The following is a 99,526-nucleotide window of genomic DNA, read 5'->3' on the forward strand; positions in this document are numbered from 1 at the left end:
ATCTGAGCGTGTTCGGTCCTGCCGATCTCGAGCACGTCGCCCAGGAGCTCAATGGTCGTCCACGCAAGACGCTCGGCTGGGATACCCCAGCCGAGCGTCTGCGTGATCTACTTACCGTCTAACACCAGTGGTGTTGCGACGACCCCTTGAAACCGCCAAAGTTGGACGGCGGCCTTTCGCGTGACTAGCGCGGTACCGGGATGGGGATCGGTGGCAGGCGCGGAATCTGGGGCAGCCCCGGCACCACCGGCGCGGGCGCGGCGGGCGGCGGAGTCGTCGGCGCGGGCACCCGGACGGTGCCGTCACTGATGTAGATCGTGACCACCGAGCCGGGAATGGCCGAGCCGTTCGGCGAACTGCCCATCACCGTGCCCTTGGCCTGCGACCCGGCCCCCGTCACCGCGGAGACCTGGAAACCGGCGCCGGACAGGATCGCGGTGGCCTCGCCCTGCGACTTGCCCGCCACATCGGGGACCTGCGAATTGTTCGCGCCGCGGACGTACTTGTCGTCCACCGGCGGCAGCGCGGGCGGCGGGTACCTGTCCATCAACGGCTTGATGGCGTTGAACCAGGTGCGGGCCGGTTCGTTACCACCGAACAGGCCGTTGGCGTCGCTGGCACCGCAGTTGCGCAGCGGGAACGAGCAGATCTCGCCGGGGGTCGGGCTGTCGCCGTAGACGTAGACCGAGGAGGCCAGCGAGTTGGTGAAGCCGAGGAACGCCGAGGAACGGTGGCTCTCGGTGGTACCCGTCTTGCCCGACATCGGCGCCGACCAGCCCGCGGCACGCGCCGCGCCCGCCGCGGTACCGCTGGTGTCGTCCTTGCTCATCGCGTTGGCGAGGGTGTTGGCCAGACCGGGGTCGACCACCTGCTCGCAGGCCTGCTGGGTGAGCGGGACGGTCTTGCCGCTGCGGTCGACGACCTCCTTGATCGGCGAGGGCGGGCACCACTTGCCGCCCGAACCGAGCGTGGCGGCCACATTCGTCAGTTCGAGGGGGTTGATCGCGAACGGGCCGAGGGTGAACGAACCCATGTTGTTGTCTTTGATGTGGTCGGCCAGGCTCGTGTTGCCGCGTCCGGAAGTGCCCGGGTCGGTGTAGGCCCGCATGCCGAGGCGCACGGCCATGTCCACTGCGGCTTCGACGCCGACGTCCTGGATCATCTTCACGAAGGTGGTGTTGGGCGAGGTGGCCAGTGCGTCGGTCACCGACATCGACCCCGGATAGGCGCCCGCGTTCTTGACGCACCACGAGTCGGCCGGGCAGCCGGGCGAGTTCGAGTAACCCATGCCGCGGGCGGCGTAGGTGCCGGGAACGTCCACCTGGGCGGCGATGCCGAGGCCCTTCTCCATCGCGGCGGCGGTGGTGAACAGCTTGAAGATCGAGCCGGCGCCGTCACCGGCCATCGAGTACGGCTGGCCGAGCAGCGTCTCGTTGGCGTCGCGGTTGAGGCCGTAGGTGCGGCTCGACGCCATCGCGAGGACGGGGTGCGAATCCTGGCCGGGCGCGACCACCGACATGACCTCGGCGATGTTGTCGAGGTTCGGGTCGGCCTGCTCGTTCACCGAGCGCTTCACCGATTCCTGCAGCACCGGATCGAGGGTGGTCCTGATCAGGTAGCCGCCCTTGTCGATCTGCTCGCGGCTGATCCCCGCCTCGGCCAGGTACTGCAGCGCGTAGTCGCAGAAGAAGCCCTTGTCGTTGGCGGAGATGCACCCGCGCGGCAGGCCCTTGGGCTCTGGCAGCACGCCGAGCGGTTCGGTCTTGGCCTTGCGGAACTCCTCGGCGCGGTGCGGGATGTTCTGGATCAGCGTGTCGAGCACGGTGTTGCGGCGGTCGGTCACGCCCTGCACGTTGGTGTACGGGTTCAGCTTGGAGCTGGACTGCACCATGCCGGCGAGCATCGCCGACTGCGTGATGTTGAGCTGGGAGGCATCGATGCCGAAGTAGGTCTGGGCGGCGTCCTGGATGCCGTAGGAGCCGTTGCCGAAGGGCACCAGGTTCAGGTAGCGGGTGAGGATCTCGTCCTTGCTCAGCTCGCGGTCCAGCGTGAGCGCCATCCGGATCTCGCGCAGCTTGCGCGCCGGTGTGGTCTCGATCGCGGCGCGCCGCTCGGCGTCGGTCTTGGCGACCACGAGCAGGTTGAAGTTCTTCACGTACTGCTGGTCCAGGGTCGAGGCGCCCTGCTGCACCGCACCGGAGGAGGTGTTGGTGAGGAACGCGCGCAGCGTGCCCTGCCAGTCCACGCCCTTGTGGTCGGCGAAGCGTTTGTCCTCGATGGACACGATCGCCAGCTTCATGTTGTTGGAGATCTTGTCGCTCGGGACCTCGAAGCGGCGTTGCTCGTAGAGCCATGCCAAGGGCGACCCGTTCGCGTCGACCATGGTGGAGACGGCCGGAACCGTGCCCTCCACCAGTTCGGCTGAGACGTTGTCGACGGCATCGGCGGCGCGGTTGGAGATGAACCCGAACCCACCGGCCAAGGGGAACAACAGCCCAGCGACAAGCACGGCGGCCAGCGCGCAGCTGCCGGCCAGCCTCGCGAGCGTTTGAGTGATCGGCACGAACCCAGAGTAGAGGGTGGGGTCGACAGGTTCATGGGTGTGCTGCGCGACCGCTCGGTAAGGCGCGATGTCCGGCGGATGCCAGGGGGGTTGCTCGGGCGTGTCAACAAAATGATCACATCGGCGTGTCGCGACCGGCCACGCCGGTGATCAGGGCTACTGCGGGGTTCTTCCCCGATTTGAAGGGACGGTCGTACCAAAAAATCGGGGGGCGGTCTTGCGCAATCGCCATACCTTTACCTAGATTGAGTACCCAGTGTGATAGAGCTAACACTCAAAGTGGAATGTGGTGCGGACCGCAGCGGTAGTTGGGTTGCTGTGATCCGCGCTCGCGATTCTGGAGCGCCGCACAACGGTGTTCGGACTGCAAAGGGGCACATCAAATGCACATCACAACCCCCATCGCCCGACTGGATGTAGAGCAGGCCGAGGCAAGGATCGCTTGGGTTGCCCAGGCGCGATGCAAGGAAGTGGACCCTGATCAGCTGTTCGTTCGCGGTGCGGCACAGCGCAAGGCGGCAACCATCTGCCGTCACTGCCCGGTGCTGATGCAGTGTGGAGCCGACGCACTCGACAACCGGGTCGAGTTCGGTGTGTGGGGCGGGATGACCGAGCGGCAGCGACGTGCGCTGCTGAAACAACATCCTGACGTGACGTCCTGGTCTGAATTCTTCAACGCCCAGCGCCAGCACCAGGTAGCGATCTAGCAGGTCGATACCGGACCGTTATCACAAACGGCGCCGAGACCGCGTGGTTTGCGGAATCGGCGCCGTTGGTGGGTGTCGGGGAATTGTGAGCTATAGCTGATTTGTCTGATTCGATCAGGCTGAAGCGGGGGTACCTGTCAGCTGATCGCCGACCGCGCGCAGTGCCGCGAGGTCGGAGACCTCGAACGGCAGCGCCGTCACCGAGACGATCCGCACGCTCGGATGCGCACCGGTGAAACGATGCAGCAGTCGCCGCTCCCGCGCCGCCATCGACACCCGATCGGCGTGGATGCGCAGCACCGAGGCGGTCAGCGGGTCGGAATCGGCCAGCTGGTCCGCGGCGGTCATGGCGTGATCACCGGACAGCTCCGACAGCGCGGGGTGCGTCCGGTTCAGCACCAGCCCCGCCAGTGGCATCTGCTCGGTCGAGAGCCGGTCGACGAAGAACGACGCCTCGCGCAGCGCGTCCGGTTCGGGCGCCGCGACCACGAGGAAGTGGGTGCCCGGCTTGGACAGCATCGCGAAGGTGCGCTCGGCCCGGTCCTGGAACCCACCGAACAGCGATTCCAGCGACTGCAGGAACGTCGAGGCGTCCTTGAGCATCTGCCCACCGACGATGGTCGACACCCCGCGCATCGCCAGGCTCATCGCCCCGGTGACGAACCGGCCGACCCCGCGCCCCGGCGCCATGATCAACCGGATCATCTTGCCGTTGAGGAAGGTACCGAGCCGCTTGGGCGCATCGAGGAAGTCCAGCGCGTTGCGCGAGGGGGGAGTGTCGACCACGATCAGGTCCCACTCCTTGCGCGCGGCCAGCTGACCGAGCTTTTCCATCGCCATGTATTCCTGCGTGCCACCGAACGACGACGCCACCGTCTGATAGATCGGATTGGCGAAGATCTGCTCGGCCTTGTCGGCGCTGGTGTGCTCGAGCACCATGTCGTCGAAGGTGCGGCGCATGTTCAGCATCATCGCGTGCAGCTCACCGGGCACCTCGGGACCGAGATCGACGCGCTGCGGGCTGTTGTCCAGTTCGGCGACGCCGAGCGACTGCGCCAGCCGACGCGCCGGGTCGATGGTCAGCACCACCACTTTCCGCCCCGACTCCGCCGCTCGCAGCGCGATCGAGGCCGCGGTGGTGGTCTTGCCGACCCCGCCGGAGCCGCAGCACACGATCACCTTGGCGTTCGGATCGGCGATGATCTCGGAGACGTCCAATAAGGGCGGGGTGGAAACGTGCTCGCTCATCGGACTCCCTGCGCGGATAGCTGTTCGGCCAGTTCGTAGAGGCCACCCAGGTCGATGCCGTCGCCGAGGGCGGGCAGGGACAGCTGGGGGACATCGATCTGCGCCAGTTCGGCGGCACTGGCGTTCTGCGCGGTCAGCACCGTCGCGTGGTCGACCGTTTCGGCGATCAGACCGTCGAAGTCCGCTTCGGACAGGGTGATTCCGGCCTTGGCCAGGCCCGCGGTGATCGCGGTGGTGTCGAGTTCGCCCGCCACGGCGGCGTCGCGTTCGGCGGGGGACAGTTCGGCGGTGGCCGCCCGGTTGACGATCACCGTGCCGATCCGCAGATCGTCGGCGGTGAGCTCGGCGATCGCGTCGGCGGTCTCCTGCACCGGCAGCGCCTCGAGCAGCGTGACCAGGTGGACCATCGTCTGATCCGAGTGCAGCAGCTTGGACACACCGACGGCCTGCGAGGCGATCGGGCCGCCCTTGGCGATCTCGGCCATGGCCGTGGTGACGTCGAGGAAACTGGCGATCCGGCCGGTCGGCGGCGCGTCGACGACGATGTCGTCATAGGCGGGCTTGCCGTCCTTGCCGGTCCGCACCACGCACTCTTTGATCTTGCCGGTGAGGATCACATCGCGCAGACCAGGGGCGATGGTGGTGACGAACTCGATGGCGCCCATCCGGCGCATCGCCCGGCCCGCGAAGCCCAGGTTGTAGAACATGTCGAGGTATTCGAGGAACGCGTACTCGATGTCGAGGGCAAGCGCCGTCACTTCGCCGCCGCCGTCGGCGCTGGCGATATGGGTCTCGGTGGGCGGCAACGGTGGCCGGTCGAACAACTGCGCGATCGACTGGCGACTCTCCACCTCGACCAGCAGCACTTTGCGTCCCCCCGCGGCGAGCGCGAGTGCGAGTGCGGCCGAAACGGTCGACTTGCCGGTACCCCCCTTGCCGGTGACGTAGTGCAACCGGGCCTTGGCCGCGCGCTGTGGCCATCCGGTCGACGGTTCGGGAACCGACGAAACCGGCTCTGTTCTTGGTGCTCCCACGTCGCCGAGCCTATAACCCGTTTCTCCCTGACGTTCGGGGTGAGCCCTAAACTCACACCATGAGTGAAGTCACCCGTTGGGAGTACGCGACCGTGCCGCTGTTGACGCACGCGACGAAGCAGATCCTCGATCAGTGGGGGTCCGACGGCTGGGAGCTGGTCTCGGTGCTGCCGGGACCGACCGGCGAACAGCACGTCGCCTACCTGAAGCGGCAGAAGTAGCCGTGGCCACCGCGTGGAAGGACGCGCTCGACCGGCTCGGTGTCACGCTGCCGCCGGTCGCCGCTCCCGTCGCGGCCTACATCCCCGCTGTGCGCACCGGTTCGCTGGTGTACACCTCCGGCCAGCTGCCCTTCGTCGACGGTGAACTGTCGGCGGTCGGCAAGGTCGGGGCCGAGGTGGATGTGGAGCAGGCCAAGGAGGCCGCTCGGCTGTGCGCGTTGAACGCGCTCGCGGCCGTGCACGATCTGGTCGGGCTCGATCAGGTGGTGCGGATCGTGAAGGTCGTCGGATTCGTCGCCTCGGCGCCGGGGTTCAGCGATCAGCCGATCGTGATCAACGGTGCGTCGGAGTTCCTCGGTGAGGTGTTCGGCGAGGCGGGCGTGCACGCGCGTTCGGCCGTCGGCGTCTCCGAGCTGCCCAAGAACACGCCCGTCGAGGTGGAACTGATCGTCGAGGTCGGATAGGCAGCCGTCATGGCACTGGAACACCCTGCGTACAGCCAGGTCAGACGTGTCACCCCGACGGCATCGGTGCTTTTGGCCGACAACCCCGGTCAGATGACGCTCGACGGCACCAACACCTGGCTGTTGCGCGGCCCGGACAGCGACTCGTATGTGGTCGTGGATCCGGGACCGAAGGACAAGAAACACACGGCCGACCTCGTCGAAGCCACCGGCGGCCGGATCGCGTTGACCCTGATCACCCATCACCATCCCGATCACACCGGCGGCATCGATCACCTGGTGAAAGCCACCGGGACGCCGGTGCGTGCGATGGGTCCGAAGTACCTGCGCGGTGAGGTCGAGCCGTTGGTCGACGGTGAGGTGATCGAGGCCGCGGGCCTGCGGATCACCGTGCTGGAAACCCCAGGTCACACCAGCGATTCGGTGAGCCTGCTGCTCGACGACGCGGTCCTCACCGGTGACACGGTGCTCGGCCACGGCACCACCGTGCTCGAGTCCTCCACCGGCGCGCTGGCGAGCTTCCTCGCGTCGCTGGAAAAGCTGCGGGAGCTGGGCGCGGGCAAGGTTCTGCTGCCCGCGCACGGGCCCGATCATCCCGATGCGGCACCGGTCGTGCAGTACTACCTCGACCATCGGCGCGAGCGGCTTGATCAGGTGCGGGCGGCGCTGGCCGAATTGGGTTCGGATGCGGGCGCTTTCGCGGTCGTCCGCAAGGTGTACGCCGATGTGGACAAACGGCTGTGGCCCGCGGCGCGCAGCTCGGTGCAGGCTCAACTGGAGTACCTGCGGGCAGAACAGCGTTGAACGCCTTTCGATCGCAGGCACCTGTAGGTGCCTGCGATCGGAAAGCGTTCGAAAACCCCGGCGTCCCAGCGGCCCGACAGATCTCGCAAGCACATGGGTAACTCACCGGGCACGGGCTGACCCCGCCACCCACCGAGTCTGGCCGCCCGCACCACCTTCCCCGTACCTAAGTCTGGCCAAGAAACGCGGGGAGGCGGCTACCGTGCGCGACGTGCCAGACGCTCGGAATCCGAGATCAGCACGCTCTTGCCCTCGAGGCGCAGCCATCCGCGATGTGCGAAGTCGGCGAGCGCCTTGTTGACGGTTTCCCGGGAAGCGCCGACCAGCTGGGCGATCTCTTCCTGGGTCAGGTCGTGGGTCACGCGCAGCGCGCCCGCTTCCTGGGTGCCGAAACGCTGTGCGAGCTGCAGCAGCGCCTTGGCGACGCGACCCGGCACGTCGGTGAAGATCAGGTCGGCGAGGTTGTTGTTGGTGCGGCGAAGGCGTCGTGCCAGCACGCGCAGCAGCTGCTCAGCGATCTCGGGGCGCTGATCGATCCACGACTTGAGAGCGTCGCGATCCATCGTCACGGCGCGGACCTCGGTGACCGTGGTGGCGGTCGAGGTACGCGGGCCCGGGTCGAAGATCGACAGTTCACCGAACATGTCGGACGGACCCATGATGGTCAGCAGGTTCTCCCTGCCGTCCGGGGACCGTCGGCCGATCTTCACCTTGCCCGTCGTGATGATGTACAGCCGATCGCCGGGTTCGCCCTCGTTGAAGATGACGTGGCCGCGCGGAAAATCTACCGGCTGCAACTGCTTGGCGAGCGCGGCCACCGCGGTGGGCTCGACGCCTTGGAAGATGCCTGCTCTGGCGAGGGCCTCGTCCACGAATGTGCTCCTTATGGGATATGGCTTGCGAACCTGGTCGAGCGAATCGACCAACCGCGCAGTCTACGCGGCATTCCGGCACCGCAGTGACAGACACCACGTAAAGAGTGGATTGCGCGATGTGCGCACAGTGTGAATCGATCGGTCAGCTTGCCCTGGGAATCCAATCGTCAGTGCCCGATCGGGGCGGGCCCATCGGTCAGCTTGCCCTGGGAATCCAATCGTCAGTGCCCGATCGGGGCGGGCCCATCGGTCAGCTTGCCCTGGCCACGTCCAGATCGGAGTCACGGGAGCGGCGCTTGCGCACGCGCGCCACGGCGGCGGGCAGGCCGAGCTTCGTCAGCTCTTTCACTTCGGCGTTGCTGGCGTTGTCCAGGTACTGCTGAACCTCTTCGTCGGGTTCGAGAAGCTTTCGGAGCCGATTCTCGACCCGCTCCATCCCCAGCGCGAACAGCATCAACAGCACTGGGAAGAGCACCACAGCGAGTCCTTGCATGACTGGCAGTAAACACGGTCCAGGTCTCAGATGGAACACAGCGGGCAATCTGGCCCGGCAATGTTGTCGTAGTGGTTCCGTATGGTGAACGAGTGCCTGTTTCCCCTGCCTCCGCCGCCGCGGGCGACGCCGATTCGGCAGCGGTCACGCCCGCCGAACCCACCGGGATCTCCGCTGCTCGAAAGCGCAAGAACCGTGCGATAGCTGCGGAAACGCGGATCGGGCTCGTCCGTCGCGCCCGCCGGATGAACCGCACCCTCGCCGAGGCGTTTCCCGACGCCCACTGCGAGCTGGATTTCACCACTCCGCTGGAGCTGGCGGTCGCGACGATCCTGTCCGCCCAGTGCACCGACGTGCGGGTGAACCTCACCACACCGGCGCTGTTCGCGAAGTACCGCAGCGCCTACGACTACGCGCAGGCCAATCGGGTGGAGCTGGAGGAATACATCAGGCCCACCGGCTTCTACCGGAACAAGACCAGCTCGCTCATCGGCCTCGGCCAGTCGCTGGTCGAGAAATTCGACGGTGAATTGCCTCACACCCTGGACGAATTGGTGAAATTGCCCGGAATCGGGCGCAAAACCGCCAACGTCATCCTCGGCAACGCCTTCGATGTGCCCGGCATCACCGTCGACACCCACTTCGGCCGTCTGGTGCGCCGCTGGAAGTGGACCGACGAGGAGGATCCGGTCAAGGTCGAGCACGCGGTCGGCGCGCTGTTCGAGCGCAAGGACTGGACGATGCTCTCGCACCGGGTGATCTTCATGGGCCGTCGCGTGTGCCATGCGCGCAAGCCGGCCTGCGGGGCGTGTGTGCTCGCTCCCGACTGCCCCTCGTTCGGTCTCGGCCCGACCGATCCGGCGGTGGCTGCGGCATTGGTGAAGGGGCCCGAGCGCGAACACCTGCTGAACATGGTCGGCCTGTGAGCGAGCCTTCGCTGCTGCGGCGGCCAGCGCTGCGCTGGGCGCTCGCCGTGGTGATCGTGGTCGTCGCGGCGACGGTGGCGCTGTGGCCGCGCGAGGGTTCCGAGACCACGGGCCCGGTGTCGCAGACTTCGCAACAACAGTCGGGCGTGTCGGCCCAGGAGCGCGCGACCGCGGGGTTGGCGCCGTGCCCGGGATCGGCAGCGCCAGGATCGGGTCCTGGGGCGACCGACTCCGGCCCGATAGCGACCGGGTCGCGCACACCGGCACCCGGATCAGGACCGCTCGCCGGACTCGCGCTGACCTGTCTGGCCGACGGCAAACCGGTCAACCTGGCTGCGGCGCTGGCGGGCAAGCCCGCGCTGCTCAACCTCTGGGCCTACTGGTGTGGGCCCTGTGCCGTCGAACTTCCGCACCTGCAGGAATTCGCGCAGCGGGCGGGTTCGGCGCTCACGGTGATGACGGTGCACAGCGATCCCGACGAAGCGAAGGCGTTGTCACGGCTCGGTGGGCTCGGCATCACTTTGCCGGGCGTCGAGGACCCGAAGGCCGCGGTGCGCGGTGCGGTCGGTGCGCCCGCGGTACTGCCCGTTTCGGTGCTCGTGCGGGCCGACGGCACCATCGCGAGTGTGGAAGTGCGTACCTTTGCCGACGTGGCCGACATCGCGGATACGGTAGCCGCGAAGCTCGGGGTCACGGTATGACAGAGGACGTGATGGTGGCGTGCGGATCGAAGGCGATGGCGTGAACGATGTAGCGAGGCTCGACGATGCCGCCGTTCCCTCGTGGTTGCGCACCGCGATCAGAACCGGCGGCCCCGACGCCGACGACACCCTCGCCAAGTCCCGCATGTTGCGCCGGGCCATGTCCGTCACGGGCAAACCACGCCAGGCCGCGGTGCTCGTGCTGTTCGGCGGATCCGCTGAGCCCGACGAGACCGCGCCGGGCGGCCTACCCGCCGACGCCGACGTGCTGCTCACCCAGCGCGCCTCGACCATGCGCCAGCACGGCGGCCAGATCGCCTTCCCCGGCGGCGCCGCCGACCCCGGCGACGACGGCCCGGTCGGCACCGCGCTGCGCGAAGCCGTCGAGGAAACCGGACTCGACCCGGCCGGTGTCGCGCCGTTCGCCGTGCTGCCGAAACTGTTCGTCCCACCGTCGAAATTCGACGTGACCCCGGTGCTCGGCTACTGGCGAGCACCCAGCGAGGTTCGCGTGGTGGATCAGGGCGAAACCGAGCGTGTCGTGCGTGTGCCGCTCGCCGAATTGCTCGATCCGGCACACAGATTCATGGTCCGTGGCAGTCTCGGCTACCAGAGCCCCGCGTTCGGAGTCGATGGCATGTTGGTGTGGGGACTCACCGGCGGTATCCTCGCCGGCATCATCAAATCCGCTGGGTGGGAACAAGACTGGGATCGGGGCGACGTGCGTGACCTGGAGAGCTCGCTGGCTGCGGTCGGAATGACCCTGTGACCGCGTCGGTATGGCTCGATATCGCGGTGGTGTTGATCGCGCTGGTCGCGGCTTCCACCGGGTGGCGGCAGGGCGCGGTGGCGTCGGCGTTGGCGTTCTTCGGTGTCGCGCTCGGCGCGGTCGCCGGCATTCTGATCGCACCGCACATCCTCAAACACCTCAGTGAGGGTCGTAGCCGGTTGCTCGGCGGCATTCTGTTGATCGTGCTGCTGGTGATCGTGGGCGAGGTCGCGGGCATGGTGCTCGGCCGGGCCGCGCGCACCAGCATCCGTCAGCCCGTCGCCCGCAGTGTGGACAGCGTGGTCGGCGCGGCATTGCAGGCGGTCACCGTGCTGGTCGCGGCCTGGCTGCTCGCGCTGCCGCTGGCCACCGCCTCCCAACCCGCGGTCGCCGCCGCGATCAACGGCTCGAGGGTGCTCGCCGACGTCAACTCGGTCGCACCCGACTGGTTGCGCAAGGTCCCCAACGAATTCTCCAAGCTGCTCGACACCTCCGGGCTGCCCAATGTGATCGGCCCGTTCGGCCGAGCCCCGATCGCCGCCGTGGAACCACCGGATCCGTCCGTGCTGGCGAGCCCGGTGGCGGCTTCGCTGCAGCAAAGCGTCCTGCGCATCCGCGGCACCGCACCCAGTTGCCAACGGGCCCTGGAAGGTTCGGGCTTCATCGTCGCGCCGGAACGCGTGATGACCAACGCCCACGTCGTAGCCGGCACCAACACCGTGTCGGTCGACACCGCCCGCGGCGCCCTCGACGCCACCGTGGTCCTGTTCGACCCGTCCAAGGACATCGCCGTCCTGGCCGTCCCCGGCCTCACCGCCCCCGTACTGAACCAGGCCCCCGAGCCCGCGAGCTCCGGCGAAAGCGCGATCGTCCTCGGCTACCCCGGCGGCGGCCCCTACACCGCCAGCGCCGCCCGAGTCCGCGAAACCCTCGACCTCACCGGCCCGACCATCCACCGCGACGGCACCGTCGAACGCGAGGTCTACACCGTCCGAGGCCAGGTCCGCGCAGGCAACTCCGGCGGCCCCCTGGTAGACGCCGAGGGCCAACTACTCGGCGTGGTCTTCGGCGCGGCGGTCACCGACGACGACACCGGCTACGTCCTGACCCTGAACGAAGTCGCCTCCGAACTAGCCGCCGCCGCCCCCAGCACCACCGCCGTGGACACGGGAGCCTGCGTACTGAGCTGATCACACCCTGGGTCGGGTAATCACCAGGAAGTCTCTACCAAAGGGGCCCCGAAGGGACCCGCTCGAGCGCGCCAGCGCTCCAAAGACTCAAGGTGAGACGAGGTCGTCGTGCGGCGACCCGTTCACCCCGTTCTGCTCACGCCACCGCGTGGTCAGCACCTCGTTCACCTTGCTCGGATTCTCCTGATGCGCGTAATGCCCCGCCCGCGGAATCGACACCAACGTCCGGTTCGGCGACAACGCCTCCCCGCGCCGGAACGTGGCATCGAGCAGATACGGATCCTGCTCCCCACGCAGCATCAGCACCGGGATATCGATCGGCGTCCGCATCGTCGCCATGAACCGCTTACCGTCGGGCCGCCACTGACTGCGAAACGCCCAGCGCTGGTATTCGAGCGCACTGTGCGCGGCCCCAGGAATCCGGATGGCATGCCGCATCCGCGACGCCGTCTCGACGAATTCCGCACTCCCGGACCAGGATTCACCGACCCGATCGTGCAGCAGCCGCTCCACCTCGGCCCCACCACGCCGCGTGAGCAGGTTCTCGGGATAGCGCGGCAGCTGATACCGCAGGAACTCGGGCAGCCAGGTCGCGCGCTGGGCCGGATCACGCAGGACGGCACTCTTGAGCGCGGCCGGATGCGGCGAGCTCACCAGCGCGATCGAACGAACCAGTCGCGGATGCAGCACCGCGGTGGCCCAGCAGACCAGGCCACCTTCGGCGTGTCCCACGAGCGTGGCTTCGGTGTGCCCGAGCGCCCGGATCAGTCCGGCGATGTCGCCGGCGAGGGTCCAGCCGTCGTAGCCACGCGGTGGTTTGTCGGTATCGCCGTAGCCGCGCAGGTCGACCGCGACGGTGCGGTACCCCTTGTCGGCGAGCCCGGTCAGCTGATGCCGCCACGACCACCAGAAATCGGCGAAACCGTGCAGCAGCAACACCAGGGGCGCCTCGGAGCGGTCCGTACCGTCGGCTTCGACGACGTGGAAGCGGATTCCGTTGGCGTGCACGTCCCGGTGGGTCCACGGTCCGTCGAAACGGACGCTGGAGGGATCCGGGAATGAGTTGGACGACACGCCGATCGAGCCTAGTGGGCGGGTAGGGCTGTTGCGACCGGGCCCGCCCGGCGCGTCATCGGTTGCTCGACTTCTCCAGCGACGGAGTGGTCTCACGATGGGCGAATGCGGCGGGCAGCACCTCGGCGGTCTGCTTGAGCGAGCCGATCGTCTTCTCCGGCGCGCGCACCTTGCGGACCTTGAGCCAGCCCAGCAGCGCGAGCCCCACGGTGGCCAGGACCATCAGCGCGAACACGATCAGGAACGCGGCCCAGCGAGCCAGCCACACGTCGAGCAGTTCGGCGATGAAGAAGAAAAAGAAGAACGAGCTGAACAGCAGCACCACCAGCGCGAGGATGAAGAAGACGCTGCCGGTGAGCCCCTTCTTGATCTCGCCGGTGACCTCGGCCTTGGCCAGTGCCACCTCGGCGCGCACCAGCGTCGACATCTGCTCGGTGGCATCGCGCACGAGACTGCCGATGCTGGCCGATCCGGGCGGATTGGCGTCGGTCAACGGGATCGAGGTGACCGTCCGACCGTCATTTCCGCCTTGGGTGTAACTCACTTCGTCGACCCTTCTCCCTGTGATAATTGGTCCGCTTCGCGGCGTGGCAAACGGTCTGCATCGCGGCGCGCCTGGTGCACACGTCCTCGGCGCAACAGTAGCGCCGATCCGAGCAGTGATGCTGCCATCGAGGTAACCAGAACGGCGGCCTTGGCAAGATCAACAGCCTCGGTGCCGACGTCGGCGAGCGCGAGTTCCGCCACCAGTAGGCTAACGGTGAACCCGATCGCGCCCAGTACCGACAGGGCGAACATGTCGCGATACTCCAGTCCGGCTGGGCGTTTCGCCCATCCGAGCTTGATCACGACCCAGCTCACCCCGAAGATTCCGATCGTCTTGCCGAGCAACAAGCCGAGGATGATCGCCAGTGCGAGCCGGTCGGTGAACAGCGATCCGAACACCGCGCTGTTGAGCGGCACACCGGAGGCGAACAGTGCGAACACCGGCACACAGAACCCGGCCGAGATCGGTTGCACCACATGCTCGAGGTGCGTGGCGGGCGCGGTTTTCTCGCCGGGATCCTTGCGCACTCTGGTGAGCAGCCCGAGCGCGACACCGGCCAGCGTCGGGTGAATGCCGGCCTCGTGCAGCGCGTACCAGCACACCAGCGCGACCGGAATGTAGAACAGCGGCGTGTGCAGCCGGAATTTCTGGGCCAGCGCCCACGCGCCGCAGCAGGCGAGGGCGGCGACCAGCCACAGCAGCGACAGCGAGGCGGTGAACAGCACCGCGATGAGCACGATGGCGAGCAGATCGTCGACCACGGCCAGGCTGAGCAGGAACACTCGCGCGCTGGTGGGGATCCGCGAGCCGGTCATCGCGAGGATCGCGAGCGCGAAGGCGATGTCGGTGGCCACCGGAATGGCCCAGCCGTTGTCCATGCCGGGCGCCCCGTTGCCCACCACGAGCGCGATCACGGCCGGCGTGATCACTCCGCCCACCGCGGCGATGATCGGCAGCGCGGCCCGTTTCGGGTCGCGGAGCTCGCCGACCACGAACTCGCGTTTGAGCTCGAGCCCGGCGACGAAGAAGAAGATCGCGAGCAACCCGTCCTTCGACCAGTCGGCCAGGGTGAGGTCCAGGTGCAGCGCGGGGATGTCGAGGTGGGTGTCGATCAGCGTCTGATAGCTCGCGCCCCACGGCGAGTTCACCCAGATCAGGGCCACCGCGGCGGCTACGAGCAGCAGGGCGCCGCCGACGGTTTCGGTGCGTAGGTATCGGTTGAGCTCGGAGCGAACGCGCGTGATCAAGGGCAAGCCTTCCGGCAGGGGTCGACGCTGCTGCGGGCGCTCATCGACTCGATGCACGACCGCATGCCGACCAGACTTCCCGGCACACCAGTTGCGGCGATCCTAACGGACCGGGCCGACGACATCAGGTGTCACCGGCCCGGCGCCGTCAGTTGTTCGAGGTGCGAATGGCCTCGAAAACGCCCGGATCGACCAGCGTCGAGGTGTCGCCGAGCTCGCGCCCCTCGGCGATGTCGCGCAGCAGCCTGCGCATGATCTTGCCGCTGCGCGTCTTCGGCAGTTCCGGCACGATGTGGATCTCGCGCGGCCTGGCGATCGGGCTGATCTCCTTGGACACCTCCGCCTTCAATTCGGCCACGAGCCCCTCGGCCGCGGTAGCCGAACCGGTGAGGATGACGAACGCGACGATGCCCTGCCCGGTGGTCGCATCGGACGCGCCGACCACCGCGGCCTCGGCGACCGCCGGATGCCCGACCAGCGCGGACTCGACCTCGGCGGTGGAGATGCGATGCCCGGAGACGTTCATGACGTCGTCGACCCGGCCGAGCACCCACAGGTCACCGTCGGCGTCGAGCTTGGCACCGTCGCCTGCGAAGTACCACCCCTGCTCGGCGTAGCGCTCCCAGTAGGTGGACCGGTAGCGATCCATATCGCCCCAGATGCCGCGCAGCATCGACGGCCACGGCTTGTCGAGCACGAGGTACCCGTTGGCCTCGGTCTCCCCGAGCTGCACCGGTTTGCCCTCTTCGTCGACGACCGTCGCGGAGATGCCGGGCAGCGGGCCCATCGCGGCGCCGGGTTTGGTGGCGGTGACGCCGGGCAGTGGCGAGATCATGATGGCGCCGGTTTCGGTCTGCCACCAGGTATCGACGATCGGAGTCGCGTTGGCGCCGAACACTTCTCGGTACCAGCGCCATGCTTCGGGGTTGATGGGTTCGCCGACGGAGCCGAGCAGTCGCAGGGTGCTCAGATCATGGGCGTCGGGGATCTCGCGTCCCCATTTCATGAACGTACGGATCAACGTGGGTGCGGTGTAGTAGATGGTGACGCCGTATTTTTCGATGATCTCGAAGTGGCGATGTTCGTTGGGGGAGTTGGGTGTTCCCTCGTAGACGACTTGGGTGGCGCGGTTGGCGAGGGGTCCGTAGACGATGTAGCTGTGTCCGGTGACCCAGCCGATGTCGGCGGTGCACCAGTAAACGTCTTGTCCGGCTTGGTGATCGAAGACGTTGTGGTGGGTATAGGCGGCTTGAGTGAGGTATCCGCCGGTGGTGTGCAGGATGCCTTTGGGCTTTCCGGTGGTGCCGGAGGTGTAGAGGATGAACAGCGGATGCTCGGCGGGGAAGGCCTTCGCCTCGTGCACCGGCGACGCCGCCGCCACGGTCTCGTGCCACCACAGATCGCGCCCATCGGTCCACGGCACCTCCGTGCCGACCCGGCGCACCACCAACACGTGCTCCACCGAGGAGGGCACGTCACCCTTGGCGGCCAGCGCCTCGTCGACGGCCTCCTTGAGCGGTGCGGGCTTGCCGCGCCGCCACTGCCCGTCGGTGGTGATGATCAACCGGGCCTCGGCGTCGTCGACCCGCTGACGCAGCGCGCTCGGCGAGAATCCCGCGAACACCACCGAGTGGGTGAGCCCCAGCCGCGCGCATGCCAGCATCGACACGATCGCCTCGGGCACCATCGGCATATAGATAGCCACCCGATCGCCCGACTCGAGCCCGAGTTCGGTCAGGTAGTTCGCCGCCCGCGAGACCTCGTCGAGCAGTTCCTGGTAGGTGATGTTACGAGAATCACCCGGCTCGCCTTCCCAGTGGATTGCGACCTGTTCGCCGTGTCCGTCGAGCACGTGTCGGTCGACACAGTTGTAGGCGACATTGAGCTCGCCGTCGCCGAACCAGCGGGCGACCGGAGCGTTGCTCCAGTCGAGTACTTCGGTGAAGGGTTTGTGCCAGTGCAGTCGGTCGGCCTGCTCGGCCCAGAATCCGTCGCGGTCGGTCTCGGCGCGGTCGTAGAGCGTGGCGTCGGCATTGGCGTCGGCGGCGAACGCAGCACTCGGCGGATACGAGTCCTGGTGGCCTGCAGCGGTTTCGGTCATGTCGGTTCAGCCTCACGTGCGGCAGTGCGGTCGGGGTGGGCCCAGCTGTCTCGACAGTAGTCAACAGACCCCCGCCGCCGTCGGTCGTTGTCTCAGCGATGTTTCGCGGCGGTCAATAGGACTAGTTCATCCGATGACTTCGCGGACAGACCGACCGGTTCCGGGCTATCGTTTTTACTCAACGGTTCAGCTGACCATTCCGAGTTTTGTTCATATTTTTCCTGCCGAACAGGAGGGGTTCGGCAAATCTTCCTGCGTTTCCAGCGAGTAACCGTATCGATACATGTGAAGCGGAAATGGCTCGGATCGATGCAAAATCGTGCCCGAGCCGCTAACCTCCGACCGTTAGCCACGGAATTGAACCGGGAGAGAGCGTTGAGATTCATCAGAGCGACCGCGCTGGTCGCGGCGGGACTGGCGGCCACGAGCCTCAGTCTCACTGCGTGCTCGTCCGACGACAGTGCTGATTCGAGCATCGTCACCACCAATGCGGGTGAGCCGCAGAACCCGTTGGTGCCCAGCAACACCAATGAGAACATGGGCGGACGTGTTGTCGACCGATTGTTCGCCGGGCTGAAGTACTACGACGCCAACGGGGTAGCCCACGACGAGATGGCCGAGAAGATCGAGACGACCGATCGCAAGTCGTACAAGATCACACTCGAGCCGGACTGGAAATTCTCCGACGGCACCACGGTGACGTCGAAGTCGTTCGTCGACGCGTGGAACTACGGTGCGGCAGCCGAAAACGCGCAGCTGCAGAGCTACGTGTACTCCCCGATTGCCGGCTTCGACGAAGTCGGCGCCGAGAACGCGACGACGAAAACGATGTCGGGCCTGAAGGTGGTCGATGACCGCACCTTCACGGTGGACCTGAAGGCGCCCTCGATCGACTTCGAGAGCGCGCTCGGCTACGCGCCTTTCTATCCGCTGCCCGAGGTGGCGTTCAAGGATATGAAGGCCTACGGCGAGAAGCCGATCAGCAACGGCCCCTACACCTTGGAAACCTGGGAGCACAACGTCAAGATCGACGTGAAGCCCAACCCGGATTACAAGGGTGGCCGTCCGGCCAAGAACAAGGGCATCAGTTTCGTGATGTACCAGTCCTACGACACCGCATACGCGGATCTGCAGGCCGGTAACCTCGACGCGCTCGACACCATTCCCGACAGCGCGATCACCAGCTACAAGAGCGATCTCGGCGACCGTGCGATCACCAAGCCGACCGCGCAGAACCAGCACATCGGCATCCAGACCAACGTGCCGCATTTCGCCGGTGAGGAAGGCGTGCTGCGCCGCAAGGCCATCTCGATGGCCATCAACCGCCAGCAGATCGCCGACAAGATCTTCAACGGCCTTCGTAACCCGGCCAAGGACTTCACCGCCTCGACCCTGCCGGGCTTCAACGGCAAACTGCCGGGTTCGGAAGCGCTGGAATACAACCCGGACCAGGCCAAGAAGCTCTGGGAACAGGCCAACGCCATCTCGCCGTGGTCGGGCCAGTACGCCATCACCTACAACAGCGACGGCGGCCACCAGGCCTGGATCGAAGCCGTGGCCAACAGTGTGAAGAACACCCTCGGCATCGACGCGGTCGCCAACCCGATGCCGACGTTCAAGAACATCCGTGACGCGGTGAACGCCGAAACCATCGGCACCGCCTTCCGTTACGGCTGGCAGGGTGACTACCCGACGATGATGCAGTTCCTCGGTTCGCAGTACTACAGCTACTCCGAGACCAACAACGTCAACTTCAACAACCCCGAGGTCGATCGCCTCTTCGACGCCGCGCTGGCCGCGCCGTCCAACGAGGAGTCCTACAAGCTGATCGCGCAGGCCCAGACGATCATGCTGAAGGAAATGGTCGACATCCCGGTGTTCGACTATGTCGCCGCCGCGGGTATATCCGACAAGGTCACCAATGCCGAGCTCGGCTGGAACGGCCTTTTCGACTTCGAGAACATCGAGAAGTAGAACTCGACCATGGGGCCGAGTCACTGAAAGTGGCTCGGCCCCCGGCGTTTTCGAAAGGCGAATGATGGCTTGGTACATACTTCGGCGGCTGCTCCAGATGATCCCGGTATTCCTGGGCGCGACGCTACTCATCTACGCGATGGTATTTCTGATTCCGGGTGACCCGATCAAGGCGTTGGCCGGTGAGAAGCAGATGACGCCCGCCGCCGAGGCGGTGCTGCGCGCGCGCTATCACCTCGATCAGCCATTCATCATGCAGTATCTGTATTACTTGAAGGGGATCGTCACACTCGATTTCGGCACCTCGTTCTCGGGGCGGCCGGTGCGTGACGAACTCGAACGCGCCTTCCCGATCACCATCAAACTCGCGTTTCTCGCGGTGCTGATCGAAGGCTTCTTCGGCATCGTGTTCGGTTTGATCGCCGGGTTGCGCAAGGGCAAGCTGTTCGATTCCACCATGCTCATCGCGAGCCTGGTGATCATCGCGCTGCCCGTATTCGTGGTCGGCTATCTCGCGCAATTCCTGCTCGGTGTGAAGTGGGGGATCGCCCCGGTCACCGTGACGGGTAAAGCGAGTATCGGCGAGCTGATCGTACCCGCGTTCGTGCTCGGGTCGCTGTCGTTCGCCTATGTTCTTCGCCTGACCCGGAATTCGGTGGCGGAGAACAAATCCGCCGATTTCGTACGCACGGCAACGGCGAAGGGGCTCGGGCGCCGCCGCGTGGTGACCGTGCACATTCTGCGCAATTCGATGATCCCGGTCGTCACCTTTCTCGGCGCCGATTTCGGGGCGCTGATGGCGGGCGCGATCGTCACCGAGGGCATCTTCAACATCCCCGGCGTCGGCGGCACCATGTACCAGGCGATCATCCGCGGCGAGCCACCGACGGTGGTGTCGTTCGTGACGGTGCTGGTGGTGTTGTTCCTGCTCGTCAACCTCGTGATCGACCTGCTCTACGCCGCACTGGACCCGAGGATCCGCTATGCATGACAAACAGCAGCATTTCGTGGCCCCCGCCGACGAGGTGGAGGTGCTCGCCACCGACCGCGTCCTCGACCAGGGCACCCCGACCAGCATCTGGGGCGACGCGTGGCGTCGACTGCGCCGCAACCCGGTGTTCCTGGTATCGGTGGTACTGATCGTTTTCGTCATGCTCGTGGTGGTGTGGCCCTCGCTGTTCACCAGCCAGGACCCCCGCCAGTGCTTCGGCGAGTTCGGCATGGACGGCCCGCGGGCGGGTCATCCGTTCGGTTTCGACAAGCAGGGCTGTGATGTCTTCGCGCGCACCATCTACGGCGCGCGCGCTTCGGTGACCGTCGGCATCGCCTCTGCGGTGTTGTTCCTGCTGGTCGGTGGCGTGCTCGGCGCGATCTCCGGCTTCTACGGTGGTCTGCTCGACACGATCGTCTCGCGTATCGCCGAGATCTTCTACGCCATTCCGATGGTGCTGGCCGCGATCGTGCTGCTGCAGCTGCTGCGGCCCGCGGGGATCGCGACGGTTGTGACGATCCTGGTGGCCTTCACCTGGCCACAGGCCGCGCGCATCACGCGTGGCGCGGTGATCGAGGCCAAGAACAGCGAATATGTCACCGCCGCCAAGGCTTTGGGTGTGTCGCGGCTGAGCACGCTGCTGCGGCACGTGCTGCCCAACTCGGCCAGTCCGCTGATCGTGGTCGCCACGATCTGGCTCGGCGTCTTCATCGTCACCGAGTCGACGCTGTCCTACCTCGGCGTCGGCCTGCCGCCCAGCATCGTGTCGTGGGGTGCAGATATCGACCGCGCCAAGACCGAGATCCGTACCTCGCCGATCCTGTTCTATCCGGCGACCGCGCTGGCCATCACGGTGCTGAGCTTCATCATGCTCGGTGACGCGGTGCGCGACGCGCTCGATCCGAAGGAGCGCACCCGATGAACCTCGACAAGACCACACCCCTGCTCGAAATCCGTGACCTGGACGTCAGTTTCACCTCCGACGGCAAGGAGGTCCCCGCTGTTCGCGGCGTGAACCTCACCGTCTATCCCGGTCAGACCGTCGCCATCGTCGGCGAATCCGGTTCGGGCAAGTCGACGACCGCGCACGCGATCATCGACCTGCTGCCCGGCTCCGGCAAGGTGACCGGTGGCTCGATCGTGTTCGACGGCAAGGACCTGACGACGGCGTCGGAGAAGGAGATCGTCGCGATCCGCGGCAACGGCATCGGCCTGGTCCCACAGGACCCGATGTCGAACCTGAACCCGGTGTGGAAGATCGGCTTCCAGATCCGGGAAACCCTGGAGGCCAACGGCATCGCCAAGGGTGACGAGGCGCGTAAGCGCTCGGTGGAGCTGCTGGCCGAGGCGGGGATGTCGGATGCCGAACGTCGAGTGAACCAGTATCCGCACGAGTTCTCCGGCGGTATGCGTCAGCGCGCGCTCATCGCCATCGGGCTTTCGTGCAGGCCGAAACTGCTGATCGCCGACGAGCCGACCTCGGCGTTGGACGTTACGGTCCAGCGTCAGATCCTCGGCCATCTCGAAAAGCTCACCACCGAGCTGGGCACCGCGGTGCTGCTGATCACCCACGACCTCGGTCTCGCTGCCGAACGCGCCGAGCATCTGGTGGTGATGTATCGCGGCAAGGTGGTGGAATCCGGTCCGGCGCTGCAGATTCTGCGGGATCCGCAGCATGCGTACACGAAGAAGCTGGTGAACTCGGCGCCGTCGTTGGCGGCTTCGCGGATGTCGTCGTCGCGGCAGCGGGCCGAGGTTCGTGCGCAGGCTGTCGAGGTCGCCGGGGCGGAGAAGGCGTTGCCCGACACCGTGCTGGATGTGCGAAACCTGTCCAAGGCGTTCAAGATTCGCGGTAAGCGGCCGTGGCAGTCCAACGATTTCGTGGCTGTCGACGATGTGAGTTTCACGGTCTGTCGCGGGACGACCACGGCGATCGTCGGTGAGTCGGGGTCCGGCAAGTCGACCATCGCGCAGATGGTGCTCGGGCTGCTCGAACCTACTTCGGGGACTGTGTCTTTCGACGGTAAGGATGTCGCGAAGCTGGATGCCAAGGGGGCGTTCGCGTTCCGGCGTCGGGTGCAGCCGATCTTCCAGAATCCCTACGGGTCGCTCGATCCGATGTACTCGATCTTCCGGACGATCGAGGAACCGTTGCGGGTGCACAAGATCGGCACGCCTGCCGAGCGTGAAGCGGTGGTGCGCGATCTGCTCGACAAGGTGTCGTTGCCGGCGTCGGTGCTACGGCGGTATCCGAACGAGTTGTCCGGTGGGCAGCGTCAGCGGGTGGCTATCGCTCGTGCGCTTGCCCTTTCGCCGGAGATGGTGGTGTGCGACGAGGCGGTCTCGGCTTTGGATGTGTTGGTCCAAGCCCAGATCCTCACGCTGCTCAACGACCTTCAGGCCGAGTTGGGGCTGACTTACCTGTTCATCACTCATGACCTGGCTGTTGTTCGGCAGATCGCGGACAATGTGCTGGTAATGCGGGAGGGGAAGGTGGTGGAGGCTGCTACTACCGATGAGGTGTTCGCGTCTCCTCGGGAGGAGTACACGCGGGCGTTGCTCGAGGCGATTCCTGGTCGGGAGTTGTTGACGGGGTAGGTGTGGGCGGTCGGGCTGCGCGGCACGGCTCGGGGTTGGTAGTCCCGGATGGGTTGTGTCGCGTGGCTCCGGGGTTTGGGTTGTCCCGGGTGGTTTGGGGCTGTGTTTATTGGAGCGCTGGCGCGCTCGAGTCGCGGCCCCAAGGGGCCGCCGGCCGGCCACTTCGTGGCCGTCCCTCCCTAAGGGTCGGGAGTGCGGTGGGTGGGTTGGGAGGGTTGTGGAGGACGGGGACAGGCTGGGGTGCACGGGGGAGGTGTGGAGGACGGGGACAGGCTGGGGTGCACGGGGGAGGTGTGGAAGCCTGGGACAGCCCGGGGTGCACGGGCGGAGGTGTGGAGGACGGGGACAGCCCGGGGTGCACGGGCGGAGGTGTGAGAGGTGGGGACGGCTCGGGGTGCATGGGAGTTGGGCTGAGGCCTGAGGGGTGAGGACGGCCTGGGGTGCGCGTGGGTGGCTGGGAAGTGTTGGGATAGTTGGGGCCTCGAAGTTGTTTGCTGGCCTGGGTTGTCGGCGTAGCGTGGGGTTGTCCGAGGTGGTGCGGGTTGTTCTCAGGGTTGGAGACGCCGGTGGATCGTATTGATGCTGAGCGGTATGCGGAGCGGGAGGCGCGGCGGCGTCGGGCCAAGACGCCGGCGGCTAAGCGGTTGGCGGAGGTGCCTTGGCCGGATCGGAGTTGGCCTACGGTGCGTGGGTTGTATGTGACCGTGGGGGCCGCACTGTCCGGGCGGTAACCTCCATGCCGTGACTGATCCGCTGCAGCCCCTTGTCGACCTGCCCGGCGTGCTAGAGGCCGCCGACAAGGCGCGCGATGCGCTCGCGGCCGTGCACCGGCACAAGTCGAACCGGCGTGGGTGGGCGACGACCGCTGCCGAAGCCGCTGTTCGTGCCGCGCGTTCGTCTGCTGCCATCGAGGGGGCGAGTACCGATCTGCCCGCCGACGGTCAGGTCAGCGATCCGGTGCTGGCGGGGGCGTTGCGGGTGGGGCAGGCGCTCGACGGTGACGCGCTCACCAATCTCGTCGGCACCTGGCGGCGCGCTCCGCTGCAGGCGCTGGCCCGGCTGCATCTGCTCGCCGCCGCCGACCTGGTGACCGACGAGCAGGAACTGGGGCGTCCGCGCTCGACTCCTGGGGTGGCCGAACGGCTGGACATGCTCGCGCAAACGGTGCAGACCAGCAAGGCGCCCGCCCCTGTCGTCGCGGCGGTCGTGCACGGCGAGCTGCTGTCGTTGCGTCCGTTCGGCACCGGCGACGGGGTTGTCGCGCGCGCGGCGTCGCGCCTGGTCGCGGTGGCGAGCGGGCTCGATCCGCGCAGTCTCGGCGTGCCCGAGGTGTTCTGGTTGCGCCGCCGTCAGGCCTACCTCGACGCGGCCGCCGGATTCGGCATGGGCACCGCGGAGGGCGTGGGCGGTTGGGTGCTGTTCTGCGCGGGCGCGCTGGAAGACGGCGCTCGCGAGGCCAACTCGATCGCCGACGCGGCGGCGGGCTGAGCCGGCCGTTGAACTGACTGCGCACATCGAAACGGGCGGCGTTGTCGATTGCTCGACCTCACCGCCCGCTAGCACGGAACACCCGGTTACCAAGCGTGCAGGGTGGGTTGTGTTCGGTGGCCTCGGCGATCATCCCAACCTCGCCGGTTCATCCCCGCAACCTGTGCGAGGCGTTCGCCGACGTCGGCTCGGATTTCGCAGGCCCACAACTCTTTCGGCCTTGTCGCGGCGCGCTCCGCGTGGGTGCCTGGCGTCCGTGCTGGGAAGGGTGGGATGGGAGGCGAAACCTTCTCTTCCGGCTCCGTCTTGGCCTTCCGTCCTTCCGTGACTCCATTCTTACACTGTGACGGCACTCACATCAAGGGTTTCGGAGGCATAACCGAATACCCGTGAATTCGGCGTGTCGCTCGGAGATTCGTGCTGGTGGGGGCGGGTCAGCGCCGCTTGCGTAGCAGTCGGTAGCTGATCGCGCCCGCGATGATCGCGCTCAGCCCGACGGCGGCCGTCGCGGCCACGGTGGTGGTCGACGGCGTCTGGAAACGCGACCACAGCGAGACCGGATTGGAGAACATGAGCACCGGCCAGCCGCGGTTCGCGGCTTCCTTGCGCAGCGCACGGTCGGGGTTCACCGCGGTGGGATGGCCGACCGCGCTGAGCATCGGCACATCGGTCACCGAATCGGAGTAGGCGTAGCACCGCGACAGGTCGTAACCCTGCTCGACGGCGAGCTTTTCGATAGCGGAGACCTTGCCCTCGCCGTAGCAGTAGAACTCGATGTCGCCGGTGTACTTGCCGTCTTCGACCACCATACGGGTCGCCTCGGTGTGCGAGGCGCCGAGCACCTCGGCGATCGGCCCGACGATCTCCTCGCCGGAGGCCGACACGATCACCACATCGTGGCCGCGGATCTTGTGATCGGCGATCAGATCGGCGGCCTCGGCGTAGATCAGTGGGTCGACGAGATCGTGAAGTGTCTCGGCCACAATGGTTTTCACCTGTTCCACATCCCAGCCCGCGCACATGTTCGCCAGGTTTGCCCGCATCCGTTCCATCTGGTCGTGATCGGCACCGGAAAGCAGGAACAAAAAGTGCGCGTAGCTGCTCTCCAACACGGCTCTGCGGTTGAGCAGACCCTGTGCGTAGAACGGTTTGCTGAACACGAACGCGCTCGACTTCGCGATCACCGTTTTGTCGAGATCGAAGAACGCGGCGACCCGCCCGCCCGGCGCCGGACCGGCGCCCGATATGCCGAGTCTTGTGCCCGTAGGCGAGGTCTGGTCGCGTTCTGGCGTCACGACAACAGAATAGGCATCAGCCGCGCGCGCCGCAGGATCGGCCGTCCGCACCGTGGAAAAGGGTTTGCTCCGAGGACGCCGGAAGCTGCGAATCGCCGAAGAATGTCGGCGAATGCTACTTGCGCCCGCGGCAGGGGGTGGGTGTAGTATTGCTGGCACCTGGACTTAGTCCAGGCGCGTTCAGCCCGACCCCCCGGGGCTGAACCCGACGGCCCCAGCCTCCTCCCCCCCGGCTGGGGCCGTCCTCTATTCCGGGGCAGAACGTAAAACTTCTCCACACCCCCGAGTTATCCACAATTGGCGTTTTCGGGCTGTTGACAACTTCCTCGCTCGGCAACGCTGAGTGGCATGAACCCAGTCCCGATGCGCAGTGGCTCGCCACAGATCGCGCCCGCTCTCGTGCTCGTGCGTGATGAACGGTTGCGTGCGGAGGTCCGTCGAGTCGCGGCGGCCGCCGAGCGCGTCACCGATGAACGGGTGATGCCTGTCGGCCGACATACGTGGGCCGGGGCCGGGATGGTGATCCTCGATACCGCCGCCGCGGTGGCTGCCGCTTCGGCCGGCTGTCCGCGCCGGACCGGGGTGGTGCTGGTCACCGAAGGAGAGCCCGCCGTGCCCGACTGGCAGGCGGCGACGGCGGTGGGTGCCGAACGGGTTGTCGCGTTGCCGACGGGTGCTGTCGCGCTGGTCGAACAGTTCGCCGAGCACGCCGAATCTCGTACAGGTGAAGGGATAGTCGTCGCGGTGGTCGGAGCGGGTGGCGGGGCTGGTGCGTCCACCCTCGCGGCCGCCACCGCACTGCGCGGAGCCGCACGCCGGGTCCGCCGCGACACAGTGCTGATCGACGGTGCCCCACTCGACGGCGGGATCGACCTGGTGTTGGGCATGGAGAACGTGCCGGGGCTGCGGTGGCCCGACCTGATCATCGAAGACGGGCGGGTGTCCGCCGCGGCACTGCACAATGCGTTGCCCGCCGGGTCTCCAGGCTTGGCGGTGCTGTCCTGCGGGCGAGTGCGTCCGGGCGGCTCCGGGCCGACCGGGTCGGTGCCTGTGGATGGATGTGCATCGACCGAACTTTCTCCAGCGGCGGTGCGCGCGGTCATCGAATCCGGCAGGGATGCGGGCGATCTCGTTGTCTGTGATGTCTCGTCCGAGCGTGGGCCCGCAGCCGACGCAATGCTCGATGCCGCCGACCTGGTCGTCCTCGTTGTCCCGGCGCGGCTGCGCTCGATCGCCGCGGCCGAAGTCGTCGCGGCCTATCTCAGCGAACGAAATCCTAACTGCGGCTTGATTGTTCGTGGTCCCGCGCCCGGCGGTCTACGCGGTGCGGAGGTGGCCGAATTGCTCGGCTTGCCGCTCCTGGCGGCGGTTCGCGGGCAGGCGGGCCTGGCATCCCGTCTCGAACGCGGCGGTCTGAGTGTGCGCCGCCGCGGCCCCCTGCGAGACGCCGCCGACGCCGTACTGGCCATGGTCGGAGCTGACGCATGACCGCGACCCTCGCCAGGTACCGGCGAGTTCCCGACACGGCCGTCGTCGTCGCAACGCATCGGCGAGTCTCCGATGTCGTCTTGGCGATGGCCGGAACTGATGCCGCCGTCTCCGGGCGCAGGCGAGTCTCCGATGCGGCCGTTCGCCCGGACGGAGGCGCCGCGACATGACCTCCTTTGTCACCGTCGACCTCCTCGAGCGCGTCCGCGAACGCCTCGCCGAACATCCGGGCGTCCCTGATGCCGCACAGCTGGCGGCCGCTATCCGTACCGAAGCGGGCGGCGTGCTCGCCGACACCGACCTGCTCCGGGCACTGCGTCTGCTGCAAACCGAGATGACCGGGGCGGGACTGCTCGAGCCGTTGCTGCACGATCCTCGCGTCGCCGATGTCCTTGTCACAGCGCCGGATTCGGTGTGGGTCGATCGTGGCCGTGGATTGGAGCTGACCGATGTTCGTTTCGCCGACGAAGCCGCTGTGCGCCGACTCGCCCAGCGCCTGGCCCTGGCAGCGGGTCGGCGCCTCGACGATGCCCAACCCTGGGTCGACGGCAAACTGGCCGGCACCGAAGCGACGCTGGGCGATGCGTTCGGCGTCCGACTCCACGCCGTCCTCGCCCCCGTAGCCCACGACGGCACCTGTCTGTCCCTGCGAATCCTGCGCCCCGCAACCCAGGGCCTCGACGCTCTGGCAGCGGCCGGCTCTATCCCACCGGACGCCCACCGACTACTCGGCGACATCGTCCGCGCCCGGCTCGCCTTCCTCGTCGTGGGAGGTACCGGAGCAGGGAAAACCACGTTGCTCTCAGCCTTGCTCGCGGCGGTCGATCCTGCCGAACGGATCGTCTGCGTCGAAGACGCCGCCGAACTGGCTCCGGTCCATCCCCACGTCGTACGCCTGGTCGCCCGCACCGCCAATGTCGAAGGGGTGGGCGCGGTTACGGTCCGTGACCTCGTTCGACAGGCCTTGCGAATGCGTCCGGATCGCATAGTCGTCGGGGAGGTACGTGGCGCGGAAGTAGTCGACCTACTCACCGCGCTCAACACGGGTCACGACGGGGGAGCGGGCACCGTCCACGCCAACTCGCCCCAGGAGGTCCCGGCCCGCCTGGAAGCGTTGGCGGCCCTGGGCGGGATGGACCGGGCTGCCCTGCACAGCCAACTGGCAGCCGCCGTCCAGGTGGTCCTCCACGTCCACCGCCGATCCGACGGCACCCGCGCACTCTGCGAAATCGGTGTCCTGCAACGCGATTCCGACGGCGTGCACATCGTCCCGGCCTGGCGCTCGGACAGCAGCCCCGCTCCCGCGACCACTGAACTCCAACGACTGCTCGAGGTGCGACTCGGATGAGCGATCGGGGTGGCGCATTGCTCTGCTGCGCGGTTGCGGTGCTGGTACTACCGGCGGCGGGCGGTCAGCGTCGGTTCGCGCGCATGTTCGGCGCGGGCGGGCGCAGTAAGCCGAGGCGGGTACCTGTGGACTGGTGTGCAGGAATCGCGTTGGGCTGCACAGCATTCGCTTTCGGGCCTGGTGTCGGATCGGCGGCCCTCATGCTGGGAGCCACTGTGGCGGTACGGAAACGGCGCGGACGAGGTGACCGCCAACGTCGCCGTGAATGTGGATACCTGTTGGCAGGACTCGAAGCCGTTGTCGGTGAACTCCGCGTCGGCGCCCATCCGAGCGCGGCGGCCGAGTCCGCCGCGGGCGAGTCGCGTGGCGAAGCTGCTCGCGTCCTGGCGATCAGTGCGGGGCGCAGCCGACTCGGCGGTTCGGGAGCCGACGGCTGGGTGCAACCGGATTCGGTGGTGGCCGAAGAACTGTCGAGGATCGCCGCCGCCTGGCGCGTGGCCGAAGAACACGGCCTGGCACTGGCAGAACTACTGGCCGCCGCCAGAACCGACCTCCTCGGCCGCATCCGCTTCCGCGACCGCACCGAAGCGGCTCTCGCAGGCGCCCGAGCCTCCGCCACCGTCCTGGCGGGCCTCCCGCTGGTAGGTATCGGCCTTGGCCAACTGATGGGCGCCGCCCCACTGACCATCCTGTTCACCACCCCGGCAGGCGAACTACTCCTCCCACTCGGCGCGGCCCTGGCCTGCTGTGGATTGCTGTGGACAGATGTCATCACCCGCAAGAGCACAGCCTGACCCGGATCGCTCGGGTGGGTACCGGCTGCCGAGGCGCTGTGGGTAGGTGTGGATGAAACTTCGAGGAGGGGTCGCTGTGCAGTCGATAGCTGGAGTTGCTTCGCCGGAGGCGTTGTTGATCGCGGCGGTGGCGATGGCGTTGTTACCGGGGCGGGTGGCGGTGAGCCGACGGATGCGAGGGCTCGGTCCGGCATCGGTCTGCGCTGCCGGATCAGGCGAGGCCGCGAAGGTCGACCCGCTCGGGTCGGCGTCCGCGTTCGATCTACTGGCCGCCTGTCTGCGGGCGGGCCTGCCGATGGCAGCGGCCGCGCGAGCGAGTGCGCCGACCGCGCCGCCGGTGCTCCGGGCCGCATTGCTCCGGGCCGCGGACCTGCTCGCACTGGGCGCCGACGCGGCGACGGCGTGGGAACGGGCCGCCGCGGATGCCGTCGGGTCGCCGGGTGCCGACGACGTGGAGTCCCTGGCCAGGATGGCGCGGCGCTCGGCTCGCTCCGGCGCTTCGCTGGCCGCCGCGGTCGGCGAACTCGCCACGCAGCGCCGCGAAGCCGTCGAAGACGCCGCCGTCGCACGCGCCGAACGGGCAGGCGTGCTGATCGGTGGACCGCTCGGCCTGTGCTTCCTGCCCGCTTTCGTCTGTCTCGGCATCGTCCCGGTCGTCATCGGCCTCGCGGACCGCGTGCTCGGCGGCGGTGGGCTGCTGTGACCGGCCTCGACGAGGCCACCGAATCTTCACCGCGCGGATCAGCCGCGCGGTGCAACCAGAGAGGGGATCACGATGACGTTCGTCCACGCGGTATACCTGGGGGCCCGCACCCGATTCACCCATCTGCTGATCGACGACGACGGGATGTCCACGGCGGAATATGCCATCGGGACGATCGCCGCGGCGGCCTTCGGGGCGGTGCTCTACGGGGTGGTGACCGGGGACAGCATCGTCAGCGCGCTGACCGGGATCATCGACAAGGCGCTCAACACGAGCGTGTAATACACACCAGCACAAGCGCTTTCGGTGGCGATGCGGGTGCGGTGACGGTCGAGGCCGCCATCGCCCTCGCCGCCCTCGTCGCCGCGGTAGCTCTCTGTATCGGCGCGCTGCTCGCCGGATCCACCCAGGTCCGCTGTGTCGACGCGGCTCGCGAAACCGCCCGGTTGGCCGCTCGTGGCGACACCTCGCGCGCGATCACCGCAGGTAAGACGGTGGCCCCGCCAGGCGCATCCGTCGAACTCCGGACCGAGGGAGACCGGGTGATTGCCACTGTCGCCGCAGGAACCCCGCTCTTGCCCGGCTTACGCCTGCGCGCCGAAGCGGTGGCCGTCACCGAGCCAGGAGTGCAGTCGTGACCGCGAGATGGGCGGATGCCGCCAGTCGGCCGGCAAGAAGCGGATCGGCGGGGGATGAGGGCGGGGCGACGGTGTTCGTGTGTGTGGTGCTGGCGGCGTTGATCTGTTTCACGCTGGTGGTCGCGCAAGTGGGCGCGGTGGTGGTCGCTCGGCACCGGGCGCAGGGGGCCGCAGATCTGGGTGCCTTGGCCGCGGCGGTGATGCTGGCGGAAGGCGCGGAGGTCGGGTGCGCGGAGGCTTCCGAGGTCGCTCGACGGATGGGAGCGAAGGTGCGCCGATGTGCCGTGGCGCAATGGGACGTTGTTGTCGATGTCGAGGCGAACGTAACGGCGGGAGTGTTCGGCACGCGTTCGGTGCGAGCTTCGGCCAGGGCGGGTCCGGTGGAAGAGAATGGGTGACGCAGAAGTGTTATCACTGGTCGGTGGTTGTTCCGCACCGAACCAATTCGGAATTTACCGGAAGGGTGTTTGCGCTATTTCATGCGCATTCTTTGATCTGTGCAAGAAAAAAATGAAAGAAAGGAGCAAGCGGTACCTCCGGTTCCGGTTGGCTATGGACCAGTTAATATAAAAGTGGTCCTTTTTATTCGGGCGGCGAGCACTCCTGTATATATCGTCGCTGGTCAACACTAATTCGGACAAGTGACCAGCATTCCGCGAGCCGGGTGTATCGCCGGTCACGTGGTGGGCGCGGGGACATCACGAAACAGCGGGGTCGCCGTGGGTCGCCAGTTCGCCGAGAACGGCGCCGAGCAAGCGCGCGGCGGCGTCCTTGTCCAGCGGGTTGTTGCCGTTGCCGCACTTGGGCGACTGCACACACGAGGGGCACCCGTCCTGACACTCACAGCTGCGGATCACGCTCAACGTGGCCGACAACCAGTCCGTGAGCTGGGCGAACCCACGCTCGGCGAACCCTGCGCCACCCGGCTGGCCGTCGTAGACGAACACTGTCGGCGCCCCGGTGTCCGGATGTTCGGCGATGGAGACACCGCCGATGTCCCAGCGGTCGCACCCCGCGACCAGCGGCAACATGCCGATGGCGGCATGTTCGGCCGCGTGCAATGCGCCGGGCAACTGTTCGTCGGAGATGTCCGCGGCCGCGAGCAGTTGGGGCGTGACGGTGTAGAGCACAGCCTTGGTGTGCAGCGTGTGCGCGGGCAGATCGAGCTCCACCTGGTCGAGCACCTCGCCGGTCACCAGAGTCCGCAGGTAGCCGACCACCTGGTTGGTGACCGCGACCTGCGCCGATGCCGCGGTGACGGCACCGAACGCGCGCTCCTCGATCACCCCTTCGACGGTGATCGAGGTGACCTGCCGAGAGCTGGTGGTGAAGCCGGGATCCACCTCGTTGACGAACGCGACACCGCCCTCGAGGTCGAGTTCGTCGACCAGATAGGTCTCGCCCTGGTGTAGGTGCACAGCCCCGGTGTGAAGCGTGGCGGGTGCCCGGCCCGCGTCGGCGGTGCCGAGCAGTCGCCCGGTTTCGGCGTTGACGATCGCGACCGGCGAGCCGAGCCCGCCGCGCACGTCGACATCGTCGTGCGGGTGGGTGTGCGCGGTGATGTGCCAGCGTGCGCCCCTGCTGCTCGTCCTGCGCCGGATCAAGCCCTGTTCGGCCAGGTCAGCCAGTACTTCGTCGGCCCGGTACTCGCTCACCTCCTCGTCGGTGAGCGGCAGTTCCATCGCCGCGCACAGCAGCTGGGGGCCGAGGATGTAGGGGCTGTACGGGTCGGTGATGGTGGCCTCGATCGGCCGGTCGAGCAGCGCTTCCGGGTGGTGCACCAGGTAGGTGTCGAGTGGATCGTCGGTAGCTACGAGCACCACCAGCGAACCCTGCAACCGCCTGCCCGCCCGTCCCGCCTGCTGCCAGAACGAGGCGACCGTCCCCGGAAAACCGGCGATGACCACCGCATCCAAGCCCGCGATATCCACACCGAGCTCGAGCGCATTGGTACTGGCCGCCCCGAGCAAGGTCCCCTGCGACAGCGACTGCTCGAGCTCGCGCCGGTCCTCGGCCAGGTAACCCGCCCGATATGCCGCCACCCTTTCCTGCAGCTCAGGCGCTGTTTCCGCGAGCACGCGCCGAGCGTCGAGCGCGATCAGCTCGGCACCGCGCCGCGAACGAACGAAGGTGAGCGTCCGCGCGCCCTCGGCCACCAGGGCGGCCATGATCTTGGCTGCTTCGCTGGTAGCGGTCCGTCGCACCGGCGCCCCGTTCTCCCCGGTCACGGTCGCACTCAGCGGCGGTTCCCACAGCGCGACAGTCCGTGCGCCGCGCGGCGAGCAGTCCTCGGTGACCGCGGTGACCGGCGCCCCGATCAGCCTGCCTGCCGACGCTGCCGGATCGGCGCTGGTGGCCGAGCACAGGATGAACACCGGGTCCGCGCCGTAGAACTGAGCGAGTCGGCGCAGCCTGCGCAGCACCAGCGCGACATGCGAACCGAACACTCCTCTATATGCGTGACATTCGTCGACCACCACATATCGCAGGTTTCGCAGCACCCGCGCCCAGCGCTGATGTGAGCGGAGAATCCCGACGTGCAGCATGTCGGGATTGGTGAAGATCCAGCGCGCGTTGGCCCGCACCCACTGCCTGATCTCGGCCGGCGTATCGCCGTCGTAGCTCGCCGGATGGGCCTCACGCAGGGGGTTGTCGTGAATCAGGCTGCCGACGGCACGCAGCTGATCGGCCCCGAGCGCCTTGGTGGGCGACAGGTACAGCGCGGTGGCGCGCGGGTCGTCGTGCAGCGCGGTGAGCACCGGCAGTTGGTAGCCGAGCGACTTCCCCGACGCTGTTCCCGTGCTCACGACCACATGGTTTCCGCCCGCCGCCAGCTCGGCCGTGCGGGTCTGGTGTGCCCACGGCAGCTCGATCCCTTGCGCGTCCAGGGCTGTGACCAGCTCCGATGGCACCCAGTCCGGCCATTCGGTGGTGGTGGCGCGCTGCGCGGGCAGCTCGGCCACGTGGGTCAACGGGTTGCCGCCTGCGGCCGCTTCGGTCAGGACACGATTCAGCAACGATCGCCCGTAGCTGTCGCTCGCTTTGCGCGCTCGGAGCTCGGTCCGGTCTGCCGGATTCATCCGGTCCTCCTCTCACGCGACACGCGAAGTGTGAAACGTGTGTGTGCGCCAACCACTACCTGGGATTTCGTAACCCAGTAGCGATCTGGGTCACAGCAAGTTTGCTGGAAGCTCACTCGGTTATCTAGAAGCAAACAGACCAAAAGTACGGATACACCCAATCTCTCCCTTACCTGCACATTCGCAAGATCATGAATTTTGCAAATAGTCGGTAACTCGACTGTCGAATTGCCCAAAGACATGGTTCACTGGGTCTCGGTCGCAAGCTTCTGTGTTCGAGGGACGGATCCAAGGTCCAAACCATCAGCAGGATCGTTGTTGCGAACGCCGTGCTCAGGATTTCCTTGCAGGGGGACCAACAGTACAGCGGTCGGAACGGGCCCGGTGGACGAACCCAGTTGTCCGCCGATTCCGGTAGAAAGAGAAGGAAACAGAATGGCACAGGGAACTGTGAAGTGGTTCAACGCGGAGAAGGGGTTCGGCTTCATCGCGCCTGAGGACGGCTCAGCTGACGTCTTCGTCCACTACTCGGAGATCCAGGGCACGGGCTTCCGTACCCTCGAGGAAAACCAGAAGGTCGAATTCGAGGTCGGCCAGGGCACCAAGGGCCCCCAGGCTACCGGCGTTCGCGCGCTCTCCTGAGCTGCGAAACACAACAACGCCTCGTCCCCCTCCTCCGTACGCGGAGGAGGGGGACGAGTCATTTCCGGGTAGCATCGGCCACGGCAGCGGGGTTTTCGGTTCTCGGCCGCCTTGATCTGGACTGACCAGAGGGTCCCGGGACGTCTGACCGTTGTCAGTGCGACGAAGGAGTGCCCGGCGGGAGGGAAGATCGAGGCTTCCAGGCCGAGAGCCCGCGGCGCCAGCCGCCAGGTACGCAGCTCTACCCCTAGTGCGCAGGGTATAAACGTCACTGATGGTGATGTCCGAACGTCACTGTCAGCCCCAGCCGCGCACCGAGCGGACCTCCCGACGCGCGGATCAAGAAGGAAGGTGTTCGCCGGTGGCAACACGAGACCGCAGTTCAGCCGACCAGGGCCGACCCCTGCGTCGTCTCGTGATCGTCGAGTCCCCGACGAAGGCCCGCAAGATCGCGCCCTATCTGGGTCGTAACTACACCGTCGAGGCCTCGGTGGGCCACATCCGCGACTTGCCGCGCGGTGCCGCCGACGTGCCCGCCAAATACAAGGGGCAGCCGTGGGCGCGCCTCGGTGTCGACGTCGATCACGACTTCGAGCCGATCTATGTGGTGAACCCGGATAAGAAGGCCAAGGTCGCCGAGCTCAAGAGCTTGCTGGCCGACGCCGACGAGCTCTACCTCGCCACCGACCCCGACCGCGAGGGCGAGGCCATCGCCTGGCACCTGCTCGAAACGCTCAAGCCGAAGGTCCCGGTCCGCCGGATGGTCTTCCACGAGATCACCGAGCCCGCCATCCTCGCGGCCGCCGCCGACACGCGCGAACTCGACAACGATCTGGTCGACGCGCAGGAAACCCGCCGCATCCTGGACCGCCTCTACGGCTACGAGGTCTCCCCGGTGCTGTGGAAGAAGGTCATGCCGCGGCTGTCCGCCGGTCGCGTGCAGTCCGTCGCCACCCGCGTGATCGTGCAGCGTGAGCGCGAGCGCATCGCGTTCCGCTCCGCCGGGTACTGGGATATCGCCGCCAAGCTCGACGCCGGTCCCGACGAGAAGTCCGATTCGACCAACCCGCGTACGTTCGGCGCGCGCCTGGTGCAGGTCCAGGGCGATCGCGTCGCCTCCGGTCGCGACTTCGGTTCCGACGGCCAGCTCAAGTCGGCCACCGGCGTGGTCGTGCTCGACGAGGCCTACGCCCGTCGACTGGCCGAGGCGCTCGACGGCGCCGCGCTCGAGGTGAGCTCGGCCGAGGCCAAGCCGTACACGCGCAAGCCGTATCCGCCGTTCATGACGTCGACGTTGCAGCAGGAAGCGGGCCGCAAGCTGCGGTTCACCTCCGAGCGCACGATGCGGGTCGCGCAGCGGCTGTACGAAAACGGCTACATCACCTACATGCGTACCGACTCCACGACGCTGTCGGAGTCGGCGATCGCGGCGGCTCGTTCGCAGGCGACCCAGCTCTACGGCGCGGAGTATGTTTCGCCGTCGCCGCGCCAGTACACCCGCAAGGTCAAGAACGCGCAGGAGGCACACGAGGCGATTCGTCCCTCGGGTGACACCTTCATGACGCCCGGTCAGCTGGCCTCGAAGGTCGACAACGACGAGTTCAAGCTCTACGAGATGATCTGGCAGCGCACCGTCGCCTCGCAGATGGTCGACGCGCGCGGCACCACGCTGACCCTGCGCATCACCGGCACCGCGCGCACCGGCGAGGAGTGCGTGTTCTCGGCTTCGGGTCGCACCATCACCTTCGCGGGCTTCCTCAAGGCGTATGTCGAGAGTGTCGACGAAGAGGCGGGCGGCCAGTCCGACGACGCCGAATCCCGTTTGCCCGCACTGGAAGAGGGCCAGAGCGTCACCGCGGTCGAGCTCAACCCGGACGGTCACAGCACCAACCCGCCCGCCCGCTACACCGAAGCCTCGCTGATCAAAACGCTGGAAGACCTCGGCATCGGTCGCCCGTCGACCTACTCCTCGATCATCAAGACGATCCTCGACCGAGGCTATGTATACAAGCGCGGCAGCGCGCTCGCCCCGGCCTGGGTGGCGTTCGCGGTGGTCGGTCTGCTCGAGGCCTACTTCGGCAGGCTCGTCGACTTCGACTTCACCGCCGCGATGGAGGACGACCTCGACGCGATCGCCGGTGGTCGCGAGCAGCGTGGAAACTGGTTGTCCGCCTTCTACTTCGGTGGCGAGTCCGGCGCCGAGGGTTCGGTCGCGCGTTCGGGTGGCCTGAAGAAGATGGTCTCCGTGCAGCTCGACGACATCGACGCGCGCGAAGTGAACTCGATCAAGATGTTCGTCGACGAAGAGGGCCGCGACGTCGTGGTCCGCGTCGGCCGCTTCGGTCCGTATCTCGAGCGGATGATCATCAATCCCGATGACCCCGAAGGGGATCGGATCTCGCAGCGGGCGAACCTGCCCGACGATCTGCCGCCGGATGAGCTGACGCCCGAGGTCGCCGAGAAGCTGTTCTCGACGCCGCAGGAGGGTCGTTCGCTCGGCGTCGACCCGGTGTCGGGACACGAAATCGTCGCCAAGGAAGGACGTTTCGGCCCGTACGTCACCGAGGTACTGCCGGAACCGCCCGCGCCCGACCCGGATGCGGCGCCCGCGAAGAAGACCAAGAAGGCGGCAGAGGTCAAGCCGCGCACCGGATCTCTGTTCAAGTCGATGGACTTGGCCGAGATCACCCTCGACGACGCGCTGATGCTGCTCTCGCTGCCCCGCGTGGTCGGCAACGACCCCACGTCGGGCGAGGAGATCACCGCGCAGAACGGCCGCTACGGCCCATACCTGAAGAAGGGCACCGACTCTCGTTCGCTGGCAACCGAGGATCAACTGTTCTCGGTCACCCTCGAGGAGGCGCTGAAGCTCTACGCCGAGCCCAAGCGTCGCGGACGTCAGGCGGCAGCCGCGGCGCCGTTGCGTGAGCTGGGCAATGACTCCGCCACGGACAAGCCGATGGTGATCAAGGACGGCCGCTTCGGCCCGTACGTCACCGACGGCGAGACCAATGCGAGCCTGCGCAAGGGTGACGAGGTCGAGTCGATCACCGACGAGCGCGCGTCCGAGCTGTTGGCTGATCGCCGGGCGCGTGGTCCGGTGAAGAAGGCTGCGAAGAAGACGACGGCGAAGAAGGCGGCCAAGAAGGCACCTGCCAAGAAGGCTGCAGCCAAGTCGACCGCGACGAAGACGGCCACGAAGACCGCGGCCAAGAAGACGACCGCGAAGAAGACGGCTGCCAAGAAGGCTCCAGCGAAGAAGGCCGCCGCGAAACCTGCTGGGACAGAAGAGGATTGATCGTCTCATGGGCAGCTGCTTCGCAGGCTGTCCGGCGACAGTGAGGTCATGGTCCGGCCCTGGATAGACGTGTGTGCTCAACGCGCCGGGTGTTCGTCGGCCCGGTCATGGCGCGCGGTTCAGGAACTACGCGTGCGCGTCGCCCGGCCTAGCCGTCCGCGAACCCTGTCGGACCGCGAGGCTAGGGTGTAGCGCGTGGCAGGTGTCTTCGATCGACTGGTCGGCCAGGACGTGGTCGAGACCGAGCTGGCCGCTGCCGCCGCGGCGGCGCGGGCCGGTGTGGTCACCGGTGCGATGACGCATTCGTGGCTGTTCACCGGGCCTCCCGGCTCGGGTCGATCAGTAGCGGCGCTGTGTTTCGCGGCGGCGCTGCAATGCACGGATCCCGAAATCGTCGGCTGCGGAAAGTGCCATGCCTGCACCACCACGATGGCGGGCACCCACGGTGACGTGCGGCGCATCATCCCCGAAGGCCTCAGCATCAGCACCAAGGAGATGCGGGCGATCGTGCAGATCGCGGCGCGCCGCCCGAGTACTGGCCGCTGGCAGGTCGTGGTCGTCGAGGACGCCGACCGCCTCACCGAAGGTGCGGCGAACGCCCTGCTCAAAGTGGTCGAAGAACCGCCGGACCGCACCGTCTTCCTGCTGTGCGCCCCGACCGTCGACCCCGAGGACATCTCCGTCACCCTGCGCTCGCGCTGCAGGCACGTCCACCTGGTGACCCCGACCGTCCCCGCCATCGCCCAGGTACTGCGCGACCGCGACCAACTCGACCCGAAAACCGCCGACTGGGCGGCCTCGGTCAGCGGCGGCCACGTCGGCAGAGCCCGCCGCTTGGCCACCGACGAAGACGCCCGCCAACGCCGCAAGCGCGCCCTCGCCCTGGTCGTCGCCACCGAACGCCCCGGCGCCGCCTACCTCGCCGCCGACGAACTGGTGAAGTCCGCCGACGACGAAGCCAAACTGATGAGCGCCGACCGCGACGACCGCGAACGCGACGAACTCGCCACCGCCCTCGGCGCGGGCGGCACCGGCAAAGGCGCGGGCACGGCCACCCGAGGTTCGGCAGGCGTCCTCAAAGACCTGGAAAAACGCCAGAAATCCCGAGCCACCCGCACCGGCCGCGACGCCCTCGACCGCGCCCTCATCGACATCGCCGGCATGTACCGCGACGCCCTCGCCATGCGCTTCGCAGGCCGAGGCACCCCCATCACCCTCACCCACCCCGACATGTCGAGCGAAATCACCGACCTCGCCACGTCCGTCCGCCCCGAAGGCCTCCTCCGCAGCATCGACGCCGTCCTGGCCTGCCGCGAAGCCCTCGACCTCAACGTAAAACCCCGCTTCGCCATAGCCGCCATGACCGCCACCCTCATCACCGCCCGCACCACCTGACCACCCGTTTTCGCGTTCTACCCATTCCCGCGATAGACTCGCGTCGCCTAAACGGCACGCCGCCTTAGCTCAGTCGGTAGAGCGCTTCACTCGTAATGAAAAGGTCGGGGGTTCGATTCCCCCAGGCGGCTCCAGATCGCAGGTCCTTCCGGTTCGCCGGGAGGGCCTGTTTTGTGTTCTATCGGGTGTAATAGGTTATTTCGTCGTCGACGGGCCAGTTGGCCAGGTTGTTCACGGCCGTGATGGTGGTCGCCAAGGTGATCGCGGTGCCTAGGTTGTTGATTCGCAGCCCGTAGTCGAGCCAGTCGCTGAGCTGGCCGACCAGTAGGACCAGGAGGGTGTTGGCTGCGACGAAGGCCAGTGCGAGGAGCGTGTACAGCTGGGGTGTCGACGTTTGGAACTCGATGTTGATGCCGCCGTAGACGATGCCTCTGATCAGCCAGAAGGTGGTGGCCACGGCCAGCACTGCCAGCGATTTACCGGCCCATGCCGTGGAGGAGTAGACCAGCTCCATGCCGGGCAGCACGCTGCTCGCCACCCCGACGGTTACGACGAGGGCGATCAAACGTAGTACTGCACGCATGGAGTAAGGGTAGTGGGGCCGACTTTCGCATGCGTGGAATTGTTGGAGCGAGATCGCAACTGGCCCAACGGATTCGGGTGAGTATTCGAAACCGGATCTGGCAAAGCGAGAGTTGCGAACTCAGTGGCCGCCGAGGAGATCCCAGACTGTTTCGCGTTCGTGGGCGATATCGATGTCGGTGCCTGCGAGGGTGGTGAGGAGGGTGGGGAGGGGCCAGGTGGCGAGGTGGGCGTAGCGGGCTGAGTAGATGCCTACGTCGGTGAGGGCGTAGGTGTTGGTGTGGTCGAAGAGGGCGTAGGCGATCACCTGGTAGAGGTCGTTGGCGGAGAGGGAGTCGGAGCGGACTCCTGTGCGTTGGTTTTTGGGGCCGAGGTGGGTTTTGAGGTCCAGGAGTAGGCCTGCGCTGATGAGGTCGGCGTCGGCATTGCAGAGGGTGGAGGCGTCGAAGGTGGGGCCGGGGAATGTGGGTGGGCCTAGGTGGGGGAGGAGGTGGTCTTCAGCGAGGCCGCGGAGTTCCCAGAGTTGGCGGATCGCGTCGGGAGGCGTGAGGGCGAGGAGGTGGTCGGGGGTGAAGCGGCCGGTTCTGAGGAGGGTGTCGAGGGCGGAATCGCGGAGTAGGCCGCGGCGGTAGACGTCGGTGCACAAGGCGAGGGCCCAGCAGGCTCGGCTGAGGCGGTCGACGTCGGGGGCGGTCGGGGCGACGGCGGCCTGGGCGGTTTCGATCACCGATTCGACGACGGCCGACTCGCGGGGGTGGCCGAAGAAGCCGAGCAGCGGTAGGACCGGTGCGTGGTGGGGGACGAGCAGGAAGCGGACGGAGAAGTCGAAGGCGGCGCCGAGGGTGGCGGGGTTGGCGCCGCCGGTGTCGACCAGGAGCGGGCCTGCTTCGCGCCGGTACTCGGCCTGCACGCCCCTGGTGTGGGGGAATCGTTCGTGCAGGTACTCGCGTAGCGGCGAGGTTTTGTCGCGCAGTGCGGCGGACAGGTTGGTGTAGATGTACACGGGTCCTCCGTCTCTGGAGACGAGCGTGCTGTCGATAGTGCCACGGCCTACGACCCAATGTTGCATAAAGTTCTTTGCACAGTTATTTGTGCAAAGAGTACTGTGCAACTATGGACGTACCGCCGAGAGAGATCACCGATCCCGCCGCGCTGCGAGCGCTCGCGCACCCCCTTCGTCAGCGCATCCTGCGCGCGCTCGCCGAGCACGGCCCGGCGACTGCGACTGCCTTGGCGGCGAGGCTGGAGGAGAACACCGGCGCCACCAGCTACCACCTGCGCCAACTCGCCGAACACGGCTTCATCGAGGAGGCGCCCGAGCTGGCGAAGGGTAAGGAGCGGTGGTGGCGTTCGCCGCCGAAGGATCTGCGCTATCGGTTGGACAAGGATCAGTCACCGGAGATGCGTGAACTGCTGGAAGGGCTTGTCGCACAGCACATCACCGAGGACATCGAGTCGTTCCAGCGATTCCGGGCCGAACGCGACCATCTCGGCGACTGGGCCGATGCGATGCCGTTCTCGCGCGGTGCGATCTACGCGACGCGCGAGGAACTCGACGCCTTCTGCGAGGACTACCTCGCGCTCCTCAAGCGATTCCAGTCCACCCACGCTGAGGGTAGGCCGGGCACGCGCCGGGTGCTGACCCGGTTCATCGCCTTCCCGGCGCCAGGAATGAACGAGTAGAACCATGCTTATTCGAATTGCTTTGTTCGCCAGCATGATTGCTGCCCTGATGGTCGGCGCTCCGCTCGCGCGAGCCGATGACATCACCGACATCACCTTCACCCGTTCCGACGCAACGACAACCAACGGCACGATCCACGCCCCTGCGGGCGCGAGCGGCCGACCAGGCGTGGTGCTCGTGCACGGCTCGGGAACGGAGAAGAGCCCGCAATACGACCGAGTAGCAGCGGCTTTGGCGCGCGAAGGCATCGTTGCGCTGCGCTACGACAAGCGCACCGAGGACTACACTCCCGCCCACCGCGACTACTCCCTGCTCGCCGACGATGCGCTCAGCGCTGTTGCGGCACTGCGTAATCGGCCGGAGGTTGACCCGGCGAAGGTCGGGATCTGGGGACTATCGGAGGGCGGCTGGGTCGCGCCGCTGGCGGTGTCGCGGTCGGCCGAAGCCGCGTTCCTGATCACCATCGGCGCCAACTCGGGCGCACCGGCAGCACAGCAGACCTGGGCCAACGAGACCAGATTCGAGGCTGCGGGTGTTCGTGGCTCGATGGTCGATGTGCTGGGGCGCAATGGGATCCGGGTGATGGCGGGCGTGGGGTTGTTCGCTCAGGCCGACTACGACCCGCTACCCGTGCTGGCCCGGATCCAACAGCCGGTGCTGGGAATCTGGGGTGAGCTGGATCGGCTGACCCCGCCGGGCGACAGCCTGCGCGGCTTTCAGGAAGTCTTCGACCGCGCCGGAAAAACGAACTACACCTTGCGCACACTAGAGAATGCCCAGCACGGCGGCTTCACAACGACCGACGGTTTCGACAAGGGCGACGAGCTGGCACCCGGCTATGCCCAGCTCATGGGCGACTGGGTGAACGGGCTACCTGGCACTGCCGATACGCAAGCCGATCCACCTGCAGCACAGGGACATTCGGTGACACCGTTGTCTCCGCTGAAGTGGTGGGAGTCGCCCACCGCCCAGCTCATCCTCTTGGCGGTGACAGTGCTCGCACTGCTCGGTTACGCACTGACCGGCTTCGTCGAAGCATGGCGACTGCCCAGTGTGGCGCCGACACGAATCCTGTTGGCAGCGTCGGTAATCGGCATCGTCGGCGCCTTCGCGCAACTGCTGTTCGTCGCATCATCGAGGGCGACGGAATTCGGTCCACTGCTGTACGGCCGCACCCTGCCCTGGGTGGCTTTGCAGGTGATCGCCTGCGGCGCGGTGGTCGCGCTCGGCTTCGTCATCGTCCGCCGTCCTCGAGGTAGGGGGCAACAGATCCGATGGGCCATGATCGTCTGCGCTGGAATCGGTTTCACACTCTGGGCCGTGTACTGGGGCCTGCTCAGACCTTGAAAACGAAGTGAGGCCCCCGATCGAAGAGATCGGGGGCCTCGGTTCGAGTTACCCCTGAGCCGATCGCCGTTGATCGGTCTCAGGAGAACTGGCTCGGGTCAGCGGGCAGCGACGTTGCGGCGAGTGGCCCGAGAGTTCATGGAGCTGCGCAGGATCTGGTGGAGCACGGTGTCGAAGGCGACGGTGTCTTCGATATTGCTGAGGTGGCCGTGCGGCAGCACATGGAAATCGGCCAGGTGGCCGGTGCGGCGCAGGATGTCGACGATCGGACGCGAAAGACGCTGCGGGAGTAGGCGATCCCTGGCGCTGGCGATCACGGTGGTCGGGGCGTTCAGATTGGCGGTGCCTTCCGACAGATCCATATCGGCCATGGCGGCGGCGTGGCGGCCACGCGCGACCGGGCGGCAGGAACGGATGATGCCCATCGCGAAATCGACCTCGTCGGCGGTGGCCTCCGGGGTCAGAATGCGACTGCGGAAGATCTGCTGGGTGAGCCAGCCACCGGGGATCGGCAGCGGCGCGAACAGCAGCGACTCGCTCACCGGCTGCGGCATCCGCACCGGCGCGCCGAGCAGGGTCACCGGGTACTGGGCGACAGTGAGCTGCTTGTTCAGCACCGGCAGCATGTCGGTTTCCCAGCGGATCGCGGCATTGGCGGTGTTGGCGAGCAGGACGGCCGACGCGCGCGCCGACACCTGCTCGGGGTGGTGCTTGGCCCAGGCCTGGATGGTGAGCCCGCCCATGCTGTGCCCGGCCAGGACGGCCTTCTCGTCCCCGCGCAGCGTCGCGTCGAGGACGGCGGACAGGTCGTCGGCCAGGGTGTTCTCGCTGGGGGCGGCGGTGCCGAGGGTGGATTCGCCGTGGCCGCGCTGGTCGTAGCTGACCACGCGGTACTCGCCGGCGAAGGCGCTGATCTGCGGGTTCCAGTACTCGATGCTGCAGGCCCAGCCGTGGACGAGCACCAGGGTGGGGGCGGTATCGGGACCGTAGACGTGGACTCGGAGCTGCGCGCCGTCCGCGGTGGTCACCGGGACGACCCGGTGCTCGGCGGTGGGGGCGTTGAGTTTCGCGGTGGCGAAACTGCGGGTCCGTAGTCCGGCACGGAACTGTGCGGTCAGTGCGCCGGACTCGAACTGCGAGACCTTGGTTCGCGCTGCCGCAACCGTCATCATCGACTTCGCAAGCATGTGGCACTCCTTTGTGTCGTAGGCCACCGTACAGTGCGAGCTGGGGTGCTAGCTAGTGTTAGCGGGTCGCAGTGTCCCACTTGTTGTGAACTGGGCTGCTGTGGGCTCCATCACTGTGAAATCGCCTGATTTCGCCGGAAAATTACACAGTATCGATAACAATCCGGACCGGCGTGGCGGATCTCGGCGAGTCGGGTGGTGCTGGCGGTGACGTTCGCCCGCCGCTACCGTAGGGGAGTGGACAACGCGCACGTCATGGCCGGGATTTCCGGCGCAGGCCCCGAACCGGAGCCCGCGCCCGCCTGGCAGCGGTTCACGCCGCCGCTGCTAGCAGCCGGTCTCGGCATCGGAACGCTGGCCCTGCTGCATTTCCGCGACCCGCACGTCGAGGGTTCCTACGGCCTGTGCCCGGTCTACGCGCTGTTCGGGGTCTATTGCCCCGGCTGCGGCGGCATGCGCGCGATGCACAACCTCACCGACGGCAACATCGTCGACTCGTTGCACAGCAATCTGCTCGCCGTGCCGCTCACCCTCGCGTTCGTGATCTTCGTCGCCGACTGGTTCCGGCGCGCCCGCCGCGGCCAACGCTGGCGCGTGCCCAGCATCAGCCCGGTGATCGTGTGGTCCTTCTTCGGCCTGCTCGCCGTCTATACCGTCCTGCGCAACACCCCGTGGGGCACCTGGCTGACGCCAGTCTGATGGGCGCCGACGCCTAGCTGCACCCGGCCGGAGGTGTGCTTAACCGGGTGTTTGATGCGCCTGCCCGCCCAGCGGCGGTAATTGCGGCAGCGGTTTGGTGCCGAGCCAGATCGCGAACAGCCCGCGCAACGGCGCCACACTGTAATGACCGGCCAGATCGACGAACTCCTCCGTAGTAATAGAGGAATGCCGGTACCGCGCGGTCCATTCGCGAATCAGTTCGAAGAACAGGTGATCGCGCAGTTCCAGCCGCAGCGCGTGCAAGGTGAGCGCGCCCCGCTTGTAGACGCGGTCGTCGAACATGTCCTTGGGTCCGGGATCGCCGACGATGATGTCCTGTGGCTGGCGCGCCAGATTCGTGCGCGCGGCCCGAGCCAGCTGATCGGCGGTCGCCCCGCCGGACGCCTCTGACCAGATCCACTCCGCGTAACAGGCGAAGCCTTCGTGCAGCCAGATGTCCTGCCACCGCTTCAGCGTCAGGCTGTTACCGAACCACTGATGCGCGAGTTCGTGTGCGACAAGGCGTTCCGCGCCGCGCTTGCCGTCGCAGTGGTTGGCGCCGAAGATCGAGATGCCCTGCGCCTCGATCGGGATATCGAGTTCGTCGTCGGTGACGACCACGGTGTAATCGTCGAACGGATACGGCCCGAACTTCTCGGTGAACAGCGCCATCATCTGCGGCTGACGGGCGAAATCGTGGTCGAAGTTCGCCCGTAACCGCGGTGGGATGACGGCGTGCATCGGCACCGGTTCGCCGACCGCGCCGACCCGGTACTTGCGGTAGTTGCCGATCTGGATCGTCGCCAGATAGCTCGCCATCGGCTCGGCCATCTCGTACACCCAGGTCGTCTGGCTCGCCTTGGCCTGCTTGCTGAGCAGGGTGCCGTTGGCCAGCGCGTAGAACGGGCTGTCGGTGGTGATCGAAATCCGGTAGGACGCTTTGGAACTCGGGTGGTCGTCGCATGGGAACCAGGAGGCGGCGCCGTTGGGCTGGCTCGCGACGAGCGCGCCCTCGGTGAGTTCCTCCCAGCCGACCTCGCCCCACGGCCCGCGCACCGGTTTGGGGGTGCCCGAGTAGTGGACGGTGATCTCGAGGACGCCACCGGCGGGGATCTTCTGCTGCGGGGTCACCGCGAGTTTGCCCTGCTGATGGACGAACTTCGCCGCCTTCGACCCGTTGACCAGCACCTTCGACACCGTCAGCGCCTGCGACAGGTCGAGGGTGAACCACGGCCGCACCGTGGTGGTGACCGCGATGACCACCGCGCGTCCGGCGAGCCGGTTGCTGGCCGGTTTGTAGCTCAGCTCCAGCTCGTAGCGGGACACGCGGTAGCCGCGATTGCCGTTCTGCGGCAGGTAGTTATCGATGGGGTCCTCGTAGAACTTGCTCCGCATCAGGCGGCTCCGCGCTGCCTCGACTCCCGCGTCGACGCGGGATCGGTCCAGGGCGAAATGGGGTTGCCCCACCAGCGCGTCGACGGGGGAACCACGTCACCGCGCATGACGAGCGAGGCCGGGCCGATGGTGGCGCCCGCGCCGATGTGGGCGGCGGGCAGGGCGACGCAGTGCGGTCCGAGGGTGGCGCCCGCTTCGAGTGTCACGGTGTCCATGGACATGATCCGGTCGTGGAACAGGTGCGTTTGCACCACGCAGCCGCGTTCAACGGTCGCGCCGTCACCGAGTGTCACCAGGTCCGCCTCCGGTAGCCAATAGGACTCGCACCATACCCCGCGGCCGATCTTGGCACCGAGTCCGCGCAACCACAGATTCATCACCGGAGTACCCGTGGCGGCACGCGCGAACCACGGCGCGGCGACGGTTTCGACGAAGGCGTCGGAGACCTCGTTGCGCCACACGAACGAGCTCCACAGCGGGTACTCCACCGCGCGAATTCGCCCGACTATCAACCACTTAGCGGCCACCGCGATGGCGCCGGCGAGCGCGCCCGCCGCCATCAGCACGAGTCCGGAGACGAGCGCGGCGACGAGGTAATCGGTGTGCTGGGCGATCAGTGCGAGCACGAGCAGCACGCCGAGGCCGATGGCGAAGGTCACCATCACCGGGATCAACCGGCAGGTCTCCACGAAGGCACGAGCCAGCTTCAGTCGCAGCGGCGGATCGAAGGTGCGTGAGGTGTCGCTGGATTCGGTCGCGCGGCGCAACCGCACCGGCGGACTACCCAGCCACGACGAGCCCGCCTTGGCCTTGTTCGGTGCGGCCGAGAGCACCGCGACGAGGCCGTTCTTGGGCACGCGACGGCCGGGCGCGGTCATGCCCGAGTTGCCGAGGAAGGCGCGCTTGCCGACCTTGGATTCGCCGATGCGCAACCAGCCGCCACCGAGTTCGTAGCTGCCGATCATGGTGTCGTCGGCCAGGAACGCGCCGTCGGAGATCACGGTGAACTTGGGCAGCATGAGCACGGTCGACGCCTCGACGTTCTTGCCGATCTTCGCCCCGAGCAGCCGCAGCCAGACCGGGGTGAGCAGGCTGGCGTAGAGCGGGAACAGGAAGGTGCGTGCCGAATCCAGGAGGCGTTCGGTGGCCCACACCTGCCAGCCGGTGCGGCTGCGCACGGGGTGATAACCCTCGCGCAGACCGATGCTGAGCAGACGTACCGCGATCACGGTGGCCACGGCGTACACGCCGAGACTGAGCAGGGTGGCCAGCGGCAGGATGGCGAAACCGCGCAGGGCGGCGGCGCTGATGGTGGTCTCCTCGCGGACCCACCAGGCGATGAAGGTGCCGCCGACGGCGAGGCCGAACACGGGCATCGCGGCCAGCACCATCGACGACAGACCGAACACGACCAGCCAGTGCCGTGCGCGTTCCGGGGAGTGGTCGGGCCAGCGGTGTTGCGACTTGCCGGTCTTGGCGGCAGGCGAGCCCGCCCATTCCTGCTCACCCTTGACCTTGCCCGACACAGCGGAGCCTGCCGCGATCTCGGCCTTCTTACCGATCTTGCTGCCGGGCAACAGGATCGAGCGGGCGCCGATCACCGCGCCGTCACCGATGGTGATGCCACCGATGTGCACGATGTCGCCGTCGACCCAGTAACCGGACAGGTCCACCTCGGGTTCGACGCTGGCGCCGTCGCCGAGTTCGAGCATGCCGGTGACCGGGGGCAGGCTGTGCAGGTCGACGCCCTTGCCGATCTTGGCGCCGAGTGCACGAGCGAACGGGACCATCAGCGGTGCGCCGGAAAGGCTTTCGGCACCGCTGGCCTCGGAGAGTCGTACGGCGGCCCACAGTCGTAGATGCACCGACGAGCCGCGTGGATAGGAACCGGGGCGTAATCCGGCGAGCAGGATTCGGGCGCCGACCACGCAGATCGTCATCCGGCCGATCGGCGAGATGAACAGCACGAACGCCAGCAGAATCCACCACCACGACAGGCGCGGCAGCCACGGCAGCGAACCCGACCAACTCGCGATGCCGGAGACCACGGTCAGCCAGGTGACCCACTGCAATCCGGTGAGGGTGGTCAGCGGAATCGTGGCGAGTACCTGGATGATCTGCGCGCGCAACGGGGTCGGTTTCACCACGCGTACGTCGACGGCCGCGACCGGTGCGCTGCCGTCGAGGAGTTCGACCAGCGAGCCCAGGCGCGGGTGGTCGTAGAGATCGGCGACGGTGACGTGCGGGTACCGCTCACGCAGCGCGCCGACGAGCTGAGCCGCCGAGAGCGAACCGCCGCCCAGATCGAAGAATTCCGCGTCGAGATCGGTGGGTTGGGCGCCGAGGATCGCGTCCCACAGGCCCGCCACCCACGCCGCGGTGCCGGACAGTCCGGTCTCGGGTTCGTCGTTCGACGGCAGTGGCCACGGCAGCGCGTCGCGGTCGACCTTGCCGGAGGTGCGGGTCGGCAGGTCGGCGACAACGGCCAGTCGCGGAACCAGCGGGGCCGGAAGTTGTTCGGCCAGAATCTCTCTGGCCTTCTTCACGTCGAAATCGGGACTGGCGCTCAGGTAACCGACCAGAATCTTGTTGCCCGCCTTGGTTGTTCGAATCGCGGCGGCCGCGCCGCTGACACCCGGCAGGTGCTGCAGCGCGTTGTCGAGCTCGCCGAGTTCGATGCGACGGCCGCCGATCTTGATCTGATCGTCGGCGCGGCCGAGGAAGATCAAGCCTTCGCGGTCGTTGCGCACGAGATCGCCACTGCGATAAGCGCGTTCCCACCCGAGCGAGGGCAGTGGCGCGTACTTCTCGGCGTCCTTGGCAGGGTCGAGGTAGCGGGCCAGGCCCACACCGCCGATCACGAGTTCGCCGGTTTCGCCTTCGGCCACCGGATTACCTTGTGGGTCAACGACAGTCAGGTCCCAGCCGTCGAGCGGCAGGCCGATACGCACGGGCATTTCGCCGGTGAGCAGCGCGGCACACGCGACCACGGTTGCCTCGGTGGGGCCGTAGGTGTTCCACACTTCGCGGTCGGGGCCCGTCAAGCGCTCGGCCAGCTCAGGTGGGACGGCTTCGCCGCCGAAGATCAACATCCGCACCGAATCCAGCGCTTCGGCGGGCCAGGTCGCGGCCAGCGTCGGCACCGTGGAGACGATGCTGATCTCGCGGCGCATCAGCCACGGGCCGAGGTCGGCGCCGGTGCGCACCAGGTCGCGCGGGGCGGGGACGAGGCAGGCGCCGTTGCGCCAGGCCAGCCACATTTCCTCGCAGGAGGCGTCGAAGGCCACCGACAGCCCGGCCAGCACGCGGTCGCCGGGGCCGATCGGGGCCTTCTGCAGGAACAGGCGCGCCTCGGCATCGACGAAGGCGGCGGCGTTGCGATGGGTGACCGCAACACCTTTGGGGGTGCCGGTGGAGCCGGAGGTGAAGATGATCCAGGCGTCGTCGGCGGGGGTGGGCAGGGTGTTCCAGTCGTGGTCGCCTTCGGCGGTGGTGGCCGATTCGATGCCGTCGGCGGTCGCGATCGCGCTCACCCTGGCCTCGCCGAAGACCAGCTTGGCGCGCTCCTCCGGGTCGTCGGCGTCGACGGGGACGTAGGCGGCGCCGCAGTAGAGCACGGCCAGAATCGTCACGTACAGCGCGGCCGAGCCCGACGGCATCCGCACGCCGACCCGGTCGCCCGGTCGCACGCCCGCCGCGGTGAGCTCGGCCATCCTGGCCTCGATCGTGGCGATCAGCTCCATGTAGCTGAGTACGACGGTGCCGTCGTCGATCGCCGGTGCGTCCGGGTGGGCGAGGGCGGTGCTGGTCAGAATGTCGACCAGGGTGCGCGGCGGCGCGGCGAGATCCGCGCGCAGCAGCGGGTCGCGAAGGACCGCCGGTATCTGTGGCTCGAGCATCGTGCTCAGTCCACCTCTCATCGGTTGACCCCCATCGGTGGTGTCTGTTGTTTCATGAACGGGTTACCGGAGGGCAAACGGGATGGTCACCAGATGCCAACGGTACTCGGTGCGGGTGTCGCCGGACGGCAGCGCGAGGCGTGCCGTCCGCGCTGATCACGACGGCAATTCGCCCAGCGCTGTGACTGCCAGCTGGTGCAGCAGCCGCTGTTCGTCTTCGTCGAGGTTGCTCAGCACGCGCGCGGTGGCGTCGGCGATCAGCTTGTCGGTGCGCTTGCACTGCTTGCGCCCGGCCTCGGTGACCCGCAGCCGGTATTTGCGGCGATCCTTGCCGTCGCGGGTGCGCTCTACCAGGTCGGCGCGTTCCAGCGCGTCGATCAACCGGACGACTTCACTGCGGTCGATACCGAGCGCGTCGCCCACCTTCTTCTGCGTCAGGTCGGCGTTTTCGGAGATGAAGGTGAGCACCCAGTGATCGCGCAACGGGACGTCGATCTCGGCGTGCAGCGCCTTGGTGAGCCGTCCGAGCGCGTACACCGGGTAGCGCGGCAGGCCGCGGACGGAGTTCGTGTTCGTGGACATTTGGATGACTCTAGCAAATGGTGGAGCTGCTCAATCATCGTGGGTGTCCATCATGGGGTGCGTAGATGGTTGGAAACTGGGTGTGATCAGGCAACTCAGGGGCAATCGGCTAGGGGTAACCGACGACGTTGCGTGCGCGTGGCGAGCGTGCGGCCTGATAGGCGTTGGCGCGGCGCACGACCTGGTGGTGGATGGCGGATTCGGGGTCGAGTTCGGCGAGGTCGAAGGAGACCTTGCCGCCGTGATCGTGGTGAATGATCAGGGAATCGTCGAGTACGCGGTAGACGGCGCGCACGTCGCCGTCGGCCCAGGCCGCGACGTATCGCACCGCAACCGCCCGGTGCAGTGCGAGTCGCCAGTACTTGCTGGTTCGTTCGCGCAATCGGTCGGCGCTGACGCCTTCGTACCAGCTGGGCGCACGCGCTGGTGTGGAGTCGTCCGGTGCGGACTGCTGTGCCCACCGGTCGGCGGCGCTCAGGTCGACCCACAGGATTTCGCCGTCGCCGACCTGGTGGCCCGCGCGGGTCACGCGGCGTGATGGTGGGCGGCGGGGCGGTTTGGCGCGTTTGCCGATGACGGTGACGGCGGGGGTGCCGGGAAGTCGCGTCGAAGGGGCGACGGGCTGGTAGTCGGGGTTGTCCTCGCGGACGAAGCCGAGGACGCGGTCGAAGGCGGACAGGCCCGGCGCGGGGGCGCAACCGTCGAGGCACAGCAGGGTGCGGCCGAGTGCGAAGACGTGGTCCGCCGCGATCGAACCCCGCTTCTCCTCGTCGAACGCGCGGGTGAGGACCTGCGCGGGGACCATCACGATGGAGGTGTCCGAGGGGCTCGTGTGCTCGGCACAGCGGGTGAGGTGTCCGACGTGTGCCGACTCGGACTCGGCGTAGAAGAGGTAGTAGGCGGTTGCGCCGAAATGCTGTGCGGCGTCGCGTAAGTCGGCTCGCTGTGCGGCGGGGAGAGCCGCCGACTTGATCGGTTCACCGCGTCTGGCTCGCTTGGCTTGGATGAGCAATCGAACCTCGCTGATACCCGACGGTTCCTGCACGCTGTAGATGAAATCCGCGCCGACTCCGCGTCTTCCGCGAGCCCGGTTGCCGCCTTCCTCGGGTCTGGTCAGCAGCCTGAGCCCGCCCGAACCCGTTGCCTGCGAAGCCGACCCCCACGACGTGCACCTGCGCGGCGGCACGCAATCGGGGCAGGGTGCATCGATGCGGTAGTCGACACCGGTGAGGTGGCCGAGCAGGAGTTCGGTGAACGTCTCCTCCTGCCAGGCGAACAGCCGCGCCCCCAGATGCTGTAGGCGGTACACGCTCTGACAACTCAGCCGCCGCGCCGCGATCGGGTCGACGAAGATCTCCGCCGGGAACTCAGACATCGAGGGGGATCTCGATGGTCGGACGCAGCGCCTCCAACTGGGTCACGTACGCGCTCAGCACCCGCTCGTACAGGTCGTCGACCTTGGCGTGGCGCACAGTGATCACCATCGAATAGCGGATCGGCTGCGCGGTCGCGGTGGAGTGACCCGATTCCCTGGCGTTGTGGTGGATGTCGAAGACCGGGTTGCGCAGGCTGTGCACGCGCTTGCTCCGCTCGGCGTGCAGCACCGTGTCCCACTTGTGCGAGTTGCGGCGCAGGACGGCCTCGGGATCGAGTTCGTTGGCGCGGAAGAACGGGGCCGAATCGGGGTGGATTCTGGTGGGCTCGGCGAATTTCTCGTCGTGGGGGCGGAAGGTGACGTCGAGGCCGCTGCGGGTGTAGCTGCCGGGGTCGGCAGGGTCGACCGGTGTGGCGTAGACGAGCGTGGCGCGAATCCTGACCATGCCCGCGGGCAGCGCCGCCGGGAGCGGGATGTGGGCGCGCAGGTACTTCGCCGGGGTCAGTTCGCCCTGGTAGAGGACCCGGGCTTCGCCGTCGCCGCACAGGACCATATCGGCCAGAGTGGCGGCGATGCGACCATGGCCGGAGTCGGAATCCGGTGAGCTGGTACGCCTTTCGGCGGTGTGGACGAGCAGGGCTTTCAGATCGAGAGCGCCGAGTTTCGGGCCGAACAGGGTGCGCGCGCCGAGTGCCGCGCGCAGTGCCATCGGGGCGGCGAAGCTGGTACCGGAGTCCGGGACGGCGGTGCCGTCGGGGCCGACGACGTGGAAGGGCTCGTGATCGCTGCCGCCGAACGCGAGCAGGTCGGGTTTCACGGTGCCTGGCGAACGGCCGGGCCCGATCGCGGAGTAGGACGCTCTGTTCCATTGCGCACCAACGCGATCCGATGAGCCGATTGCCAAAGCATTGACGCTGTCGGCCGGAACCTGCACGCGCGCATTGCCGCTGGGTCGATCGGCTTCGCCGTTGTTGCCGACGGCGATGGTGGCCAGTGTGGTGCCGTCGCTGAGGTAGTCGTCCCAGAAGGCGGTCCAGGCGTGTACTTCGTCGTCCTCGATCGGCAGTTCGGGTCCGATACTGACGTTGACGAACTCGTACTTACGTTGGCGCAGTACGGAATCGATGCGTTCGATCGCGGCGTACAGCTCGCACTGGTCGTCGTCGGTGTCCTCGTCGAGCACCTGGTAGTGGTCGATGTAGCCGTACGGGACCGGCACCGGGTGGACCGGATCGACACTGCCGAACAGCAGTGCCGAGGTGACGCGGTGGCCGTGGTCGAGGTAGTTGCGCTGGGGTGCGGCGCTGTCGGCGAAGGTGTGGGCGTCGACCCAGCGGGTCAGTGGGGAGGTGGTCGGGAGGCCGCCGTCGAAAACCGCGATGGTGAGTTCCCGGTCGGTCGGTTCGTCGGTCGGCAAAGTCGGTCGGAAGGTGGAAAGACTTGTCCGGGTGGCGGTGTCGCGTCCGAGTTGGGTTCGCATGCGCGGCATCCGGCGGATCACCCTAGTGAACGAGTAGTCGGCGAGCGCCGCGATGGCGGCATGGGTGCCGGTGACGGGGACGAAGGCGAGGCCGCCGTTGTCGAGTCTGCGGTCGATCGCTACGTCGAGGTCGAGATCGCGGGAGAAGTCCAGCAGGCCCTGCAGGGCGATATCGCGGTCGGAGTGCAGGACCAATTCGGCCACCGTCTCCGAATTACGCGGTGCTGCTGTGAGTCTCAGCCGGTCCTCAGGGTTGTTGAGTCGGAATTCCGCCAGGCTGACGATGCCGTTCTCGGCGCTGCCCAGCGGTGCGTCGGCGCAGATTCGCGCGGTGAGCAACTGCAGATTCACGCGGGTCGTAGCCAAGAACAGCAGCGTGCTCGCCCGCGGCGTGCCGTGCTCCGGTGCGATCGCCACCGGCCTGCTCCCCAGCGGATCCAGCTGCAGCGACGTGAGAAGTCGTGTGGGGTAACCACTTTTGGACAGATACTGCGGATGCAAGGTGACCGCTGTGACGGTCTCGTCTTCCGGACAGGCCGTTTTCGGCAACGCGTCCGCACTCGCGGTCGCCGCGCTCAGCATCGGCGCGAGCCGGGCCCGCGCCTGTGCCACGGTGTACGGCGGCTGCGGCGAACCGCCGGCTCTGCTGGGGGAGATGGGCGCGGTGAGCCGCTCACCGAAGCCGATCAGAAATCGCGGTCCCGCCACCCGAAATCCCCCCAGCTGCCACGTTATTCCCGTCGATGTGTGAAGCCACGGATGGTGTCACGCGAGACCCCCGTGAGCGCACTGATCTGCCGCTGAGACAAGCCTGACACGCCCGTCAGCGTCTGGGCGAGCCGTAACCGATCCGTTTTGGGAAGTTCAGCTACTAGTCGCGCGGAATGCTCGGCCATCAAGCCGGGCAGTAGCTGGTCCTCGAGCACGCAACGTCTGCGCAAACGCAGCATCGTGCGCTCGATATCGTTGAACGACAACCCTTTCGATGCGAGCGCGACCGCATCCACCGCACCGTCGGGCAGTGGCTGTCCGGCGAACCGGCGGATCGCCTCGCAGCGTTGCTCGGCCTCGGGCAGCGCGAACTCCACGCTCACGTCGAAACGTCGCCACACGGCCGGGTCGAGCAGGTCGGCATGGTTGGTCGCGCCGATGACGAGGCCCGCACCGGTCGGCCAGTCGTCGATCTGCTGCAGCAGCACGGTGACCAGGCGCTTCAGCTCGCCCACGTCGCGATCGTCGTCGCGCCGTTTGGCGATGGCGTCGAGTTCGTCGAGCAGCAGCACGCACGGCCGCTGCTTGGCATAGTCGATGGCGTGGCGCAGATTGGTGCCGGTTTTGCCGAGCAGGCTGCTCATGATGGTCGCCAGGTCGAGGACCACCAGCGGCAGCTCCAGCTGATGGGCCAGCCACGCCGCGGCCATCGTCTTGCCGACGCCGGGCGGGCCGACGAACAGCAGGCTGCGCGCCGGGGTGAGGTCGGCGGCAGCCAGCCGGTCGGCCTGCTTGCGCTCGTCGACGATCTGGGTGAGCACGTCGTAGGTCTCGGCGGCCAGGATCGGCACTTCCACAGTGGCGCCGGGTGCGATCACCCGAACCAACGGCAGCCGACTGTCGCCGTCCACCGGAATCGGCGTATCCACCTCAGCGCGAAGGGGATTGGCGCGAGTGGGGTTCTGGCGCAGCAGCGCGATCAACGCATCGGCCAACTCGGGACTTGCATGCCGGTGTCGCCGCGCGGCCCGCCGCACGAACATCGCGACATCCTGCTCACGCCCCGCCAACGCCAACCTGGCCAGGTGGACGAATTCCTCGGGCAGATCAGCGCTCACGTCCGCCGAAGTGGAGCTCAAGGCGTGTGACATGGTCTTCTTCCGATCTGATACGTGGACTGTTTTCGCTTCACTCGATCGTACGACGTCCATCACGGGCAAAGTTCACCCCTTGTGTACCGGTTTGACATCGGACCCCACCCACAGCGTCATATTGAAAGCAGCGCCACATTGATCTGCCGCGCCCTCAGCGCAGCAATTCCCTTCGTCGGATGCTAGTTCCGCCAGCCCCCCTCATGGGCGATTCCCGCCGCGTCGGGCGTGCCTCGCGAACGGGGGTGGTTGACAGGTCCGGCGGTCGTCTGTCACTCTCGTTGCAGGTCACGAGTACCAGCGTTCAGCCCCGGCTTGCTGGTCGGCAACCCTCCTCCGCGGTGGGGTGCTCCGGGTGACGACCAGGCTGACGTCCGAATTGGGCGCGGCAAGCGCGGGCCAACTCTTGTGGAGCGGGTCCCTGAGCCGACGGGATTTCGTCATGACTGCTGTAATCGACCCCACCTGTGCCATCGCCGCCGTAACCGGAGCCGACCTGCAGGTTCCGCTCGTGCAGGGCGGCACCAGCTCCTACGCCAACTTCGACTACGCCGCGAGTGCGCCCGCGTTGAAGCAGGTCACCGACCGGATTTCGCAGCTGCTGCCGTTCTACGCCAGCGTGCACCGCGGTGCGGGGTACGCCTCGCGGATCTCGACCGAGTGCTACGAGGCCTCGCGTGGATCGGTGGCCCGGTTCCTCGATGCCGCCGACGACCAGGTGGTCGTGTTCACCCGCAACACCACCGATTCGCTGAACCTGCTGGCCGGGTGCGTACCGGGGGAGACGGTGGTGCTCGACATCGAACACCACGCCAACTTCCTGCCGTGGACCGAGAACGGTCGCCGGGTGGTGCGGGCCGGTGCGACCGTCGAGGAGACGATTCAGCGGGTCGTCGCCGAGTTGTGCAGCAGGCCGGCCGCGCTGCTCGCGGTGACCGGGGCATCCAACGTCACCGGTGAGGTGCTGCCGCTGGAACGGCTCGCAACCATCGCCCACCTGTGTGGTGCGCGGATTCTCGTCGACGCCGCGCAGCTGGCTCCGCATCGACGGATTTCCTTGCGCGAGACCGGGATCGACTACCTCGCGTTCTCCGGGCACAAGCTGTACGCGCCGTTCGGCTCGGGTGTGCTCGTCGGTCGGCGCGACTGGCTGGACCAGGGTGCGCCGTACTTGGCCGGTGGTGGTGCGGTGCGCAATGTCGGTGTGTCGGAAGTCGAATGGGCTTGCGCGCCGCAGCGGCATGAGGGCGGTTCGCCGAATGTGTTGGGCGCGGCCGCGATTGCCGCAGCCTGTGACGCACTCGCCGCCATCGATCCCGCCGAACTCGTTGCGCACGAACGCTTCCTGGCCGATCGTCTCCGCGACGGCCTGTCCGCGATCCCCGGCGTCGACCTGGTCACCATCTGGTCCGACAGCCCCGACTGCGTCGGCATCGTCGCCTTCACCATCGCCGACTACGCCCCCGGCCAGGTAGCCGCCTACCTGTCGGCCGAACACGCCATCGGCGTCCGCGACGGCCGCTTCTGCGCCCACCCCCTCCTCGCGAGCCTCGGCCTCGACGCCGCCCTGCGCGCCAGCATCGGCCTCGGCACCACCGCCGCCGACGTAGACCGCCTGATCAACGCCCTCGCTACCCTGGTCGCCAACGGCCCCACCTGGACCTATGCCGCCACCGACGGCCACTGGAACCCCACCCCCGAAACCCGCCCCCTCACCGCCGCCTCCCCCGATGGCGCTGCCCCTTGCTTGATCGGGTAGGGATCGACTACTCGTCGTAATGGCCACCGACAGCGATGACCACTATTTCGGAATCGGTGACGTAGTAGATCATTCGGTGTTCCCTGGTGATCCGGCGTGACCAGTTCCCAGCAAGCTGATGCTTCAGCGGTTCAGGCTTGCCGATGCCCTCGAAAGGGTTGGCGAGAGCTGCGGCGATGACCTTGTTGGCAGCCTTCAGGACGGTGCGGTCCCTGGCGAGCCAGGAAGTGTAGGTCTCCCATCCGTAGGCGCTGAACGCTAGTTTGCGGTCAGGCATCGGGATCGATCAGCTCGCGGGCCTCGAACTTCCCGTCACGCGCGTCTCGTGCCGACTCGAGCAGCCGGACGCCGCCGTGGGTGGACAGTACGTACAGGGTCTCTTGGATGGAGTTCCAATCGGCCTCGGAGACCAGCACCGCGTTCTCGCCTGATTTGGTGACGACCGTGACCGTGTCATGGTCGTCGTTGACCTGCTTGACCAGCTTGAACAGGTTCTGGCGCGCGTTGGAGATCGGTAGTGCAGTCATCGGAGCCTCACTCGGTAGTCGTACGGAATATTGTACGACTTAGGGTGTGGTTATGTCGAATGAATGACGTCGCCGGAGCGGACGTGCTGGGAGATCGTGTCCGAGAAGGTGAGTGCGATTTTGGCTCGGGGGCAGAGGAGTTCGACCGCTTGTAGCGTGCCGTGGGCGACGACCTCGTCTGCTCGTCGGAGTTCGACAGCGGCACCGACCTTGAATACGCCGATCGCGTCACCGGTTATGGACGGGTTCGGTTTGAAGCTGACCGGGAAGACGCCGGTTACGCGGAACTCGCACATCAGGCCGGATTCAGTCGAGGTCCGCGTCGAGGGCGTCCCAGGTGATGGTGACATCGAGCGGATCAGCGATGGCGATCGCGATGGGGTTGTGGGAACGGAAGCGGGTCTCGGCTGAGATGTAGACGCCTGCGGTATTGAGGCGCAGGATTTCGATGGACTTCACGCGGCCGGCGTTGTTCTCCATGCGGACGATCCAGTACTGCTCGATGCCGAGTCGCGCGTATTCCGCTCGCTTGTCCACACAATCGGCGGTGACAGTCGCTGGTGAGACCACCTCGACGACCAGGAGAGCGTCGCCCGCGGTCGGCTTGGTCTTCCACTTGTCGCGGGGGTCTTCGACGCAGCGATACACGATGGCGTCGGGGCGGCGGAAGTTGAACGGGACCTCGGAGACCAGCATGTCGAGTTCGCCGCTGGCCTTCAGACACGGTTGACCGGAATCGCGCTTCCGGATCGCTTCCCGCAGAGACTGTTTGATCGCGTCGGCGATGGCGATGTGATTCGGCGATGGTGAGTCGCAGTGCACGACCAAGCCGTCTTTGACCTCGATCACCCGAGAGAGGTCTTCCGGCATCGCAAGATAGGTGTCCAGGTCGATTCCCGGGACACCGCCGCGCAACCACGACCAGTCGTATGCCTCGCTCACCGGATCAACACTAGCCCTCGAGCGCGGTTTGCCTGTTCGATCAGGTATCGAGGGCGGTCGGGCGGTGGTATTTGCCGTTGTAGTACAGCAAAGGGGCTGCTGAGGGGGAGTCTTCGGTTTGGTCGTGGACTCGGGTTACCAGGCCTACGGCCAGGGTGTGGTCGCCGAGGTCGATGAGTTTGTGGATGGTGGTGCGCAGCCAGATGGGGGTGCCGTGCAGGACCGGTTCGCCGGTGTCGAGGGTGGTCCACAGGGAGCGGTCGGTGAAGCGGTCGGCGGCGGTGCGGGAGAAGCGGTGGGCGATGTGGCGTTGGTGCTCGCCGAGGAAGTGGATGACCACCGAATCGGCGGCGCGTAGGGCGTCGATGCTCGATGAGGTGTGCGCGATGTTGAACGAGACCAGCGGTGGTTCCAGGGAGAGGGAGGCGAAGGAGGTGGCGGTGAATCCCACCGGGCCGCTCTCCGCGCCGAGGGTCACTACGGTGACGCCGGCCGGGTAGTGCCGCATGGAGGCCCGATACTGCTCAGCGGTGATCCCGCTCAGATCGTCGGGGACCACGAGCCCGGTCTCAGAAGGTTGCACATCGCCCACCGCCCCCAACTTACGCCCGCCGTCCACTCACGCCCGCGCCCACTGTGTCCGTTTGATCCACTTCGTCCGTGCAGACGTATCAGTCGATGTCGATCGGTAGGCCTGCGGTGATGCGGACCAGTTCGCGGAAGTTGGTGCGGAACACGGTGTTCGGGTGACCGCCTGCTGCCCAGATCTCGGGGTGGGCGGCGAGGGCGGTGTCCACCCAGGTGGGGAGGTTGGTGGGGTGGCCGAGGGGGGCGGTGCCGTCGATGGGTTGGCCGGTGATGCGTTCGACCAGGGCGGTGGGGGCGGGGGTGAGGGTGCCTTCGAGGCGGTTGCCGGTGCGGGTCAGGTTCACGCGGTGGTGGTCGGCTACCAGGAGCAGGACCGGGTCGTCGTCGAGGAGGAAGACCTGGGCGGTGAGGATGGCGGTGGGTTGGGCGCCCATGGCGCGGGCGGCGTCGGCCGCGGTGGGGGTCGGCGTCTCGGGGCAGACGATGACGCCGTGATGCCCGCGGGCGATGAGAGTTTCCGCGACCCGGCATGCGACCGGCGGCAATGACGACCTGCGCATGTTATCCAGAGTAAGTGGATTGCCGGAAATGTGCTGTGTTACTGGAGTTCTGGCGAACTCGAGCGCGGCCCCCGAGGGGCCGCGAGTTAGCCGCCGTTGCTCGCGCTTCGCGCATGCGCAACGGCGGCTAACTCGCGGCCGGGCCGCTACCGCCGCTGCGCGGCGGGACCCTCCTCGAGGTCGGGTCGTGGGGGTTGGTAGTGCGGGCATGGCGGATCTGGGGTGTGCGGTCGCGGGTTGTTGCTGCGGGGGTCGGGGTCGGCGCGGATCGAGGCAGGCGATAATCGGCGGATGAGTGAATGGAAGGCCTTTGCCGTCGAGATTGCCGACAACGTTGCCCAGGTGACCTTGACGGGGCCGGGTAAGGGCAATGCGATGGGTCCTGATTTCTGGCGGGAGCTGCCGGAGGTCTTCGCTGAGCTCGACGCTGATCCGCAGGTGCGGGCGGTGGTGCTCACGGGGTCGGGGAAGCATTTCTCCTACGGGCTCGACCTGGCCGCGACCGCGGGGACGCTGGCGCCGGTGCTGGCCGACGACGCGAAGGCGGCGCCGCGTACGGAGTTCCTCAAGGAGATCCGGCGGATGCAGGCCTCGGTGACGGCGCTGGCCGAGTGCACCAAGCCGGTGATCGCGGCGATCTCGGGGTGGTGCATCGGTGGTGGGCTCGACTTGATCGCGGCCGCTGATATTCGGCTGGCCAGCGCGGATGCGAAGTTCAGCCTGCGTGAGGCGAAGGTGGCGATCGTGGCCGACATCGGGTCGCTGCAGCGGCTGCCGGGGATCATCGGCGAGGGCAATCTGCGGGAGTTGGCGTTCACGGCCAAGGACATCGACGCGGCGCGGGCCGAGCGGATGGGGCTGGTGAACGAGGTGTTCGACGATCAGGAGGCCGTGCTGGCCGCCGCGCACGCGATGGCGCGCGAGATCGCGGGCAACCCGCCGCTGGTGGTGCAGGGCATCAAGGACGTGCTCGAGCAGCGGACCAGCCCGGCGGTGGCCGAGGGTCTGCGGTATGTGTCGACGTGGAACTCGGCGTTCCTGCCGTCGAAGGACCTCACCGAGGCGATCACGGCGGTGTTCCAGAAGCGCGCGCCGCAGTTCAAGGGCGAGTAAAGGTAGTTCAAACGGTTGCCCCGGCGACCGTTCTGCCCACATACTTGCATCACGCAACTAATTGATTGATGCAAGTAAAGGTTGACCCGATTGAGTGAGACCGAACCCGCGATCGACGCGATCGCGATCCAGCTCGTGCGCTTGCACCGGCTGCGAGACCGGGCGATGGCCCAGATCAAGGACCGTTCGGGGATCGACCCGGCGGGCTTCGTGGTGCTGTTCCGGCTGGTGTGCGACGGGCCGATGCGCTCGGGCGCGCTCGCCGAGGCGGTGCACTCGGACGCGTCGACGGTGAGCAGGCAGGTCGCGCAACTGGTGGAGCGCGGCCTGGTGGTGCGCGTCGCCGACCCCGACGACGGGCGCGCCACCGTGCTCGAGGTGACCGACCACGGCCGCGAGACCGCCGATCGGATCCGGGCGCGACGACGGGAATCGATCGCCATCATCACCGAGGACTGGCCCGCGCAGGACCGCGCGCACTTCGCCGCGCTGCTGACCCGGTTCGTCGAGGACTACGACGCGGCCCGCCCGGTCCTGCTCACCAGGCCGCCCGCGCTGAGCAATACGGAGAACTCGTGACCACAACCGCCGCCCCGGTGGAATCCCCCGTGGGTTTCACTCACCGCCAGATCCTCACCATCCTGTCGGGGCTGATGCTCGGCATGCTGCTGGCCTCGCTCGATCAGACGATCGTGTCGACGTCGATCCGCACCATCGCCGACGACCTCGACGGCTACTCGCTGCAGGCCTGGGCGACTACCGCCTACCTGATCACCGCGACGATCAGTACCCCGCTGTACGGCAAGCTTTCGGACATGTTCGGCCGAAAGCCGTTCTTCCTCACGGCAATCGGACTGTTCATCATCGGTTCGCTGCTGTGCACGCTGGCCACCTCGATGTATCAGCTGGCTGCTTTCCGTGCTTTCCAGGGACTCGGCGCGGGCGGGCTCATGTCGCTGGCGCTGGCCATCATGGGCGACATCATCGGCCCCCGCGAACGCGCCCGCTACCAGGGCTATTTCCTTGCGGTATTCGGCATTTCGAGTGTGCTCGGGCCGGTGCTCGGCGGCCTGCTGGCCGGGCAGGACACCATCTTCGGCATCACCGGCTGGCGCTGGGTGTTTCTGGTGAACGTGCCGCTGGGGCTGCTCGCCCTGGTGGTGGTGACCCGGGTATTGCACCTGCCGCGCAAGCCGCACGCCACCCACCGCATCGACTTCGCGGGCGCGATGGTGCTCGCGATCGGACTCGTCCCGCTGCTGATCGTGGCCGAGCAGGGTCGCGTATGGGGTTGGGGCAGTACGGGTTCGCTCCTTTGCTACGCGATCGGCGCGATCGGTCTGGTCGCTTTCGTCGCGGTCGAGAAGTTCATGGGCGACGCGGCTTTGATCCCACTGCGGATCTTCAACAACGTGACTTTCGCACTGGGCGTGGTGATTTCGTTCGTCGTCGGCGCGGCGATGTTCGGCGGCATGTTGCTGCTGCCGCAATACCTGCAGGTGGTGCGCGGTGCGGGGCCGACCGAGGCCGGTCTGCAGATGCTGCCGATGGTGCTCGGGCTGATGATCGGTTCGATCCTGTCGGGTCGACTGATCTCCAAAACCGGTCGCTACCGGGCCTTCCCGGTGATCGGCGCGATCATGCTGCCCCTCGGACTGTTTCTGCTGCACCTGCTCGACGCGGACAGCCCGCTGTGGCTGGCGATGCTGTTCATGGCGACCACCGGTTTCGGCCTCGGCAATCTCATGCAGCCGCTGACCCTGGCACTGCAGAATGCGTTGCCGCCCAAGGATATGGGCGTCTCGACGGCGTCGGCGACCTTCTTCCGCCAGATCGGTGGCACCCTCGGTGCCGCGGTGTTCCTGTCGATCCTGTTCTCGCTGCTCGCCCCGAACATCACCGCCGAAATGCAGCAATCGGCCAAGGATCCGGCCTACCAGCAGGCCGTGATCGAAGGAGCGCAGAGCGCGAACCCCGTCGATGCCGCGCTGGCGAAGGGTCTTCTCGCACATGACACTTCGGCTGCCGGTCAGGTACTGCAGGACAGCTCGATCATCCAGCAACTCGACCCCGAACTGGCCAAACCGTTCCAGGTGGGCTTCGCCGACTCGATGTCGACGGTGTTCCTCGTCGCGGCCGGTGTCGCGCTGATCGCGTTGCTGCTGGTGTTGTTCTGGAAGGAAGTTCCGCTGCGGATGTCGAGCGGCATCCAGGCTGCGGGCGATGCCAAAGCCGCCGAAAAGGGTGGGCAAGGTGAGTCGCCCTAGGGGAGGTTGAACCTACCCCTAGGGGTGGCTGTCTAAACCTGTGCGCCGCAATAACTTCGAGAAGTCGATATTGCACGCATCAGGAGAGACAACATGCGCATCAAATCCACCATCGCCGCCGCACTGCTGGCCGTCGCGACCGTCGCCGGGGTGTCGGCGGTCGGGGCGGGCAGTGCCGCCGCCGCACCGTACGGGACCTACTACGGCACCTACTACGAGCTCTACCAGTGCCGCGCGGCAGGCGAGGACCCCTACACCGGTGGGTACTACTGGGAGTGCACGGAGAGCTGGGACGGCTGGGACCTCTACATCTGGTACTGACAGCAAAACGGGAAGTCCGAAAACCCTTCGGACTTCCCGTTTTTCATAAAGAACCAGCTCAGTGGCCGGATTCCTTCAGGCGAGCGAAGGACTCGTCGATGATCTTCTCGGCCTCGGCGCGGCCCAGCCACTCCGAACCCTGCACGTACTTGCCGGGCTCGAGATCCTTGTAGCGCTCGAAGAAGTGCTTGATCGCCGACAGTTCGAACTCCGAGACGTCGCCCAGGTCCTGGATGTGGTCCCAGCGCGGGTCGCCCGCGGGAACGCACAGCACCTTGTCGTCGCCGCCTGCCTCGTCGGTCATGCGGTACACGCCCACCGGGCGGGCCTCGACGATCACGCCGGGGAACACCGACTCGGGCAGCAGCACCAGCGCGTCCAGCGGGTCGCCGTCCTCGCCGAGCGTGTTCTCGATGAAGCCGTAGTCGGCCGGGTAGCCCATGGAGGTGTACAGGTACCGGTCGAGCTTCACCCGGCCGCTCTCGTGATCGACCTCGTACTTGTTCCGAGAACCCTTGGGAATCTCGATGGTGACGTCGAACTCCACGCCATCTCCTTGTTCGTTCGAGTGCTTGTGTGCCGAATCGCCAGATCGTTCTGGGGAACCGTTGCGCAACGAGGATAGTGTGGTGTGCTGGTACACCGACGCGGCAGGCGGGGCGAAGTCGCGCAGTCGAGGCGTGTCGGGCGGCGTTATAGGGAGACACGGTCGTGACAGACGGCAGTAATCCGGGATCTCCGGCGCAGGGGCGTCGCAGGTCCCGCTGGATCTGGTTATCGGCGGTGGTCGTGGCGCTACTGGTGATCGCGGGTGGATTCGCCGCGATCGCGCAGCCGTGGACGCCGGAGTTCCGGCACGGCGGGCTCACCGTGGCGCCGCCGCCGGACACCGGCCAGGTGTTCCCCGAGGTGGCGCCCGCCCGATCGGACGCGCCTGCGCCGACGGTGGCGGGGATCGCCGCGGCGCTCGCTCCCGTGGTCGGCAATCCTGATCTCGGCGCGTTCGCCGGTCAGGTGAGCGATCCGGGCAGCGGGACGGTGCTGTGGAGTCAGGAGCCGACCAAGGCGATGATTCCGTCCTCGACGGCGAAGATCATGCTGGTCGCGGCCGCATTGCTGACGTTGCCCGATGATCAGAGGGTGGCCACGAAGGTGCTCGCCGGTGCGCCCGGTGAGCTGGTGCTGGTCGCCGGTGGCGATCCGACGCTGACCCTGCAGGCCGACGGCGGCTACTTCACCGACGGTGCCAAGATCTCCGACCTGGCCGCGCAGGTGCGGGCCGCGGGCAAGCAGGCGAACGCGATCGTGGTCGACACCTCGCTGTACTCGGGCCCGACGATGGCCTCGGGCTGGGATCCGATCGACGTTCCCGAAGGCTCGATCACGCCGATCGAACCGATCATGATCGACAGTGGCCGCGCCGAATTCTCGGTCGACTACTCCCCGCGTACATCCACTCCCGCGCTCGACGCCGGCCGTGCGCTGGCTGCTGAACTGGGGATCGATCCCGGCGCGGTGCGGGTTGGTCAGGCCGCGCAGAACGGCGCGCAGATCGCGAAGGTCGAATCGGCGCCACTGCGAGTTCGACTGCACGACATGATGATTCACTCCGACAATGTGCTGGCCGAGACCATCGGGCGGGAACTGGCGATCGCCTCGGGACAGCCTGCCTCGTTCGCCGGGGCGGTGGCGGCAACGACGGCGGCGCTGTCGGCGGCCGGGTTCGATGTCACCGGACTGCATTTGGCCGACAACAGCGGGCTGTCCGTCGACGATCGGGTACCGCCGAAACTTCTCGAATCGATCATCGCGACCGCGGCGAAGCCGACCGGAAACGGGGCTGTGGTGCCCGCCGGAACGCAAGCCCGGCCCGAAAACGACCCGCGCGCAGCAGCTCTCGCGCCGTTGCTGGACGACCTGCCCGTCGCGGGCGGCACCGGCACGCTCGCGCCGCGGTTCGTCACCCAGAACCGGCAGGGCGCGGGCTGGGTGCGCGCCAAGACCGGAACTCTGAGCGTGGCCAGCGCGTTGGTGGGATATGTACTCGACCGCGACGGACGGGTACTCACCTTCGCCCTGATGTCCAACGACCGGCCGCCCGAGGTGAGCAGACCGGCCCTGGACGCGGTGGCTGGTGCCCTGCGCAACTGCGGTTGCTCGTAGAGAGCGGGTGGTAATGACCGGCAAGACCGAGCGCAAGAGTTCCGGGTTCAGCGGGGCAGTGGACTGGCGGCTGGCCGCGCGCACCGGGGCGCTGCTCGCGCCCGCCGGGCCGCGCGTATCCAGGCAGACGGCCGAACAGGTCGTCGCCGAGCTGGCGTCGGCCTCGGTACTGGCCGAACTGCCGGTGCGTGAGGTCAGCGGGCTGCTCGACGATCGGCCGGTGCCGGAGGCGCGGATCGTCGACCGGCCGGGGTGGATCTCGGCGGCCACCGATTCGATGGCGGTACTCACCGGGACCGAATCCGCTGATGGCGGCAAGTTCGTCGGCAAGCCTGCGGGGGTGCAGGTCGGGACGATGCTGGCGTTTCTGTCCACCGCGATACTCGGGCAGTACGACCCGTTCACCGGTGAGGACGGCACCTTGCTGCTGGTCGCGCCCAATATTCTGGGCGTCGAACGTGCGCTCGGCGTCGATCCCAGCGACTTCCGGTTGTGGGTGTGCCTGCACGAGGTGACGCACCGGGTGCAGTTCTCGTCGGCGCCCTGGCTCGCCGGGTACATGCGCTCCAACGTGGACATCTTGAGCGAGGTCGGCGAGGAACCGATGAGCGAGATGCTCACCCGGTTGCTCGGTGAGGTGCGGGCTCGGCGCAACGGTGATCAGGCCGATGATCCGAACTCTCGGGGCGTGGTCGGGTTGTTGCGTGCGGCCCAGGCGCCGCCGCAGCGGGAGGCACTCGACCGGCTGCTGATGCTCGGGACGCTGCTGGAAGGGCACGCGGACCATGTGATGGACGCTGTCGGGCCCGCCGTGGTCCCGACCGTCGCCGATATTCGGGCGGCCTTCGATCGGCGCAGGCAGCGGCCTTCGAATCCGATTCAGCGGCTGCTGCGGGCGTTGCTCGGGGTGGACGCGAAGGTCGCGCAGTACGTGCGGGGGAAGAAGTTCGTCGACGCGGTGGTCGAGCGGGTGGGGGTCGCGGAGTTCAACACGGTGTGGACGAACGCGGACACCCTGCCGCTGCTGGACGAGATCGATGAGCCCGAGCGGTGGATTCGCCGAGTGCTCTAGCTTGCCCGCCCCCCGCGACTGGGGTATCCGGGAGTGGGGGACGCGGCAAGACTCCGCAGGGGGCGGACCACCCGTGCCCGCCGGTGAGCGGCGGCCGAGCGCAGGCATCACTGGCTCTGTCGGTACAGCTCGTTCCCGGTGAGTTGCCCATGTGCTCCCGGGGGTTCTTTGCGCTGGGTAGCCTGCACAGATGAAGGAACCGGGCGGTGTGCGGCTGCCGGAGACGGCGGCGGTGCTGGCTGTGCGGCGGGGTGTGCGGGAGTGGGTGGCGGCGCGGGGTGGGCGTGGGCCGGTGGTTGTGGGGTTGTCCGGTGGGGCTGATTCGCTGGCTTTGGTGGCTGCCGCAGTTGTCGAGGCGGGGCCGGTGACGGCGGTGGTGGTCGATCATCGATTGCAGGAAGGTTCTGGGGAGGTGGCCGATCGGGCGGTCGCGCAGGCGATGGGGCTCGGGTGTGTGGGGGCGGTGGTTGTGCCCGTTGATGTGGGGCGGGCCGGGGGTGTGGAAGCGGCGGCTCGGGTGGCTCGGTACGCGGCGTTGGAGTCGGTGCGGGACGGGCGGCCGGTGTTGCTCGGGCACACCCTCGACGATCAGGCCGAGACGGTGTTGCTCGGTTTGGCACGAGGGTCGGGCGGGCGGTCGATTCAGGGGATGGTGGCGTGGAAAGCGCCGTGGGGGCGGCCGTTGCTCGGGGTGCGGCGGGCGCAGACGGTGCGGATGTGCGCGGATATGGGCATCGAACCCTGGCACGACCCGCACAACACCGACCCCAGCTACACCCGGGTTCGCGTGCGCGACGAGTTGCTGCCGCTACTCGAAGACGTCCTGGGCGGCGGCGTGGCGCAGGCACTCGCCCGCACCGCCGACCAATTGCGCGAAGACGGTGCGGTGCTCGACGGTTACGCCGACACCCTGCTGCGGGCCGCACGCACTGGCGATCCGGCTGATTCCGTCGATGTCGTCGCGGGTGCGGAGTCGACCACCGAGCGGCGATCCTTGGAGGAGTCCGACGCGACCACCGAGCGGCCCGCCGACTCATCGCCCCGTTGCCCCGACTCGACCTCGGATCGACGGCGCGGTGGGTTCGACGACATCCATCGGCCCGCACTATCGATCGAGATCCTGGCCACTGCGCCCGCCGCACTGCGTCGCAGGGCAGTACGCGCGTGGCTGGCGGATCAGGGCGTCACCGGGCTCGTTAACGCCCATTTACAGGCAATCGACGAGTTGGTGAGCAATTGGCACGGGCAGGGCGGAGTGGCCGTCGGGGGCGGCACAAGGGACCACAGGTTGGTCGTGACGCGCGAACGTGGCACGCTGGCGGTGCGAGCACAGCCGCGCATTTGATGCCACGAAGGGACACCCACTTCCGTGTACGGAGACGACATCGCATCGGTGCTGATCACCGAAGACGAGATCAAAGCCAAGATCGAGGAACTGGCCGAGCTCGTCGCCAAGCGGTACCCGCCCGATTCCCCCGAAGGTGACCTCCTGCTGATCTGCGTCCTCAAGGGCGCGATCTTCTTCATGACCGACTTCGCCAGGGCCCTGCCGATCCCCACCCAGCTGGAATTCATGGCCGTGTCGTCCTACGGCTCGTCCACCTCGTCCTCGGGCGTGGTGCGGATCATGAAGGACCTGGACAAGGACATCGCGGGCCGCAACGTCCTGATCGTCGAGGACATCATCGACTCGGGTCTGACCCTGTCCTGGCTCAAGCGCAACCTGTCCACCCGCAACCCGGCCTCGCTGGAAGTAGTCACCCTGCTCCGCAAGCCAGACGCCCTGCGCACCCCCGTCGACGTCGCCCACGTGGGCTTCGACATCCCCAACGAATTCGTCGTCGGCTACGGCCTCGACTACGCCGAGCGCTACCGCGACCTCCCGTACATCGGCACTCTTAACCCAGCCGTCTACTCGTAGTTCCCGCCGGGGGATCGACGACCCTGATCAGTGCTCGGATGTCGGCTTCGATCGCGCGGAACAGGGCGTACGAACCGAGGAAGGCCAGCACGCTGCCGAGGTAGACCACGCGCAGCGAGATCAGGGTCGGCAGTAGGTCCTCGGTGGGCAGCATCGTGATCGCGACCATCGCGATCAGTGGGATGGACGCCGCGACCGCCAGATACCAGCCGCAGCGCTGCCGGAGTCCGCGCAGCGCTGCGGCGTCGGTGTGGAACCGGTGGCCCTGCTGCAGGACGATCGGGTAGACGCAGCGGAGCATGTAAACGGTGATGAGGAAGAACGCGTAGGTCACCGCAACGGCGCAACCGATGGCGTTCGAAATCAGAAATTGCGCTGTGGTGCGGGTGTCCAGGTGACCGGTGCTGACCTTCACCGTGGTGGGCAGGATCGCGGCGGCGGTGACCCAGAACAGCACGGCGACAACCGCGGCCCGGTCACCCAGATACAGCGATTGCCTTCCGCTGAGCCCTAATTCGCGGGCGCTCACGCGACGTCCGGCCCGCAGAGCGCGCGGTACCAGAATCGCGTGCCGGGACACATAGATGAGGATCACCGCGCCGAGCGAGAACGAGATCACATTGGTGACCACCGAGACGATGTGCACCGCTTCGCGGGCGGCAGGCTCGAGGCGCTGCACCATCAGGCCGGAGTTCTGCCAGGTCTTGTATTTCACGGCTAGCCCATTGGGCACCGCGATGGCCAGCGCCATCAGGGCGATCATGAAGGGCCGCAGGCGAAGTCGGTAGGAATCGGCGGGTGGGTCGACGAGGCTTCGGCTGCGCGGGTCGAGACACAGATCGAACTGTTCGGCGAGGACGGTGCCGTCGGGCCAGCGATCCGTTCGCTCGGGTTGCAAGCAGCGCAACAACACTCGGCGTAATGCGGGCGGACAGTTCGGTGGAAGTTGTTGCAGTGCAGCGATGCTCACGCCCGCACTGCGTGAGGTGAGCATCGCCTCCAGTCGGGTCTGGTCACCCCAGGCGGGGTCGTCGGCGCCGGTGTCGTCGAACGGCTTTGTGCCGGTGAGCAATTCCCACAGCAGCACGCCCAGCGAGAAAAGGTCGGAGCGGGCTTCGAGATCGGCGGCGCTGCGCGGATGACCGGGGTGACTGGCCTCCAGCTGCTCCGGTGACATGTACGCCAGCGACCCACCGAAATACGACAGTGGGCTGGTACCGGCGGTTTCGCTGAAACTGATGTTGAAATCGGCGAGCTTCGGCACCCCCTCGGCCGTGAGCAGCACGTTCGCCGGTTTCACATCACGGTGCAGCACACCGCGATCGGCCGCGTGATCGAGCGCGGCTGCCAGGCGGCGGCCCAGCCAGGCGACGGTGTCGGGCCAGCTCAGTTCGGCGATCTCGTGACGGACGCTCGAATCGGTCGGCCGGATTTCGCCCTTCTCCGCCATGGCCGCGTCGATCGCGTCCAGGAGGAGTTGGCCGGTGCGTTCGGCGGGTGGGGTGGCGCGGACCCAGCGCAGCAGACCGAGCAGGGTGCCGCCGGGCAGGAACTGCATGTAGAGCAGGCGCAGCCGGGGTGAGCCGTCGTCGGGCGGGTCGAGGACGAGTTGATCGAAGACGCGCACGATGTAGTCGTGGTCGAGCTTGGCGAGGGTTTGTGGCTCGGTGCCGCTGTCGGCGGAGATCTTCACCGCCACCAGACGCTGCATCGACCGCTGCCGGGCGAGGAACACCCGCGCGAACGCGCCCGCGCCGAGTTCGGTCAGCAGCTCGAAGTCGCCGATGCGCTCGCCCACCTCGAACCGGTCGAGCCCGCGCCGAGCGGTGGGGTGCATGGTGGCGGTGCGGTCGGGCGAGGGGCGGGTCGCCTCGGTGATGACTGTCGAGCTCACGACGGGGGATACGCGGGCGATCGCGCGGAAGTTCATCCGCGCGCCGAACTCAGCTGACTACGCGTTCCAGAGCTTTCAAATCGGCTTCGAGGGCCCGGAAGAGCAGGTAGGAGCCGATGAAGGCGATGATGCCGCCGACGCACAGGACGCGGACGGCGACGATCACGTTCGGGATATCGCCGGGCGGCAGGAAAGTGACACCCGCGACGGCGAGCAGGGGGACCGAGGCGGCGACGGCGAGGTACCAGGTGCAGCGGCGGCTCAGCGCGCGCAGCCAGGTGCCGTCGTCGGTGCTGATCTCGCCGTGGCGGAGGAAGACGGGGTAGATGCAGCGGACGAGGTAGAACGTGACAAGGAAGAACGGGTACGCGACGGCGATCGCACCGCAGACCAGCAGGGATGCGAGGAAATGGACCACGGCTCGGCTCGGCACATTGCCGGTGGCCAGTTGCAGTGCGATCGGGAAGGTCACGCCGGCCAGCGCCCAGAGCGAGAAGGCGACGATCACCGCGCGGTCGCCGAGGCGCAGGGTGTCCTGTCTGGCGCGGCGCAGGGTGGCGGGGTCGTAACGGCGTCCCTTGCGCAGGCCACCGGGCACCCATAGGACGAAGCGCGACAGATAGATCAGCAGCGCGGCGCCCGCGGGGAAGAAGATCAGGTTCACGCCCGCGGTGATGAGAATGAAGGTCTGCTGGGCTGATTCGCTGAGGCGGCTGACCACCAGGTTCTGATTGTGCTGGATGTTGTACCAGGAGGCGAGGCCGTTCGGAATGCCGATCGCCAGCACGAGGACCAGCAGCGGCCACTTGCGCCACACCATCCGCCAGCTGTTCGGCGGCGGATCCACGAGGTCGCGAGCACGAGCATCCAGGCACAGATCGAACTGCTTGGCCAGCACCCCACCATCGGCCCAACGACCCGACCGATCCGGGTCGAGGCAGGTCAACAGCACCCGGCGCAATGCTGCGGGACAGTTCGCCGGAACCCGGTCCAGCGCGGCCGGATCGACCCCGCCGGTGCGCCGTTCGAGCATCGACTCGAGGGTGGTCTCGTCGCCGCGACCCTCGGCTTCGGCGGTGTTGTCGTCGAACGGTTTCGCACCCGTGAGCAGTTCCCACAGGACCACGCCGAGCGAGTAGATGTCGGCGCGGGTGTCGAGGTCGGCGGCGCTGCGGCCCAAGCCCGGGTGACAGGCTTCGAGCTGTTCGGGCGACATGTACGACAGCGACCCGCCGAAATAGGCCACCGGGCTGGTCCCCGCGACGGTGCGGCTGAAGCTGATGTTGAAGTCGGCGAGTTTGGGCACGCCCTCGGCGGTGAGCAGTACGTTCGCCGGTTTCACATCACGGTGCAGCACGCCGTGCGAGGACGCGTAATCGAGCGCCTCGGCCAGCCGCCGACCGAGCCAGGCCACCGTCTCCGGCCAGCTGAGCGCGGCGATCTCGGAGCGCACGCTCGAATCGGTCGGGCGGATCTCGCCCTTCTCGGCCATCGCCGTGTCCACCGCGTCGAGCAGCAGTTTGCCGCTGCGCTCGGCGGGTGGGGTTTCGCGTACCCAGCGCAGCAGGCCGAGCAGGGTGCCGCCGGGCAGGAACTGCATGTAGAGCAGGCGTAGGCGCCGCGATGCCGAAGGCGCCGAGTCGGTGTCGAGCAGCTGCTGGTCGAACACGCGCACGATGTAGTCGTGATCGAGCTGCGCCAGGGTTTGTGGTTCGGTGCCGCGATCGGCGGAGATCTTCACCGCGACCAGGCGCTGCATCGACGTCTGCCTGGCCAGGAAGACACGCGCGAAAGCACCCGTACCGAGCCCGGTGAGCAGTTCGAAATCGCCGATGCGCTGGCCGATCTCGATGCGGTCGAGCGGCTCGAACGCCCCGGGCACCGAATCGGCGGCCGTCGCGGCCGAGGTGGCGGTCGCGGTGAGGTCGAGCTGCGGACTGGTCACCTGGGTACTACGGAACGAGTCGGGGGAATGGTTCACCGTGGTGTCGGAATCATCGGCACGATGCGTGCTCTGGTCGAGCTCGTCGGTATTGAGCAGCCCGCGCAGACTGGCCGCCTGCTCCGGATATTCGCGCAGGCAGTCGCGCGGATCCACGCGCTCGCCGCTGTGCCTGCGGATGACGAATTCCTCGAAGACCAACCCGGCGGGCAACGCGGCCTGCTCGAGCTCGGGGAACTCGGCGCAGTAGTGGGTCAGCCGTTTGCGGGTGATGTCGGTGCTCGCGTGATGCAGCCAGCGGTGGCGCAGGTCGACCCTGATCAGTTCGTGCAAGGCCTGCGCGCGCAAGGTAGCAGCGTCGGGCAGGAACTCGGCGATCTCGGGCGGACGCCCGGCGGCCGTACCCCACGCCGCGGCGAACGCCTCGACCATGTCGACGCGCACATTCGTGGCCCGACCGGGAGTCGCGTCGGGATGGTCCCCGTTTCCGGTGTTCTCGCTCATTAAACCGACCTAAAGGTTCGCGCGGATCGGTGCGAAATTCATTTCGCCACACCCGCCGCCATCGCCGGAGAGCCGTCCTGAAAATGATAACTTGCGCCTCTAGAGCGATCACCCGAATTTCGACGACCGTGCGACGGGGGCGAATCCGCAGATGAACGAAGACCTCACAGCGGTAGCATGGGAGTCCGTCGACGACGACGGCGTGACGGACGCTGAGGTGACGATGGATTCCCCCCGCCCGCCCGCCGACGAATACCCCATCGGTGGCCCCGCCGCGGCACTGGCCGCCCGGGTTCGCGCGGGCACCATCACCCCCGCCGACGTCACCGCCGACGCGCTCGCCCGCATCGCCTCGGAGAACCGCAAGATCAACGCCTTCACGGTGGTCCGCGCCGAGCAGGCAAGGGCCGAAGCGCGCGAACTCGCCGCCAGAGCCGACCTCGACGAACTTCCGCTGGCCGGTGTGCCGGTGGCGGTGAAGCAGAACATCGCGGTGGCGGGGGAGGCGACGCGGGTGGGTTCGGCGGCCACCTCGGCCGAACCGGCAACCGCCGATCACCCGGTGGTGGCCAGGTTGCGGGCCGCGGGCGCGATCGTTGTCGGGTTGACGGCCATGCCAGAACTGGGTTTGTGGGCGAGTACCGATTCGCTCGGTTGTGTCACCCGCAATCCGCGCGATGTCGGCCGGTCGACGGGCGGTTCCTCCGGTGGCGCGGCCGCGGCGGTGGCCGCCGGACTCGTCCCGATCGCGCACGGCAACGACGGACTCGGCTCGATCCGGGTGCCCGCCGCGGCCTGCGGAGTGTTCGGCATCAAGCCGGGTAGACACGTGGTGCCCGCGCAGATCGGCGCCGATTCCTGGGCCGGACTCGCCGAGAACGGCGTGCTGGCGACGACGGTGTCGGACGCGGCGCTGGCGCTGTCGGTGCTGGCAGGCCGCTCCGATCTGGCCGACCTACGCAAACCGCAGCGACTACGCATCGGACTGGCCGTGGCTCCGCCGTCGCGGCTGGTTCGAGTGGATCGACACTGGACGGCGGCAGCGCGCACCGCGGGTGCGCGCGCGGCAGTGGCCGGGCACGAGGTGCAACCGGTGGAACTGCCCTACGGCGATGCGGCGCTGTTGATGCTGCTGCGCTGGCCGAGCGCGGGTCTGGCCGACGCCGACGCGCTCGCCCACCCCGAACTGCTCCAGCAGCGAACCAAACGTCATCTGGCGATCGGCAGGGTGATCCGGCGGCTCGGCCTGGTCCGTCCCAGTCAGATCGATCGCACCGAGGCTCGACTGCTCGAATTCTTCGAGGACTTCGACGTGGTGATCACCCCGACGCTGGCCGCGCGGCCACCCAAGGCCAAGCAGTGGAGTGGGCGCGGGTGGGCCGCGAATGTGGTGTCGTCGGTGCGCTACGCGCCGTTCACCGGTCTGTGGAATCTGCTCGGCTGGCCGGCGGCGTCACTGCCGATGGGCACCCATCCCGAGGCGCATACGCCATTGGCGGCGCAACTGGTCGGCCCGCCGGGCAGCGAGGCGACCTTGCTCGGCCTCGCCGCCCAACTGGAAATGTCGAATTGAGCGAAACGCTCCGGCCATGCGCGGCTGAGGAGCGCTGACGCGCGCCTGCGCCCCTCAGACAGCGATCGGCTGCGGCTGCGGGGTCGGCTCGGAGAAACCACCGGCGACGGCGCGAGCGGCGAATTCCAGAATGGTCGGGCGGGTGTCGTCGGCCCGCCACGCCACGGCCAGCTCACACGGGGTGAGACCGGCGACCGGCCGTGCGGTGAGCCCGGGCCAGCGATACATCGGCACATTGTTCTCGGCCAGCAGGCACACGCCGAGGCCGAGGCTCACGGCCTCCAGCTTGTCCTCGGGGGTGGCCGCCTCGGCGCCGATCTTGGCCGCCTTGCCGCCACGTGCGTCGTTGCCGAGCCAGAAGTCGCGGACCGCGCCTGCCTCGGTGGGCAGGGCGACGAAGGGCTCGTCGAGCAGATCGGCGAAGTCGATGCTGTCCTGCTCGGCCAGCGGATGTGTTTCGGGCAGCAGCACCCAGCGCGGCTCGGTGCGCAGCACCTGCCAGCGGTAACGGTTGGGGTCGGGCAGCGGCAGCCACACCAGCGAGAGGTCGGCCTGTCGACCGGCGAGGCCGCTGGACGGGTCGTTCCACGACGCGGCGTGCAGGGCGAGGCGGTGACCGCTCGCGCTCTCGAGGTCGTTGAGCAGACCACGACCGAGCGCGGACTGGATTCCCACGCGCAGCACCTCGCCTGCTTCCTGGAGGGACACGTTGGTCACCTCCCACAGCTCGAGGATCTTGCGGGCGCCTTCGAGGAGTTCCTTACCGGCGACGGTGAGGGCGACGCTGCGCTGGTTGCGGTCGAACAGGACCACGTCGAGCTGGCGTTCGAGCTGGCGGATCTGGCGCGACAGCGTCGGCTGAGCGATGTGCAAACGCTGTGCGGCGTTGGTGAAATGCAGTTCCTCAGCGACGGCGACGAAATACCGCAGATCGCGCAAATGCGGGTCCATAGCACCTTGCTATCAGAATCGGTCGGGAAAATCCAGCCAAAACGGGCAAGGAAGTTCGCGGAAGTGGATCAAAACAGTCACCAGGTTGGTAACGCACAGCATATGGCCTGGCATGGTGAGCTGCACTATCGGATCGTCAATTGTTCGCGATAACCCGCGGCCGAGTGGGTAGACAGCTCACCTGGGCGTCTGACCAGGGTAAATGCGGCGTCGTTCACAGTGGATATCCGAATATGGCCCATGCCGCGTCACGGAACCGCGCGCCGAAAGATGCCGTTGACCACGGGTGCGCACCACCCGACCGCAGAGCGGGTGATGTTGGTCACAAACAAGTTTCGGGGCGACGAAACCGACTGCGGCGCGAGTACCGCACCGCAGCCGAAACCGGCTCCATCCGGGGTCAGTCGAGCGCGGGCACGCCGGCAACCCGTTCGATGTGTTCCACGCCCAGCGTCAGCGCGTCGTACTCGGCGTATTCCGCGCGCAACTCGGCCGCGCGGGCGGTGAACCGCGGCTCGGTGAGTACCGAACGAACAGCGAACCGGATTCGATCCGGGTGCGGCGCAGCCGATTTCAGATTCACACCGACACCCGACCATGCGACCCGGGCGGCCACCTCCGGCTTGTCCTCGGTGGCCCCGGCGACCACCAGCGGCACGCCGTAGGTCAGCGCGAGCTGCACCCCGCCGTACCCACCATTGGTGACCATCGCCGACACGTGCGGCAGCAGTTCGGCATACGGGATGAACCGTTCCACCCGCACATTCGCGGGCACCTCGTCGAGACCGAGGCCCGAGGGGTCGGCGCCGCCGGTCGAGACGACGACGAGCACGTTCTCGTCCGCGAGGGCCGCGATCGCAGGCGCGATGAGTTCGGGCTCGGAATTGGCGATGGTGCCCTGCGTCACGTGCACCACCGGCCTGCCGGTGAACATCTCCGACCACCACGCAGGCGGCGTCCAGTCCGCCACCGGCGGCGCGGGAACGGGTCCGATGAAATGCACCGACTCGGGCAGGTCGCTGCGTGGGTACTCGAAACTCGGAATCGAGGGGTTGAGATACAGCGCGGCCGACTTCGGCGCGTCCATCAGCCAGCCCGAGTCCGCCAGCCCGACGCTGCGGCGGGTCTTGTTCCAATGCTTCTGCACATCCCGGAACACCACGTGCTCGACGAGCCACTGCAAACCTCGATTGCGCACCCGCCCGAGCAAGGTCGCGCTCGGCGGGAGCGCCAGGCCGAACGGCGCGGTATCGCGGCTGGTCAGCACCATCGGCACCACATTGAGCACGGCGAACGGCGTCCCGGTCTCCTCGGAGAACAGCCGGGCCGCCAGGCAGGCGGTGTCGGCGAGCACGAGATCCGGGCGGAATTCGGCGGCGGCGTCGTGGAGGTCGCGCAGCTGCCGGGGCGCGTTGTCGATGAAACCGAACTTCAGGTCGACGCGCAGCGCGGCGATGCCTTCCAGCTTCTCGCCGCCGGGGACGTACTCGCCCCGATCGGTCCGGATGTCCTCGGTGTGCGCGGTGCGGGCCACCGTGATCCCGGCCGCCTCGACCTGCGCGCGGAAGGTCTCGGTGGTGCTCCACAGCACGTCGTGACCGCGCGCGGCGAGTGCTTTCGCCAACGGGATCATCGGGGTGACGTGTCCGTAGATGGGGACGACGGCGATCAAGATGCGTGCCATACCGGTGACTACGGAAGCGGGGCTGTCGGGGTTCACCGACGGACACGCCGGAATTCCGAGGCGACCCCGGCGGCCTCGGAGTGTTGCTCGCGGGTCTAGTCGGTGGCGCTCGCCGCGCCGTCACGGGCCGCGATCCGGCGCAGTGGGGGTTCGGTGGGCGGCGGGACCCGGCGGTCGGGGAGCTCCTCGAGCAGGGCGGTCGTCGCCGCGGCGATGGCGGCGACAGCCTTGTCGACGGCGGGTTTGGTGGCGCTGCTCAGGCCGGAGATGCCGCCGACTTTGCGCACATATTGCAAGGCGGCCGCGTAGATCTCCTGCTCGGTGGCGGCAGGCTCCAGACCACGCAAGACGGTGATATTTCTACACATGTCAGAACCATAGACCCGGTGAGCATGACGCGACAGGCGAAGAAACAGGTGATCTGAAATTCTCGTGACGCACGCGAGATTCGCAGGCCGCCCGTGATCGGGGTCACGGCACTAGACTCGGCCGCATGCCTGCCAGGGGAGTACCAGCGCTGACCACCTTTCCCTATCCGGAACTGGACGAGCGCGAAGAAGATCACTGGTCGGGCGCCGGCGTGAGCGACGACGAACTGCGCGCCCTCGCGCTCGGCGCCTTCTACTCCACCCGCTGGGACGCCTTCCACGACGCCATGTTGCTCGGCCCCGAACGCGAACACCCGCTTGGCGACCGCCGCGAACTGGCCATCGACACCCTCACCGGCGCATGGGGCATCACCGACGGCACCGAAGCGCGCGCCTCGATGGAACAGCTCCTCGAAGGCATGCACGCACCGCTGTACTCACTGGTGCATCCGCTGGTGATGGCCTCGGTCAATGCCAGCGAGCGCGACCGTTTCGGCGAGCGGGCCGACAAGCAGCGCGCCTTCCTGCGCCAGGTCGGCTCGTTCCGTGGGATGGACAACCCCGAGGCGCTGGTCCGCGACTACGACATCTGGGCCCAGGCCATCAAGATCGGCTTCACCGACCACCTCTCGCGCCCGCTGCCCAACGACATCCACGCCTGGGACCTGGCCCGCGTCGTCGCGGTGGCCCGCATGGCGTTCACCGCCGGCTATATCGATGCCGATGTGGCCTGGGAATACTGCATGCGTGCCCTCGCCCCCGCGCAGCGCCGCTACCGCAACTGGCGCCAGTTCGGCGACGCCTACCTCACCGGCTGGACCTACTGGCAGGCCACCGAGGACCTCGCCGAACTGAAGAACGGCGGCGTCGACCGGCGAATGGAACTGGTGCGGCTGTGGACCCGCCCCACCAGCCCGTGGCGTCGCATCGAACTCAACGAGCCGGAACAAAAGGCCGAAACCGAAGCGCCCGAACCGAACTGATCGTTCGGTTCGGCCGCCGGTAGCTACAAGCTGCGCAGGATTCCTCGGCCGTAGCGCTGGAATTGGGTGTCGTCGACCATGCCGAGCGAATGCCGCTCGACCAGTAATTCCCATTCCGCGTACAGCTGATTGACGCCCGGATCGGCAGGCCCTGGCGCGCCGTCGGCCGCCTGCCTGCGCACGGCGAAATTCACCGCGCAGGTCACACGTTCGGTATCGGCGCGATCCACGCCCGCGAAATGCAGTGTGCGATTGCCGTCGCTGATGTCGACACCGGAGCCGCCGTGGCGGGTATCCACCTCGCCGGGCGCCGAGCGCGTGCCTTCGACCGTGCGGGCGCCCAGAATCGCGGCCACCGCCAATTCGAAGGCATAGCGTTCGCCGGTGCCGATGGAGATGAACAGCACCCGGGTGGTAGTCGCCGCGAGCAGGCCGGTGCCCGATCCCGCTGGCGGTGCGGCGACCGCGATGGCGGTTTCCAGCACGTATTCGTCGGGGGTGACATATCGATTCAGCGCGTTGACCGCCGAACGGGCGTCCTTGCGCGGGGCCATCCGGCGCACGGCGCGCTCGACATCGGCGCGGGTCGGCCCCGACTTGCCCCACTCGGGCGCGGGCGGGGTGAGATCGGGCGCGGCAACGTCGATGCGCTGAGTGGCCATGATCTGGTCGTTGATCCGGTCGACGATGCCGAGGGCGGCAGGCACGTCGTGCTCGGCGATGAGCACCGGAAGCGGTGTGCGGTCGGCGGGAACGCCGGTGAGGACCGCGGTGGGATAGCGCAGGTAGATCTCGATCACCACCGCCTCGTCGGCACGCCGGTTGAGGCGCACCTTGAGCAGTTCGGCGATGGGAACGTCGAGAACACGTTCGCCGTCGGTACCCGGCCGGAGGACGACGAGCCGTCCACCGCCGTGGCGCAGAATCGCTGTGGGTGTTCGTAGCTCGACGATCTCAATACCCCCTGCGCTGTAGTTGTGTCGTCGCCCACGATAAGGCGGGCATGACATGATTGTGGCCACTTGCCACAACCCGGTCGAAGCGTTCGGGAACCACTTGCGTTCTCCGGCCGTTTACCAGTGCAACTGCACCAGCAGCCGAACAGCGCGATGTATCGAACTAGACCGTACGCGGTAACGTGGCATGTCCGCATCCGAAACCCGCCGATCTCGACGCTTCGCAAGCACACCCGGAGTAATAACCGGAAAGGACTGGGCCGTCCGGCCGACGCTCTATGAACCGCAAGACAGTGTTTCGCACCTTGGCGATCATCTCGGGCATCATGCTCATGATCTGGCTGTTCAGCTTTCTCAGCGATGACACGCGCGGTTGGGAGAGTGTCGACACTTCCGTTGCGCTGGCCCAGCTCGAGGACAAAGCGAACGTCAAGAACGTGCAGATCGATGACAAGGAGCAGCAGCTCCGCATCGAACTGAACAACGGCAACGACGCCACGAGCAACAATGCCAAGATCGTCGCCAAGTACCCCAGCGGCGGGGAGAACTCCGCGCAGGTCCTCGACGCCGTGCAGAAGTCCGGCGCGCCCTACGACACCGTGGTCAAGCAGGAGAGCTGGCTTTCGCAGCTGCTGCTGTTCATCGTGCCGATGGTGCTGTTGGTCGGCCTGTTCATCTTCGTGATGTCGCGGATGCAGGGCGGTGGTCGCGGCGGCATGATGGGCTTCGGTAAGTCCAAGGCCAAGCTGCTGACCAAGGACATGCCCAAGACCACCTTCGCCGATGTGGCCGGTGCCGACGAGGCCGTCGAAGAGCTGTACGAGATCAAGGATTTCCTGCAGAATCCGGCCCGCTACCAGGCACTCGGCGCGAAGATCCCCAAGGGCGTGCTGCTCTACGGGCCGCCCGGAACCGGTAAGACGCTGCTGGCTCGCGCCGTCGCGGGTGAGGCGGGTGTGCCGTTCTTCACCATCTCCGGTTCGGACTTCGTCGAGATGTTCGTCGGTGTCGGTGCCTCCCGCGTGCGCGACCTGTTCGAGCAGGCCAAGCAGAACAGTCCCTGCATCATCTTCGTCGACGAGATCGACGCGGTCGGCCGCCAGCGCGGTGCGGGCCTCGGCGGCGGGCACGACGAGCGTGAGCAGACGCTCAACCAGCTGCTCGTCGAGATGGACGGCTTCGGCGATCGCTCCAACATCATCCTGATCGCGGCCACCAATCGGCCCGACATCCTCGACCCCGCGCTGCTTCGCCCGGGCCGGTTCGACCGGCAGATCCCGGTCGGCAACCCCGACCTGGCCGGTCGCCGCGCTATCCTGCGGGTGCACTCGGCGGGTAAGCCGATCGCCCAGGACGCCGATCTCGAGGGTCTGGCCAAGCGCACCGTCGGCATGTCCGGCGCCGATCTGGCCAACGTGATCAACGAGGCCGCGCTGCTCACCGCGCGTGAGAACGGTTCGGTCATCACCGGCGAATCGCTCGAGGAATCGGTCGACCGCGTGATCGGTGGCCCGCGCCGCAAGAGCCGCATCATCAGCGAGCACGAGAAGAAGATCACCGCCTACCACGAGGGTGGTCACACCCTGGCGGCATGGGCGATGCCCGATATCGAGCCCGTCTACAAGGTCACCATCCTGGCCCGCGGTCGCACCGGCGGTCACGCCATGACCGTGCCCGAGGACGACAAGGGCCTGATGACCCGCTCGGAGATGATCTCCCGGCTGGTCTTCGCGATGGGTGGCCGCGCGGCCGAGGAACTGGTGTTCCACGAGCCGACCACCGGTGCCTCTTCCGATATCGACCAGGCCACCAAGATCGCTCGCGGCATGGTCACCGAGTACGGCATGAGTGCCCGCCTCGGCGCCGTGCGCTACGGCCAGGAGCAGGGCGACCCGTTCCTCGGTCGCTCGATGGGCGTGCAGGCCGACTATTCGCACGAGGTCGCCCGCGAGATCGACGAGGAGGTGCGCAACCTCATCGAGGCCGCGCACACCGAGGCATGGTCGATCCTGAGCGAATACCGCGAGCAGCTCGACACCCTGGCCACCGCGCTGCTCGAGCGCGAGACGCTGCACCGCAAGGACCTCGAGAAGATCCTCGCCGGTGTGGAGAAGCGTCCGCGCATCACCGCGTTCAACGATTTCGGTGACCGCCACCCGTCGGACAAGCCGCCGGTGAAGACCCCGGGTGAGCTGGCCGTGGAGCGTGGCGAGCCGTGGCCGCCGGTGCAGCCCGCGCCGGTTCCGGTCCCCAACGGCGCACCGCCGGTCGACCCCAACGGGTACCCGGGCCAGCCCTACGGCCAGCCCGCACCGCCCGCCTCCGGTTACCCGCTGCCCGCCGCGCCGACCCAGGCGTTCCCCCGGCAGTCGGGAACGCACGGTTCGCGACCGGATTACGGCGCTCCCGCCGGCTGGTCGGCTCCCGGTTGGCCGCCGCGCGACGAGCAGCAGCAGCAACCGCAGCAGCAGCCCCAGCCGCCGCAGGATCAGGGCAGTGCCTGGGGCCGTCCCGAACAGCCCCAGCCTCGGCACGCCAGCGACGGCTTCCAGCCGTGGGGTGCCCAGCCGCAGCCGCCCGCGCGTGATTCCGACCAGGAGAACCAGCACTGGGAAGGGCCGAACGGTCGCCAGTGACCGGTGCCCAACTACGCTCGACCGCCGAACGCCGGATAACTTCGGCGTTCGGCCTCGGTCCTCGGACTACGCTTGTTTCGTCGAATCCTGCGGGTGGTCGCCCGCTTTTCGGCTCGGTTTTCAGGCCAACGCTTGTTCCGTCGAATGCCGGGTGGTGATCGGCTTTTCGGCTCTGGTTCTCGGGATACAGGGCCGAGAACCCGCGGCGCCAGCCGCAAAAATTACGGAGGTAGAAGGTGTCGGCCAACAAGCAGGATCTCGATCCGGCGGGTGAACTCGGTGCGACGAGTCCGTCGGTGCTGACGGCGCTGGCGACCGGTGCGCCGTTCGATCAGCTGCGAGCCGAGAACGCGGTGCGTGAACTGCTGATCGCAGTCGGCGAGGACCCGAACCGGCCCGGTCTGCTCGACACCCCCGCGCGGGTGGCGCGGGCCTACCGGGAGATGTTCGCCGGGCTCTACACCGAGCCCGACGCCGTGCTGGCGACCACCTTCGACGAGGGCCATCAGGAACTCGTCCTGGTCCGCGATATCCCGATGTTCTCCACCTGCGAGCACCACCTGGTTTCGTTCCACGGCGTCGCGCACGTCGGCTATATCCCCGGCCCGCACGGTCGCGTGACGGGCCTGTCGAAGCTGGCCCGCGTCGTCGATCTCTACGCCAAGCGCCCCCAGGTGCAGGAGCGGCTCACCAGCCAGATCGCCGACGCGGTGATGCGCAGGCTCGACCCGCGCGGCGCGATCGTGGTGATCGAGGCAGAGCACCTGTGCATGGCCATGCGGGGAATCCGCAAGCCCGGCGCCAGCACCACCACCTCGGCGGTGCGCGGCCAGCTGCAAACCGATGCCGCCTCGCGATCCGAGGCGCTGGACCTGATCCTGCGCAAATGAGCCAACCACTGGTGACCGCCCGCGACCAGCGCTCGTGCGTGGTCATGGGGGTCGTCAATGTGACCGCTGATTCTTTCTCCGACGGCGGTCGCTACCTCGATCCCGAACTCGCGATCGCACACGGTGTCGAGCTGTACGAGGCGGGCGCCGACATCGTCGACGTGGGCGGCGAGTCCACCCGGCCGGGCGCCGACCGGGTCGATCCGGCTGCCGAGGTCGCACGGGTCACCCCGGTGATCCGGGGGCTGGTCGCCGCGGGCGTGCCGACCAGCGTCGACACCATGCGCGCCGAGGTCGCCGAGGCCGCGCTGGCGGTGGGCGCTTCGATCGTCAACGACGTTTCCGGCGGACGCGCCGACCCGAACATGGTGAAGGTCGTCGCCGAAGCGGGCGTGCCATGGATTCTCATGCACTGGCGTGCCGCCGCCGACTACCGCCACATCGGCCCCGCCGACCACTACGACGACGTGGTCGCCGAGGTGCGCGCCGAACTCGCCACCCAGGTCGACCTGGCCGTCGCCGCGGGCGTCACCCCCGACCGCCTGATCCTCGACCCCGGCCTCGGCTTCGCCAAGAACGCCGACCACAACTGGGAACTTCTCGCGGCTCTGCCCGAACTGGTCGCAGACGGCCTCCCGATCCTGATCGGCGCCTCCCGCAAACGGTTCCTCGGTGCCCTCCTCGCCGACCAGTCCGGCCCCCGCCCGCCTGACGGCCGCGAAACCGCCACTGCCACCCTTTCCGCCCTGGCCGCCGCCCATGGCGCCTGGGGCGTCCGAGTCCACGACGTCCGCGCCTCCCTGGACGCCATCGCCGTCGCGGACGCCTGGCGCCGAGCAGCCACCGCCCGAATCACCGTCCGAGGAGTCACGCGATGAACTCACCACTTCTGCCGCCGCCAGCGGGTCGGCCCGCGTCCTCGCGGATCGAGTTGCGTGGGCTGCGTGCGTTCGGCAGGCACGGCGTGTTCGATTTCGAACGTAAGGACGGCCAGGAGTTCGTCGTCGACCTGACGGTGTGGGTCGATTTCGCCGCGGCCGCCGCCTCCGACGACCTCGCCGATACCGTCGATTACGGCGCGCTCGCCGAGCGGGCCGTGCGTATCGTGACCGGTCCGCCGCGCGATCTGATCGAGACGGTGGTCTCCGAGATCGCCGACGACGTGATGGCCGATCCGCGCATCGAGGCGGTGGAGGCGGTGGTGCACAAGCCGTCGGCGCCGATCCCGCACACGTTCGAAGACGTGCGCGTGGTGGCGACCCGGTATCGCACGGTGGCCCCGCAGGCGCGGCGATGACTCGCGCGGTGCTGTCGATCGGCTCGAACCTGGGTGATCGGCTCGCGCACCTGCGCAGTGTGCTGGATGCGCTGGGGGAGCGGACCATTGCGGTCTCGCCTGTCTTCACCACCGCACCCTGGGGTGGCGTCGATCAGGACGACTACCTCAATGCCGTTGTCGTAGCGGAAGATTCAGCTTTCGACGACTACGCGTGGCTGCGCTTCGGTCAGGAACTCGAGCAATCCGCGCACCGCGTCCGCGAGATCCGTTGGGGCGCACGGACTCTCGACGTCGACATCGTTCAGTGCGCCGACAACACCGGCGCGCCGATCGCCCGCGACACCGATCCCACGCTGATCCTCCCGCACCCCCAAGCGCACAACCGCGCCTTCGTGCTGATCCCGTGGCTGGCCGTCGAGCCGGCCGCGCACCTGCTCGTCGACGGCGTCAGCCGCCCGATCGCGGAGCTGCTCGCCGAACTCGACCAGTCCGAAAGAGACGGCGTGATCCGCACCGACCTCGTGCTACGCGACGAAAGCGCCCGCTCGTGCTGAAACCCACCCGGGTACTCGACCTCGCGCTGAACGTGGTGGTCGCCGCCGCGGTCGCCTGGATCGCCACCCGGTTCGCCTATTCCAACTTTCCGACGATCTCGGTGGCCGCGGGTGCTTCGCTGCTGCCGGTCGCCGCGATCGAGGCGGCGTTGGGTTTCGCGATCAAGGCCAAGATCGCCGACGAGCAGATCGGCGACGGCTCGGGTCAGATGCATCCGATCAACGTCGCAAGGGGTGTGGCGCTGGCGAAGGCTTCGCTGCAGGTGGGTTCGCTGGCCACCGGTGTGTGGCTCGGTTTCCTGCTGTGGGTTTTCCCACAGCGCGGGACCGTGACCGCGGCTGCTGCCGATTCGCCGGGTGCGGTGGTGGGCCTGCTGGCCGGTTCGGCCCTGGTTGCTGCGGCTTTGTGGCTGGAGTATTGCTGCCGGGCGCCAGAGGACCCGACCGACGACCCCGCTACTACATAGCTATTTGCGAACGGAATCACTGTGGCCTTTGGTGGGCCGACCAGCCGATTCCGGCTACCCTGGCCCTCATGGTTTCACCCTCCCGCAGCACGGCGCCCCGACGACGGCGGGACGACGCGGGAAAATTCTTCGTCGGTTTCCTCATCCTGCTCGGTCTGACGGCAAGCGTTTTCCTGATCTTCAGCGAAAACGTCCAGTACGTGCGGATCGGCCTGGTAGCAGCCCTGTGGGCAGCGGTGATCGGCGCGCTCGCGGCCACCCGCTACCGCAAGGACGCGGCCGTCGACAAGGCGAAGGTGCGCGATCTGCAGACGGTGTACGAGTTGCAGCTCGAGCGTGAGATCAACGCCCGGCGTGAGTACGAGATGGGTGTCGAGGCGCGGGTGCGTGCCGAAGTCGGCGCCGACTCCTCCGAAATCGCCGCCCTGCGCGCCGAGCTGACCCTGCTGCGCCAGAACCTGCAGGTCCTGTTCGACGGTGCCCTGCCCGAAGAGCAGGTCGCGTTGCAGGCCGACGCCGTGCGGATCGACGCGCTACCCGCCGGTGAGTTCAACGCTTTCGACGACGCGGACCACGATTTCGACGATAGCCCTGTGGATGCCAACGCCGCCTGGTTCGGCCCGTGGCAGCAACCACCCAGCGCGCTGAAACCCGTGTTCATGCAACCGGTTTCGGCCAATTTCGCCGACCCTTACGACGACCCGGTCACGGCCGAGACCTCCGCGATCCAGCTCGACGAGTACGCCGAAGCCCAACAGGCCGCCGCCACCGAGTCGGCGCCCGTATCTGCACCCGCACCCGCGAAGTCGTCCTCCAAGACGCCTCCGCCCCGTCTGTCCTCCCCGCACACCCGCAAGGTGAGCGAGGTGCCCGAGCCGACCCCCAACGGCACGAAGGCAAACGGCAACGGCAAGCCGACCACCGCCGCGCCCACCCCAGCTCCCGTTGCGGCCGACCCCGCTCCGGCACCTGCCACCGCCCCCGCCGCGACGCCAGTCCCAGCCGCCGTGGCAACGGCCGAGCCCACCCCGGCCCCTGCGGCGACGTCGGTCCCAGCTCCGGTCGCCGCCACCGAGCCCGCTCCGGCCGAGCCCGAGCCCGCCAACCCCCCGGCCGAGCGCCCCGAGAAGGCCCCCTCCGTCGGCACCAGCTCTCGCCGCCGTCGTCGCGCCGAAACCGAAGGCACCGCCCGCCTCTCGGTAGCCGACATCATGGCCAACTTAGAATCCGAATCCACCCGCTGACCGATGTTCTCGCGACGACTGATCTTGCAAGAACATCGGTAACTCCCCGGGTACGAGCAAACCCACCCATCACCCACCGCCGGCCGCCAACGCCTCAGCTCACACCTCCTAGGTCTGGCTCAAAGACCCGGAGAGGCGGGAGAGCTAGATCACGGGGTGGGGTGATGGCGCGGGGACCACACGCACCTCTATCCTCGACTCGTAACGTCTGGTACCCGCACCGCGGGACTGGAACGCAAATCGAGAGGACAACGTTGACCTCGAGAAGTGTCAATTCCGATGGCGCGAATTCGAGTATCGACCCAGCGCCCGCACGTCTGACGGTAGGAATCGTCTCGGCGGGACGAGTGGGTTCCGCACTCGGCGTAGCGCTCGAGCGAGCCGGCCACGTGGTGTTCGGTGTCGCCGCGATCTCCGACGCCTCGGTGCACCGCGCGCGTACCCGGCTGCCCGAAGCCGAGGTCCTGCCGATCGAGCAGATCGCCCAGCGCAGCGAACTCCTCCTGCTCGCCGTCCCTGACGCCGAACTGGCAGGCCTGGTTCGCGGCCTGGCGAGCGCGAATGTGGTCCGCCCCGGCACCATCGTCGTGCACACTTCCGGCGCGAACGGCGTCGCGATTCTCGAGCCGCTCACCAAACAGGGCGCTCTCGGCCTCGCCATTCACCCCGCCATGACCTTCACCGGCCATGACGAGGACATCGCCCGCCTGGCCAACGCCTGCTTCGGCGTCACCGCCGCCGACGAGGTCGGTTACGCCATCGCGCAGGCCCTGGTCATCGAAATGGGCGGTGAGCCGGTGCGCGTCGACGAGGATCAGCGTTCGCTCTATCACGCAGCCCTCGCGCACGGCAGTAATCACCTGGTCACGGTCATCGTCGACGCGGTCGCGGCCCTGCGCGAATCCCTGTCGGGCCCCGGCCTGCTCGGCCAGCCCCTGGTCGACGACCAGCCCGGCGGCCTGCCCGAACGCTTGCTCGCCCCGCTGGCCTCGGCCGCCCTCGACAACGCCCTGCGCCGCGGCCAAGCCGCGCTGACCGGCCCGGTCGCCCGCGGCGATGTCGACGCCGTCGCCGCCCATCTCGCCGCACTCGCGCAGGTCGACCACCGCCTGGCCGAGGCGTACCGCGCGAATTCGCTGCGCACCGCCGAACTAGCCAAAACCGATCCGGCACTGCTGGAGCTCCTCGCCAAGGAAGGCCACTGATGGAACCCCGAGAAGTGCATCACCACCAGGGCGGCGCCCGCGCCACCGGCGCTTACAAGCCCGGCGTCCTGACCGTGCACCACAACCCCGAGGTCCTCGACACCGTGGCCAAGGCGCTGCGCGGTGCCGGTCGCACCGTCGGTTTCGTGCCGACGATGGGCGCGCTGCACGAGGGTCATCTCGCGCTGATCCGGCAGGCCAAGCTCAACAATCAGGTCGTGATCGTCTCGATCTTCGTCAACCCGCTGCAGTTCGGCGAGAACGAGGACCTCGACGCGTACCCGCGCACCCTCGACGCCGACCTCGAATTGCTCCGCACCGAGGGCGTCGATCTGGTCTTCGCGCCGAGTGTGTCGGATATGTACCCGGACGGCATGCGCACCACGATCCACCCGGGCCCGCTCGGTGACGATCTCGAAGGTGCGAGCAGGCCAACGCATTTCGCGGGCATGCTCACCGTCGTCGCGAAGCTGCTCAACATCACCCACGCCTCCGAGGCGTACTTCGGTGAGAAGGACTACCAGCAGCTCACGCTGATCCGGCAGATGGTGCGCGACCTGAACATGGACGCCAAGATCGTCGCCTACCCGACCGTCCGCGAGGCCGACGGCCTGGCGCTGTCCTCGCGCAACCGCTTCCTCGACGCCACTCAGCGCGAGTCGGCGCTGGCCCTTTCGGCCGCGCTGGCCGCCGGTCGACATGCCGCCGGCCTCGGCCCGGATGCTGTCCTGGAGACCGCCCGCGCGGTCCTCGACGCCGTCGACGGCCTCGATGTCGACTACCTCGAACTGCGCGACGCGAACCTGGGCCCGGTCCCCGCCCAGGGCAACGCCCGCCTGCTGGTCGCCGCCAAACTCGGCGACACCCGCCTGATCGACAACGCCCCCGTAGTGCTCGGTGCCCAGATCGACGGCCACCCCGACGCGAATTCCCTGCCTGCCTCGCAGGCGCACTGAAAGGCGACGACGATGTTGCGCACCATGATGAAGTCGAAGATCCACCGTGCCACCGTGACCCACGCCGACCTGCACTATGTCGGTTCGGTGACCGTCGACCAGGACCTCCTGGACGCCGCCGACCTGCTCGAGGGTGAGCAGGTGTGCATCGTCGACATCGACAACGGCGCCCGCCTCGAGACCTATGTGATCGCGGGCGAGCGCGGTTCGGGCGTGATCGGCATCAACGGTGCCGCCGCCCACCTCGTGCACCCCGGTGACCTGGTCATTCTCATCGCCTACGGTCAGCTGGACGAGGCCGAGCTGCGCGACTACGCGCCCAAGGTGGTCTTCGTCGACGAGCGCAACCGCCCGATGGAGCTGGGCTCCGATCCCGCGCACGCGCCCGAGGGCTCCGGCCTCACCTCACCGCGTTCCCTGTCGATCGTCTGAGCGCGGCGGGGGGCTTGAACAATGCTGCTGACGATCGACGTCCGCAACACGAGCATCGAACTCGGCTTGTTCTCGGGCAGCGGTGAACACGCGAAACTGGTGCGGCACTGGCGAATTCACACCAATCCGCTGATCACCGCCGACGAGTTCGCGATGCAGGTGCGCGGCCTGGTCGGCGCCGATCTCGACCAGATCGTCGGCGTCTCGGCGCTGTCCACCGTGCCGCCGGTGCTGCGCGAACTGCGCACCATGCTCTCGCGGTACTGGTCGCATGTGCCGCACGTGCTGGTGGAACCCGGTGTGCGAACGGGCATTCCGCTGCTGGTCGACAATCCCAAGGAGGTCGGCGCCGACCGCATCGTGAACTGCCTCGCCGCTTTCCGCAGCTTCGGTGGCCCCGCGATCGTCGTCGATTTCGGCACAGCGATCTGTGTCGACCTGGTCTCGGCCAAGGGCGAATTCCTCGGCGGCGTGATCGCGCCGGGCGTGGAGATCTCCGCCGAAGCGCTGGTGGAACGCAGTGCGATGCGTCGCGTGGAGCTGGTGCGGCCGCGTTCGGTGGTGGGCAAGAACAGCATGGAGTGCATCCAGTCCGGTGCCATCTTCGGCTTCGCCGGGCTGGTCGACGGCCTTGTCGACCGCATTCGCGACGAATTCGACGCGTTCGCCGGTACCGATGTCACCGTGGTCGCCACGGGGGCGGGCGCCCCGCTGATCGTGCCGGAGTCCGAAACCATCGACCAGCATGTTCCGCACCTCACACTGACCGGTCTTCGGCATGTTTACGAGCGCAACAAGAAATAGTGTCTGCTAAAGTAGCGATCGTGATCTTCCGTGTGAGCACCCAGGAGTGTTGTCGAGGCTAATCTGCCTCGACAGTTCGAGGCTGACGTTTTCCCCTCGACCGATTCTCACCTTCTGGAGATGCGCTCATGCGTTCCTCTGTCCTTTCCCTTCCGTCGGCACGCGACGAATACTCCGCGACGCCCCCGCTCGACCGGGCCGTCGCCTCGGCCCTTCCCACCCGGTTGCGGCCCGCTGACCTGCTGCGACTCACCGACGAAGGCGCCGAAGACGTCCTGTCCGGCCGCTACGACCACCTCCTCCCGGCCGACGGCATCTGGCCCGCCGACGAGCGCTGGGCGACCCGCCTTTCGCACGACGACGAGGTCGATGTCTGGCTGATCAGCTGGACGCCGGGCAAATTCACCGATTTACACGATCACGCCGGCTCGCTCGGTGCCCTCACCGTGCTCAGCGGCGCCCTTTCCGAATACCGCTGGAATGGCACGGAGTTACGCAGGCGCACGCTCGCCGCAGGTGATCAGGCGTCGTTCCCGATCGGCTGGGTGCACGACGTGGTGCGCGCGCCCGTCGCCGCCGAATCCGTCGGCCCGCTCGAGCCCACCCTGAGCGTGCACGCCTATTCCCCGCCGCTGTCGGCGATGTCGTATTACGAAGTGACCGGCCACGGCACGCTGCGCCGAACCAAAACCGTCCTCACCGACCAGCCCGAAGGTGATCTGTGATGAGCCGTTTGACGATTGATCAGATGCTCGAGAAGGCTCGCGCGCGTTTGCGCCGGGTGTATGTGTACGACGTGGCCGCCGCGCTCGAGCGTGGCGCGATTCTGGTCGACATCCGCCCCGCCGCCCAGCGAGCGCGCGAAGGAGCGCTGCCGGGCGCGCTGGTGATCGAGCGCAATGTTCTGGAATGGCGCCTGGATCCGACCTCGTCGGCACGCTTGGCCCTCGCTGTCGATCACGATGTGGAATGGATCATTTTCTGCTCGGAGGGTTACACGTCGAGTTTGGCGGCGGCCGCGCTGCAGGAGTTGGGACTGCACCGGGCCAGCGATGTGATCGGCGGTTACCAGGCGTTGAAGTCGGCGGGACTGTTGACCGTCGGTGTTGGTGTGCCACATTTCGCCCGTGAGGTCAGCGCGCTGGCCTCGCTGTAAACGCGGGAGTCACTGTAAAATCGTGCCCCCAATTGTGAAGTGCCTCACTGATTTCGCGAGCACATGGGTAACTCCCCACCCACCTCCTAGCCGCCGCGCGCAAAACGTGAGCCCAAGAGCTGACCAGTCGTGCTCCCGGACGGCACGCTGAATACGCGGAGAGGCGGGGGAGCGGGGGGAAATCCATTTCTAGCGACCGCTAATGTTGTCGAACGTGAGCACTCCTAACCCCGCCGCACCCGGCCGCGCCGCCACTCCCGCTGTGGACACCGATGTTCCCGAGCAGATGCGGATTCGCCGGGACAAGCGGGAACGTTTGCTCACCGAGGGCGGTGAGGCCTACCCCGTGGTGGTCCCACGCACCCACACGCTCGCCGAAATCCGTGCCGCCTACCCGGATCTCGAAGCCGACACCCAGACCGGTCTGCAGGCCGGTATCGCGGGCCGGGTCATTTTCGTCCGTAATACCGGCAAGCTGTGCTTCGCTACGCTGCAGGAAGGCGACGGCACCAAGCTGCAGGCGATGATCAGCCTCAATGGTGTCGGTGCCGACGCGCTGGCTGCCTGGAAGGCCGACGTCGACCTCGGTGACTTCGTGTTCGTGCACGGCGAGGTCATCTCTTCGCGCACCGGCGAATTGAGCGTGATGGCCGATTCCTGGTCGATGGCGGCCAAGTCGCTGCGCCCGCTGCCGGTGGCGCACAAGGAGATGAACGAGGAATCGCGTGTGCGTGCGCGCTACGTCGACCTGATCGTGCGTCCCGAGGCCAGGGAAATGGCGCGGACCCGCGTGAATGTGGTCCGTGCGCTGCGCAACGCGCTCGAGCGTCGCGGTTTCCTCGAGGTCGAGACCCCGATGCTGCAGACCATCCACGGTGGCGCCGCCGCGCGCCCGTTCGTCACCCATTCCAATGCGCTGGACATGGACCTTTTCCTGCGTATCGCGCCGGAGCTGTTCCTCAAGCGTTGCGTGGTCGGTGGCCTGGAGAAGGTCTTCGAGATCAACCGGAACTTCCGCAACGAAGGCGCCGACTCGACCCATTCTCCCGAGTTCGCGATGCTGGAAACCTACGAGGCCTACGGCACCTATGACGACTCCGCGAAGATGATCCGGGAATTGGTCCAGGAAGTCGCGCAAGAGGCATTCGGCACTCTTCTGGTGACGCTTGCCGACGGCACTGAATATGATCTCGGTGGCGAGTGGACCACCGTCGAGATGTACCCCTCGCTGTCGGAGTCGATCGGTGTCGAGGTGACTCCGGAAACCACGGTCGAGGAATTGCTGGTACTCGCCGATCGGGTGGGTCTGGAAATTCCGACCGGCAAGGGCTACGGTCACGGGAAACTGGTCGAAGAACTGTGGGAACACGCGTATGGCGACAAGCTCTACACGCCGACTTTCGTTCGCGACTTCCCGGTGGAGACTTCACCGCTCACCCGTCAGCACCGCAGCAAGTCCGGTGTCACCGAGAAGTGGGACCTCTATGTTCGCGGCTTCGAGTTGGCAACGGGCTATTCCGAACTCGTGGATCCGGTGATCCAGCGCGAACGGTTCGTCGACCAGGCGAGGCTGGCCGCGGCCGGTGATGACGAGGCCATGGTGCTCGATGAAGACTTCCTCACCGCGATGGAACACGGCATGCCGCCGACCACCGGAACGGGTATGGGAATCGACCGCTTGTTGATGGCACTGACAGGTTCTGGAATCCGGGAAACGATCCTGTTCCCGATTGTTCGACCCACTAGTCGCTGACCAGTGAATTCATGGGGTGAAGACCCCATGTTGGAAATTTCGCATTTCGGGGTATTCTTGCCTCGGGTATTCGGCCTGGAGGCAGGCTTGACGATTTCGAGAGGACGTTCATCTCATGGCAAAGAAGGTCACCGTTAGCCTGATCGACGATGTCGACGGTGAGTCCATCGCGGACGAAACCATCGAGTTCGCTATCGATGGGGTGTCGTACGAGATCGATCTGTCGGACGCTAATGCGGCGCGCCTGCGTGAAGGCCTCGACGAGTGGGTCGCCAACGCCCGCCGCGTGAGTGGCCGTCGCCGGGTGAAGGCCGCAGGCGCACCCGCACCGCAGGGCAAGAGCCGCGTTTCCATGGACCGTGAACAGAGCGCCGCAATTCGCGAATGGGCTCGTCGTAAGGGCCACAAGGTCTCGGCCCGCGGCCGTATCTCGGCAGAAATCACCGACGCCTACAACAAAGAGGTCGGCAAGAGTTGAGTTATCGGTGGTGCGGGCGCCGCGAGTTCGCGGCCCCGCCTGCCTGCCCCTCGAGGTGATCGGGGACGTAGACTGTTGGCCGTGCACAAGGTGTTTCGAGTATCCGACGGTGTTGTGGCGTGAGCTCTTTTCTGCGGTACACCGACGACACCGGTAAGCAGCACGAATTGGCCTTGGAGGCCGGTCAGCAGCGGGTCACCATCGGCCGCAATGTGCAGGCCGATCTGGTCCTGGCCTGGGACGCCGAGGTGTCGCGTCTGCACGCCGCCGTGGAACATCTCGGCGCGCACTGGACCATCATCGACGACGGCCTTTCGCGCAACGGCACCTTCGTCAACGGCGAGCGACTGGTCGGACGCCGTCGGCTGAGTCCCGGTGACCGGATTCGGGTCGGGACCACGCTCGTGCACTTCTTCGATTTCGGCGGGGTCGTCGACGACGCGACCCACACCGCCTCCGGGTCCATCCCCACGATGCGCTCGCTCACCGATACCCAGCGCGCGGTGCTGATCGCGCTGTGCCGTCCGTACAAGCACGGCACCGGCTTCGCGACGCCCGCGTCGAATCAGCAGATCGCCGAGGAATTGTTCCTCTCCATCGATGCCATCAAAACCCATCTGCGCGCGCTGTTCTCGAAGTTCGGGGTGGAGAACCTGCCGCAGAACCAGAAGCGCACCCGGCTGGCCGCACTGGCCATGCAGAGCGGAATGATCTCCGACCACGATTTGTGAGCGCGACGCTCGCGTAGGTCGGTGAGCGCCTGAACTATGTCGCGGACGGGCGCTGGGCGGTTGACTTACTCGTATCACCGGAGCACCCAGATCGAGCTCCGGACCACGAGTGGAGGAGACATCGCATGTTCGCAGTTCGGATGGCCACCATGGTGCTGGCGCTGCTCAGCACCGGACTTGTCGCGGGAGTGTTCTTCGCCTACGCGATCTCGGTGATGCCCGCACTGGCGCGCACCTCCGACCGCACGTTGATCGAGGTCATGCAGAAGGTCAACATCGTGATCATCAACCCCTGGTTCATGTTCGCGTTCATGGGCACCGTCGGTTTCACCGCGTTGGCCGCGGCGCTGCACCTCGGTGGCGACCACCGTGCGACGCTGATCTGGATCGGAATCGCCTTGGCGCTCAGCGTGATCGCCTTCGCGGTCACGGCGGCGCTGAACGTGCCGCTCAACGAGGCGCTGGATGCGGCAGGCGATCCCGCGGCGATTGCCGACACCGCCGCTGTCCGTGCCGATTACGAGTCGGCGTGGGTCCGCTGGAACATCGCCCGCACGATTCTGACCGCCGCGTCGTTCTTGGTGCTGTGCGGGGCGATGTTCGTCGCCGGGGTGCAGCACGGTAAGTCCGCCGATGCTGCTGCGGGACAGGCTGTTTCGCAGCCGAGCGGGCAGGCTTACGCTCAGCACGGCGGTCCTGTTGCCGGACAGCAGTTTTCGCAGCAGTCCGCTGCTCCGGTCGCCGGTGCGCCGGACGGCTCGCAGCACCGGGGTCGATGATTTCCACGCAGTAGCGCCACGCGATCACTAGAACGTGTTCCATGATAAGTGGAACACGTTCTAGTGAGGAGTCGTTCATGCGACGTAGTTCGCTTCTGGTGCTCGCCGCGGCGGCTCTGCTCGCCTGCCTGCCCGCCACCGCGTCGGCCCAGCCCCTCCCGGTCGACTACAACTTCTTCGCCGGCATTCCACCGGAGCTCACCAACCCGGGCGGCTCGCTGCCCGGCGCGAACGACCCGAACTGCGTCCCGTCACCCGAACATCCCGACCCGGTGGTCCTGCTGCACGGCACCGGCGGCGGAGGGCAGACGAACTGGGGCGTATATGCCCCGCTGCTGGCCAACGAGGGTTATTGCGTATTCACCCTCACCTACGGCGCCTACGGGCTCCCGTGGCCCATTTCGGCGATCGGCGGCATGCGTCCCATCGAGCAGAGTGCCGCCGAGGTTTCCGCCTTCGTCGACGGGGTGCTGGCCCGCACCGGCGCCGAACGTGTCGACCTGATCGCCCATTCACAGGGCAATATCGTCGGCAACTTCTACATCAAGCGGCTCGGCGGCGCGGACAAGGTCGGCAAGCTGGTCGCGATCGCGCCGCCCTGGCTCGGCACCAACGCGTTCGGGGCGGGCGATATCGCCCACTTCAGCCGGGCGCTCGGTGTGGGGCCCGCCTTCGACGCGGTGAGTTCGTCGCTGTGTCAGGCCTGCGGGCAGATGTTCACCGGTTCGCCCTTCATGACCGCGCTCAACGCCGACGGCGTCTACGACCCGCGCGTCAGCTACACCAATATCGTCTCCGCCATCGACGAGCTGGTCGTCCCGCACACATCGGGGCTGGTCACCGGCCCGAATGCCACGTCTATCGTCGTGCAGGACGGGTGCGCGCAGGACTGGTCGGAACACCTGGCCATCGCGGGCAGTCCGCGCGCGGCCGGTCACGTCCTCAACGCCCTCGATCCCGCCAGACAGGCCTCGGTGCCGTGCGAATTCGTCCCACCCTTCACCGGATGAGCGTACCTACGCCTTCGCTCCGGCCGTGCGCGGCTGAGGAACGCTGCCGCGGCTGTGTCGATCGGCCGTCCTGACGCGATTTCGCTACAGGCAAAACTGAACAGGAAACGAATGCCGCGACGTGCGCGTTGTGAGTGAGTGACCATGTTGTCGCCGGTCCTCAATAGGGTGGACCGGCGGCGGTGCAATCCCCTGCCAACTAGAGTGGATGGCGGGGGCCGCAACCCCCGGGCTTCATGGCAGGCTGACGACGAAACTTGTCGGTCCGACGCCCTAGGTTGTATCGAGCATACTGCGGCGTCTGTTGCCAGAATGTCGGAGCAGGAGAGTGAGGGAGCGATGTTCGAGAGGTTCACCGACCGCGCGAGGCGTGTCGTTGTCCTGGCCCAAGAAGAGGCCCGGATGCTCAACCACAACTACATCGGCACCGAGCACATCCTGCTTGGGTTGATCCACGAGGGCGAGGGCGTGGCGGCGAAGTCGCTGGAGTCCCTTGGCATCTCGCTGGAGGGTGTGCGTAGCCAGGTCGAGGAGATCATCGGGCAGGGCCAGCAGGCGCCGTCCGGTCACATCCCCTTCACCCCGCGTGCCAAAAAGGTGCTGGAGCTGAGCCTGCGCGAGGCGCTGCAGCTCGGCCACAACTACATCGGTACCGAGCACATCCTGCTCGGCCTCATCCGCGAGGGCGAGGGCGTCGCGGCCCAGGTGCTGGTCAAGCTCGGCGCCGACCTCAACCGTGTCCGTCAGCAGGTCATCCAGCTGCTGTCCGGGTACCAGGGCAAGGAGCCCGTCGAGGGCGCCGGTCCGCGCGGCGAGGCGGGCACTCCGTCCACGTCGCTGGTGCTCGACCAGTTCGGCCGCAACCTCACTCAGGCGGCCTTGGAAGGCAAACTCGACCCCGTCATCGGTCGCTCGAAGGAAATCGAGCGCGTGATGCAGGTTCTGTCGCGCCGCACCAAGAACAACCCGGTGCTGATCGGCGAGCCCGGTGTCGGTAAGACCGCTGTCGTCGAGGGCCTGGCTCAGGCCATCGTCAACGGCGAGGTCCCCGAGACCCTCAAGGACAAGCAGCTCTACACCCTCGACCTGGGTTCCCTGGTCGCGGGCAGCCGCTACCGCGGTGACTTCGAAGAGCGCCTCAAGAAGGTGCTCAAGGAGATCAACACCCGCGGCGACATCATCCTGTTCATCGACGAGCTGCACACGCTCGTCGGCGCGGGTGCTGCCGAAGGCGCCATCGACGCGGCCTCGATCCTGAAGCCGAAGCTGGCCCGTGGCGAGCTGCAGACCATCGGTGCCACCACCCTCGACGAGTACCGCAAGTACATCGAGAAGGACGCCGCCCTGGAACGCCGTTTCCAGCCGGTGCAGGTGGGCGAGCCGACCGTCGAGCACACGATCGACATCCTCAAGGGTCTGCGCGACCGCTACGAGGCGCACCACCGGGTCTCCATCACCGACAGCGCCCTCGTGGCCGCCGCCACCCTGGCCGACCGCTACATCAACGACCGGTTCCTGCCGGACAAGGCGATCGACCTGATCGACGAAGCGGGCGCGCGCATGCGCATCCGCCGGATGACCGCTCCGCCGGACCTGCGCGACTTCGACGACAAGATCGCCGATGCTCGTCGGGAGAAGGAAAGCGCTATCGACGCGCAGGACTTCGAGAAGGCCGCGCGTCTGCGCGACAAGGAGAAGCAGCTCGTCGCCAAGCGTGCCGAGCGGGAGAAGCAGTGGCGTTCCGGTGATCTGGACGTCGTGGCCGAGGTCGACGACGAGCAGATCGCGGAGGTGCTCGCCAACTGGACCGGCATCCCCGTCTTCAAGCTCACCGAGGAGGAGACCACCCGTCTGCTCCGCATGGAAGACGAGCTGCACAAGCGGATCATCGGCCAGGAGGATGCCGTCAAGGCCGTCTCCAAGGCGATCCGCCGCACTCGCGCCGGTCTGAAGGACCCCAAGCGTCCGTCGGGCTCGTTCATCTTCGCCGGCCCCTCGGGTGTCGGTAAGACCGAGCTCGCCAAGTCGCTGGCGAACTTCCTGTTCGGCGACGACGACGCGCTCATCCAGATCGACATGGGCGAGTTCCACGACCGCTTCACCGCTTCTCGTCTGTTCGGTGCCCCTCCCGGGTACGTGGGCTACGAGGAGGGCGGCCAGCTCACCGAGAAGGTGCGGCGCAAGCCGTTCTCGGTGGTGCTGTTCGACGAGATCGAGAAGGCGCACCAGGAGATCTACAACACCCTCCTGCAGGTGCTAGAGGACGGCCGTCTCACCGACGGTCAGGGTCGTACGGTCGACTTCAAGAACACCGTGCTGATCTTCACCTCGAACCTGGGCACCTCCGACATCTCCAAGGCTGTCGGCCTGGGCTTCACCCAGTCCAACGCCGAGGGTTCGAACTACGAGCGGATGAAGCTCAAGGTCAACGACGAGCTGAAGAAGCACTTCCGCCCCGAGTTCCTCAACCGCATCGACGACGTGATCGTCTTCCACCAGCTCACGAGCGAACAGATCGTGATGATGGTCGACCTGATGATCGCCCGCGTCTCGAAGCAGCTGAAGAACAAGGACATGGCGATGGAGCTGACCGATCAGGCCAAGAGCCTGCTCGCCAAGCGCGGCTTCGACCCGGTCCTCGGCGCGCGTCCGCTGCGTCGCACGATCCAGCGCGAGATCGAGGACCAGCTGTCGGAGAAGATCCTCTTCGGCGAAATCGGCGCAGGCCAGACCATCATGGTCGACGTCGAAGGCTGGAACGGCGAGGGCCTCGGCGAAGACGCCAAGTTCACCTTCACCGGCAAGACCAAGCTGACCAAGGAAACCAAGGGCGACGACAAGCCCGAGGTAGTCCTCACCGGCGCAGCCGAGGGCACCGCGCCCGAAGCCGCAGCCTCCGGCGAGTAATCAGCTGAACCGAAAAGCCCGCCCCCTGGAGTTTCAGGGGGCGGGCTTTTTCGCTTTCTGGATCAGCCGAAGCTCTGCAGGAGCCCGGACTGATGACGGGCGGCGTGCTCGAATATCTCGACCAGGCGGGCGTAGTTCTCACGGAGGTAACCGAGGCCGTCGTTGCCGTCGCGGAGCCAGATCCGGGGATAAACGCCGGTCGTGTCCATTGCGGCCGGGTCGTAGTGCGCGGCGAGCTTGTCGAATGACGTCTTTCCCAGCAGTTCCGCGGTGTAAGCGACATCCTCCGGATCCCATCCGCTGTACCCGTCGATGGGCAGCGGCCTCGGAGTGAAGAACAGGTCGATGCCCGTATCCGCGGCCTCGAGCAGGTACTTCAGCCCGGCCCATGACTTGTCCAGACATCCATCCGGATCGGCTTCCGGCGGCGTATAGCCGTCGAGAAACTCCTCCGCGCAATCTTTGTGCTTCATCACCAGTTCCAGATCCGCCGCGCTCACCCTGTTGAACGACATGATTACCCCCACAACAACTTTCCTTCCCTCGGTTTCGTTCGAAGCTATCAATGACCACTGACAGTCCCGCGTGATCGCAGGGCCGTAACCGTTATTCGAATCGGGTGAGCACGGGGGAGTTCTTCTCGGCGGCGAAAGTGAGAAAGCTCCGCAGTCCTTCGTAGTGTTCCCGGAGGAAGTCGCGGCTGAAGTCGGTGTCCCAGATGTCCGGGTATACATCGTTGTCGTCCATGACCTCGGGGTCGAAGTGCGCGTCGAGGACGGTGAACGGGGTCGATGTCATGGTGCGGGCGGCGGTGGATACCTCGTCGGCCGTCCAGACGCGTGGTTCGCCGTCGCCTGCCCATGGGTCGAGGTCGCGGATCAAGTCGAGGTCGATGCCTGCTGCTTCGAGCAGGTATCGCAGGCCGTCCCACGCCTTGTCGATGTCGCCTGCGGGTTCGTCCGTGCGGTCGATGGCGTCGATCAGGTCGAATGCGGCCTCGGCATCGGCGGTGATGCGGGCGGCGTCTTCGTCGGAGATGCGGTGGAATGCGAGTACTGGTCCCATGGTGGGAAAGGTAGAAATCTGGGCTTGGCGATAGCTTGGCGACTTCTTTTCGCCGGTCCTGCGGGCGAATTTCTCGGCGTACGGTGGGAATTGCTTATCCAACCGACACGGGGGTGTTCGCACACATGACTGATTCCGATCGCACGCTGATTGCGGTATTGCTCGACCGTTCCGGGTCGATGCAGACGATCAAGGCCGATACCGAAGGCTGAGGTTCCCCCCGAACGGTGGACAAGGGGGCTATGCGGCTCAGGCGACTACCGCTGAGAGCGACCGCTCGTAGCTGTCAGGACTTTGATTCCCG

91 protein-coding genes, 1 tRNA gene, 1 pseudogene and 1 riboswitch are annotated in these 99,526 nt (G+C 67.1%); of the genes and pseudogenes, 59 read left to right on the top strand and 34 right to left on the bottom strand.

Going from position 1 to position 99,526, the window contains the following annotated elements; all coding sequences use genetic code 11:
• Positions 1–122, top strand: a pseudogene (locus tag ACFWUP_RS26300) (IS30 family transposase); the annotation flags it as partial.
• A gap of 62 nt (positions 123–184) precedes the next feature.
• Here the strand turns inward: ACFWUP_RS26300 and ACFWUP_RS26305 are convergent.
• Positions 185–2,563 carry a penicillin-binding protein gene (locus ACFWUP_RS26305; RefSeq protein WP_379238652.1) on the bottom strand — a complete coding sequence of 793 codons (2,379 nt, stop codon included), beginning with the start codon at positions 2,561–2,563 and terminating at the stop codon, positions 185–187.
• 383 nt (positions 2,564–2,946) lie between these two features.
• Here ACFWUP_RS26305 and ACFWUP_RS26310 point away from each other — a divergent pair, with 383 nt between their 5' ends.
• A complete protein-coding gene (locus ACFWUP_RS26310) occupies positions 2,947–3,270 on the top strand; it encodes a WhiB family transcriptional regulator (protein WP_379238653.1) in 324 nt (107 codons plus the stop codon).
• A gap of 114 nt (positions 3,271–3,384) precedes the next feature.
• Here the strand turns inward: ACFWUP_RS26310 and ACFWUP_RS26315 are convergent, their stop codons facing one another.
• Both ACFWUP_RS26315 and ACFWUP_RS26320 read right to left on the bottom strand, forming a co-directional pair.
• Positions 3,385–4,518 (bottom strand): ArsA family ATPase, encoded by a 1,134-nt coding sequence (locus tag ACFWUP_RS26315; protein WP_379238654.1) that lies wholly within the window; start codon positions 4,516–4,518, stop codon positions 3,385–3,387.
• Positions 4,515–5,552: an ArsA-related P-loop ATPase gene (locus tag ACFWUP_RS26320; protein ID WP_379238655.1), complete on the bottom strand. Its 1,038-nt coding sequence runs from the start codon at positions 5,550–5,552 to the stop codon at positions 4,515–4,517. Before ACFWUP_RS26320 ends, ACFWUP_RS26315 begins: the two co-directional genes overlap by 4 nt.
• 59 nt (positions 5,553–5,611) lie before the next feature.
• Between ACFWUP_RS26320 and ACFWUP_RS26325 the strand changes: the two genes are divergently transcribed.
• The 3 genes from ACFWUP_RS26325 to ACFWUP_RS26335 are packed head-to-tail and all read left to right on the top strand — an operon-like array spanning position 5,612 to position 7,041.
• A complete protein-coding gene (locus ACFWUP_RS26325) occupies positions 5,612–5,773 on the top strand; it encodes a DUF4177 domain-containing protein (protein WP_266297640.1) in 162 nt (53 codons plus the stop codon).
• Positions 5,774–5,775: 2 nt separating this feature from the next.
• Positions 5,776–6,237 carry a RidA family protein gene (locus ACFWUP_RS26330; RefSeq protein WP_211300352.1) on the top strand — a complete coding sequence of 154 codons (462 nt, stop codon included), beginning with the start codon at positions 5,776–5,778 and terminating at the stop codon, positions 6,235–6,237.
• Positions 6,238–6,246: 9 nt separating this feature from the next.
• Positions 6,247–7,041 (top strand): MBL fold metallo-hydrolase, encoded by a 795-nt coding sequence (locus tag ACFWUP_RS26335; RefSeq protein WP_379238656.1) that lies wholly within the window; start codon positions 6,247–6,249, stop codon positions 7,039–7,041.
• Between the two features lie 197 nt (positions 7,042–7,238).
• On the opposite strand, the gene ACFWUP_RS26340 is transcribed toward ACFWUP_RS26335, so the two are convergent.
• Together ACFWUP_RS26340 and ACFWUP_RS26345 are read right to left on the bottom strand one after the other, a co-directional pair.
• Positions 7,239–7,913 (bottom strand): Crp/Fnr family transcriptional regulator, encoded by a 675-nt coding sequence (locus ACFWUP_RS26340; protein WP_040703546.1) that lies wholly within the window; start codon positions 7,911–7,913, stop codon positions 7,239–7,241.
• Between the two features lie 253 nt (positions 7,914–8,166).
• Positions 8,167–8,409 (bottom strand): hypothetical protein, encoded by a 243-nt coding sequence (locus ACFWUP_RS26345; RefSeq protein ID WP_379238657.1) that lies wholly within the window; start codon positions 8,407–8,409, stop codon positions 8,167–8,169.
• Between the two features lie 245 nt (positions 8,410–8,654).
• Here ACFWUP_RS26345 and nth point away from each other — a divergent pair, with 245 nt between their 5' ends.
• The 4 genes from nth to ACFWUP_RS26365 are packed head-to-tail and all read left to right on the top strand — an operon-like array spanning position 8,655 to position 11,995.
• Positions 8,655–9,335 carry an endonuclease III gene (gene nth, locus ACFWUP_RS26350; protein WP_379238728.1) on the top strand — a complete coding sequence of 227 codons (681 nt, stop codon included), beginning with the start codon at positions 8,655–8,657 and terminating at the stop codon, positions 9,333–9,335.
• Complete coding sequence (locus ACFWUP_RS26355; protein WP_379238658.1) at positions 9,332–10,036, top strand: TlpA family protein disulfide reductase; 705 nt, start codon at positions 9,332–9,334, stop codon at positions 10,034–10,036. The genes nth and ACFWUP_RS26355 overlap by 4 nt, the downstream gene beginning before the upstream one ends.
• 40 nt (positions 10,037–10,076) lie before the next feature.
• Positions 10,077–10,805 carry an NUDIX hydrolase gene (locus tag ACFWUP_RS26360; protein ID WP_379238659.1) on the top strand — a complete coding sequence of 243 codons (729 nt, stop codon included), beginning with the start codon at positions 10,077–10,079 and terminating at the stop codon, positions 10,803–10,805.
• Positions 10,802–11,995 carry a MarP family serine protease gene (locus ACFWUP_RS26365; protein WP_379238660.1) on the top strand — a complete coding sequence of 398 codons (1,194 nt, stop codon included), beginning with the start codon at positions 10,802–10,804 and terminating at the stop codon, positions 11,993–11,995. The genes ACFWUP_RS26360 and ACFWUP_RS26365 overlap by 4 nt, the downstream gene beginning before the upstream one ends.
• 87 nt (positions 11,996–12,082) lie before the next feature.
• On the opposite strand, the gene ACFWUP_RS26370 is transcribed toward ACFWUP_RS26365, so the two are convergent.
• The 4 genes from ACFWUP_RS26370 to acs all read right to left on the bottom strand — a co-directional run bounded on the left by ACFWUP_RS26370 (position 12,083) and on the right by acs (position 16,964).
• A complete protein-coding gene (locus ACFWUP_RS26370) occupies positions 12,083–13,069 on the bottom strand; it encodes an alpha/beta fold hydrolase (RefSeq protein WP_379238661.1) in 987 nt (328 codons plus the stop codon).
• A 55-nt stretch (positions 13,070–13,124) separates the two neighbouring features.
• Positions 13,125–13,613, bottom strand: a complete 489-nt coding sequence (locus ACFWUP_RS26375) for a phage holin family protein (RefSeq protein WP_379238662.1) — start codon at positions 13,611–13,613, stop codon at positions 13,125–13,127.
• Positions 13,610–14,863: a Na+/H+ antiporter NhaA gene (nhaA, locus tag ACFWUP_RS26380; protein WP_379238663.1), complete on the bottom strand. Its 1,254-nt coding sequence runs from the start codon at positions 14,861–14,863 to the stop codon at positions 13,610–13,612. Before nhaA ends, ACFWUP_RS26375 begins: the two co-directional genes overlap by 4 nt.
• A gap of 148 nt (positions 14,864–15,011) precedes the next feature.
• A complete protein-coding gene (gene acs, locus ACFWUP_RS26385; RefSeq protein WP_379238664.1) occupies positions 15,012–16,964 on the bottom strand; it encodes an acetate--CoA ligase in 1,953 nt (650 codons plus the stop codon).
• Positions 16,965–17,339: 375 nt separating this feature from the next.
• On the opposite strand from acs, the gene ACFWUP_RS26390 reads away from it, so the two are divergent.
• The 5 genes from ACFWUP_RS26390 (at position 17,340) to ACFWUP_RS26410 (ending at position 24,015) form a co-directional block, all read left to right on the top strand.
• Positions 17,340–18,938, top strand: a complete 1,599-nt coding sequence (locus ACFWUP_RS26390; RefSeq protein WP_379238665.1) for an ABC transporter substrate-binding protein — start codon at positions 17,340–17,342, stop codon at positions 18,936–18,938.
• 64 nt (positions 18,939–19,002) lie between these two features.
• Entirely contained in the window at positions 19,003–19,929 is a 927-nt protein-coding gene (locus tag ACFWUP_RS26395; RefSeq protein WP_379238666.1) for an ABC transporter permease, read from the top strand.
• A complete protein-coding gene (locus ACFWUP_RS26400; RefSeq protein ID WP_379238667.1) occupies positions 19,922–20,851 on the top strand; it encodes an ABC transporter permease in 930 nt (309 codons plus the stop codon). The genes ACFWUP_RS26395 and ACFWUP_RS26400 overlap by 8 nt, the downstream gene beginning before the upstream one ends.
• Positions 20,848–22,527 (top strand): ABC transporter ATP-binding protein, encoded by a 1,680-nt coding sequence (locus ACFWUP_RS26405; RefSeq protein WP_379238668.1) that lies wholly within the window; start codon positions 20,848–20,850, stop codon positions 22,525–22,527. The genes ACFWUP_RS26400 and ACFWUP_RS26405 overlap by 4 nt, the downstream gene beginning before the upstream one ends.
• A 741-nt stretch (positions 22,528–23,268) precedes the next feature.
• A complete protein-coding gene (locus tag ACFWUP_RS26410) occupies positions 23,269–24,015 on the top strand; it encodes an oxidoreductase (RefSeq protein ID WP_379238669.1) in 747 nt (248 codons plus the stop codon).
• A gap of 434 nt (positions 24,016–24,449) precedes the next feature.
• On the opposite strand, the gene ACFWUP_RS26415 is transcribed toward ACFWUP_RS26410, so the two are convergent.
• The gene (locus ACFWUP_RS26415; RefSeq protein WP_379238729.1) at positions 24,450–25,262 is read right to left on the bottom strand and encodes an HAD-IB family hydrolase; all 813 of its coding nucleotides are present in this window, start codon (positions 25,260–25,262) and stop codon (positions 24,450–24,452) included.
• 396 nt (positions 25,263–25,658) lie between these two features.
• On the opposite strand from ACFWUP_RS26415, the gene ssd reads away from it, so the two are divergent.
• From ssd to ACFWUP_RS26455, 8 genes are all read left to right on the top strand, one after another.
• On the top strand, positions 25,659–26,798 hold the full coding sequence (ssd, locus tag ACFWUP_RS26420; RefSeq protein ID WP_379238670.1) for a septum site-determining protein Ssd: 1,140 nt from the start codon (positions 25,659–25,661) through the stop codon (positions 26,796–26,798).
• Positions 26,795–26,968 carry a hypothetical protein gene (locus ACFWUP_RS26425; protein WP_379238671.1) on the top strand — a complete coding sequence of 58 codons (174 nt, stop codon included), beginning with the start codon at positions 26,795–26,797 and terminating at the stop codon, positions 26,966–26,968. The genes ssd and ACFWUP_RS26425 overlap by 4 nt, the downstream gene beginning before the upstream one ends.
• Positions 26,965–28,146: a TadA family conjugal transfer-associated ATPase gene (locus tag ACFWUP_RS26430; RefSeq protein WP_379238672.1), complete on the top strand. Its 1,182-nt coding sequence runs from the start codon at positions 26,965–26,967 to the stop codon at positions 28,144–28,146. The genes ACFWUP_RS26425 and ACFWUP_RS26430 overlap by 4 nt, the downstream gene beginning before the upstream one ends.
• A gap of 278 nt (positions 28,147–28,424) precedes the next feature.
• The gene (locus ACFWUP_RS26435; protein WP_379238673.1) at positions 28,425–28,940 is read left to right on the top strand and encodes a type II secretion system F family protein; all 516 of its coding nucleotides are present in this window, start codon (positions 28,425–28,427) and stop codon (positions 28,938–28,940) included.
• A gap of 52 nt (positions 28,941–28,992) precedes the next feature.
• Positions 28,993–29,643, top strand: a complete 651-nt coding sequence (locus ACFWUP_RS26440) for a type II secretion system F family protein (RefSeq protein ID WP_379238674.1) — start codon at positions 28,993–28,995, stop codon at positions 29,641–29,643.
• 72 nt (positions 29,644–29,715) lie between these two features.
• Positions 29,716–29,925 (top strand): DUF4244 domain-containing protein, encoded by a 210-nt coding sequence (locus ACFWUP_RS26445; RefSeq protein WP_379238675.1) that lies wholly within the window; start codon positions 29,716–29,718, stop codon positions 29,923–29,925.
• A gap of 41 nt (positions 29,926–29,966) precedes the next feature.
• Positions 29,967–30,281, top strand: coding sequence for a TadE family type IV pilus minor pilin (locus ACFWUP_RS26450; RefSeq protein ID WP_379238676.1), 315 nt, complete (start codon positions 29,967–29,969; stop codon positions 30,279–30,281).
• The gene (locus ACFWUP_RS26455; RefSeq protein WP_379238677.1) at positions 30,278–30,679 is read left to right on the top strand and encodes an Rv3654c family TadE-like protein; all 402 of its coding nucleotides are present in this window, start codon (positions 30,278–30,280) and stop codon (positions 30,677–30,679) included. Before ACFWUP_RS26450 ends, ACFWUP_RS26455 begins: the two co-directional genes overlap by 4 nt.
• A gap of 300 nt (positions 30,680–30,979) precedes the next feature.
• Here ACFWUP_RS26455 and ACFWUP_RS26460 read toward each other — a convergent pair whose 3' ends face one another.
• Positions 30,980–33,361 (bottom strand): DEAD/DEAH box helicase, encoded by a 2,382-nt coding sequence (locus tag ACFWUP_RS26460; protein WP_379238678.1) that lies wholly within the window; start codon positions 33,359–33,361, stop codon positions 30,980–30,982.
• A 435-nt stretch (positions 33,362–33,796) separates the two neighbouring features.
• Between ACFWUP_RS26460 and ACFWUP_RS26465 the strand changes: the two genes are divergently transcribed.
• The 4 genes from ACFWUP_RS26465 to ACFWUP_RS26480 all read left to right on the top strand — a co-directional run bounded on the left by ACFWUP_RS26465 (position 33,797) and on the right by ACFWUP_RS26480 (position 38,830).
• Positions 33,797–34,003: a cold-shock protein gene (locus ACFWUP_RS26465; RefSeq protein ID WP_019044597.1), complete on the top strand. Its 207-nt coding sequence runs from the start codon at positions 33,797–33,799 to the stop codon at positions 34,001–34,003.
• Between the two features lie 361 nt (positions 34,004–34,364).
• Positions 34,365–37,301: a type I DNA topoisomerase gene (topA, locus tag ACFWUP_RS26470; RefSeq protein ID WP_379238679.1), complete on the top strand. Its 2,937-nt coding sequence runs from the start codon at positions 34,365–34,367 to the stop codon at positions 37,299–37,301.
• A 195-nt stretch (positions 37,302–37,496) separates the two neighbouring features.
• Entirely contained in the window at positions 37,497–38,696 is a 1,200-nt protein-coding gene (locus ACFWUP_RS26475) for a DNA polymerase III subunit delta' (protein ID WP_379238680.1), read from the top strand.
• Positions 38,697–38,754: 58 nt separating this feature from the next.
• Positions 38,755–38,830, top strand: a tRNA-Thr gene (locus tag ACFWUP_RS26480).
• A 44-nt stretch (positions 38,831–38,874) separates the two neighbouring features.
• Here the strand turns inward: ACFWUP_RS26480 and ACFWUP_RS26485 are convergent.
• Positions 38,875–39,279 carry a hypothetical protein gene (locus ACFWUP_RS26485; RefSeq protein ID WP_379238681.1) on the bottom strand — a complete coding sequence of 135 codons (405 nt, stop codon included), beginning with the start codon at positions 39,277–39,279 and terminating at the stop codon, positions 38,875–38,877.
• Between the two features lie 120 nt (positions 39,280–39,399).
• Entirely contained in the window at positions 39,400–40,281 is an 882-nt protein-coding gene (locus ACFWUP_RS26490; RefSeq protein ID WP_379238682.1) for a hypothetical protein, read from the bottom strand.
• A gap of 110 nt (positions 40,282–40,391) precedes the next feature.
• Between ACFWUP_RS26490 and ACFWUP_RS26495 the strand changes: the two genes are divergently transcribed.
• Both ACFWUP_RS26495 and ACFWUP_RS26500 read left to right on the top strand, forming a co-directional pair.
• A complete protein-coding gene (locus ACFWUP_RS26495; protein WP_379238683.1) occupies positions 40,392–40,961 on the top strand; it encodes an ArsR/SmtB family transcription factor in 570 nt (189 codons plus the stop codon).
• A 34-nt stretch (positions 40,962–40,995) separates the two neighbouring features.
• The gene (locus tag ACFWUP_RS26500) at positions 40,996–42,309 is read left to right on the top strand and encodes an alpha/beta hydrolase family protein (RefSeq protein ID WP_379238684.1); all 1,314 of its coding nucleotides are present in this window, start codon (positions 40,996–40,998) and stop codon (positions 42,307–42,309) included.
• 98 nt (positions 42,310–42,407) lie between these two features.
• Here the strand turns inward: ACFWUP_RS26500 and ACFWUP_RS26505 are convergent, their stop codons facing one another.
• Positions 42,408–43,496 carry an alpha/beta fold hydrolase gene (locus ACFWUP_RS26505; protein WP_379238685.1) on the bottom strand — a complete coding sequence of 363 codons (1,089 nt, stop codon included), beginning with the start codon at positions 43,494–43,496 and terminating at the stop codon, positions 42,408–42,410.
• A gap of 237 nt (positions 43,497–43,733) precedes the next feature.
• Here ACFWUP_RS26505 and ACFWUP_RS26510 point away from each other — a divergent pair, with 237 nt between their 5' ends.
• Positions 43,734–44,195 carry a DUF2752 domain-containing protein gene (locus tag ACFWUP_RS26510; RefSeq protein WP_379238686.1) on the top strand — a complete coding sequence of 154 codons (462 nt, stop codon included), beginning with the start codon at positions 43,734–43,736 and terminating at the stop codon, positions 44,193–44,195.
• A gap of 39 nt (positions 44,196–44,234) precedes the next feature.
• Here the strand turns inward: ACFWUP_RS26510 and ACFWUP_RS26515 are convergent, their stop codons facing one another.
• From ACFWUP_RS26515 to ACFWUP_RS26540, 6 genes are all read right to left on the bottom strand, one after another.
• Positions 44,235–45,590 carry a M1 family metallopeptidase gene (locus tag ACFWUP_RS26515; protein ID WP_379238687.1) on the bottom strand — a complete coding sequence of 452 codons (1,356 nt, stop codon included), beginning with the start codon at positions 45,588–45,590 and terminating at the stop codon, positions 44,235–44,237.
• A complete protein-coding gene (locus tag ACFWUP_RS26520; protein WP_379238688.1) occupies positions 45,590–49,489 on the bottom strand; it encodes a Pls/PosA family non-ribosomal peptide synthetase in 3,900 nt (1,299 codons plus the stop codon). Before ACFWUP_RS26520 ends, ACFWUP_RS26515 begins: the two co-directional genes overlap by 1 nt.
• A 156-nt stretch (positions 49,490–49,645) precedes the next feature.
• Positions 49,646–50,071: a MarR family winged helix-turn-helix transcriptional regulator gene (locus tag ACFWUP_RS26525; RefSeq protein ID WP_379238689.1), complete on the bottom strand. Its 426-nt coding sequence runs from the start codon at positions 50,069–50,071 to the stop codon at positions 49,646–49,648.
• A 109-nt stretch (positions 50,072–50,180) separates the two neighbouring features.
• Complete coding sequence (locus tag ACFWUP_RS26530; protein ID WP_379238690.1) at positions 50,181–51,446, bottom strand: hypothetical protein; 1,266 nt, start codon at positions 51,444–51,446, stop codon at positions 50,181–50,183.
• Complete coding sequence (locus tag ACFWUP_RS26535) at positions 51,439–53,634, bottom strand: S8 family peptidase (RefSeq protein ID WP_379238691.1); 2,196 nt, start codon at positions 53,632–53,634, stop codon at positions 51,439–51,441. Before ACFWUP_RS26535 ends, ACFWUP_RS26530 begins: the two co-directional genes overlap by 8 nt.
• Positions 53,635–53,657: 23 nt before the next feature.
• Complete coding sequence (locus ACFWUP_RS26540; RefSeq protein WP_379238692.1) at positions 53,658–54,788, bottom strand: AAA family ATPase; 1,131 nt, start codon at positions 54,786–54,788, stop codon at positions 53,658–53,660.
• Between the two features lie 286 nt (positions 54,789–55,074).
• Positions 55,075–55,189: riboswitch (SAM riboswitch) on the top strand.
• A 41-nt stretch (positions 55,190–55,230) separates the two neighbouring features.
• Between ACFWUP_RS26540 and ACFWUP_RS26545 the strand changes: the two genes are divergently transcribed.
• The gene (locus ACFWUP_RS26545; RefSeq protein WP_379238693.1) at positions 55,231–56,547 is read left to right on the top strand and encodes an aminotransferase class V-fold PLP-dependent enzyme; all 1,317 of its coding nucleotides are present in this window, start codon (positions 55,231–55,233) and stop codon (positions 56,545–56,547) included.
• A 7-nt stretch (positions 56,548–56,554) separates the two neighbouring features.
• Here the strand turns inward: ACFWUP_RS26545 and ACFWUP_RS26550 are convergent, their stop codons facing one another.
• The 5 genes from ACFWUP_RS26550 to ACFWUP_RS26570 all read right to left on the bottom strand — a co-directional run bounded on the left by ACFWUP_RS26550 (position 56,555) and on the right by ACFWUP_RS26570 (position 59,164).
• Positions 56,555–56,824, bottom strand: a complete 270-nt coding sequence (locus ACFWUP_RS26550) for a Txe/YoeB family addiction module toxin (protein ID WP_379238694.1) — start codon at positions 56,822–56,824, stop codon at positions 56,555–56,557.
• Positions 56,817–57,074: a type II toxin-antitoxin system Phd/YefM family antitoxin gene (locus ACFWUP_RS26555; protein ID WP_379238695.1), complete on the bottom strand. Its 258-nt coding sequence runs from the start codon at positions 57,072–57,074 to the stop codon at positions 56,817–56,819. The genes ACFWUP_RS26550 and ACFWUP_RS26555 overlap by 8 nt, the downstream gene beginning before the upstream one ends.
• A 306-nt stretch (positions 57,075–57,380) precedes the next feature.
• On the bottom strand, positions 57,381–58,016 hold the full coding sequence (locus tag ACFWUP_RS26560; RefSeq protein ID WP_379238696.1) for a Uma2 family endonuclease: 636 nt from the start codon (positions 58,014–58,016) through the stop codon (positions 57,381–57,383).
• A 40-nt stretch (positions 58,017–58,056) separates the two neighbouring features.
• A complete protein-coding gene (locus ACFWUP_RS26565; RefSeq protein WP_379238730.1) occupies positions 58,057–58,524 on the bottom strand; it encodes a flavin reductase family protein in 468 nt (155 codons plus the stop codon).
• A gap of 163 nt (positions 58,525–58,687) precedes the next feature.
• Positions 58,688–59,164: a YbaK/EbsC family protein gene (locus tag ACFWUP_RS26570; RefSeq protein ID WP_379238697.1), complete on the bottom strand. Its 477-nt coding sequence runs from the start codon at positions 59,162–59,164 to the stop codon at positions 58,688–58,690.
• 291 nt (positions 59,165–59,455) lie between these two features.
• On the opposite strand from ACFWUP_RS26570, the gene ACFWUP_RS26575 reads away from it, so the two are divergent.
• From ACFWUP_RS26575 to ACFWUP_RS26590, 4 genes are all read left to right on the top strand, one after another.
• Positions 59,456–60,277, top strand: a complete 822-nt coding sequence (locus ACFWUP_RS26575; protein ID WP_379238698.1) for a crotonase/enoyl-CoA hydratase family protein — start codon at positions 59,456–59,458, stop codon at positions 60,275–60,277.
• Positions 60,278–60,367: 90 nt separating this feature from the next.
• Positions 60,368–60,856, top strand: a complete 489-nt coding sequence (locus tag ACFWUP_RS26580) for a MarR family winged helix-turn-helix transcriptional regulator (protein ID WP_379238699.1) — start codon at positions 60,368–60,370, stop codon at positions 60,854–60,856.
• Positions 60,853–62,544 (top strand): DHA2 family efflux MFS transporter permease subunit, encoded by a 1,692-nt coding sequence (locus tag ACFWUP_RS26585; RefSeq protein ID WP_379238700.1) that lies wholly within the window; start codon positions 60,853–60,855, stop codon positions 62,542–62,544. Before ACFWUP_RS26580 ends, ACFWUP_RS26585 begins: the two co-directional genes overlap by 4 nt.
• A gap of 93 nt (positions 62,545–62,637) precedes the next feature.
• Positions 62,638–62,865, top strand: coding sequence for a hypothetical protein (locus tag ACFWUP_RS26590; protein ID WP_378631491.1), 228 nt, complete (start codon positions 62,638–62,640; stop codon positions 62,863–62,865).
• Between the two features lie 58 nt (positions 62,866–62,923).
• Here the strand turns inward: ACFWUP_RS26590 and ACFWUP_RS26595 are convergent, their stop codons facing one another.
• Positions 62,924–63,412: an inorganic diphosphatase gene (locus ACFWUP_RS26595; RefSeq protein ID WP_101464753.1), complete on the bottom strand. Its 489-nt coding sequence runs from the start codon at positions 63,410–63,412 to the stop codon at positions 62,924–62,926.
• A 164-nt stretch (positions 63,413–63,576) separates the two neighbouring features.
• On the opposite strand from ACFWUP_RS26595, the gene dacB reads away from it, so the two are divergent.
• The 4 genes from dacB (at position 63,577) to hpt (ending at position 68,021) form a co-directional block, all read left to right on the top strand.
• Positions 63,577–65,028 carry a D-alanyl-D-alanine carboxypeptidase/D-alanyl-D-alanine-endopeptidase gene (gene dacB, locus ACFWUP_RS26600; RefSeq protein WP_379238701.1) on the top strand — a complete coding sequence of 484 codons (1,452 nt, stop codon included), beginning with the start codon at positions 63,577–63,579 and terminating at the stop codon, positions 65,026–65,028.
• Between the two features lie 13 nt (positions 65,029–65,041).
• Positions 65,042–66,100 carry a zinc-dependent metalloprotease gene (locus ACFWUP_RS26605; RefSeq protein ID WP_379238702.1) on the top strand — a complete coding sequence of 353 codons (1,059 nt, stop codon included), beginning with the start codon at positions 65,042–65,044 and terminating at the stop codon, positions 66,098–66,100.
• A 190-nt stretch (positions 66,101–66,290) separates the two neighbouring features.
• Positions 66,291–67,445 carry a tRNA lysidine(34) synthetase TilS gene (gene tilS, locus ACFWUP_RS26610; protein ID WP_379238703.1) on the top strand — a complete coding sequence of 385 codons (1,155 nt, stop codon included), beginning with the start codon at positions 66,291–66,293 and terminating at the stop codon, positions 67,443–67,445.
• Positions 67,446–67,469: 24 nt separating this feature from the next.
• Entirely contained in the window at positions 67,470–68,021 is a 552-nt protein-coding gene (hpt, locus tag ACFWUP_RS26615; RefSeq protein WP_101464749.1) for a hypoxanthine phosphoribosyltransferase, read from the top strand.
• Here the strand turns inward: hpt and ACFWUP_RS26620 are convergent.
• A complete protein-coding gene (locus tag ACFWUP_RS26620) occupies positions 67,999–69,915 on the bottom strand; it encodes a serine/threonine-protein kinase (RefSeq protein WP_379238704.1) in 1,917 nt (638 codons plus the stop codon). The two genes, hpt and ACFWUP_RS26620, sit on opposite strands and share 23 nt — an antisense overlap.
• A 49-nt stretch (positions 69,916–69,964) precedes the next feature.
• Positions 69,965–72,361: a serine/threonine-protein kinase gene (locus ACFWUP_RS26625; protein ID WP_379238705.1), complete on the bottom strand. Its 2,397-nt coding sequence runs from the start codon at positions 72,359–72,361 to the stop codon at positions 69,965–69,967.
• 223 nt (positions 72,362–72,584) lie between these two features.
• Here ACFWUP_RS26625 and ACFWUP_RS26630 point away from each other — a divergent pair, with 223 nt between their 5' ends.
• Positions 72,585–73,934, top strand: coding sequence for an amidase (locus tag ACFWUP_RS26630; protein WP_379238731.1), 1,350 nt, complete (start codon positions 72,585–72,587; stop codon positions 73,932–73,934).
• Positions 73,935–73,988: 54 nt separating this feature from the next.
• Here the strand turns inward: ACFWUP_RS26630 and ACFWUP_RS26635 are convergent, their stop codons facing one another.
• The 3 genes from ACFWUP_RS26635 to ACFWUP_RS26645 all read right to left on the bottom strand — a co-directional run bounded on the left by ACFWUP_RS26635 (position 73,989) and on the right by ACFWUP_RS26645 (position 76,937).
• Positions 73,989–74,885 (bottom strand): LysR family transcriptional regulator, encoded by an 897-nt coding sequence (locus tag ACFWUP_RS26635; RefSeq protein WP_379238706.1) that lies wholly within the window; start codon positions 74,883–74,885, stop codon positions 73,989–73,991.
• Between the two features lie 400 nt (positions 74,886–75,285).
• Entirely contained in the window at positions 75,286–76,569 is a 1,284-nt protein-coding gene (locus ACFWUP_RS26640) for a nucleotide disphospho-sugar-binding domain-containing protein (protein ID WP_379238707.1), read from the bottom strand.
• 95 nt (positions 76,570–76,664) lie between these two features.
• Positions 76,665–76,937, bottom strand: a complete 273-nt coding sequence (locus tag ACFWUP_RS26645) for a DUF2277 domain-containing protein (protein ID WP_379238708.1) — start codon at positions 76,935–76,937, stop codon at positions 76,665–76,667.
• 125 nt (positions 76,938–77,062) lie between these two features.
• On the opposite strand from ACFWUP_RS26645, the gene ACFWUP_RS26650 reads away from it, so the two are divergent.
• Positions 77,063–77,920 (top strand): DUF1266 domain-containing protein, encoded by an 858-nt coding sequence (locus ACFWUP_RS26650; RefSeq protein WP_379238709.1) that lies wholly within the window; start codon positions 77,063–77,065, stop codon positions 77,918–77,920.
• Positions 77,921–77,943: 23 nt separating this feature from the next.
• On the opposite strand, the gene ACFWUP_RS26655 is transcribed toward ACFWUP_RS26650, so the two are convergent.
• Positions 77,944–78,930 (bottom strand): hypothetical protein, encoded by a 987-nt coding sequence (locus tag ACFWUP_RS26655; protein ID WP_379238710.1) that lies wholly within the window; start codon positions 78,928–78,930, stop codon positions 77,944–77,946.
• 224 nt (positions 78,931–79,154) lie between these two features.
• On the opposite strand from ACFWUP_RS26655, the gene ftsH reads away from it, so the two are divergent.
• The 19 genes from ftsH to ACFWUP_RS26750 all read left to right on the top strand — a co-directional run bounded on the left by ftsH (position 79,155) and on the right by ACFWUP_RS26750 (position 98,157).
• Positions 79,155–81,512, top strand: coding sequence for an ATP-dependent zinc metalloprotease FtsH (ftsH, locus tag ACFWUP_RS26660; RefSeq protein ID WP_379238711.1), 2,358 nt, complete (start codon positions 79,155–79,157; stop codon positions 81,510–81,512).
• A 296-nt stretch (positions 81,513–81,808) separates the two neighbouring features.
• Positions 81,809–82,402, top strand: a complete 594-nt coding sequence (gene folE / locus ACFWUP_RS26665; RefSeq protein WP_379238732.1) for a GTP cyclohydrolase I FolE — start codon at positions 81,809–81,811, stop codon at positions 82,400–82,402.
• On the top strand, positions 82,399–83,280 hold the full coding sequence (folP, locus tag ACFWUP_RS26670; protein WP_379238712.1) for a dihydropteroate synthase: 882 nt from the start codon (positions 82,399–82,401) through the stop codon (positions 83,278–83,280). The genes folE and folP overlap by 4 nt, the downstream gene beginning before the upstream one ends.
• Positions 83,277–83,699, top strand: a complete 423-nt coding sequence (folB, locus tag ACFWUP_RS26675) for a dihydroneopterin aldolase (protein WP_379238713.1) — start codon at positions 83,277–83,279, stop codon at positions 83,697–83,699. Before folP ends, folB begins: the two co-directional genes overlap by 4 nt.
• Positions 83,696–84,235, top strand: coding sequence for a 2-amino-4-hydroxy-6-hydroxymethyldihydropteridine diphosphokinase (gene folK, locus ACFWUP_RS26680; protein ID WP_379238714.1), 540 nt, complete (start codon positions 83,696–83,698; stop codon positions 84,233–84,235). Before folB ends, folK begins: the two co-directional genes overlap by 4 nt.
• Positions 84,229–84,702, top strand: a complete 474-nt coding sequence (locus ACFWUP_RS26685; protein ID WP_379238715.1) for a DUF3180 domain-containing protein — start codon at positions 84,229–84,231, stop codon at positions 84,700–84,702. Before folK ends, ACFWUP_RS26685 begins: the two co-directional genes overlap by 7 nt.
• Positions 84,703–84,770: 68 nt before the next feature.
• A complete protein-coding gene (locus tag ACFWUP_RS26690; RefSeq protein WP_379238716.1) occupies positions 84,771–85,946 on the top strand; it encodes a DUF6779 domain-containing protein in 1,176 nt (391 codons plus the stop codon).
• 164 nt (positions 85,947–86,110) lie between these two features.
• On the top strand, positions 86,111–87,151 hold the full coding sequence (locus ACFWUP_RS26695) for a Rossmann-like and DUF2520 domain-containing protein (protein ID WP_379238717.1): 1,041 nt from the start codon (positions 86,111–86,113) through the stop codon (positions 87,149–87,151).
• A complete protein-coding gene (gene panC, locus ACFWUP_RS26700) occupies positions 87,151–88,107 on the top strand; it encodes a pantoate--beta-alanine ligase (protein ID WP_379238718.1) in 957 nt (318 codons plus the stop codon). Before ACFWUP_RS26695 ends, panC begins: the two co-directional genes overlap by 1 nt.
• Before the next feature lie 12 nt (positions 88,108–88,119).
• Complete coding sequence (panD, locus tag ACFWUP_RS26705) at positions 88,120–88,539, top strand: aspartate 1-decarboxylase (RefSeq protein WP_379238719.1); 420 nt, start codon at positions 88,120–88,122, stop codon at positions 88,537–88,539.
• A gap of 21 nt (positions 88,540–88,560) precedes the next feature.
• Complete coding sequence (locus tag ACFWUP_RS26710; protein ID WP_379238720.1) at positions 88,561–89,343, top strand: type III pantothenate kinase; 783 nt, start codon at positions 88,561–88,563, stop codon at positions 89,341–89,343.
• 128 nt (positions 89,344–89,471) lie between these two features.
• Positions 89,472–90,068 carry a cysteine dioxygenase gene (locus ACFWUP_RS26715; protein WP_379238721.1) on the top strand — a complete coding sequence of 199 codons (597 nt, stop codon included), beginning with the start codon at positions 89,472–89,474 and terminating at the stop codon, positions 90,066–90,068.
• Positions 90,069–90,076: 8 nt separating this feature from the next.
• Positions 90,077–90,499, top strand: a complete 423-nt coding sequence (locus ACFWUP_RS26720; protein ID WP_379238733.1) for a rhodanese-like domain-containing protein — start codon at positions 90,077–90,079, stop codon at positions 90,497–90,499.
• Between the two features lie 286 nt (positions 90,500–90,785).
• Positions 90,786–92,252, top strand: coding sequence for a lysine--tRNA ligase (gene lysS / locus ACFWUP_RS26725; protein WP_379238734.1), 1,467 nt, complete (start codon positions 90,786–90,788; stop codon positions 92,250–92,252).
• A 115-nt stretch (positions 92,253–92,367) separates the two neighbouring features.
• The gene (locus tag ACFWUP_RS26730; protein WP_266297504.1) at positions 92,368–92,730 is read left to right on the top strand and encodes an Lsr2 family protein; all 363 of its coding nucleotides are present in this window, start codon (positions 92,368–92,370) and stop codon (positions 92,728–92,730) included.
• Between the two features lie 119 nt (positions 92,731–92,849).
• Positions 92,850–93,461, top strand: coding sequence for an FHA domain-containing protein (locus ACFWUP_RS26735; RefSeq protein WP_379238722.1), 612 nt, complete (start codon positions 92,850–92,852; stop codon positions 93,459–93,461).
• 125 nt (positions 93,462–93,586) lie between these two features.
• The gene (locus tag ACFWUP_RS26740; RefSeq protein WP_379238723.1) at positions 93,587–94,240 is read left to right on the top strand and encodes a DUF1772 domain-containing protein; all 654 of its coding nucleotides are present in this window, start codon (positions 93,587–93,589) and stop codon (positions 94,238–94,240) included.
• A gap of 77 nt (positions 94,241–94,317) precedes the next feature.
• Positions 94,318–95,250 (top strand): esterase/lipase family protein, encoded by a 933-nt coding sequence (locus ACFWUP_RS26745; RefSeq protein WP_379238724.1) that lies wholly within the window; start codon positions 94,318–94,320, stop codon positions 95,248–95,250.
• Between the two features lie 339 nt (positions 95,251–95,589).
• Positions 95,590–98,157 (top strand): ATP-dependent Clp protease ATP-binding subunit, encoded by a 2,568-nt coding sequence (locus tag ACFWUP_RS26750; RefSeq protein WP_379238725.1) that lies wholly within the window; start codon positions 95,590–95,592, stop codon positions 98,155–98,157.
• A gap of 62 nt (positions 98,158–98,219) precedes the next feature.
• Here the strand turns inward: ACFWUP_RS26750 and ACFWUP_RS26755 are convergent, their stop codons facing one another.
• Positions 98,220–98,672 (bottom strand): YfbM family protein, encoded by a 453-nt coding sequence (locus ACFWUP_RS26755; RefSeq protein WP_379238726.1) that lies wholly within the window; start codon positions 98,670–98,672, stop codon positions 98,220–98,222.
• 91 nt (positions 98,673–98,763) lie between these two features.
• Positions 98,764–99,222, bottom strand: a complete 459-nt coding sequence (locus ACFWUP_RS26760; RefSeq protein WP_379238727.1) for a YfbM family protein — start codon at positions 99,220–99,222, stop codon at positions 98,764–98,766.
• Positions 99,223–99,526: the final 304 nt, after the last annotated feature.

Source organism: Nocardia sp. NPDC058658 (assembly GCF_042716665.1).
GTDB lineage: Bacteria > Actinomycetota > Actinomycetes > Mycobacteriales > Mycobacteriaceae > Nocardia.

Coding starts and splice junctions, on each gene's coding strand:
- ACFWUP_RS26635 (WP_379238706.1), bottom strand. CDS start 74,885: ATGGACCCGCATTTGCGCGATCTGCGGTATTTCGTCGCCGTCGCTGAG.
- ACFWUP_RS26445 (WP_379238675.1), top strand. CDS start 29,716: ATGACGTTCGTCCACGCGGTATACCTGGGGGCCCGCACCCGATTCACC.
- ACFWUP_RS26590 (WP_378631491.1), top strand. CDS start 62,638: ATGCGCATCAAATCCACCATCGCCGCCGCACTGCTGGCCGTCGCGACC.
- ACFWUP_RS26565 (WP_379238730.1), bottom strand. CDS start 58,524: ATGCGGCACTACCCGGCCGGCGTCACCGTAGTGACCCTCGGCGCGGAG.
- ACFWUP_RS26485 (WP_379238681.1), bottom strand. CDS start 39,279: ATGCGTGCAGTACTACGTTTGATCGCCCTCGTCGTAACCGTCGGGGTG.
- ACFWUP_RS26745 (WP_379238724.1), top strand. CDS start 94,318: ATGCGACGTAGTTCGCTTCTGGTGCTCGCCGCGGCGGCTCTGCTCGCC.
- nth (WP_379238728.1), top strand. CDS start 8,655: ATGAACCGCACCCTCGCCGAGGCGTTTCCCGACGCCCACTGCGAGCTG.
- ACFWUP_RS26650 (WP_379238709.1), top strand. CDS start 77,063: ATGCCTGCCAGGGGAGTACCAGCGCTGACCACCTTTCCCTATCCGGAA.
- lysS (WP_379238734.1), top strand. CDS start 90,786: ATGCGGATTCGCCGGGACAAGCGGGAACGTTTGCTCACCGAGGGCGGT.
- ACFWUP_RS26315 (WP_379238654.1), bottom strand. CDS start 4,518: ATGAGCGAGCACGTTTCCACCCCGCCCTTATTGGACGTCTCCGAGATC.
- ACFWUP_RS26755 (WP_379238726.1), bottom strand. CDS start 98,672: ATGTCGTTCAACAGGGTGAGCGCGGCGGATCTGGAACTGGTGATGAAG.
- ACFWUP_RS26545 (WP_379238693.1), top strand. CDS start 55,231: ATGACTGCTGTAATCGACCCCACCTGTGCCATCGCCGCCGTAACCGGA.
- ACFWUP_RS26495 (WP_379238683.1), top strand. CDS start 40,392: ATGGACGTACCGCCGAGAGAGATCACCGATCCCGCCGCGCTGCGAGCG.
- ACFWUP_RS26400 (WP_379238667.1), top strand. CDS start 19,922: ATGCATGACAAACAGCAGCATTTCGTGGCCCCCGCCGACGAGGTGGAG.
- folK (WP_379238714.1), top strand. CDS start 83,696: ATGACTCGCGCGGTGCTGTCGATCGGCTCGAACCTGGGTGATCGGCTC.
- ACFWUP_RS26500 (WP_379238684.1), top strand. CDS start 40,996: ATGATTGCTGCCCTGATGGTCGGCGCTCCGCTCGCGCGAGCCGATGAC.
- ACFWUP_RS26525 (WP_379238689.1), bottom strand. CDS start 50,071: ATGTCCACGAACACGAACTCCGTCCGCGGCCTGCCGCGCTACCCGGTG.
- acs (WP_379238664.1), bottom strand. CDS start 16,964: ATGACCGAAACCGCTGCAGGCCACCAGGACTCGTATCCGCCGAGTGCT.
- ACFWUP_RS26465 (WP_019044597.1), top strand. CDS start 33,797: ATGGCACAGGGAACTGTGAAGTGGTTCAACGCGGAGAAGGGGTTCGGC.
- panC (WP_379238718.1), top strand. CDS start 87,151: ATGGAACCCCGAGAAGTGCATCACCACCAGGGCGGCGCCCGCGCCACC.
- ACFWUP_RS26460 (WP_379238678.1), bottom strand. CDS start 33,361: ATGAATCCGGCAGACCGGACCGAGCTCCGAGCGCGCAAAGCGAGCGAC.
- ACFWUP_RS26645 (WP_379238708.1), bottom strand. CDS start 76,937: ATGTGTAGAAATATCACCGTCTTGCGTGGTCTGGAGCCTGCCGCCACC.
- ACFWUP_RS26730 (WP_266297504.1), top strand. CDS start 92,368: ATGGCAAAGAAGGTCACCGTTAGCCTGATCGACGATGTCGACGGTGAG.
- ACFWUP_RS26625 (WP_379238705.1), bottom strand. CDS start 72,361: ATGAGCGAGAACACCGGAAACGGGGACCATCCCGACGCGACTCCCGGT.
- ACFWUP_RS26440 (WP_379238674.1), top strand. CDS start 28,993: ATGAAACTTCGAGGAGGGGTCGCTGTGCAGTCGATAGCTGGAGTTGCT.
- ACFWUP_RS26505 (WP_379238685.1), bottom strand. CDS start 43,496: ATGCTTGCGAAGTCGATGATGACGGTTGCGGCAGCGCGAACCAAGGTC.
- ACFWUP_RS26740 (WP_379238723.1), top strand. CDS start 93,587: ATGTTCGCAGTTCGGATGGCCACCATGGTGCTGGCGCTGCTCAGCACC.
- ACFWUP_RS26630 (WP_379238731.1), top strand. CDS start 72,585: ATGGATTCCCCCCGCCCGCCCGCCGACGAATACCCCATCGGTGGCCCC.
- ACFWUP_RS26710 (WP_379238720.1), top strand. CDS start 88,561: ATGCTGCTGACGATCGACGTCCGCAACACGAGCATCGAACTCGGCTTG.
- ACFWUP_RS26345 (WP_379238657.1), bottom strand. CDS start 8,409: ATGCAAGGACTCGCTGTGGTGCTCTTCCCAGTGCTGTTGATGCTGTTC.
- folB (WP_379238713.1), top strand. CDS start 83,277: ATGAACTCACCACTTCTGCCGCCGCCAGCGGGTCGGCCCGCGTCCTCG.
- ACFWUP_RS26430 (WP_379238672.1), top strand. CDS start 26,965: ATGACCTCCTTTGTCACCGTCGACCTCCTCGAGCGCGTCCGCGAACGC.
- ACFWUP_RS26605 (WP_379238702.1), top strand. CDS start 65,042: ATGACCGGCAAGACCGAGCGCAAGAGTTCCGGGTTCAGCGGGGCAGTG.
- ACFWUP_RS26425 (WP_379238671.1), top strand. CDS start 26,795: ATGACCGCGACCCTCGCCAGGTACCGGCGAGTTCCCGACACGGCCGTC.
- ACFWUP_RS26395 (WP_379238666.1), top strand. CDS start 19,003: ATGGCTTGGTACATACTTCGGCGGCTGCTCCAGATGATCCCGGTATTC.
- ACFWUP_RS26640 (WP_379238707.1), bottom strand. CDS start 76,569: ATGGCACGCATCTTGATCGCCGTCGTCCCCATCTACGGACACGTCACC.
- tilS (WP_379238703.1), top strand. CDS start 66,291: ATGAAGGAACCGGGCGGTGTGCGGCTGCCGGAGACGGCGGCGGTGCTG.
- ACFWUP_RS26655 (WP_379238710.1), bottom strand. CDS start 78,930: ATGTCATGCCCGCCTTATCGTGGGCGACGACACAACTACAGCGCAGGG.
- ACFWUP_RS26550 (WP_379238694.1), bottom strand. CDS start 56,824: ATGCCTGACCGCAAACTAGCGTTCAGCGCCTACGGATGGGAGACCTAC.
- ACFWUP_RS26695 (WP_379238717.1), top strand. CDS start 86,111: ATGGCGCGGGGACCACACGCACCTCTATCCTCGACTCGTAACGTCTGG.
- ACFWUP_RS26575 (WP_379238698.1), top strand. CDS start 59,456: ATGAGTGAATGGAAGGCCTTTGCCGTCGAGATTGCCGACAACGTTGCC.
- panD (WP_379238719.1), top strand. CDS start 88,120: ATGTTGCGCACCATGATGAAGTCGAAGATCCACCGTGCCACCGTGACC.
- ACFWUP_RS26760 (WP_379238727.1), bottom strand. CDS start 99,222: ATGGGACCAGTACTCGCATTCCACCGCATCTCCGACGAAGACGCCGCC.
- ssd (WP_379238670.1), top strand. CDS start 25,659: ATGAACCCAGTCCCGATGCGCAGTGGCTCGCCACAGATCGCGCCCGCT.
- ACFWUP_RS26405 (WP_379238668.1), top strand. CDS start 20,848: ATGAACCTCGACAAGACCACACCCCTGCTCGAAATCCGTGACCTGGAC.
- ACFWUP_RS26750 (WP_379238725.1), top strand. CDS start 95,590: ATGTTCGAGAGGTTCACCGACCGCGCGAGGCGTGTCGTTGTCCTGGCC.
- ACFWUP_RS26570 (WP_379238697.1), bottom strand. CDS start 59,164: ATGCGCAGGTCGTCATTGCCGCCGGTCGCATGCCGGGTCGCGGAAACT.
- ACFWUP_RS26325 (WP_266297640.1), top strand. CDS start 5,612: ATGAGTGAAGTCACCCGTTGGGAGTACGCGACCGTGCCGCTGTTGACG.
- ACFWUP_RS26520 (WP_379238688.1), bottom strand. CDS start 49,489: ATGCTCGAGCCACAGATACCGGCGGTCCTTCGCGACCCGCTGCTGCGC.
- ACFWUP_RS26515 (WP_379238687.1), bottom strand. CDS start 45,590: ATGCGGAGCAAGTTCTACGAGGACCCCATCGATAACTACCTGCCGCAG.
- ACFWUP_RS26540 (WP_379238692.1), bottom strand. CDS start 54,788: ATGTCACACGCCTTGAGCTCCACTTCGGCGGACGTGAGCGCTGATCTG.
- ACFWUP_RS26335 (WP_379238656.1), top strand. CDS start 6,247: ATGGCACTGGAACACCCTGCGTACAGCCAGGTCAGACGTGTCACCCCG.
- ACFWUP_RS26715 (WP_379238721.1), top strand. CDS start 89,472: ATGCGTTCCTCTGTCCTTTCCCTTCCGTCGGCACGCGACGAATACTCC.
- ACFWUP_RS26530 (WP_379238690.1), bottom strand. CDS start 51,446: ATGTCTGAGTTCCCGGCGGAGATCTTCGTCGACCCGATCGCGGCGCGG.
- ACFWUP_RS26310 (WP_379238653.1), top strand. CDS start 2,947: ATGCACATCACAACCCCCATCGCCCGACTGGATGTAGAGCAGGCCGAG.
- ACFWUP_RS26555 (WP_379238695.1), bottom strand. CDS start 57,074: ATGACTGCACTACCGATCTCCAACGCGCGCCAGAACCTGTTCAAGCTG.
- ftsH (WP_379238711.1), top strand. CDS start 79,155: ATGAACCGCAAGACAGTGTTTCGCACCTTGGCGATCATCTCGGGCATC.
- ACFWUP_RS26690 (WP_379238716.1), top strand. CDS start 84,771: ATGGTTTCACCCTCCCGCAGCACGGCGCCCCGACGACGGCGGGACGAC.
- folP (WP_379238712.1), top strand. CDS start 82,399: ATGAGCCAACCACTGGTGACCGCCCGCGACCAGCGCTCGTGCGTGGTC.